Raw genomic sequence first — 115,343 nt, 5'->3', positions numbered from 1 at the left:
CTTACGTCATCGGTTGAGCGCATCTACGACGACCTCAGGGATCGGGCGCTGCTTAACCTGCTGTTTCAATCCATTGTGGTGATGCTGGGCACCTTCGGGTTGTTGATCATTGTCCGCCTGACCCTGTCCCGACACCTCGAGGCCATGGCTGACTACGCCGCCAAACTCAACTTGGACGCCCTGGTAGAGCCACTCAAGCTCAAACGGTCCACGCCCAAAACACCGGATGAACTGACCGAATTGGAGCAGGCGCTGAACAAAATGCGGCTCCAGATCCTCGAAGACACTCAATCCCTGCGACAGAGCACGATTCAGTCCCAGGGCGAACGGGATCAAGCCGTTCGGGCAAATCAGGCCAAAAACCAGTTTCTCGCTAACGTCAGCCATGAACTTCGCATTCCTCTTCAATCCGTGCTCGGCTATGCCAACCTACTCTCGGATACGCCGTTGGACCAGGAACAGAGCGAGTACGTTGCCACCTTGCTCAACGCATCCGAAGGCCTGTCTGCAATCATCAACGACCTACTCGACATCTCCAGCATGGAAGCCGGCAAACTGGTACTTGAGGACATCCCGTTCGATCTGCGGGAAACCCTGAACGATCTGGTGCACATGCTTGGGCCCAGGGCGCGCGAAAAAGGCCTGGCTCTCGAGCTGCGTATCGATGAGAACCTGCCCTGGGTTTTGAAGGGCGACCCGGTACGAATTCGCCAGATCCTCCTCAACCTCACCTCCAATGCCATCAAATTCACCGATTCAGGCCACGTGCTCATCAGTATTGAGGTGCTTAGCCGACGCGATGGTCAACTCCGGCTCCGCCTCGCCGTGGAAGACACCGGGGTTGGTATCAACCCGGAAGATATTCCTCTTGTGTGTGAACCCTACGTTCAGCTTAAGCAACACTTCCAGCGCCAGCTTTCCGGCGCAGGCCTGGGCCTCACCATTTGCCGGCAACTGGTCAACCTGATGGAGGGTTCGCTGGATCTGGAGAGTCGCCCGGGCGAGGGCTCCACGTTCTGGATTGAACTCAAGCTCCCCGTGGCACCGGAAAGCTCGGCCCGGGTGCGGCCTGATGACCGGATGGTGAAAAACCGGCGTATTCTGGTGGTAGATTCTTACGAGTTATCCCGCAAGATCACCCTGGAAATGCTCGCCCGCCATGACGTCCACATTGAGGCAGTGAAATCCGCCGGTGAGGCTCTGACGTCCCTTCGCCAGGCTTTCGACAGCCAGCAACCCTTCGATGCGATCATTCTGGATGGCTTTGTTCCGGACATGGACAGCGATCTCCTGTGCCGCCAGATGCGCGGCAACCCGCTCTGGTCCAACATGCGCTTACTGGTGTTATCGTCCAACCCCCAACGCGGCGATGCCGAACACTTCCGGCAAGCCGGCGCCGATGCGTTCTTGAGCAAATCGCTGCGTGAGTCTTGCCTGATGCCTATCCTGAACCAGCTGTTTTCGGACGCGGCAGCTCAGGAGCGGCGATTCCTGACACGGTTCTCCCTGCAGGCCGTCAGCGATTCGTCCCGTCGACGGGAACTGCCTGGCGGGCGCATGAAAGTGCTGCTGGTTGAAGATAATCCGGTAAACCGCACGCTCACACGCAGGCTGCTGGAAAAACTTGGCTGTGATGTGATGACCGCCAACGATGGCGAAGCGGCTGCCAGCCTCTGGCAGATCAATCCGTTCGACCTCGTGTTCATGGATTGTGTAATGCCGAAGGTTGACGGGTTCGAGGCGACCCGCCGGTTGCGGCAATGGGAATTCACCAACCATCGTGACCGGGTTCCGGTCGTGGCACTCACTGCCAGTGCCATGGAAGAAGACGAGGAGAAATGCCGGCGTGCCGGTATGGATTCGTTCGTAGCCAAACCTGTCAATATTGAAATGTTGAGGGCAGTACTGGAACAATACTGTAAGGCGTCCGCAGTCTCCTGAGCAGATTGCGGGCTACAGATACAGTTATACGAGCGTCAAAGGCAACCATGAACGTTGAATGCCCCACCTGCAAAAAAACCGTGGAATGGACCGAATCCAACCCGTTCCGCCCGTTCTGCTCCGAGCGCTGCAAGCTCATCGACCTCGGCGCCTGGGCCAATGAAGAATACCGGGTTCCCGCCGAGAACGTCTCGCCGGACGATCTCGACCAGGGCGGCGAAGAAACCCGTCACTGAATAGTCGATCAAGCACCAGATTAAACGTGGCTTACCACCTTTTAAGTTGAGTGCCCAAGGTCGGCCCGTTACCATACCCCAACTTTTTTAATCACTTACGAAAGGTGCATGCATGAAAGCGTCCCGTATTTCCCTGATGGTTCTATCCTTGGCTGCAGCACCGGCATTCGCCGGCGATGTCGATCTGAGTCTCACGAATGACTCGGTCAAAGGTCAGGTGAACTTCCTGGGTAGCAATGACGAACTGCAACTAGGCACAGGCTACACCTACCGTGAAGGCGGCTTGGACATTCTGAACCTGGACTTTCATGCTCAGGGCCGCACCGCAATCGGCAATCTGCCTACCACGGCCGGTATTGGTATGCGCGGTTTCGGCTGGGATGCCGATGAGCTCGACGGCGGCGCCGTTGCACTGGGTGGCTTTGCAACTCTGAACATCCCCAAGGTGCCAGGCCTGTCCTTCACTGGCGGTCTGCACTACGCGCCGAGCATCCTGGCTTTTGGTGATTCCGATGACCTGACCAGCCTGGAGCTGCGGGGCAGCTATCGGGTAATCCGCAACGCCGAGGTATTTGCCGGTTATCGCTACCTCAACACCGATCTTGATAGCCCCTTCCGTGGCGACGTCAATCTGGATGAAGGCGTTATGGCAGGCATGAAGATCTTCTTCTGATCTGACCCTGCATCAGGATCACGAATATAGAAAAGGCGCCCATTTGGGCGCCTTTTTTCGTGCCATCCCTCACGCTTTGTCGGCTCCGCCGCTGATAGACTGAACGCCTGAATTTTCGGTGGGGATAGTCAGGTATGCGACTGAAATCGGGGCTCGCTTTTTACGCTGCATTTACCGCTCTTATGGGCTGCGGCGGTGGCGACGATGCCATCCGTGATGTAAGGGGCAACCCCAATGATTTTGCCGGCGGCCAAAATCCTGTCAACGATTTCAGCTCCGCCAGCACCGGCGATTCCAGCAACAGCAGTGGCCTGGCCGGCAATGAAGTCCGGGTCACCCTGGAGGTCCCCGGTGGTGTGGCACCGGATGCTGAACTCACCAGGCGCAATTTAAGAATTGTTCAGCCTGATCGGGTGCAAGTGTACACCACCAATACGTCACTCCAGAACCTGGGGGCAGTTCCGGTGACCATGCGCACCGATGACAATGGTTTTACCGTTATTGGTTTTGAAGAGGGCCAGCCCCTGGGCCCCGATGTCATCATTGAGGCCAGTTACAACAACACCGTGATGCGGGCCTTGGCAGCCGACGCCGACCGCGACGTGAAGATCAATCCTTTCTCCGAGTACCTGGTTCGCAACACCCTCGCCGAATACAGTGAAAGCCAGCTGCAAGGCAGTCTGGACTGTGTCGCAGACGCCGGCGGTCAGCTTTGCCTGAATAAATATGTGTGGTCGACCCTCGCCGACCAGGTTCACGATTTTGAAATCGATATCTCTTCCGACGCAGACCTGGAACTTGCTCTTGCGACACTCTCTGATCGTGGTGATTTTTCCAGATATGTCGCGGCCATGGCGGACTATGCCTTACTGGATGAGACCTCCTCTGGAAAAATCAGCGCCAGCTCGGCAGATTACAATGCGATTTTTTTTGGCGTTGAGTTGGGCCAGACGTCCCTCGAAAGCTCACTGACAAACTCAGGGCAATGGGGTGTGCGCCTTGCCAAAGAGGAACGGCTAGAGGACTCCAACGGCGTCGGCTACGTCTATCCGGCACTAACGCTGACCAGTTTCGATGCCTTCAACATCAAGGTGACATCGCTCGCCAGCGACATCCCCTACGAGCGTGAAGCGCTTATTCATCAGGCTGGCAACAACTTCTTCCTGCGCGGCTCAGATCACTGGCCACTCAATACTCACGCTTCATCCCCGGGTGCCGCCACGCTACTCGACGATTCCCGGCTGCTGGCAGGTCGAGCGCTTTACCAGAGCATCACCGGGCGAGGCACTTCCACCACACTTGGCTGGACCCGCAACCCCTATTACCTCGACGCTTACACTTCTGCCTCGGTGTCCGAGACTGTCGGCCCGGACCGGGTCGTCAGCGGCTACTTCAGCGCCGGTAAAGCCATTGAACTCGAAGAAGCCGGAGACGAACTAAAACGCAAAGAGACTGATGAAGATCACTACCTGTCGATACTGGAGATTGATCTGTTACGGGAACCAGATTTCAACCTGGACACACTCAATGGCAGGGAGTTCAACGTCGTGTACCTTGCTCTGCAATTCGGCGAGGACACTGTGCCGGTCGCCTTTGAATCCGGTCTCGGTACCTGGAACGTTTCGGTGGACGGTGCAGCGGGGGATGGCCGGGCGACCGCAACCATCATCCAAAACCAAACGATCCAGCAGATCCAAAGAGGGTCCGGCGGCACTGTGTCCTCAAGCGTTGATACTCTGCTCACGCCCTGGACCATTAGCTCCCGCACCTCCCGGCTCAATGATGGTGACAAAAACATCGGCCGACTGAATCTGGACCAAGACGATGCCTCGGGATCTTTTGAACAGCCGGATATTGGTGTCGGTGCCAGCAATCCTGAGGGGGATATGATGGCGTTCAACCTGAACGACAGTCCCGGAGGAGACGGCCTGCTCATCGCAGCCGCCCAAACCGGTTCGCCCGCCCCGGACAGCGGCCGTTTCAGACTGCAAGGTGTTCGCCTTGGGCTCGAGAATGACAGCAACACCCTGGCGCACTTCGACAATTCAATCCTCACCATTACCTCAGGCAGCACGGCTACCCTGACACCTCGGACGTTAAACGTTTCCCACTCGGTGAGCGGTGAAACAGTCTCTGCGCCCGAGTTCCAGGAGTCCGCAGACATTGCCCTGACCTACTCCGATCTGAACGATGGCCGGGTCCTGTTCAACACCTCTGGCACCGGCGCCAATCTGCACCTGGATGGCTTCTTCACCAACGACCAGACTCAGTTCTACCTGCGCCTCAGGGCTACTCAGGCGGGTGAAGAACAGATAGGTCTGGTGCTGGCAACCCGAATTCCAGAGCCCTCATGAGTTAAACAGCCTTGATCCGGCAGGCGCTGACCCGACTGGCAGACGGCAGCGTATAACCTGTTATAATCGTTGGCATATCGTTCGTGACGAGAGGTTTTATGTCTGCCGCCAAACGTGGTCTGTTGCTCATTCTTCCCCTAATTGCATTCGCCGTGGGCGGTGGTTTCTATGTGCCACCTTCCACCATGGACGACGGGCGTTCAGGCTCGGAACTCTCGCTGACCTCCCTGCCCGCACTGCCGAAATGGGCGCATCAGGGCCTGCCCGACTTCACCCGCTACAGCGACACCACGGAGAAAAAAGCCGCCTTTTTCTCGTTCCTTTACCCGCGCATTGTGCTGGCCAATTCCCGCATTTTGATTGAACGGGATTACCTGCAGAGCCTGGCTCAGAAACCCGAACTGTCTGAAGACGAGTTGCAGTGGCTGAATAGTCACGCGAAGCGACTGCGAATCGACGCCGAGCCAGGCAGCAAGGAACAGTTTGCCCTGCTTCGCAAGCGTCTGGACGTGATTCCACCCTCCCTGATTCTGGCCCAGGCCGCCAACGAGTCTGCCTGGGGCACGTCCCGCTTTGCCACCAAGGGCTACAACCTGTTCGGCCAATGGTGCTTTTCAAAAGGTTGTGGCTTGGTTCCCAGGAGCCGAGTGGAAGGCGCCAACCACGAGGTTGCCAAGTTTTCCTCGCCGTTCCGGTCGGTACGGGCCTACATCCAGAACCTAAACCGGCATCCAACGTATCAGGAGCTCCGGGATATTCGGCTTCAGGACCGTCGAGGCAACGATCCCCTCTCTGGGCCTGAATTGGCTGGTGGGTTACTCGGCTACTCCGAACGTGGCCAGGACTACGTGGACGAAATCCGGGCGATGATCCAGTACAACAACCTGTCCTACTACGATGATGATTTTCGGGAGGTAGTCCGCAACGTGACTCCAGACCAGTTGCAGCAGCTGGCCACGTCGACGCCGGAAACTGCACTCCTACCCAACCAGAAAACCGCTGCCACGGAGCCGAGTGACAGCTGAGCTCACGACCGACAAACCTGACGCCAGAGACATCCTCAAATGCTTCACTTTTTACCCGCTCCGCTGAAAGGGACCCTGGCGGCGCTTCTCATCCTGTGCAATACCTTGGTGCTCTTTCCAGCTCTGCTGCTATTCGCGATCAGCAAGCTGGCTTTACCCGTTGCACCGGTCAGAAAGGCCTGCACGGTTGTGCTGAACCGGATTGCCTGGCTCTGGATCGGATTTAACAATCGGCTGATGGCCACACTGCATCAGGTTGAATGGGACGTGCGGGGAGTGGACAAGCTCAGCCCTGAACACTGGTATTTTGTCACCTGCAACCATCAGAGCTGGGCCGACATCCCAGCCATCCAGTACGTATTGAACAGCCGCATCCCGTTATTGAAGTTTTTTCTCAAGAAGGAACTGATCTGGGTGCCGTTTCTGGGTATTGCCTGGTGGGCGCTGGATTTTCCGTTCATGCATCGCCATACCAAGGAGCAGATTGCCAAACGGCCAGAACTTAAAGGCAAGGACGTAGCAGCAACGCAAGCCGCGTGTGAAAAGTTCCGCTACACGCCGGTAACGGTGTTCAATTTCATGGAAGGTACTCGATTTACCCCTGCAAAGCACCAGAACCAGAACTCACCGTACAAGCATCTGCTGAAACCACGTGCAGGGGGCACCGCGTTCGTCCTGCAGGCTATGGGCGAAATGATACATACCATGCTGGATGTAACGATCGTCTATCCGGATGGCAAAGCAGGCTTCTGGGACTATCTGTGCGGACGCATCCGTCGCATTGTTATCGACGTTCGTACCCGGGAAATCCCGCCTCGCTTTCTGGGCATGGATTACGAGAACGACCGCGAAATGCGCAAGGATTTTCAGCAGTGGATCAGCGAGCTCTGGGCCGACAAAGATGCACGTATCGAAGCCTTGAAAGCCCGCTAGGCAGAGTTAGAGCAGCCCCAGTTCCCGAGCCCGGACAATAGCCTGAGTACGCGACCTCACGGCCAGCTTGGCGTTAATTCGGCGTGCGTGGGTTTTGACTGTGTGCAGAGAGATATGAAGCTTGTCAGCAATTTCCTGGTTCGACAGACCTTTCGCTATCAACTCCAGAACACCTTGCTCCCGATCACTGATCGGCTCCGCCAATGCCTCAGCGGCCTCAGTTTCAGGCTGAATGCGGTACAAGCGACCCAAGGAATCCTTGAACGGCCCATTCGCGATCTGGGCGAACCCTTTCGTCATTAGATCCCGAAGTTCATTCTGGAGCTCCGCAAATGGACTGATGAAGTGCTCCCGCGATGCCTCGGCGACCACCGAAGCCAGGATCTTTTGCGCTGCACTCAGCCCCTTCTCTTCCTGCGCGAGCACTGCTTCCAGCAAACGAATGTGCAATTCCACACCCCACGGAATCACCGCCTCATAACGCTCCCGAATGCCCGTCAGGGTTTCGCGGGCGCGCACACTGTCGCCGCGCGCCAGAGCCACCCGGACGTCCATACAATCCAATAACCCAGGCATCATCGGGAACAGCTCCGGCACACAGCCCGCCTGACGATAAGGCTCCAGCTTGGCGACCGCCTGAGCGGCACTATCCACCTGATTCTGGGCCAACCAGCAACTGGCCTTGAGTGCTTCCAGCACTGGAACAAACAGGGTTTCATCCACCTGCCAGGCGTGCATGGTGCGTTCGGCACGGCCGATCCAGACGAACGCATCATCCAACCTGCCTGCCGCTCGACACATCAGAACACGAACAGCCATTGCCAACAGTAACCCAAGGTCGCGGGTACGCTCAGCATGCCGGCCACAGGTGACCAGCAGACGGTCAGCCTCTGTACCTCGGCCCTGGTGCCACAACACCAGCACCAGATTCAACTGCAGACGGGTTTCACCGATCTTGGCCGGCCTTGCCAGTTCATGCATCGCGGTATCCAGCCCGGTACGCAGTAACTGCTCCGCATGTTTCAATGAGCCCTTACCCAGCTCAATTCTGGCATGAGCGTATACCGCCAGTGCCTCCGAGCCCGCATCGCCCGCTTCCCGAGCAAGCCGCGCTGCTGCACGATTGGCATCCCTCGCCTCCGTGAAGCGGCCACATGCACACAATGCGCTTGATCTCACCATCTGGGCAACCAGCTGCCCCTGAGTGGACAAATCACCTGCACTCAGGGCCTGATCAGCCATTTCCAAAGCCGGCACTACTTTGCCTTCTCCCCGGAGGATAAAAGCTCTCAGCGCGCGGATGCGTGCTGCATGCTCCTGAGCATCAGACGCTTCGAGCCCATCGATCAGGGATCTGGCCTGACGAAATTGTCCGCCTATGGCATGAACCCATCCGTAAACAATTCTGAGCCGGGCACTGCGCTCCAGAAGCTGATTCGGCAGGCTCTTTCGTAACCGCAACAGGGAGGCCGTGTCCTGCCCCAGCAGCAAAGCCTCTGACCCCTCTGAGGCGATCGCCACCACCGCATCCGAATCGCCAGCCAGCAAAGCGTATTTCAAAGCTTCGGGAAACTGTTCCCGCTCTTCGAACCAATGGCTGGCACAACTCATGCGGTCTACGTGTCCGGCCATCACCGGCGCTTTCAGCCATTCCTGCAGCAGAGGATTCATCCTGTACCAGCGTCCTCGCCCGGGCATGACCTTTAACGGCAAACCATGTTCCATTGCCTGGGACGGCACAAAACCTATTTCCGGCATCACCGGAGCCAATGCAAGGAAGAACTCATCAGAACACAGCTCCAGCTCCGCCATGACACGAACAGAACGTCGTTGAGCAGAGGTGAGGTTGCCCAGAACCGACTCTTTCAGGAAACACTCCACGCTATTGGTTTCCTGCACTGGCTTGAGCTCACTGTGGCGGATCAGCTCCCGCCGGTACAAAGCGAGCGGTGTCGGCCAGCCTTCGGTCATGTCATACAAATTGTCGATGGCCACACTGGTGAGCTGATTTGATGCCAGCAACTGGCCGAAGAACTCGAACGTTTCGGACCGACTGAATTCCAGAGTCTCACTGGCCAGACGGCTGAAGCGGTTTTCAAGCTCAAGACCGTGGGTTTCAAATGGCAACGAGCGCCGGGAAAGCAGCACCATCGACAGACACGCCGGAAGATCGGTCATCAGCTGTTGCAGCAACGCAACAACGGCAGGGTTACCCAGGTTTTGAACATTATCGAGAATGAGTGTCCGTGGAGGCGACTCTGGCTCCCGCTCGAGTGTGACAAGCATCATCGCCAGCGCATCTGAAAACGTTGCCCCACCCTGGAGGCTACTCTCGGAGGCCTCCGGCAAGTCGAGTGCAATCGCAATCAGCGTCAGAAATCGGGAAGGCGAATTATCCTGCTCACTCAGTGCTACCCAGCGAAATCTGTCCGGGTGAACGTCGGCGGCGTGCAGGCCCGCCGTCACGGCATGCGACTTGCCGTAGCCACAGGGCGCTTCAACAAACAGCACCCCTCGGGGAATGAGCGCTTCGGCAATCTGCTGGTCCAGGACGGGGCGCGCCATTGCATCGACCGGCAACAGCGGGATCTGAAGCCTTTGCCTAAGCAGATCCCGAACCAGCTCCCCCCGCTGAAGATTACTGTTAGCTGACTGGAATTCGTCGTTGGCTGCACGGCCATCATTGAAAGGTTTCACGCACTGCCCCGCTGCAAAACCGGCCTACTGGAATGGCAATCTTTGACCGGAAAATGGATCTCTGCACTGAACTTCGAATGGCGACCGACTCCGGGTACGCCTTTAGTATGACTGGAAGGTTAAACCAATTCGGGGGCGGGCTGCAAAATTTTGACGTGAAAGGGTTTTCCGAGGTGGCAGGCTCTTTGGCGGCAACCTCGCATGGCTGCATTTGCATGCCACAAACAAAAACGGCGGGCCCAAGGCCCGCCGTTCTCCACTTCTTATCTTAACCTTATCGAGTACCCGCCCGACGAAGTGCCGCCGGCGTGTAGTCCCGAGACTGGCGCTCAGCACCAAACTCGTAAGGATCTTCTTCCTCGTTGGTCAGGCCCAGCGCGAGGTAGCGACCAGACAGCAGGTCATACAGAACCTCGATAGCGTACCAGGGCACGTCCTGATCGTAGAACTGCATGGCGTGAGCCTCAGCCACCCGCCATAGCTCACCACGGCCATCGTAGTGATCGATAATCGATGCCTGCCAAGAATCTTCGTCGAAGTAGAAGTCGCGCTGGGCGTAGATGTGGCGTTCGCCATCCTTTAGGGTAGCGCGCACATGCCAAACACGATGCAACTCATAACGAGTCAGATCCTGGTTGATGTGGCCAGCCTTGACGATCTGATCATAGGTTAGGCTTGGGTCCACCAACTCGTAAGAATTGTACGGGATGTACATTTCCTTCTTGCCCACAAGCTCCCAATTGTAGCGGTCAGGCGCACCGTTATACATGTCGAAGTTATCGGTAGTTCGCTGGCCATCGGCAGCTGTACCTGGTCCGTCGTACGAAACTTGAGGCGCCCGACGCACACGGCGCTGACCCGCATTGTATAGCCATGCGCGACGTGGCTCAGCAACTTGGTCGATAGTCTCATGCACCAACAATACGTTACCGGCCAAACGAGCCGGCGCTGTGATCGCCTGCTTGAAGTAGAACAGAACGTTGGGGTCTTCGCCTGGCTCAAAATCTTTGAGCGCCGTACGCCAGGTGAACTCGTCCTGGAACTTGACCACGGAGTAGGCGCCACCTGCGGTCGGCGTTACCTGACCAACGTTACGGGCAACGGAACCGCCACGGTAACGTGTGATGTGATTCCAGATCACTTCAAGGCCGTTTTGAGGGATCGGGAACGGAGTGGCTTCGGTGTAATTACCGAGACCGTTGCCGTCTTTAATCAACTCAACCTTGGTTGCATTTGCGATGGTCTGATCGTTAATTTCTTTCGGGTATGTCGATGTACGGTGAGTCTCATAGACCGGCATGAAGTAGTCGTCGTAACGCTTGATCATGGCAATCTGTCCAGCAGACAGGTTCTCTGCGTACTGATCCACATTGCTTTGATCGATGACGAACTTCGGCTTTTCGCCCTTAAACGGATCAACGTAGCGGCCATCGCCTTTGTATCCAGCGGGTGGTGTGCTCAAGCCGCCATCCCAGGCCGGGATTTCGCCACCATTGCCCGCTTTCTCTGCGCCCATCGGCGTCAGCGAATTGCCCAGCTTGGCCGCTTCTTCGGCAGAAACCGCACCGTAGGCCTGGCCTGCAAAGACGCTTGCAGCCAAGAGACCGGTGGCCAGTAGTTTCTTGTTTAGTATCATTTAAAGTACCTCGTTAAACGAATTCTTTTCGGTGTCGGTATCAGAATGAGTAGGACACACTCACCACTGCAAAATCACGGTCAGTCAATTCGTTATACGGCTTCCCGCCGAAAAAGTTTGTGTAACCAATGTCTGCCGTAATTTTATTCTGGTAGACCGCCTCCAGGGAGAGACCCACCGCTTTACTGCCCTCATTGAACGCACCACCAGGTTGTGGGCTGTAGCCCTGTACGTCGTGTGACCACGCGAGCTGCGGGCGCAGGTTCACACCAGCAAACACGTTGGGATAGTCCCAAACGAAGCGTGCACGATACCCCCAAGAGAAGTCTGTGGTAAAGCCTTCATTGTTGCAGTAATTGGTATTGATATTTGCGCCAGCCGCACAGATATCAGCGCCGCCTAGCGACTCCAAAGGTATTTGACCAACGCCGAACGTACCTGAGCGCCCGTAACGAGCTTCATCATTATCCGGGAGATCATGAATGTAGGTAGCACCAAACTCGGTGATCAACGACAGGCGGCTTGCGCCCATGACCTGATCGAAGAATTTAATCAAAGTGAACTGTGCTTGCGAGACCTTGAAGCGATCGTAACCGTCCACTTTGGTCCCGGCCAGATTCGCACCACCTGCCTCTTCAAGACGCTGGCGTTCCAGCAAGCTCAGAGGAGTTTGGTTGCCATCTGCATCGGTTCGAGCCTGAATGCCGCCCAGCAATAATTCAAAGGCGTTCCACTGAATTGGCATGTTCGGCCGGAAGCTGTATTCAGCACCCAAAGACCAACCGCCCGGCGTGGTTGTGTTGATGCTCACACCATAGAGGTCAATGTTTTCTGGGTATTCAACGAAGTAACTTGGGAACGTCGCGAAAGGCTGACTAGGATCATTAGTTTGGCTCCCCTCCGGACTTGAGGGATTGTTCACCTGGCCGCTAACGTAGGGCAGTCGGCTATTGTACTTGATGTAATAGAAGCCTAATTCGGAGTCATTCAGAGCTGGCACGTACCAGCGCATGGCAACACCAAACTGATCCTTGGAATCAGCTTCTTCATCGCCAAGACGAGGCGCTACAAAACCCTGCGCAAGTGCTTGTGAGTCAGGCAGCGCACCAGCCAAAAGAACTGGCCCGCAGCCATCAGCGGCGAAATCGTTGGTGGAGAAGAAGGTGCCGCAATCGTCCGGCTTGACCGGTTCCCAGTCCGCCTGGACGAACGTTTCCAGAGTAATGTTTTCAGTAACGCCTGCAGAGGCGTAGAACATTTCTACCGGCAACAGTGCATCCTTCAATTCGGCGCCAGGGGCGCGGAAGGCGGGAACGTCGACCGGGTTGATAACGTTGATACCACCCTGGATAAAGGTGCTTTCACCCCAGCTAAGCACCTGACGACCATAGCGCAGGCTTACAGGCGTGTTACCGAAGTACCAGTCAGAAAACACGTAGGCGTCGAGAAGCTCGCCACCGGAAGCATTGTCCTTGGCTTCGTCGTTCAGTTCGCGTCGCTGGCCAACGGGATCGACCGCGCGCTGTTCGTCCTTGAGCTCGAAGTCGTAGTAGTACCGCCCACGAACCAGACCGCCAACTCGAGTCAGCGTATCGCTGTCGACGTCGTAGTTCAGGAACAGCTCACTGTTGCCTTTCACAACCTTGGAGTAAGTGTCGCCCTTCTCGAAGTTCAGGTTACCGTCGTCGTAGTTGTTGGTGGAAGCACCAATATTGGCTTTATCGCCACCGGGAGCGAACTCAGGGCCCAGGTTACCTTGGGCGATCAGGCGCTTGTCCTGATCGGACGTCCGCCAACCGACACCCGCGGAAAGCGTGGTGTTGAACTGGGCTTCGACATCTCCCACGTAGAATGAATAGGCTGCGGCTTGACCGGACACGCCGGCCGCAATTGCTACAGCCAACGGTAATTTGGCCAAACGCTGCCATTGTTGTGTTTTTCTTGTCATTGGAAGGCTACTCCATTGTTGTTCTGAGTCGCTGCTCTGATTATTGGTATTCACGATGTATAGGAGGCTTCATGCACAGTGCTCGTGATGTTGGCACTATAGCTAACGCTGTCGAGCGCTTTGATCAGTCAAAAGTATGATTTTGCCTTCATACCCCATTTACCAGCGGGTTTACTCGCACCGCTTCACTATAGACAACAATTTTGGATGCAACCACTTTGGTTTGGCGGGGTTTTCTTGGGCGAACAGGAAGGAGATTCGGGCCCATCCCTGGGCCCTAGAGCAGGAGCTTACAGCAACTCAATGGCCATGGCCGTGGCCTCACCACCGCCGATGCAAAGAGCCGCAATACCCTTTTTCTTGCCGTAACGCTGCAGCGCGTACATCAGGGTAACGAGGAGACGGGAGCCAGTAGAGCCTACAGGGTGCCCCTGGGCACAGGCACCACCATGAACATTCACCTTTTCCGGATCGAGCCCCAGCTCGCGGATAGGCATCATGGCCACCATGGCAAAGGCCTCGTTGATCTCAAACAAGTCGACCTCTTCTTTACTCCAGCCAGTTTTGCCGAGCAGAGTCTCGATGGCACCTACCGGTGCACAGGTGAATTCCGCAGGATGCTGAGACTGGGTGCTGTGACCCACAATTCTTGCCAGCGGCTTCAAACCACGCTTTTCCGCTTCTGATTCCCGCATCAACACCAGGGCCGAAGCGCCATCAGAGATAGACGATGCGTTCGCGGCAGTCACGGTGCCGTCTTTGCTGAACGCCGGACGCAGGCTCGGGATCTTTTCGATGTTGGCGTTGAACGGCTGCTCATCGTCTTCGACAACGGTGTCGCCCTTACGGGATTTGACCGTCACTGGAACGATTTCGTCCTTCAACAGACCCTCGGTGATCGCTCGCTGCGCGCGCTTGAGCGAGTTGATGGCGTAGTCATCCATCTCTTCACGGGTGTAGCCCTTCTTGTCCGCCATTTCCTGGGCGAACGCGCCCATCAGGCGGCCCGTTTCCGCATCTTCCAGGCCATCCAGGAACATGTGATCCTGCGCTGTATCGCCAGGCCCCATGCGATAGCCTTTCCGCGCGGTGGGGAGAATGTAGGGCGCATTGGACATGCTCTCCATGCCACCGGCGACCATGATGTCGTTGCTACCCGCCTTGATCAGGTCATGGGCAAACATCGCCGCTTTCATACCGGAACCGCAAAGCTTGTTGATGGTGGTGGCACCGGTGTTGTCTGGCAGACCAGCCTTGCGCATGGCCTGACGAGCCGGGCCTTGCTTGAGCCCGGCGGGCAGCACATTGCCCATGATCACTTCCTGGACATCAGCCGGCTGCAGACCAGCGCGCTTTACCGCCTCAGCAATGGTGAGAGCGCCAAGGTCAGGCGCACTCACAGCGGACAGGCTGCCCTGAAAACCACCCATTGGGGTACGAACCCCACTGACAATCACTACGTTATCGTTGCTCATAGATCGATCTCTCTTTGTTATTGATAGCCAAGCCTTCGCTCTGCCTATCGTTCTGATTCAGTTCTACTGAATTCTTATGGGATTATTTACGGCTTATGCGGTGCTTCCAGATACTCATGCGACTGCATTTCCAGCAGTCGTGATTCGGTTCTTTCAAACTCGAAACTAAGACGGCCGCCTGAATAAAGCTCGGTTATGGGAGCCGCGGCGGACATGATCACCTTCACATTGCGATCGTAAAACTCGTCCACCATGTTGATGAACCGACGAGCCTGATCATCGTTCTCGCGTCCCAGGACAGGGACATTGCTGATAATGATCGCGTGAAACTGCCGAGCCAGCTCGATGTAGTCGTTCTGGCTACGAGGGCCATCACACACATCCACGAAATCAAACCAGACCACATCATCAGCATGGGCCTGGGCCGGAATCTTCCGCCCATTTATCTCCATGGTCTTGCTGTGCTTGCCGGCCTCCACTGCTAGGGCATCGAAACTCGCCCGCAGACTGACATCCGCTTCGTCATCCAGCGGTGAATGGAACAGCTCCGCCTGCTCCAGAGTCCTGAGACGGTAGTCGATACCGCCATCAACATTCACAACCTGAGTGTGCTTTTTCACCAGAGCGATCGCAGGCAGGAAACGCGCGCGCTGCAGGCCGTCTTTATACAACCCATCCGGAACAATGTTGGAGGTGCACACCAGAGTCACGCCACGGCTGAAAAGGCCATCCATCAAGGTGGCAAGGATCATGGCATCACCAATGTCGGAAACAAAAAACTCATCGAAACAGATCACACGAGCTTCATCAGCAAACTTCTTGGACACCAGCTCCAGTGGGTTTTTCTCGCCCTTCAGAGACTTCAGCTCGGTATGAACCCGTTGCATGAAACGGTGAAAGTGAACCCGCATCTTCCGATCAAAAGGCAGGGATTCGTAGAAAGTATCCATCAGGTAAGTCTTACCGCGACCAACGCCGCCCCAGAAGTACAGCCCGGTAACCGGCTCTTCCTTGCCCTTCTTCAGTTTTCGGCGCAGCTTGGTCATCGCCTTATTGCGATCACTTTCAGCATCGACCAGTTTGTCGTACAGTGACTGCAGACGGCTGACAGCATCTTCCTGAGCGGCGTCCTTCTGAAAATCCGGACGTTCAAGATCCTTCTGGTAACGCTCCCATGGGGTCAAGTTCACATTGGCATCGGAGGACTTGGAGTCTGTCATTAAGCTGTTCCCGGAGATCTGTCGTGAAATTTGGGGCGGCGTATTGTCGCGCATTTCGTCATTATTCGCCACGTTGGGCGCTTGCATAGCAATACGACGATTGGCGCAGGATAGAATCATGGGCTGAACACGCTTCGAGCGTTATACTCGATTATCGTGCGAGGCTAATTTCCAGGTAAAAGGACGACACAGCATATGACAAACCTGATTCTGGCAGCGATTGCCGCATTGATTGTAGGCATCGTCATCGGGGTAGTTGTTGGCCGCTCCGGGCAGGGAACCACGCTGCGACAGCGTCGGGCAGAACAACAAATTGAAGAACTGCGAAGCGAATACACCCGCTATCAGGCCCAGGTGAATGAGCACTTTATGGAGTCCTCCCACCTTCTGCGCCGCTTTAACGATGCCTATCGCGACGTGAACCAGCACATGGCGCGCGGCGCCAACCGGCTGTGCAACGATGAAGAGTGGATGGAAGAGCTTGCCCAGGAAACGTCAAGGAAGCGGCTGGAAGAAGTTAGCGACGACGGTGTAGAGCCGCCACGAGACTATGCCCCCAAGACCGATCCCGATGCTTCGGGAACGCTGGCAGAAGGTTTCGGCCTCCCCAAGAAAGAGAAGGCCTGAGCCCTTACGCCGGGTTGTCGCAATCGATAAATCGATGCGTCAGCCCGAATTCCTTTGCCAGCGCCTCGCCCAACGCCCGCACCCCATATCGCTCAGTAGCGTGATGGCCCGCCGCATAATAGTAAATGCCACATTCACGCGCCGTGTGAGTTGTCGGCTCCGATATTTCCCCACTGATAAAGGCATCTAAGCCGGCGTCCAGCGCCGTACCAATGAAGCCCTGTGCAGCGCCAGTGCACCAACCTACCCGACTGATCTGGGACTTACCCTCTCCAACCAGAAGCGGCTCCCGGTGAAGCTGCTCAGCAATATGACGACCCAATTGCTCCGGCGTCATAGGCTCTGAAAGCTCGCCTTGCCACACCAGACCACCGAGCGGCCTGGGATTCTCGATACCCAGAACATTCGCTAGCTGCCGGTTGTTGCCATACTCCGGGTGATCATCCAGAGGCAGGTGATAAGCTGCCAGATTGATATCTTTCTGAAGCAAGGTTTTCAGCCGCTCGCGCTTCATGCCGCGAATTCGCTGGTCTTCGCCCTTCCAGAAGTAACCGTGGTGCACCAGGATCATATCGGCACCGGCTTCTATGGCCGCATCAATCAGCGCCTGTGAAGCAGTAACGCCGGTAACAAGTGTAAAAACCTCTTCTTTACCTTCAACCTGGAGACCGTTTGGACAATAGTCCTGAAAGTTCTCTGGCTGGAGCCATTCGGAGATTTTTTGAACGATACTGTCGCGACTTGCCATTGAGATACTCCCTGCTGACTACGCCCCAAAGGCCAGCCAGCATTGCCGGGATGACCTTTCGGGAATGTTGGAGGCCAAGGATGGCCGGAAACAAGCGCACATGGACGTGCTCGTAGCGGTTCCCGGAAGGTCATCCCGGCGATGCTGTGCCACCGAAGCTAAAAGCTACAGCGACTTAATACCTTTGATCAGAGCATCGTTCTGTGTAGGAGTACCAATGGTAATCCGAAGGAATTGCTCGATCCGTGGCTTGTTGAAGTGGCGAACGATAATGCCTTGCTCTCTCAGGCCTTGCGCCAGAGAGCCGCCGGACTTCGTCTTGTGGCGAGCCAGCACGAAGTTTGCCTTGGACGGCAGCACTTCAAAATCCAGCTCGGCAAGTGCTGTCGTGAGACGCTCACGCTCGCTGATGACGCCAGCGCAGCATTTCTGGAACCAGGCTTCGTCTTCATAGGCGGCCTGAGCACCGGCCAAAGCCAACCGATCCAGCGGATAGCTGTTGAAGCTGTTCTTGACCCGATTCAATGCCTCGATCAGGTCCGGGTGGCCAACCGCAAAACCAACCCGCAAACCAGCAAGAGAGCGGGCTTTGGACAGGGTTTGGGAGACCAACAGGTTCGGATACTTATCCACCAAAGTGATGGCACTCTCTCCGCCGAAATCGATGTAAGCCTCATCAACCACTACGACCCGGTCGGGGTTAGCTCGCAAGATTTCTTCCACGTGCTCCAGACCGAGAAACCGGCCCGTAGGCGCATTCGGGTTGGGAAAAATCACCCCACCGTTGGCCTGCTTGTAGTCTTCGGGGTTGATTTCGAAGCTATCGGTCAGCGGGACCTTGATGCCCTCGATGTTATACAAACCGCAATAGACCGGGTAAAAACTGTAGGTAATATCCGGAAACAGAATCGGCTCGCCGTGCTGAAACAGGCCGTAGAAGATGTGCGCCAGGACTTCGTCGGACCCATTACCGAGGAATATCTGCTCAGGCTTCAAGGAGTGATAGTTGGCAATAGTCTGGCGCAAACTTTCGCCTTCCGGGTCCGGATACAAGCGAAGATTGTCATTCAACTCTGCCTTGATCGCTTCAACGACCCTGGGTGACGGACCAAAAGGGTTTTCATTGGTATTGAGCTTGACCAGATTGGCCATTTTCGGCTGTTCGCCCGGCACATACGGGACCAGGTCATTAACCAGCGGACTCCAGAACTTACTCATACTGAAATGAACTCCGTGCGGTCGCAGCGCAGGAGGGCCCTGCGCGCGAACATAGATGTGTCAGTCTTCGTCGATGCGAAACTCAGCGGAACGGGCGTGAGCGGTCAGGCCCTCACCGCGCGCCAGCACTGAGGCCACCCGCCCCATGCGATCCGCTCCGGAGGCACTGAAACCGATGAGGGAGGAACGCTTCTGGAAATCGTAGACACCCAGAGGTGACGAGAACCGGGCAGTCCCGCTGGTGGGCAGCACGTGGTTCGGCCCCGCACAGTAGTCGCCGAGCGCTTCGGCGGTGTAACGCCCCATAAAGATAGCGCCGGCGTGACGAATTTCTTCACACAACGCCTCGGGGTCTTCCACCGACAACTCAAGGTGCTCCGGAGCAATTCGATTCGAAACCTCCGCCGCCTGACTAAGATCAGACACCTCAATCATTGCCGCACGAGTGCCCATAGACGCCTCGATGATTTCGGCGCGCTCCATGGTCGGCAGCAATTTGTTGATGCTGGCTTCAACCGCATCCAGGAACTTCGCATCCGGACTGATCAGGATCGACTGCGCCTGCTCATCGTGCTCAGCCTGGGAAAACAGGTCCATGGCAATCCAGTCAGGATCGGTTTGACCATCGCAGATCACCAGGATCTCAGACGGACCGGCGATCATATCGATACCAACGGTGCCGAACACCTCGCGCTTGGCCGTCGCCACGAAAATGTTGCCAGGGCCGACGATCTTATCCACGGACGGCACGGTTTCCGTGCCATACGCCAGCGCACCGACGGCCTGAGCGCCACCGAGGGTAAATACCCGATCGACACCCGCAATCGCCGCGGCCGCCAACACCATGTCGTTAACAACGCCATCGGGAGTCGGCACAACCATAATCACTTCACCGACACCGGCCACTTTAGCCGGAATGGCATTCATCAATACGGATGACGGGTAAGCAGCCTTACCGCCCGGCACATACAAGCCAGCACGATCCAACGGCGTAACCTTCTGACCCAACACCGTGCCGTCTTCTTCTTCGTACTGCCAGGACTTTTGATTCTGCCGCTCATGATAAGAACGAACCCGCTGCGCCGCTTGTTCCAGGGCAACCCTCTGATCTTCAGGAATTGTCTCGAGCGCCTTCTGCAGCCGATCCTGACCAATCTCAAGCTCAGCAACGCTGCCCGCTTTCAGACGATCGAATTTCTCGGTGAACTCAAGCACCGCAGCGTCACCGCGGGTTTTCACCTGATGCAGGATATGACGTACCGATTCATTCACCTGATGATCAACGCTGTCTTCCCAGGCCAACAGCTTTGCCAGTGAACTGTCGAAGTCACTCTGGGAGGCATTTAATCGCGTGATGTTAACGGTCATTATCAGATCCTGTCTTGGGTACGCGAGCTGATCGTTGTTGAAACCAGCTCTTCTGATTGGGAATCGGTCAGGTGGGGCTTTCTAAAACTGTGCGGAGCCAGGGATGGCGGAGCTCAAGCGTCACAGGGATGTGCTTGAGCGGGTTTTGGAAAGTCCCACCTGATCGGTTCTTCCACTCAAGCTTGCCTGCGTTTATCTACGGCAACAGACATCTTTTCGATTATCGGATTAATCTTTTCGTGCTTCATCTTCATGGACGCCCGGTTAACCACCAACCGGCTGCTGATGTGCTCAATCAGCTCCCGAGCTTCCAGGCCGTTGGCCTTCAAGGTATTGCCGGTATCAACAATATCGACAATCTCATCCGCCAGTCCGAGAATCGGCGCCAGTTCCATAGCACCATACAGCTTGATGATGTCTGCCTGACGACCCTGGGCCGAATAGTAACTACGAGCCAGATTCACAAACTTGGTCGCCACCTTGATCCGGCCACTCGGTGGCGTCTGATCCTTAGGGCCCGCGGTCATCAGACGGCAACGGGAAATGTTCAGATCCAGCGGCTCATACAGACCCTCACCACCGTGCTCCATCAAAACATCCTTACCGGTAACGCCAAGGTCAGCGCCGCCGTACTGGACATAAGTCGGCACGTCGGTGGCTCGGATGATAAGCACCCTTACGCTGGGATCCGTGGTCGGAAAAACCAGCTTGCGGGATTTCTTGATGTCGTCGACCAGCTCAATGCCGGCTTCCGCCAGCAGTGGCAGCGTCTCTTCGAGAATGCGCCCCTTCGACAATGCGATGGTGATGGAATCTGTCATGCGTCCTTCCGGTTTCCCGTTTGTTTCCGTCACGCCGGCAAGCGGCGAATGCTGGCACCCAGCAACTGCAGTTTTTCTTCGATGCACTCGTAACCACGGTCGATGTGGTAGATGCGATCGACGATGGTGTCGCCATCAGCCACCAGGCCGGCAATCACGAGACTGGCGGAAGCGCGCAGATCGGTCGCCATTACTGGTGCGCCAGCAAGGTGCTCAACACCTTTGATGATGGCGGCATTGCCTTCAAGCGTGATGTCGGCACCCATGCGAATCAGTTCCTGCAAGTGCATGAAGCGGTTCTCGAACACCGTCTCCACAATGGTGCCGCTACCTTCAGCAACCACGTTCATGGCCGCAAACTGGGCCTGCATGTCCGTGGGAAACGCCGGATAAGGTGCAGTTCGAATACTCACGGCCTTGGGTCGGTTGCCCTTCATGTCCAGCTCGATCCAATCCGGACCGGTGCTGATATGGGCGCCTGCCTCATTCAGCTTTAACAGAACCGACTCGAGCAGATCCTCGCGGGTGTCCTTGAGCTTGACCCGGCCACCGGTGGCAGCAGCTGCCACAAGGTAGGTACCGGTCTCTACGCGGTCTGGCAGTACGTCGTAGTGGCAACCGTGCAGGCGCTTCACACCGTGGATCTCGATAGTCGCCGTACCATGGCCCTTGATATCGGCACCCATGGCAATCAGGCATTCCGCCAGATCCACCACTTCCGGTTCACGCGCAGCGTTTTCCAGAATGGTTTTCCCGTCGGCCAAGGCCGCGGCCATCATCAGGTTTTCCGTACCGGTGACGGTAACGGTATCCATGAAAATGTGCGCGCCCTTCAGGCGACCGTTGGTCTTGGCCTTGATGTAGCCATTCTCGACCTTGATCTCGGCACCCATCTGCTCCAGGCCCTGAATATGCAGATTCACCGGCCGGCTACCGATCGCACAGCCGCCAGGCAGAGATACCTCGGCTTCACCGAAGTGCGCCACCAGGGGGCCCAGCACCAGGATCGATGCCCGCATGGTCTTCACCAGCTCGTAGGGCGCGTGGAAATGCTTGATGGTATTGGCGTGAACTTCCACGCTCATTTTCTCATCAATCATCAGCTCCACACCCATGCGACCGAGCAGTTCGATCATGGTGGTGACGTCGTGCAGGTGGGGCAGATTACCAACGGTTACCGGCTCGTCCGCCAGCAGCGTTGCGGCAAGAATTGGCAGCGCCGCGTTCTTGGCACCGGAAATGCGTATTTCGCCGTCAAGAGGCTTGCGCCCCCGGATCAGAAGTTTATCCACAGTCAATATCCTGTCTTGTCGGGGCCTATCAGCCCTGGCGCTCAGCCCATTCAGCCGGCGTAAATGCTTTCGGATGCAGCGCGTGAATCGTTCCATCCATGACCTGTTGGAACAGCGCCTTGTTAATCAGTTGCTGGCGCTTGATCGTTGGCAAGCCTTCAAACACATCACCAACCACAACAACCATGTAATGGGTACCGTCGACCTGTACCTCAACTTCGCAGCCGGGCAATGCGTCTTTCACCAACGCGGCGACTTCGGTGGCATCCATAAAAAAACCTCGGGCATTAGAAAATCAGGGGCGAGATTGTAACCAATTACAGAGGCTGGGTCAGCTTTACCATTGGGTAACGAAGATACCGCCAACCTCATTTGGTGGTGGTGCGAATTTATTTGCGAGAAAATCCGGGCAGTTGGTCATCGAGATGGCTAAGAGCTGCCAGCGACAGCAGACGCTCGCTCACGCCTTGGTAGGTCAGAACCACTCCCTGGGTGGACGCCAGCCGCTGCCAGCAAAGAAGCATCGACAACACAACACTGTGCGCCGTCTCAAGCCCCTCAAGATCCACGGTCAGATTTACGGCGGCAGAGCGAATAACCGCTTCGCCCTTCGACCGCAGCGCCACGACGGACTCTGCATCCACTTCGCCACTGACTACCAGTGTGTCGTTGGTCCGCTCAACACGTGGCACCGAAGCGGTCACGACTTGTCGACTTCCTTGTCCAGGTTCAGGGATTTCACTGCATCCCCCCAGTCGTCAATCACGGCCTGCACCTGGCCACGATTCTCTTCCATTTCCTGGGCAAACCGATCGCGGAACGCCAGGCCAATATTCACCCCTTCTACAATGACATTCTCCATCATCCAGCGACCTTCGTCGTTCTTATACATGGAGTAGGTCACCGGGTAACGGGTGCCTGAGGCGCTGATTACTTCCATCTGCACAGATGCGCGGCCATCGTCCTGAGGGTTGATCACAGCCTCTTTGACTTCAATGCGAAATTTGTCAGCATTCACAAGCGCCTGGGCATAGCTGTCAAATAAGCTGCGCTTGAATTTCACGACAAACGCATCGCGCTGCTCCGGGGTGGTCTGACGGGCGTACCGCCCCATAACTCGAGCTGCAATGCGACGAAAATCGACAAAGTTTCGCAAGGTTTCATCCATGCTGACGTAAAACGCCTCCGGATTCTTGGCATACAGGCCGCGCTCGGCGTTCAGCTTTTCAACCAGGCGCTGGGTATTCTGATCTACGTAAGCCTTGAGGTCCTCAGCGGCTCCGGCATGAGCGGAACCCACCGCAAAGGCGGTTAGTACAAACAGCAACAACAATCGTTGTTTCACCAAAAGCATTACAATCTCCTATGTAAACCTGTTCCCTGCGGTCCTGCTTATCGGCCAGTCATCGGCCGGAAGCAAAATTACTGATCAGCCGTTCCAGATTCATGGCCGACTGAGTGGAGTAGAAGGTGTCACCGTCTGCCAGCGATTCCATCTCTCCCCCCACGGATATATCAATGTACTGTTCACCGAGCAGGCCCGATGTACGTATTACTGCCGAACTGTCTGACGGGATGTTATCTATATCAGTGCTGATTGCCATCGCTACTTTCGCCTGAAACGTCTCTTTATTCAGACTGATCGATTCGATAGTGCCGACCGTAACCCCGGCCATTGAAACCCGTCCTCTGGGCGCCAGCCCACCGGTATCATTGAAATTGGCATACACCGTATACGTACCTTCGGCCGATTTGGGCGTCAGGCCACTGACTTGCAGAGCAAGAAACAGCAGCGCCGCCAGTCCGGCAACCATAAACACTCCGACTATGACTTCCATTGTTCTCTGGGTTATCACCGCTCCACCTACCTTTCTGTCAGTCGTAAGTTCAAAAGTCGCCAAACATCACGGCGGTCAACACAAAATCCAGCGCCAGTACCGCGAGGGACGAATACACCACGGTTTTGGTCGTCGCTGAGCTGATACCTGCAGAAGTCGGTACGCAGTCGTAGCCCTGGTAGACCGCAATCCAGGTGCACACGAACCCGAACACCACACTCTTGATCACACCGTTGAGCACATCATCGACGAAGTCGACGGATGACTGCATATTACCCCAGAACGAACCCTCAAAAACGCCAAGCCAGTCGACACCTACGAGCATTCCGCCCCATATTCCCACCGCCGAAAAGATAATGGCCAGCACCGGCATGGCAATGAAACCGGCCCAAAGCCTCGGCGCAACCACCCGCCGCAAAGGGTCGACCCCCATCATCTCCATGCTCGACAATTGTTCAGTCGCTTTCATCAGCCCGATTTCGGCCGTCAGGGCAGACCCGGCCCGACCCGCAAAAAGCAGCGCTGTCACCACCGGCCCCAGCTCACGCACCAGCGTCAGGGCGATCATCTGGCCAATGGCCGCCTCGGAGCCGTAGTCGCTAAGGATGGTGTAGCCCTGCAACCCCAGCACCATGCCAATGAAAAGACCAGACACGATAATGATCGCCAGCGACAGAACACCCACGGCGTATAGCTGCTTGACCAACAGCGGAAACCCGATGCTCGGCCTAGGGACGCCCACCACAACGCCCGCCAGGAACTGCCCTGAGCGACCGAGTGCCGACATCGTGGTCAGCCCCCAACGGCCCAACGCCACAATTCGATCGATCAAGAAGCCTCCCCGGAGAGCCCATAATCAGCGCCAGCAGGACCGGCAGGATAGTGAAATGGCACCGGACCGTCAGGCTGCCCGCGCAGGAACTGCTGGATCTGCTCTGACGGATGAGCCCTGATTTGGTCCGGCGTGCCCTCGCCAATAACTTTGCCATCAGCAATGATGCAGGCGTGATGACAGATACTGAGGGATTCCGGCACATCGTGGGACACCAGCACACTGGTCAGGCCCATGGAACTGTTGAGATCCCGGATCAACTTAACCAATACGCCCATGGTGATCGGATCCTGGCCGGCGAAAGGTTCGTCGTACATGATCAGGTCCGGGTCCAGAGCAATACTGCGTGCCAGCGCAACTCGCCGGGTCATCCCGCCGGACAACTCTGACGGCATTAATTGGCGCGCGCCACGCAGGCCCACGGCTTCCAGCTTCATCAGCACGATGTCGTGAATCATGTCTTCAGGCAGCGATGTGTGCACTCGCAGAGGGAACGCCACGTTCTCGTACACATTGAGATCGGTAAACAGGGCCCCGCTCTGGAACAACATGCCAATATTTTCCCGCAGCTTGTACAACGCGCCGCGCTTCAGGTTCGGCACGTCATGGCCATCTAGACTGACGCTGCCGGAATCAGGTCGCAGCTGGCCACCTATCAGCCGCAACACCGTGGTCTTTCCGGTGCCACTGGGCCCCATGATGGCGGTGATTTTACCGCGCGGTATGTCCAGGGTTACGCCATCCAGAACTCGACGCCCTGAACGGGAGAAAACGACATCTCTCAACGATATGTATGCGGGACTGTCCATAACCCTACCCTTTGTGCGTAACCCCACCTTGTAAAAGTGCGGCTACATTATGCCAAGGAAGCTTGAAGCTCAATCGGTCAAAGCCGAAAAAGCATGAACACTTTGATCAGTTTCACTGAACTTTCTGTAACGCACCCCGTAACCCACGGCGTCTCTGATTGAAAATGATATACTCCGCTGTAATTCAGCGGCATTGCCCCCAAAACCAGACACCGTGCAATGCATTGATAATCATGTTCACCCAAGCAAACCAGGCCCTAATCCCGATGACTGAACAGAGCTCAAAGGACTTTCGCACTTCCGCGCTTCAAGCTATCCGTATCGAACGCGATGCCATTGATGCTCTGGAAGGACGCATTGATCACCATTTCATCAAGGCGTGCGAGGTGATCATGGCCTGCAAAGGCCGGGTTGTGGTCACTGGCATGGGCAAATCCGGCCACATTGGTAACAAGATTGCGGCAACCCTGGCGAGTACCGGCACCCCGTCGTTTTTCGTCCATCCCGGCGAAGCCAGCCATGGGGACCTGGGTATGATTACCAGCCAGGACGTAGTCATTGCCATATCTAACAGTGGCAACACCAGCGAGGTGATTACCATTTTGCCACTGATCAAGCGTATGGACGCCCCGCTGATCAGCATGACCGGCAACCCGGATTCGGTACTGGCCCGGGAAGCGGTGGCCAACCTGGATGTGAGTGTTGAAACCGAGGCCTGCCCGCTGGGCCTGGCCCCGACTTCGAGCACCACCGCCACACTGGTCATGGGAGATGCCCTCGCCGTTGCCCTGCTGGAGGCTCGCGGCTTCAGCAAGGAAGATTTCGCGTTCTCGCACCCGGGCGGCACGCTCGGTCGCCGGCTCCTGCTCCGGGTCTCCGACATCATGCACACCGGCGAGCGCATTCCTAAAGTCCCTGAAGGCACCACGCTCAGCGGCGCCCTGCTGGAGATTTCCCGCAAGGGACTGGGCATGACCACGGTACTGGATGCTTCGGGCAAACTGATCGGCGTCTTTACCGACGGTGATCTGCGTCGCACGCTCGATAAAAATGTCGACGTGCACACCACCGCGATCGAACACGTCATGACCCCCAACGGCAAAACCATTCAGGCCGACCACCTGGCGGCGGAAGCTCTGAACATCATGGAAGAAATGAAAATTAACGCCCTGCCGGTGACCGACCAGAGCGGCAGCTTGGTGGGCGCTATCAACATGCACGATCTGCTTCGGGCAGGAGTGATCTGATGTCAGACCCGATCAGCCCGCTAGCCGCGAACTGGCCGCAGGAACTTCTGGCTAAAGCCGCCGGGATCCGCCTGATTGCGTTTGACGTCGACGGCATCATGAGTGATGGCAGGCTCTATTTCAGCGCCAATGGCGACGAGCTCAAAGCCTTCAACATCCTCGACGGCCTGGGCATGAAACAGCTGATGGCGGCGGGCATCGATGTCGCCGTGATTACCGGCCGCAAGTCGCCCCTCACCGAAAAACGGATGCGGGATCTGGGCATTCCCCACCTGATGCAGGGCCGCGAGGATAAACGCGTCGCGCTGCAGGAACTGCTCAGCACCATGGACCTGCCAGCCGAGGCAATCGCCTACATGGGCGACGACCTGCCGGACCTGCCGGCCATCCGTTTTGCCGGGCTTGGCTTGACCGTGCCCAACGGCTATTGGCTGGTACGCGAACACGCCGACTATTGCACCCAGGCCGCCGGTGGCAGCGGCGCCGTGCGTGAAGTTAGTGATCTGTTGCTGACCGCTCAGGGTAAGCTCGGCGCTGCCTTGGCAAACTACCTGGAGCCAGACGCATGAGCAGCAGCTCTCAGGACCCGCGCAAAAACGGAAATGGAACCGGCAACGGCGAGAGCAAAGACGACCTGATCGCGCTGTTCACGCTGTCAGACCGCCCATGGTTGCGCACCCTGGCCCTTGGCGGCACGATTGCCGCGACACTGTTCCTGTTGTGGCGCAGCGACGAACCCACCCGGGTTCAGGACGATGCGGCGCAGCTCCGAGGCAAGGCCGAACCCGACGGCTTTGTGATCAATGGCCAGTACACCGCCTTTGACGAAAACGGCGACCTGAAGATTCAGTTCACTAGCCCTCGAATCGAGCAGTTCGAAGAAGGCAATGTCGCCACCATGAAAGCCCCCCGGGCCAAACTTTTTGGTCAACCAGAAACAGAGCCCTGGATCGTCGAGTCGGAGAATGGCAGCCTGCTGCAGAACGAGGGGGTGCTCTATCTGACTGACCACGTGCGGGTCATCCGGACCTTTGGTGAACGCAAGGCCACGATGACAACCACCAGCCTGACCCTGGATAACGACCAGGGCACCGTGTACACCGATGCACCGGTTACCATCACCGATCAAATTGGCGTCACCCGGGCAACAGGCATGAAAGCCTGGATCGACGACCGAACCCTCGAACTCAAATCTCAGGTAGAAGGACGCTATGAAACTGGTCAATAACCGAGCTCTAACGCTGCTGGCTGTCACGCTGGCGCTGACGATCAGCGGGCCTGCCACGGCTTTCAACCTGGACTCTGACGCCCCGATCACCGTGAGCGCTGACAACGCCCGACTGGACGACACCAAGGGCATCGCCACCTACACCGGAGACGTCCAACTGGTGCAAGGCAAGACCCGGCTCAACGCAGAGCGCGTGGTGCTGTATCGGGATGCTAACGGCCTGAGTCGCGTTGAGGCCTCCGGCCAGCCGGCTCGCTATCAGCAGCCAACCCGGGACGGCGAGGGTGAGACCGATGCCCGCGCCCTGAACATCACCTGGTCCGCCAGCGATGACCAACTGACCTTTGAAAGGGAGGCCATCATTGAGCAGAATGGCAACCTGTTCCGCGGCGACATCATTCATTATGATACCGTTCGCCGAGTCGTAACCGCGCAAGGCGGCGACACCAGCACCGGTAGCGGCCGCGTCGAAATGGTCATCCAGCCACGCAGTACCAAGAGCAAACAGGGATCCGATGGCAGTTCTCAGAGCCAGTAACCTGGCAAAAAGCTACAAACACAAGAAGGTGGTGATTGACGTTTCGCTGGAGATCCGCAGCGGCGAAATCGTTGGCCTTCTGGGTCCGAACGGTGCCGGTAAGACCACCTGCTTCTACATGATTGTCGGGCTGGTGCCTGCTGATCGGGGCCGCATTACCATCGACAGTCAGGACATCACACCGCTGCCGATGCACGGCCGCGCCCGCAAGGGCATCGGTTACCTGCCCCAGGAAGCGTCAGTGTTCCGCAAACTGACCGTTCGTGACAACATTATGGCCATCCTCGAGACCCGCAAGAGCTTGAGCCGCGGCGAACGGGTAAACAAGCTGGAAGAGCTTCTTGAGGAGTTTCACATTACCCACATTCGCGACAGCGTGGGTATGGCTCTGTCCGGCGGTGAACGCCGCCGTGTCGAGATCGCCCGCGCCTTGGCCATGGAGCCTGCGTTTATCCTGCTGGACGAACCCTTTGCAGGGGTTGACCCGATCTCGGTAAGTGATATCAAGCACATCATCCGCCACCTCCGGGACAAGGGCATCGGCGTGCTGATTACCGACCACAACGTGCGGGAAACCCTGGACATCTGTGAGACTGCCTACATTGTCTCCGGTGGTCACATCATTGCGTCCGGAAATTCTGAAACCATCCTGGCCAACCAGCAGGTGAAAGAGGTTTACCTGGGCAATGAATTCAGACTGTGACGCCAAGCATCCGATTGTGTTGGTGACTTTGAGCAAGTAAACTCGGCAAAGAACTTGCTAGGCTTTTTCTAGATATCGGCAAGTGACGGCCACATAACGACTTTTTATTGAACAGACCGCAACGCAGAGTGCTGACGAGTGACGGATCCTGAACCATGGTTATGAAAGCCTCCTTACAGTTAAAGCTGGGTCAGAGTCTGACTATGACACCCCAGCTGCAACAGGCGATCCGGCTACTGCAGCTATCCACCTTGGATCTTCAGCAGGAAATTCAGCAGGCGCTTGAATCCAATCCCATGCTGGAAACCTCCGAGGACGACGAGCAGGCGGAGTCCCAGTCGACCGACGACAGCAACAGTCACGACGAGCCAGCCAGCGAAACAGCCTCGGAATCGGCAGCAGAGACCACCCCGGACTGGGACGAGTCCGAAAACGGGCCCGACTGGTCATCGGAGAATGAGATTCCGGATACCATCCCCGACGATCTTCCGGTCGACACCGCCTGGGACGATATCTATCAGTCAGCGCCGGCGACCTCCGCGCGCAATGACGACGAGAACGATCACGATTTCGAGACCCGTAACTCACCCACGGAAACCCTGCAGGATCACCTTGAGTGGCAGTTGAACCTGACTCCGTTGAGCGAACGGGACCAGGCCATCGCCCACGCCCTGATGGATGCCGTGGACGAACGGGGGTACCTGACCAGCACCCCGGAGGATATCCACGCTGGGCTGCAAGAGGATGCGGATGAAGACCCGGTTGAACTGGACGAGGTTGAAGCGGTGCTGCATCGCCTGCAGCATTTCGATCCCCCCGGCGTATTTGCCCGCGACCTGCAGGAATGCCTGCTGATCCAGCTGAACCAGTTACCGCCGGAGACACCCTGGCTGTCCCAGGCCCGCCTGGTGATTACCCACTACATCAACCTGCTGGGTAACCGCGACTACGCGCAACTACTACGGCGCAGCCGGCTTAAAGAAGATCAATTGCGGGAGGTTCTGGCCCTCATTACTGGCCTGAACCCACGGCCCGGAGACGTGATCGATCGCGCCGAGCCCGATTACGTGATTCCGGATGTCATCGTGCGCAAACACAATGGCCGGTGGCGGGTTGAGTTAAATCCTGAAATCGCACCACGCATCCGCGTCAATGCAGGCTATGCTTCTCTTATAAGGCGCGCAGACAGTAGTGCCGATAACACCTACCTGCGTGATCAACTGCAGGAAGCCAAATGGTTTATCAAGAGCCTGCAAAGCCGTAACGAAACTCTGCTCAAGGTGGCGACCCGAATAGTTGAACATCAGCAGGGCTTTCTGGATCACGGCGAAGAGGCCATGAAACCCCTGATCCTGTCGGATATTGCGCAGGCGGTGGAAATGCACGAGTCGACTATTTCTCGGGTAACCACCCAGAAATACATGCATACGCCTCGGGGCATCTTTGAGTTGAAGTACTTTTTCTCGAGCCATGTCAGTACGGATGAAGGCGGGGAATGTTCATCAACCGCCATCCGTGCAATGATCAAGAAACTGATCGCGGCGGAAACGCCGAAAAAGCCGTTGAGCGACAGCAAAATTGCGGCCATGCTAGGGGATCAAGGAATCAAGGTGGCGCGGCGGACGGTAGCCAAGTACCGGGAGGCCATGCATATTCCACCTTCGAATGAGCGAAAAAGACTGGTTTAGGAGAGCCCTGCCCTCACGGGGGCTCCCCCAGACCAAACTTTGGCGGCGCAGTGCGCGCCAGCCCTCAGCCCGGCCCGCTTGGGCCGGCACGATGACAATAGGAGACGCCTATGCAACTCAACATTTCAGGCCACCATGTAGAACTGACTCCCGCACTGAAGGATTACGTCTCGGAAAAATTTGAGAAACTTGAACGCCACTTTGACCACATCAGTAATTGCCAGGTCACTTTGCAAGTGGAAAAAGTTCGTCAAATGGCGGAAGCGACGTTGCACGTGGTTGGTGGTGATATACACGCAAAGGCAGAAAACGAGGACATGTATGCGGCCATCGACGGGCTGATTGACAAACTGGACCGCCAAATCCTCAAGCACAAGGAAAAGAATGTAGACCGGATGCACGGCAACGGCAGTCGCTAGACGCCCGCTATCGTGCATGTCATCTCATCGCGCTGCGGCAAGGTTAACCTGCCGCAGCCTTTTTTTTACGGAATTGCAGTCGATTCATGAGCGACACATCCCTAACCATCGAGAATATTCTTGCGCCAGAGCTGACTCTGTGCCGGGTTCCCGCTTCCAGTAAAAAGCGGGTGCTGGAATTCATTGCCGAACAGATTCACCAGCATAACGGCACTCTCAGCGAGACTCAGATTTTCAATAATCTGATCGGGCGGGAGCGTCTGGGCAGCACCGGCATTGGTCAAGGCATTGCCATTCCCCACTGTCGGCTGGAAGGGCTCGATCATGTGGTGGGCGTTTTGCTGACGCTGGAAGAGAACATTGAGTTTGATGCCATCGACAATCAACCAGTCGATCTGGTGTTTGCCCTGGTCGTGCCCAAAGAGGCCACCAGCGAACATCTGGAACTGCTGAGCCAGTTGGCGGAAAAGTTCAATGAACGTGCCTTCTGCGATCGGCTTCGCCAGTGCGAGGATGCCGCCACACTGTTCAAGCGTATGACGGCAGCGACCAAGTAAGCCAAATTCTGGAGACGGCATTGGAGAGCGTGAGCGTATGAAATTGATTATCGTAAGTGGCAGGTCCGGCTCCGGTAAGAGTACGGCGCTCCACGTCCTTGAGGACCTCGGTTACTACTGCATCGATAATCTGCCCATTGGCCTGCTGTTCCCGCTCACCCGTGAGGCGACCAACAAGACCTCGCCGGGGCGCCTCAGCAAGATGGCCGTCAGCATCGACGCCCGCAACCTCTCTGCCGAGCTGGCCAACTTTGAAGACATTTACCGCCAGCTTCAGAACACCGGAGTCACCGTCGAGGTCATTTTTCTCGATGCCGACGAACAGTCACTGCTCCAGCGTTTCCACGCCACCCGGCGCAAGCACCCCCTGAGCGACGACAAAACCTCGCTTCGTGAGGCCATCACCAATGAAAAAAAACTGCTGGAGCCGCTGTCCAAGCTGTCTGACCTGTACGTGAACACCACCGGCATGTCCATGTACGAGTTGCGGGACATGGTGAAGCAGCGGGTGGTTGGCCGGAAAGACCAGGAATTAGCGTTGCTGTTTCAGTCGTTCGGGTTCAAGCATGGCGTGCCACTGGATTCCGACTACGTCTTCGACGTTCGCTGCTTACCCAACCCTTACTGGGACACCAGCTTGCGCAAATTCGTCGGCACTGACCAGCCGGTCATCGACTTTCTGGAGAAAGAACCGGCCAGCCGCAAGATGATTGATGACCTGATAGCCTTTCTGGAATCCTGGCTGCCGTCTTTCGCCGACAGCAATCGCAGCTACATGACCATTTCCATCGGATGCACCGGCGGCCAGCACCGTTCGGTATACGTCAGCGAACAACTTTGCGCGCATTTCCGTAACAACTACACCAATGTTCAGGTCCGGCACACCGAACTACCGCATCTGCAAACCCGCGGAGAGATCTGAGCCCATCATGATTCGTCGCCCCATCACCATCATTAACAAACTGGGACTGCATGCCCGGGCAACCGCCAAGCTGGTTGCCACCGCCTCAGAATTCGACAGCAGCGTACGAATCAACGGCAAAGGCCGGGATGTGGACGCCAAGAACATCATGCAGGTAATGATGCTGGCGGCCAGTCAGGGCACAGACGTGGAACTGGTTGCCGATGGGCCTGATGAAGAGGCCGCCATCGAAGCTCTGACGGCGTTGATCAACGACTATTTTGGCGAGGGCGAATAGCCCTCCGTTGCCGTACCCTTCCCTCTACCCTTCTGGGTTGTTCTCTGCGGGATTCACCTACAACTCTTTCTGACCTATGCGCCCTAACTCCGCTATAATGCAGGCGTTTTCTGACTGTGGGTGATCCATGACCGATATTCTGGAAAAAAGCCAGGCCCGCCAAAGGCTCCGCTCCCTGAGCGAGGCTCTGGACAGTGGTGCCCTTAAACAGGTTGCCCGCATCCTGAACGGCGGCCTTAGCCCCAGTGATATCGCCCACCTGCTGGAATCCTCCCCTCCCCGTCAGCGCGCCCTGCTCTGGAATCTGGTTGATAAGCAGCTGGAAGGGGAAGTTCTCCAATATCTCAGCGACGATATTCGTGGCTACTTCCTGAGCCAGCTGAACGCCCAGGAACTGGCGGATATTATCGAGGATTTCGAGTCAGACGATCTCGCTGACTTGCTCCAGCAGCTGCCGGATACAGTGATCCAGGAAGTCCTGGACACCATGGACGAGCAGGACCGCCAGCGCGTCGAGGAAGTGCTTTCCTACCCGGAAGACACGGCCGGCGGCCTGATGAACACCGACACCATCACGGTGCGTCCGGACATCAGTATCGACGTCGTGCTGCGCTACCTGCGCCGGCACCGCACGCTGCCCCCCATGACCGATAGCCTGATTGTGGTCAGCCGACGAGACGAGTTTATCGGCATGTTGCCGATCACCAAGATGCTGGTATCCAACCCGGCATCCACGGTGCGGGAAGTGATGGACACCGACATCGAACCTATCCCGGTCACCCTGTCCGACACCAAGGTAGCCACTCTGTTCGAGCGCTACGATCTAATCTCGGCACCCGTGGTGAACGAAGACGGCAGACTGCTGGGCCGGATCACCATCGATGACGTGGTCGATGTTATTCGTGAAGACGCCGATCACTCGCTGATGAGTATGGCGGGTCTCGATGAAGACGAGGACACCTTTGCACCGGTCTGGAAAACCACGCGTCGTCGGGCAGTATGGCTTGGTATTAACCTGATCACCGCTTTCATTGCCTCCGGGGTGATTGGCCTGTTTGAAGAAACCATCACCAAGGTGGTGGCACTGGCCGTTCTGATGCCTATTGTGGCGAGCATGGGCGGCATCGCAGGTAGCCAGACCCTGACTCTGGTGATTCGAGGCATGGCCGTGGGCCAGATAAGCGGCGCCAATGTGGGCTGGCTGCTGAACCGGGAATTCATGTCTGGCGCCCTCAATGGTGTATTCTGGGCACTGGTCGTTGCGACGGCAGCCGCTGCCTGGTTCCAGGACGTACTCATTGGCGCCATCATCGCAGCGGCATTGATCATCAACCTGGTGGCTGCGGCGCTGGTGGGAACGGTGCTACCGCTGTTCCTGAAATCGCGCAACATTGACCCGGCGTTAGCAGGCAGCGTTATTCTGACAACGGTTACCGATGTGGTTGGCTTTATGTCCTTTCTTGGCCTGGCCACGATATTTTACGCGTAACCGACGCACTACCGAACATCAATGGATTTACCATGACTCAGCACGACCAGTACGACGACGAAGACGAATTTGGCAAGAGCAAATCTCAGCTCAAACGGGAGATGCATGCTCTGCAGGATCTGGGCAAGCGCATGCTCGATCTGAGCAATGACCAGCTCGACACCCTACCGATCAGCGAGACCCTTCGGTCCGCGATTGAAGAATCTCGTCGCATTCGTCAGAACGAAGCCAAGCGCCGTCACTTGCAGTACGTTGGCAAGATCATTCGCCAGGAAGACGATCCCGATGCCCTGAAGCGGGCCATTGATGCGTTTGATGCGGGCAGTGAAGAGCACACCCGGCGGCACCACCTGGCCGAGCGCTGGCGTGATCGGATGATCACCGAAGGCGACTCCGTGGTGGGTGAATTCTTTAACTACTGCCCGAGCGCCGACATGCAGCATTTGCGCAACCTGGCGCGAAATGCCCGCAAGGACGTCGAAAAGCAGAAAAATACCGGGCAGGCACGAAAACTGTTCCGCTACCTCCGGGAATGTGTGGACGACGCCGAAGCAACCAGCTGAGTTGCTGCCGCCGGCCCTATAGCCGGCGGTGCTCCCACACTGGCATCCGCTTTCGCAGCTCCGCCAGCTGATCGCCATCCAGGTCTGCCACCACGACGCCCGGCCCCTCGGCCAACTCAGACACCACCTTGCCCCATGGATCGCAGATCAGGGAATGGCCGTAGGTTCTGCGCCGCTCGCTGTTTTGTCCGCCCTGGCCCGGCGCTACAACCGCCACCTGATTTTCAATAGCACGGGCGCGGATCAGCGCATGCCAGTGCGCATCACCGGTCTGCCAGGTGAATGCGCTCGGCAAGCAAAGCCAGTCCACGCCCTCGGCACGCAGGGCCCGAAACAGCTCCGGGAACCGCAGATCGTAGCAGATTGCCAGTCCCAGCTTGCCGGCTGGGGTGTCAACCGTTACCAGCTGCTCGCCCGGCTCAAAGGTATCCGATTCCCGGTATTGACCATGGGCGTCTTCCACCATCGCATCGAACAGGTGGATCTTGTCGTACCGGGCGACTTCCTGCCCTTGTGCGTCGAAGACCAGACAACAGGCACGTACCCGGTCACTGATGGCTGTACCATCCGGCCTTTCCGCCAGGGGCAAGGAGCCGCCCACAATCCACAACCCCAGGGTTCTCGCCTGCTCCGCCAGGAACGCCCGGATCACAGGCTGATCACCCGCTTCGGTGCGGCCGCACTCGAGCATCTGATGAGTCGCCAGAACGGCAAAGTTTTCCGGCAGCACCGCCACCGAAACCCCCTGATCGGCAGCCTCCTTCAGCAATCTGCGAGCTTCCTGCAAATTGGCGTCAATGTCGTGGGTGCTCACCATCTGGATGGCAGCCACACGGCCGGATACGATTGCGGTCATAATCAGCTCCTGTCATTCGCCATTATCGAATACTCGCCGGAGATCCACCTTCGGGTCGTCCCAGGTGCCGGTCACCCCGTAGGACGCGCTGGTGAGCTTGCTTAAAGGATCGCCCAGAATCTTGTCCAGAACAAACAAGGCCCCACCTATGGGTGCCCCGGCGCCCATCAGCAAAGCTGCCAACGGCAGGTTCTGGGTCAGCGGCAAGACCACCACCAGCCGCATGTCCAGGGTCTCGGTTGCAATGTCGGTTGAACCACTGAGCTTAAAGGCGCCGGACGGACCCACCACCTGCAGCTCCGGATCCATATTAACCCGCCCGTCCACCAGTTGTGCCCGACCGGAAATGGCATCGAAGGCCACACCACGCTCATAGAGATCCGAGAAATCCAGCTTCAACCGGCGCCAAAGGGTATCGGCATTCAACAAATTGAAGACCCGGAAGACCTGGGCCGTGTTGTTCTGCTCGAGAATGATGCCCTCGTCCAGCCGGAGGCTGACCGACCCGTTCAAAGCAGCGAGTGAAATCTCATCCGGGCGGCCCGGCCAGTCCAGATCGAGTTCAATATTGGTGCTTTCGTTGGTCAGCGGAATCTCGGTTCTGAACAAGCTGTTCAGGTCGGCCACCTTGCCACCGGTGACCGAACCGGCAAACCGGCTTGTCTCTCGGTCATCGATGATACTCCAGCTCATATCCCCGACCAGAGTCAATGATTTAAGCCGGCCCTCAATGCCCTCCACCGCCAGCCGGTAAGGTGCGGGGCGCAGCTTGAATGACCAGGTTCCCAGGGTTTCATCGTTCAGCTGAAGATCGGCAATCGAAACATTCACATCGGGCCACTCGCCCATATCGAGATCCCGAAAGGCCTGCAGCTGCTCCTCAAAGGTCAGAAGCTCTCGCTCCTCCTGCTCCGCTTGGTCGTCTCGCGTTAGCCGCACGCGCTCGAAGTCCGCCATCACAGTGCTGCCATCATCGGGCACCGCTATACGGCCCAGGGCCCTCTCGGAGTTGGTGGTCACTACCCAGCGGTCGCCCAGATCCAGAGCTTCTATCTGAATGTCATCGAGGGTATGGCGCCCCAGGTAGAGATGCCCAAGATTGAACTCCAGCCCCGTACGCTTCCAGAGCACATCAAACGATGCCCGGTTTTCCCAGGTACCGGAGACCGCAAGGCCACCGGGTGCCTGCGGATCAATGGTCGCCTCAAGAGGGGCAGATTCGTCGGCCGATTTCGCCAACGGTTGCGGCCAGGCAACTTCGACACCTTGCAGGTCTGACCGCACCCAGATCTTGGAGCTGGCATTCTCGCTAACCTCCAGGCCGGCCGCATAGTCCAGGGTTCCGCTAAGCCCCAATGTGCGTCCCGGCGCCACCCCGGCCGCGGCAAGCAACTCGGCCGTCGGGTATTGCCCGGTCTGTCGAATCGAGAGCGCCTCGCCGGACGCGCTACTGGACAGGCGTATACGTACCGGTGCATCCAGGAACCGGGCCGTCAATGGCCCCCCAGAAATACCTTCGGCCGATTGATAAGCCAGCTCGCCACTGACCTCTTCCCAGGCCAGGCCCGCTGGTGGGTAAGACACTGTTGCCTTGTCCGCGCTCACGCGGGCGTCCACCGAAACCTCCCCCTCGGCACCCAGCGGTAGCGAGATACCAAGGCCCAGCCGATACTGGCCGCCGAATTCAAGACGGTGGGCCTCTGAGCCTGCCATTTCGCCCAATGGACTGTTGTCCATCCAGAACCTGACCGCCTCGCCGGGTACATCGGCGGCTGCATCGACAACCACAACCGTACCCTGCTCATCGGGTACCACCTTCACTTTACTGGAAGCCAGGTTCAGGCCGCCGGTTTGCGCCTGGTCCAGGGTCACCCGGGTATCGAGACCATTGACCACCACCTGACCACGGGCATCTGTCACGTCCGGCCAGCGCGGGTCATAGCGGACGCTGGCGTTCTCGAAATTAAACTCCATGGAAGATACGAATGAACCCGGTGGTGCATCCGAGCCGATCTGGCCATGGCCGTAATAAACCCCGGAAGTAACGTCAGCCCGGGTGATCGAGGTGGTCAGCCAATCGTACAGCTCGGTGCTCACGACCTTGCTCGGAATGAAGTCTTCTAAAGCGCTTTCATCGGCCCCTTCCAACCCTACCTTGAGGCCCAGATTGTCCTCGCCAGCGCGACTGAGTTTCAGGTCGAAAGCGCCAGTAAGCGCCGGGCCGTCGAGCTGGCGCATGCGAATGTCGTCGGAGAATACCCGGGTAATGCCATCCTCCAGCTGCCAGGCCACCAGACCGTCCAGCTGGGATAATGCCCACCCGTTTTCATACAGCTGAGGGAAGGACAAACGCACAGGCGCGTCGGCAGTGTCTATCTGGACATAGCCGGCGTTACGGGCAACATACAGCATCCCGGATAACCCACTTACACCCGGAGCCCCCCGGTAGGCTTCAACACTCAGGTCACGCAGCTGTCCGGTGAGTTCAAAGGTGTTGTCGTCGCCGCGATCCGGCAACCAAAGGGACACCTGGTCCAAATAACCTCTGGGCCGGTAATTCTCGAGGGCATCGGCGCCCCTCTCGGGCAATATGGGTAGGCGGGAAATCAGCCTTCTGGTGGGCCCGAGCGGTAACGCATCGGCAATGACAGTGACGCCACCCTCTTCCGGCATCAGGCGCAGACTGAACGGCGACACCTGGTTACCGTTCCAGGTCCACTCCAGCTGCTTGAGGTGCCACTCCCCGGGGCCCTCAGACTGTTCGGAAGTACCTTCTGTCTGATTGGAACCTGCCTCGAGCGCCCCCGCCGCAAAACGACGCCAACCGAACCGGGCCCGGATATTTTCAATCGGGGCCAAGGATTCGCGGCCAACGCCAAGCTGAAGATAAGGTGTCCGAACCGTTCCGGTGACCTGCAGGAGCTCACCATCACGGAAGGTCAGCCAGGCCTCACCGCCGAGATCAAAACCCTCCACCCGAATGGATCGCCACTGGTAGTCATCGATCAGGCCATCAAACAGCCGACCGGAATTCACATCCAGATAAAGCTGACCGGTGAAATCACCGCGGAAGAAGTGCTTTCCAACCAGACTGAAACTGGCCAGCTGTTCAGTGGTTCCAGACTTGATAGCTCGTCCGGAGGCTCGGAAAAGCCCCTTGCGGTACACCAGGTCCAGCTGGGGCACATCAACCGTGCGGACATTGCCCTGGTTGTCCCGGATGCCCAGACTCAACCGGGTGATTTTGACGTAGGGCTCAGACAGCCACTTCCCGGCCAGATTGAGCCAATCTTTCAGGCGGTGATTCACCGGCTCGGGCAGCTCGGCGCCTCGCACTTCAACTTCCCCCGACTCGGACTGGTTCAGCGCAAGCTCAACGCCATCCACTTCGAAGTCTTCAAATACCACCCGCATGCGAAGCAACGAAGACAGGAAATCGAATCGCACCTGAAGGTGATCAACCCGGGCTACGGTGACGTCGGAGTCCGGGTTGGCAATACTGATATTCCGGGCGGTAAAGGAGGGGTCGAGCCAGAACCAGCGCGATGACAGGCTGCCGATCGCAACATCGTGACCGATGCGCGCGGAGAGCGCTTCGGCCAGATCGTCAGCAAAAGTATCGACATTGCGGGTGAGTTGGCGCCCTACCCCTGCGTATAACGCAAAGACAATAAGCACCACTAGCAGGAACCACCACACCAGGCTGGAGAGCCTGGCGGCAACTTTAACCGGCGGGCTCTCTGCCATGTGTTCCGGCCAGGGCTGCTCGCGGTCGTCGTGGGACATCAGCGAGCCCTATACGCCATATTGGCAGGCTGAAATCGAATCAGAGCAGAACCACATCGTACTGCTCCTGGCTGTAAAACGGCTCGACCTGAAATCGAATGGTCTTGCTGATGAAGGTTTCAAGATCGGCGACATTGTCGGACTCTTCATCCAGCAATCGGTCAACCACACTCTGAGACGCCATCACCAGATAGTTTTCGGCCTCATAGGCCCGGTTCACCCGCAAGATTTCACGGAAGATCTCGTAGCACACGGTTTCACTGGTTTTCAGGAAGCCGCGACCATCACAGATCGGGCAGGGTTCACACAGAACCTGACCGAGGCTTTCGGTGGTGCGCTTGCGGGTCATCTCCACCAGCCCCAGTTCGGAAACACCGGTGATCTTGGTCTTGGCGTGGTCCCGCTCCAGCATCTTCTCCAGCATCCGGTGCACCTGGCGCTGATGCTCGGTATCTTCCATGTCGATAAAATCGATGATGATGATGCCGCCGAGATTGCGCAGCCGTACCTGACGGCTGATCGCCCGCGCCGCTTCCAGGTTGGTCTTGAAAATGGTCTCTTCCAGGTTCCGATGCCCGACGAATCCACCGGTGTTGATATCGATGGTGGTCATGGCTTCGGTCTGATCGATGATCACGTAACCGCCCGACTTGAGCTGCACCTTGCGACTGAGGGCCTTCTGGATCTCGTCCTCGACCGAATAAAGATCGAAGATCGGACGCTCGCCCGGGTAGTACTCCACCTTGTCTGCAAATTCGGTGACGAACTCTTCCACGAACTCCATCACGCGCTGGTGGCTCTCGCGGCTGTCGATGCGCACTTTCTCCGTTTGCGGGCGGATCAAATCCCGAATGGTGCGGATAAACAGGGGCAAATCCTGATACACCACCGCCGGCGCCTGCACCTTTGAAATGCGCTCATGAATCGACTGGCTAAGGCGATGCAGGTAGGTCATATCGCCGATCAGCTCGTCGGAGGAGGCCGCTTCGGCTGCGGTGCGGATGATGTAGCCACCTTCCACTTCAGTCTCTTCTTCAGCTGCGCCTTCCACCAGCCCCTTCAAACGAGCACGCTCGGTGTCGTCCTCAATGCGCTGGGAGATACCCACGTGGCTGACACCCGGCATGAAGACCAGATAGCGCGATGGAATCGACAGTTGAGTGGTCAGGCGTGCGCCTTTGGTTCCGATCGGATCCTTGGTGACCTGTACTACCAGAGACTGCCCCTCACGGAGCAGTGTCCGGATATCGGGCACGGTCTTCGGACCATCATTGGAATCGTCTGGTCCGGACTGGGAGATCACATCCGAGGCGTGGATAAAAGCCGCCCGCTCCAGGCCGATATCAACAAACGCCGCTTCCATGCCCGGGAGGACTCTGACCACTTTGCCCTTGTAGATATTGCCGACGATGCCCTTACGGCTGGTGCGCTCAATATAGGCTTCCTGCAACATACCGTTCTCAACCAGCGCTACGCGGGTTTCGACGGGGGTCACGTTGATCAGAATCTCTTCACTCATGTACGGTTCTCCAGACTGTTTGGCCAGTTTTCCCAGACCGGATGACCGGCATCCGCCAACAAGGCGGCGGTTTCCTGCAACGGCAAACCCACTACAGCACTGTAACTGCCCCGCAGGTCACTGACAAAAATACCACCAAGGCCCTGAATTCCATAGCTTCCCGCCTTGTCCATCGGTTCGCCGCTGGCAACATAGGCTACTACCTCTGCCTGCGACAGCTTGCGGAACTGGACGTCGGTGACCACGACCCGGCATTCGCACTGTCCCCCCTGGGCTAGCGCTACCGCAGTCATCACCTGGTGGCTGGCGCCGGACAGCCGCATAAGGGTAGCAACGGCCTCCTCCTGATCCGCCGGCTTGCCAAGGATGACGCCATCCAGCACCACCGAGGTATCCGAGCCCAGCACCATAGCACCCGGGGAGGAGGCGGCGACCGCCAGGGCCTTGTCGCGGGCCAATCGCTCCACGTAGTACTCAGCGGTTTCATTCGGAAGAGGGGTTTCGTCAACGTCTGCTGGCTGCACCGAAAAAGTGACGCCAATTTGTCGCAACAGCTCGGATCGTCTGGGGGAAGCCGACGCGAGAATGATGGTGGACATGCTCATCCCAACTTACGGTTGATGTTATCAAGAAGTACGCAGAATACCGGCCACGCCAGCGCGCTGGTCAGGGCCGGCCAAAGGTAGCTGAATCCGGCATCGTCGGCGCCGAGCATCTGCTTGATAAAATGCACGAGCATCTGATTGATACCCAACAGCAGGAACACCATCAGGCACTGCTGCGGCATTGGGTACATCCGAAGGCGCTGATGTATCGTTAACACCAGAAAGGCGACCAGCCCCATGGCCAGCGCGTTGACACCCAGCGGCGTTGCTTCAAGCACATCCAGCAGCAACCCTAGAATCCAGGCCAGGAGAATGCCGAACTGAGCCGGAGCCCGGAACGTCCAGTAGAACACCACCAGCCCAAGCCACTCTGGACGGAACTCAAACCAGCCAACCGGAAAAAGCGAAATACTCAGAACCAGCGCCACTGCGACCGACAGGGCAAATACCGGATAACTGATTACGGACAGCATCAGCCTTCCCCCTCTTCGGACATTTCAACGCCGGCCTCGGATTCGGCAGCAGCCTCAACCTCAGCAGTTGTCGGCGGAAACACCACCAACACCAGGCGACTTTGGTTCAGCTGGGCCCGCGGGACCGCCTCAATAGCCACAAACGGCTCGCCGGGTTCCTTATTGATCAGGCTGACCTCAGCCACCGGGTAACCTCGAGGAAAACGCCCACCGAGACCGGAACTGACCAGCAGATCCCCTTCGCGAATATCGGCGGTATCGGGTACATGGACCAGATCCAGGGTTGAGGTGTCACCCGTCCCGAGCAAGATGGCCCGCAAGCCGTTGCGCACCACCTCGACGGGCACCGCGTGGCTGCTGTCTGACACCAACAGCACCCGGGAGGTAATCTGGCTGGTCTGCACCACCTGCCCCATCAGGCCCTGGGCATCGAGCACCGCCTGGCCAATCCGCAAGCCGTCACTGCGGCCTTTGTTGATGATCACTTCATGGGAGAACGGATCGGGGGAAACGCCGACAACCTCGCCAACGATCACACGGTCATCCAGCACCTCGGAGGAATTCATCAGTCGACGGAGTTCATTGTTTTCGGACGCCAGCGCAGCGTATTTCAGCGCCCTGCGTTCAAGGATGAGCAGGCGAGCCTTGAGGTCCTCGTTTTCCTGCTGCAGATCTTCCTTGTTTTCAAACAGGCCGGAGAACCAGCCACCGAACTCGGAGGGAGCGTTGCCCAGCCAGTACACGGGAGCGAGCCCGGTGGCGATGGTACTGCGAACGGAAGAGAGTTTATCAAAACGGGCATCGGCAACCACGAGGGCTGCCGACAGGATAATGATGAGAAAGAGTCTGAAGCCCGGAACCGGTCCCTGGACGAAGATGGTTTTAATGGCAAATCCTCCCTACGGGCTTATCCCTCCTGGGAGAACATTCCAATACCACCCCGATCAATAACCTCCAGTGCCTTGCCGCCACCACGGGCGACACAGGTGAGCGGATCTTCGGCAATGATAACCGGCAGGCCGGTTTCTTCGCTGATCAGCTTATCCAGGCCACGCAGCAATGCACCGCCGCCCGTCAGCACGATACCGCGCTCGGCGATGTCAGAGGCCAGCTCGGGCGGAGACTGTTCCAGCGCGCTTTTAACGGTCTGGACGATCTGCGCCAGCGATTCCTGCAGCGCATCGAGGATTTCTTCACTGTTGAGGGTGAAGGCCCGCGGCACACCCTCGGCCAGGTTTCGGCCACGCACGTCGATCTCGCGAATTTCGAGGCCTTCGTAGGCACAGCCGATTTCATGCTTGATGCGCTCTGCGGTAGAGTCGCCGATCAGGCTGCCGTAGTTGCGGCGAACGTAAGTCACAATGGCTTCGTCAAACTTGTCACCTCCGACCCGGACTGACTCGGCGTAAACAATACCGTTGAGCGAGATGATGGCGATTTCTGTCGTGCCACCACCGATATCAACGATCATGGAGCCACTGGCTTCCTCGACCGGCAGGCCGGCACCAATGGCCGCTGCCATCGGCTCTTCAATGAGGAACACTTCCCGCGCGCCAGCGCCCAGGGCCGATTCCCGGATGGCCTTGCGCTCAACCTGGGTCGACTTGCTCGGCACACACACCAGTACCCGCGGGCTCGGCGTGATAAAGCTGTTCTCGTGCACCTTGTGAATAAAGTGCTGCAACATTTTCTCGGTAACCACGAAGTCGGCGATCACACCATCCTTCATCGGGCGGATGGCGGTAATGTTGCCCGGCGTCCGGCCCAGCATGCGCTTGGCTTCGGCACCAACGGCGGCCACCATCTTCTGGGAGTTGTTGGTGCGAATAGCCACAACCGACGGCTCATTCAGCACAATGCCGCGCTCACGCACATAAATAAGGGTGTTGGCGGTGCCCAGGTCGATGGACAGGTCGCTGGAGAATAAGCCTCGGAGTCTTTTGATCAACATTCGTGTAGTTTCAACCTGAGAGTTGCAGTCGCAAAAAAGATGCGGCAACTTTAGCAGCGAGCACCCCCACAGGCAAGGTGAGAACGGGCCTCAAGCCTTACGATTCACACATTTACCCGGTGGATTGGGGCCTCCCGCCTTTGTTCGAATCTGTTACCATACGCACTTTATTTTTGGCTTTGGGGGCGGGCCGCTCGAAGATTCCCTTTCAAATCATCCTACGAGCCTCTTTTTGTGCGCTTGTAGCGGGCCAGAGCCGCTCTCACCAAGATTGTTTTGTTAACGAGTTTTCATTTACCTGGGAGGCAACGCGTGACCATTTCCCGTGAGGACATTGAAAAAGTCGCTGTGCTCGCCCGCATTCGTGTGGACGACGAGCAAGTCTCAGCCCTTGAGAACGATCTGGGCAACATTCTGGATCTGGTTGACCAGCTCAGCGCGGCAGACACCGACGCGGTTGAGCCCCTGGCCCACCCACTGGACGCCGTTCAGCGCCTGCGCCCGGACGAAGTAACCGAGACCAATCAGCGGGAGGCCTTTCAGGCCATCGCCCCGGCCACCGAGAACGGCCTTTATCTCGTGCCTCGTGTCATCGAGTGATCTGACGACCAGCGAATTCAGGAATCATCATGCATAACAAATCCGTAGCTGAGCTTTCCCGCGACCTGGAGAGCGGCAAGGTATCAAGCGTGGAGCTGGCACAGCAGTTCCTCGACCGAATCAAGCAGCAAGACGATCAATTCAACAGTTTCATCAGCGTGACCGAAGACCAGGCACTGGCCGATGCCAAGGCCGCCGACGAACAACGGGCCGCCGGCAACGCCACACCCTGGACTGGCATCCCATTCGCCCACAAGGATATTTTCTGCACCAGCGGCGTGCGGACCACCTGCGGCTCCCGGATGCTGGAGAACTTTGTACCACCGTACAACGCCACGGTTACCGAGAACTTCCGAAAGGCGGGCGCCGTGTGTCTGGGCAAGACCAACATGGACGAGTTCGCCATGGGGTCATCCAACGAATCCAGCCACTTCGGCCCGGTCACCAACCCCTGGGGCCTGAGCAACGGTGAAAAGCGGGTTCCCGGCGGTTCTTCCGGTGGCTCGGCAGCGGCCGTTGCGGCGCGCCTGGTGCCGGCAGCCACGGCCACCGATACCGGCGGCTCGATTCGCCAGCCGGCGGCATTGTGCGGCATCACCGGATTGAAACCGACTTACGGACGCGTATCCCGGTACGGCATGATCGCCTTTGCTTCCAGCCTGGATCAGGGCGGCACCATGGCGCGCACGGCCGAAGACAACGCCCTGATGCTGAACGTCATGGCGGGCTTTGACCCGAAAGACTCCACTTCCGTAGACCGGGCTGTGCCCGACTACACCGCCACGCTGAACGAACCTTTAAAAGGCCTCCGTATCGGCTTGCCGAAGGAGTACTTCTCGGATCAGCTCAGCCCGGCAATGGAAGAACAGGTCCGTGCCGCGGTAAAGGAGTACGAGAAGCTGGGCGCGACGGTGAAAGAGGTGTCCCTGCCCAACGCCAAGCTGGCGATTGCCGCTTACTACGTGATCGCCCCGGCCGAGGCATCGGCCAACCTGTCACGCTTCGACGGCGTTCGCTACGGCTACCGCTGTGAAGACCCGAAAGACCTGATGGATCTGTACACCCGCACCCGGGCTGAAGGCTTTGGCACCGAGGTCAAGCGCCGAATTCTCGTTGGCACCTACGCGTTGTCGGCCGGCTACTTCGATGCTTATTACCTCAAGGCCCAGAAGGTACGCCGACTGATCCAGCAGGATTTCATCAACGCCTTCAAGGAAGTGGACGTGCTAATGAGCCCGACCACCCCCTCCCCGGCTTTCGCCCAGGGCGAGAAAACCAGCGATCCGGTCACCATGTATCTGGAAGACATCTTCACGATTGCCGTGAACCTGGCGGGCGTGCCGGCGATGTCGGTACCGGCCGGTTTCGTCGATGGGCTTCCGGTTGGCCTGCAGATCATTGCCAACTACTTTGACGAGGCGCGACTTCTGAACGCCGCTCATCAATTCCAGCAGGTGACCGACTGGCACCAGCGTGAACCGCAATAAGCCCGAGATAGGAGAGTTACGCCATGCAATGGGACATTGTGATCGGGCTGGAAATTCACGTTCAGCTCGCGACCCAAACCAAGATTTTTTCCGGCTCCAGCACCGCGTACGGGGCTGAGCCGAACACCCAGGCCAATGCGGTCGACCTGGCTATGCCGGGCACCCTGCCGGTGCCCAACGAGCAGGCCTTCCGGTACGCCATCATGTTCGGCCTGGCGGTAAACGCCGAGATCGAACGCCGCTCGGTGTTTGAGCGCAAGAACTACTTCTACCCGGACTTGCCAAAGGGCTACCAGACCACTCAGCTGGAGCGCCCCATCGTCGGCCCCGGCCATGTAGACATCGATCTGGCCAACGGCCAGACCAAGCGGGTGCGCATCCACCACGCCCACCTGGAAGAAGATGCCGGCAAATCCCTGCACGAAGACTTCCATGGCATGACCGGCGTGGACCTGAACCGGGCCGGCACGCCACTGATTGAAGTGGTCACCGAGCCAGATATGAGCAACGCCGAAGAAGCCGTGGCATTCGCGAAAAAGCTGCACAGCCTGGTGACCTCGCTGGGCATTTGCGACGGCGATATGTCCCAGGGCTCCATGCGCTTTGATGTGAACATTTCCCTCAAGCCAAAGGGCTCGGACACACTCGGCACCCGCACCGAAACCAAGAACCTGAACTCGTTCCGGTTCATGGAGCAGGCCATCGCCCACGAAGTCGAGCGGCAGATGGACATCCTGGAAGACGGCGGCGTGATCGTGCAGGAAACACGCCTGTACAACGGCGACCGGGACGAATCGCGCTCCATGCGCACCAAGGAGGAAGCCAACGACTACCGCTACTTCCCCTGCCCAGACCTGCTTCCGGTCGAGATCGACGACGCCTTTATCGAGCACGCGCGCAGCCGCCTGCCAGAATTGCCAGACGCCCGCAAAGCCCGCTTCAAGGAGCAGTACAGCCTGAACGATTACGATGCTGGCCTGCTAAGCGGCGATGCGAAGCTGTCTGCGTTTTTCGAGGAGGCGGTCAGCCACGGCAAAGATGCCAAGCTCACGGCCAACTGGATTCAGGGCGAGTTCTCCGCACGCCTGAACGCAGAGGAAAAGACCGTGGCCGAATCGCCCATCACCGGTGCGCAACTCGGCGACCTGATCGTCCGGATTGCCGACAACACCGTATCGTCCTCCGGCGCGAAAAAGGTGTTTGAAACTCTCTGGAATGGCGAGAGCGACAACGTGGACGCCATCATCGACGCCCAGGGCCTGAAGCAGGTTTCCGACACCGGCGAACTGGAAAAGATGGTCGACGAGGTACTTGCCGGCATGCCAGACCAGGTCGCTCAGTACCAGGGCGAGGACGATCCGAAGAAACGCAAGAAGATGCTGGGAGGCTTTATGGGGCCGCTCATGAAGGCCTCAAAAGGGCAAGGAAACCCCAAGCTGTTCAATGAGATCCTGGTGAAAAAGCTCGGAGGCTAACGCCTTCCGTTATGGTCCGGGGCAGATCGCCGCGATCGTCCCCGGACCAAATCTCCCTCACTTCTCGCCCCGCGCTTTGTGATGGCCTTTTCAAAAAACTGCAACAAATCTGCCACAAAGAACGACACGCTTCTTGCTGACCACAAAGTAAACAACTAAACTTTTCTAAGTTTAAGTGTTTTTTCTGGAAAGGATTTTTGGAAAAAGCAGCCGTTTGGAATACCAGTTACGTCAGATAAGTAACCATGAAACCAGCTGCCATAAAACCAAATCTACGCAACCAACAGCGTGTTGATGTCTCGACCGAAATCACCGTCGAGAAACCCGATGGTTGCTGCCTGAAATGCACCGTCGCGAACCTTTCGCGCACCGGCGTCATGATTTCCTGCAGCCAAGATGCCGTCCAAGCCCTGATCCCTGCCCAGCAAAGCCCTGCCCCCGGCAATTGGGTTTCGGTGAAAACCCGTTTCTCGGTACCTGTCGTTGCAAAACAGCCCGTCTCAATTTCAGCTGGCGGTCACATCGTGCATATGCGTCGGATTGCCCGGAATGAATTTCATCTCGGCATTCAGTTTTCTGAGTTTGAAGACAACGGCTTCGAATACGTGGATCAATACGTCGCCAAGCTGTTGGCTGACTCCTGCAACAAGGCCTGACACCAGGCCCTGCAGCGGAGCTATCACGCCCACAACGCCATCCTTGCCGCTATATTATTATAACCCCAAACTCTAGTTGGGGCGCTTCTTATACCCTCCCCCAATCTGGTATCATTTCAGGTCAAATTTGCACAGCCAACAGGGTCCGCATCGCGGCATCGGAATACCATGACCACATACAACCTCACGCACCTGAAACAGCTGGAAGCGGAAAGCATCCACATCATCCGGGAAGTGGCAGCCGAGTTTGACAACCCGGTCATGCTCTACTCCATCGGCAAGGATTCTGCCGTGATGCTGCATCTTGCCCGCAAAGCGTTTTATCCCGGCAAACCTCCGTTCCCGCTGATGCACGTGGACACCACCTGGAAGTTTAAGGAAATGATCGATTTCCGTGACCGCAAGGTGAAGGAATACGGTCTCGACCTGATCGTTCACAAAAACGAAGAAGGGATAAAGCAAGGCGTTGGCCCGTTCACCCATGGCAGCGCCAAGCACACCGATATCATGAAAACCCAGGCCCTCAAGCAGGCCCTGGACAAGTACAAGTTCGATGCCGCGTTCGGCGGTGCCCGGCGCGATGAGGAAAAATCCCGAGCCAAGGAGCGCGTCTATTCGTTCCGGGATGAATACCATCGCTGGGACCCCAAAAACCAGCGCCCTGAGCTGTGGAACATCTACAACGGCAAAATCAACAAGGGTGAAAGCATCCGCGTGTTCCCGCTCTCCAACTGGACTGAGCTGGACATCTGGCAGTACATCTACCTTGAGAATATTGAAATCGTTCCCCTGTACTACTCTGCCAAGCGCCCGGTGGTTGAGCGTGACGGCACCCTAATCATGGTGGACGACGATCGCATGCCCCTGAAAGAAGGCGAGAAGCCGATGATGAAGTCGGTCCGATTCCGAACCTTGGGCTGCTACCCGCTGACCGGTGCCATTGAATCCGAGGCAGACACCCTGCCCGAAATCATCCAGGAGATGTTGCTGGCCACCAGCTCCGAACGTCAGGGCCGGGTAATTGACCACGATTCAGCCGGCTCCATGGAACAGAAAAAGCGGGAAGGGTATTTCTAAGATGTCACACCAGTCTGATCTGATTGCAGAAGATATTCAGGCCTACCTGAAGCAACACGAAAACAAAGAGCTGCTGCGCCTGCTGACCTGCGGCAGCGTTGACGATGGCAAGAGCACCCTGATCGGCCGCCTGCTCCACGACACCAAGATGATCTACGAAGATCATATGGCGAGCCTGAAAACCGACAGCGCGAAGATGGGCACCACGGGCGAGAAGCTGGACCTGGCCCTGCTGGTCGACGGCCTGCAGGCGGAGCGTGAACAGGGCATCACCATTGATGTGGCCTACCGCTTCTTCTCCACAGACAAGCGAAAGTTCATCATTGCCGACACTCCGGGCCACGAGCAGTACACCCGCAACATGGCCACCGGCGCCTCCACGGCCCAGCTGGCCATCCTGATGATCGATGCCCGCCAGGGCGTTCTGACACAAACCCGTCGCCATTCGTACATTGCGTCACTCCAGGGCATCCGACACATTGTTGTCGCCATCAACAAGATGGACCTGGTGGATTACAGCGAAGAGCGCTTCAACGAAATCAAGGACGAGTACCTGGCGTTTGCTGCCAAGCTCGGCCTGAAAGACATTCGCTTTGTTCCAATCTCCGCTTTGGAAGGCGACAACGTCGTCAACAAGAGCGAGAACACGCCCTGGTTCACCGGCCAGCCGCTGATGGAAATTCTGGAGACCGTCGAAGTTGCACGGGACAAGAATCTTGAGCACTTCCGGTTCCCGGTTCAATACGTGACCCGCCCTAACCTGAATTTCCGTGGTTTCTGCGGCACGATTGCCTCCGGCGTTATTCGCCCGGGCGACAAAGTCATGGCGCTGCCGTCTCGCAAGACCAGCACCGTCAAAGATATTGTCACCTTCGATGGCAACCTCGAAGAAGCCTACATTGATCAGGCGGTCACCCTGACCCTGGCCGACGAAATCGACATCAGCCGTGGCGACATGCTGGTCAAGCCGGAAGACGAGCCAGAAGTGGGCAACCGCTTCAACGCCAACATCGTCTGGATGACCGACGCGCCGCTGGAAACGGGTCGGCTATACGACATCAAGCTGGGTCCCACCTTTACTTCGGGCACGGTAAAGAAGATCCATCACCAGACCGACGTCAACACGCTTGAGCAGCAGGCCAATCCTGACAAGCTCCAGTTGAACGAAATCGGCCTGTGCGAGCTGACCCTCAACCAGCCCATCGCGTTCGATGCGTACCAGCGCAACCACGCCACGGGCAGTTTCATCGTGATCGACCGACTCACCAACGTCACCGTTGGTGCAGGCATGGTTGCCGGCCTGGCAGACGGCATTGAGTCTCTGGACCCGGTCAGCATCGAAGAACGTGAGCGTCGCCTTGCCCAGAAGCCGGCGATCATCGGATGCAGTGGCAAACAGGCGCCAGCACTGGCACTGGCTGTTGAGCGTGCGCTCTTCGATCAGGGCAAGACCGCCGTTGTGGTCACCGAAGACAACGCAGGTGACGCCGACGATCGTCGCCGGACGTCCCAGCTGCTGTCCGCCCACGGCCTGATCGCCGTTGCGGTCAACCTCGGTTCCGATGTAGCCTCTGCCTCCGTTTCCGCTGACAGCGACAAGGAAATTCCTGACGCTGTTGGCCAACTGGTTCAACAGTTGATCCGGAGCAAGCGAATCTGAGCCCTGGGTAGCACACAAGCCCCGCAGGCCAGAGTCGCCTCCGGGGCTTTTTTATTGCACGCGCAGCATGAGAATTCCAGCATGGCTATCAGACACCTTCGCACCGCTTTTGCCAGTCAATACCAGCCCGGGCAACCGGCCCGCCTGCAGTCAGGAGAGGCACTTTCAGAGCCCGGCGGCGACTACGAGTCCCTTCACAAACAGATGAAACGGCTGTTCAATAGCAAGCCGGGCAAGAAGTACGGCCGCTTTTCTGACGAGATTGGCGAGTGCCCTTTCAGCAGCTGGCTGAAAGACTACCTGGAGGACAAACAGAGCTTTGGGTCCATGACCGACCGACTGTTTGGGCAATGGCAGGAATTGCTGACCGGTTGCCAAGAGGAATTCCAGGGCCATCTGATGATCGTGCACGAAGCACTGGCTGATTCAGAAGTGGTTTACCTGCTGATTCTGGAGAGTGACAGCGCCCTGCGTTTCGACGGCAACCAGACATTGGACGCCACAGACGTACTGAGCCTGTCACGCCTGAATCTCGCCGTGCGGATCGAGCTGGACGACTGGCGCAGCGATAACAGCGCCGAAAATTACCTGACCCTGGTACACGGCCGCGGTACCGGTGAACCCGGCGAGCTGTTTATCCGCCTGGCAGGCTTTACTAACCAAGTGGATGTCGAGAAAGAGACCGTGACCTTTCTGGACGCTGTCGAGGCGTTCGCGAAATCGTCCGAACCGGAAAAGGCCGGCGAGGTACGCAGCAAGGCTTACGAGTTCTGCAAGGAACAGCACGCACTGGGCGAGCCGGTGGAAATCGAGGCGCTTTCTGGCTATCTCGACGAGAGCGAACCACAGCGGTTCAAAGAGTTTGCCTCAAAGACCACCGAACTCCCGGAAAGCGGCGTTCTGCACCCGGACCACCGTAAGGTGAAAAAGCTGGTTCGCATCGCCGGCTCTGGCGGCGGCATGAGCGTTTCCTTCTCCTCTGATCTGGTCAACCAGGCCGTGTACTACGACCGCGACCAGGACGCCCTGACCATTACCCGCCTGCCCAAAGCACTTCGGGAGCAGTTGCAGCGGTATTTGGAGGCTCGGGAGGAATAAGGCTGCCAAGCCCGTATTACCATCCCTCCACGGGAATACCGTGTGTTTCTAGGTATTCCCGGTGCTCATCCCTGTAAGCCTTTATAAGCACTGAATATTCTTGAGTCTTATCTTTCATTTCGTTTCCTTGTAAACGAACCAATTCCAACTCATTACCTACCTGATTTTTTATCCAAACAACGATCTCACCACCTGGAGCGAGCCCAAGGGTCAAAACGTTTCTTGGCTTGTATTTCAGGCCCTTAGAAGTTGTAAAAGGAGCCGGCTCTCGCATCGCTTCGTGCCACTCAGGTTTAATTTCGATTAACTTTTGATAAACCTTTTCCTCGGCGAAAGAAACCCACTGGATGCCAATGTAGTTAGGAAAAGGCTCCATCCTTCCTCCTTTTCCAGTGGGACCTCCCTCTCCTTGCCAACAGCAACTAATATATCCGGGAGCTTGATGCCAATGCCGCACCCCTGATTTTTCTAGTTCGAGATATTGAACCCATGCGTGATAGTGCTTCGGTGCAGCAATCTGAAAATACCAGTTAACGGGTTCTTTCGAGGAGGCAGAGGCGCAACCAGACTGGAAAAACGCCGACAAAAAGACCAAACAAACAGAACGAAACATGCCTTACTCCAATGCCGAATTTGCGTGAACGTGTCTTTCTAATGCTTTTACCGGCCTCGACGGCATCAATGGTCGGAAGGGAATCTCTAACCTCAAAACTTCGTCCCAAAGCAGGAAATCCATTAAATTGAAATGATTAGAGTGATGAATATATCTCTGTTTCAGAAACCGCCCCTGCTCGACCGACAAACTTGGAACGTCCTTCCCGGCGCAAACCTGATCTCTTAAGTTTTCATGTATCTCCATCAAGTCTTCAGGCAGGAAATAGTCGCGGTCTGAGGGCATAGCCTCAAACGGAACCTCTTCCTCTAACGCCAAGGCGTGCATTAGTCTCAGAGGCACTCTCGAATATTCGCCCTTTATTAATCTCAACATTTGCAAGCGCAGCTCTACACGCCCATCTGGCACAGGGTGATCATCCCGAACCTGCTCAATGCTAAGCCTGAATTGCTCACCATTCCCCAGAGTAGAGCTGTGCCTTCCTATCCACCTCTCAGACTCAACCCTTTGCTTTATGGCTAACAAGTTATCCCATTCGCGGGTTTCCGTAGGCCATCTAGCCGCAGAGCCAGTAATGGTAAGCTTGGGATGAAGAAGTATTTTCTCGACCTGAACATCTGAATAACCTCCGCCAATATCCGAATGAGCGCCGGGCAATTCAATTTCTCTAAAATTAGATGCCAACTTTCCATCAGCATCCTTCAAACTATTAAGCGCAAAATTATTCCGTTTTTCGTCTTTCGCAGTGAGGTGGACAGCTTTACCGACGAACTGCGAGTTAAGGTGGATGTCGACAGGAGCATTACGATCATTACCAGCACTGAGGTCCATCTCCCTCCAATTGATGATTCCTGCGACGGTATCGAAAAGCCCTACAAACCGAACATCTACCGAGCCAGGCCACTCAAGACTGTTTGCCGACCAAGCCTTGCCGAGAAGCCCAGCCGCCCCCTTTCGAATCTCGTTCACTGCGTAGCGTGCCGCCGCCGCTCCACGACTAAACCCAAAGAAGTCGAGGGTAAGCTGTTCAATCACCCTACCTTTCGATCTCTGAGAAACTCTCTCAGCCATATCGAAAAACCCACGTTCCACCTGAGCCACGACTCCTGTTTTCCCTAAACCAGTCGCCATCCCTTCGAATGAATCAGCATCTCCCGTTTTCGTTCCTGCGCCCGGCACATATACCGAAAGAGACATTATTTTGTAGTTCAGTAAAGTCTCTTCATCTTCACGGTACAGGCGCCACAATTTAGCGACGTTGGTCGGCTCGTTTGCATAGCTCTCGCCCATCAATAGACGTAATTTTTCACGACATTCCTCGAGCTTTTCTGGGGATTCCTTAAGCGGCATGAGGCAATCCCTCTCCAGCCGCTGCTTGAATGCTTCGATATTTCCGACATTATTTAATGTTCCGTCGGTGAAGACACCAACAGCCACGCGCAAAGGCAAAGCCTTATCCTCCGACATGCCTGCTTTTCGTTTCGCCTCGGCGACAAATGGAACAAGCCCTGCCGCAGCACCCAATGGCAAAGACAGCTTGTGATCTCCAGGCCAAGCATTTTGCGGAGGGGGGCGTCGCTCCTCATCAGCGGCTGACCGTTGCCCTGCAGAGCCGCGAGCTGTATCCAGACCCAGCGATCCGAGTGTCACCCCATTCCTATTCAACGTATCTACTTCGTTCTCTAGCGATAGAAAAGGAGAGGAAGATGAAAGGCTCCACTTTCCAGTATTAGCAGTGGAAGATGGATCCGGCTTCCAGACTACGGGCGGGTCCAGAGGCGGTCCAGATATCAGAGAGTTACGGATCAAAACCAATTCACCGGACTCTAAAGACGACAACAATCGAGCGCTGATGAACTCGGGGCGGGCACCCGCCGAGAAACCGGGTACGTCGTAGGGGTCAAAACGCGGTAAGAACTCGAGGTTTCCCAAGAGAGCCCGCTTAACCAACCGGGCAGCAAGAATTGGTGATTCGACGAAAGGTAAGTCACTCGCTTTCAGGCGAGTACGGGGCTTGATATGCATGACAGTCCTTGTCGTTTGCAGGCGTGAGTTGCGGGCCTTCCTTGCCCGCCTTTCGTAGCCGCGATCTAGGCCGGCGGCAAATCAGAAACACTAGTTAATTTCGCGGCATCCAACAAGACGACTGAGTCTCGTTTCAATCAGCATGTTCCAAATGCGGATGCCGCAGCTTGCGAATCTCTTTCATCCAGCCAACCCCATCAATCAGCTCACCGGTGTCCGGGTCGATCGGCGGATAAGGCAGCTTGCGGTCGTCGCAGTAACGCTTCACCGTCGGTTGGCACCAACAGAACAGCAGGCGCTCGTATTCATCGTCCGGCAACCGACGGTAGTCGAAGAGCCCTGCCGCTTTACGCTGGCGCTGGGCTTCGGCGAGTATAATGGCGCAGGCGGCAGAAACGTTGAGGGATTCCACCATACCCATCATCGGAATCACGATGTGTTCGTCAGCCTGGTCCGCGGCGCCGGAGCTGACCCCGTCCACTTCGTTCCCGAGGATCAACGTACAGGGCACAGTGAAGTCCACGTCACGATAATCCACCGCCCGATCAGACAACTGGGCGGCATAGAGCTTGTGACCCTGCCCTTTCAGATCGGTAATGGCGGCATCCATGGTGCGATGGGTGTGCGTTGTCACCCAGTTGTAGCTGCCGCCAGCGGTTTTGCGGAAAGCGCGGAAACCTTCCCGTGGCCAGACTACATGCATATTGGCCAGACCAAAGGCATCGCAGGAGCGAAGAATGGCAGACAGATTGCGGGGCTTGTGTACCTGATCGGTCAGCACACGCAGGTCGGGCTGACGGGTATTCAGGGTTTGTTTGATTCGGGCAAGACGTTCGGGAGTCATTTGAATTCAGGTTCGACAACTTCGGAAGAGAAAAATAATACCACACGAAACTAGCGATAAGCCGAGACAATGGTGGTTGAAGAATGAGCACCCCGTTATAATGTCCAGTTCCTTTTTGATCGCGCCTGTTTTCTGTCGCCCGCAAGCTACGGCGCACCATCCATCAGAATACGTTGAGACCCATGGCCAAGAAGCTGTACATCAAAACCCACGGCTGCCAGATGAACGAATATGATTCATCGCGAATGGCAGACCTTCTGCGTACCGGCGAAACCGTCGAAATGACCGACACGCCCGAAAACGCCGATATCCTGCTGCTGAACACCTGCTCTATCCGTGAGAAGGCCCAGGAAAAAGTATTCCACCAGCTCGGCCGCTGGAAAGCCCTTAAGAACAGCAACCCGGATCTCATTATCGGTGTCGGCGGCTGCGTTGCCAGCCAGGAAGGCCAGGCCATCATTGACCGGGCACCTTATGTGGATATGGTATTCGGCCCGCAAACCCTGCACCGCCTGCCGGACATGATCACCGAAGTGCGCGCCAAAGGTAACGGCGTAGGCGTCGTCGACGTCAGCTTCCCGGAGATCGAGAAATTCGACAATCTCCCGGAGCCGGGCGCCGATGGCCCATCCGCCTTTGTTTCAATCATGGAAGGCTGCAGCAAATACTGCACCTTCTGCGTAGTGCCCTACACTCGCGGCGAGGAAGTCAGCCGTCCGGCCGACGACGTGATCGCCGAAGTGGCGCACCTGGCCTCCCAGGGCGTGCGCGAGGTGAACCTGCTGGGCCAGAATGTGAACGCCTACCGGGGCGAGACCCACGATGGCGACACCATGGACCTGGCGGAACTGATCACCCTGATTGCCACCATCGATGGCATCGACCGCATTCGTTACACCACCTCGCATCCGGTGGAATTCACCGATGCGATGATCGAGGTCTACGAGCAGGTTCCGGAACTGGTGAGCCACCTTCACCTGCCGGTGCAAAGCGGCTCCGACCGGGTGCTGGCAGCGATGAAGCGCGGCCACACAGCTCTGGAGTACAAGTCCAAGCTGCGCCGTCTGCGCAAGATTCGCCCGGACATCAGCTTCTCTTCCGATTTCATTATTGGATTCCCGGGGGAGACCGACAAGGACTTCGAGGACACCATGAAGCTGATCAATGACATCGGCTTTGATGTGTCCTTCAGCTTCATCTATAGCGCCCGTCCGGGCACGCCGGCATCCGATTTGCCGGATGACACCCCGATGGACGTCAAGAAACAGCGTCTGAGCATCCTGCAGCAACGGATCAACCAGCAGGCCATGGATATCAGTCGCAAAATGGTCGGCACGACTCAGCGCATTCTGGTCACTGGGTTGTCCAAGAAAGACCCAGGCGAGTTTGCCGGTCGTACTGAAAACAACCGCATCGTAAATTTCCGGCACGATAACCCGGAGGTGGTTGGTCACTTTGTTGATGTTGAAATTGTTGAAGCCTACCCCAACTCCCTTCGCGGCGTCCCTGCGAACGCGGAGCTTTATTGAAGCCGGGGTCAGGCACGCCAGCCAAGACACGAATGCCTTAAAAGCCCCGTACGCGGGGCTGTCACTGCACATGGAGCCTAATTGAACACCAACGATTCGAGACAGTTTGACCTGCACCCGGTGGATCAGCGCCGGCTGGCCTCTCTCTGCGGCCAGTTTGACGAGAACCTCAAACACATCGAGCGCCGACTACAGGTGAAAGTTGGCCGGCGCGGCCACCACTTTCGCGTGGAAGGCGAGACCGATCACGTAGCCGCAGCGGTAGAGGTTATCCGCCATCTTTATCGGGAAACCGAGGCCACCGATGACATCTCGCCAGATACCGTTCACCTCTTCATTCGTGAGACAGGCTACGAGCGCCTGCCCGAAGACGTGCCCTACGACGGCGCCGTAACGGTCATCAAGACGCCCAAGCTCCAGGCCAAGCCGCGCGGGGCGAACCAGCAAAAGTACGTGCACAGCATTCGCAGCCACGACATCAATTTTGGCATTGGTCCTGCCGGCACCGGCAAGACCTGGCTCGCCGTCGCCTGTGCCGTTGAGGCACTGAAAGACGAGCAGGTGAAGCGGATTCTGCTGGTGCGCCCTGCCGTGGAAGCCGGTGAAAAACTGGGATTCTTGCCAGGCGATCTGGCCCAGAAGGTCGATCCGTATCTGCGCCCGCTGTACGACGCACTCTATGAAATGCTGGGCTTTGACCAGGTGACGCGGCTGATCGAGAAAAGCGTGATCGAAATTGCGCCGCTGGCGTTCATGCGGGGGCGCACCCTGAACAACTCCTTCATCATTCTCGATGAGAGCCAGAACACCACCCGCGAACAGATGAAAATGTTCCTGACCCGTATCGGTTTCGGCTCAACCGCAGTCATCACTGGCGACACTACCCAGGTGGATCTGCCACGCGGTCAGAACTCGGGCCTGATTCACGCCGCCGGCGTGCTCGGCAAGGTATCCGGTATTGGCTTTACCCGTTTCGAAGCCAAGGACGTGGTCCGCCACCCGTTGGTTCAGCGTATTGTGGAGGCCTACGATTCGTTCGATGACGGAGGCGGAAGCCAGTCGTGAGCGAACTAACGGTCGATATCCAGAACGTGTTCGAGGGCAGCAGCGTACCCGCCGATGCCCAGCTCCAGGGCTGGGCACAAAGCGCCTGGCTGGGTGAGGATCCGTCCGAGGTGACGGTGCGTATCGTAGACACGTCGGAGAGCCAGACCCTGAACAACGAGTTCCGCGGCAAGGACAAACCGACCAATGTGTTGTCCTTCCCATTTGAAGCGCCAGCCGGTATAACGGTGCCATTGGCCGGAGATCTGGTAATTTGCGCTCCGGTTGTCGAACGCGAGGCCGCTGAGCAACACAAGGCGCCAGCGGCCCACTGGGCGCACATGGTGGTTCACGGTATGCTGCATCTTCAGGGCTACGATCACGTGGATGACAGTGATGCCGAGGTCATGGAAGCCCTTGAGATTCGGTTGCTCGCGCAACTTGGATTTGGCAACCCTTACGAAGCAGAGGAAACGGAACAAGACTCATGAGCGACGATCAGTCGAGTCGCAGTCAGGGCGGAAAGTCCTGGCTGGAACGAATATCCCAGGCCTTGGTAGGTGGCCCTCAGTCCATCGAAGAGGTTCTGGAGCTTCTACGAGAGGCCGAGTCAGAAAATATCATCGATGTCGATGCGATGAGCATCATCGAAGGCGCCATGCAGGTGATCGACATGCGTGTGGAGGAAATCATGATCCCGCGCTCCCAGATGGTCACGGTCAAAGCCTCGCAAGAACCCAAAGAGTTCCTCGGCGAAATCATTTCCTCCGCTCACAGCCGCTTCCCCGTCATTGGTGACAGCCAGGACGACGTCATCGGTGTTCTGCTCGCCAAGGACCTGCTGCCGCTAGCTCTGGACAACGAACTGAACTGGTCGAAAATTCGTGAAATCCTGCGCCCACCGACCTTTGTTCCGGAAAGCAAGCGTTTGAACCAGCTGCTGAAGGAGTTCAAGGAGAACCGCAACCACATGGCCATTGTGGTGGACGAGTACGGTGGAACCGCCGGACTGATCACCATTGAAGACGTGCTTGAGCAGATCGTCGGCGAAATCGAAGACGAACACGATTTTGACGAGGAAACGCACATCAAGGCCCGCGGTGACGGTACCTACGCGGTCAAAGCAGTCACTCCTGTCGATGATTTCAACGAGTTCTTTGAAACAGAGCTGGACGAGGAAGAGTTCGACACGATCGGTGGTCTTGTACTCAAGGAGTTTGGACATCTGCCCAGACGCGGTGAAACGGTTGCATTCGGTGGCTTGCGCTTTACTATTGCCAACGCCGATAACCGAGTCATCCGTCTGCTGCAGGTAACCCGAAGTGAGCAGTGAAGCTACCGAAATCCGGGGTCTGAGTACCCCGCTCTCCGCCAGTCGCTGGCTGGGCATCGTCACCCTGATTGCGGCCGGCGCTCTCCAGACACTGACCTTCTCACCGTTTGAATTCTGGTGGTTGGGCCCAGTTTCGGTCCTGCTGATTCTACTAGTAACGGTGCCCATGGCGGCGGACCGGCTGTTCAAGGCCGGCTGGTTCACCGGCCTCGGCCTGTTCGGCAGTGGTGCCAGTTGGGTTTATATCAGCATCAGCCAGTACGGCAACACCTCCATTCCCGTTTCCGTCCTGCTCACCGTCATATTCGTCGCCGGCCTGGCCCTGTTCCATGGTCTAGCCTTCTGGTTCTGGGGCAAGCTTGCCAAGGACAGCCAGATCCGCCGGCTGATTCTGTTCCCGGCTATCTGGATTCTCGGCGACTGGCTTCGGGGCTGGCTGCTCACCGGCTTCCCGTGGTTGTATCTGGGCACCGCGCATACCGATGGCCCCCTGGCGGGACTTGCGCCTGTGGTCGGTGTCCATGGCCTGACTTTCTGGATTACGGTGACCGGCGCCGCGCTCTACGCTGCCTGGTGGCTGGTGACGCACCTGCGGCACGTTGCCGCGGCGGTCACGCTGCTGTGCGCACTCATACCCTGGGTAGTAGCCCCTGCGATCAATCAGGTCGCCTGGACCGAAGTCGACTCCGAGCCGACCAGCTTTGTGGCCATGCAGGGCAATATCCCCCAGCAGATCAAATGGGATCCGGACTTCCTGAAAGACCAGATCGTGACCTATCTGGGGATGACAGAGCCGCACTGGGACGCCGATCTGATCCTGTGGCCGGAAACCGCCATCCCGATTCCACAGGATAAGGCCGGCAAGATCATTGAACACATCGATCAGGAGCTCGGCGATAACAGTACACTGATCACCGGCATCCCCTGGTACGGCTTCAGCGACCGTATCGAGGACTTCACGTTCCACAATAGCATCATGGCCATCGGCAACGGTGAAGGGATTTACCACAAGCAGAAACTGGTGCCTTTTGGCGAGTACGTTCCCCTACAGGGACTGTTGCGCGGATTGATCGGGTTCTTTGATCTGCCCATGAGCAGCTTCAGCCGCGGCCCAGACTATCAGGGCCCGCTCCAGGCTAATGGCATGCGGATCATGCCGTTCATTTGTTACGAGGTGGCCTACCCCGACTTCGTTGCCTTCAACAGTCGCAACGCGGATCTGCTGCTGACCATCAGCAACGATGGCTGGTTCGGTGATTCCATTGGCCCATTGCAGCACTTACAAATCGCCCGCATGCGGGCACTGGAAACCGGTCGCTACATGCTGCGCGGCACCAACAATGGTGTCACCGCGATCATCAATAACCGGGGCCAGATTACCGAGACCATTCCCCAGTTTGAAAAGGCCACTCTACGAGGTGAGGTGTACACGGCAACAGGCAGCACCCCCTACATGCAGACCGGCTCCTGGCCGGTGCTGACTCTGGCGGTCATCCTGGTAGTGTTCGTGCGGGAGCGGATTATTCCTCCCGTCTCGGCCAGCGGCTCGTAACCCGTTCGTAGTAGTGGGAACCGCAGGCGTCGCAGGGTTCCAGATGACTGGTGGCGGTCAGGCAGCGCATGTGGCTGCAATTCAAGCAGCGGAACATACCAGCGGTTGCCACTTCGCCGGAGATGTAGTGGCCGGCATCGTCATTTTCCAGTTTCTGGTTGAGCTCCAGGGTATCCACCCGGGTCCGGTCGGCCACAGATAGCAGCCGGTCGGCCAACTGGTGTTCCAATAGTGAGATATCCAGCTGCAGCCATTCGGTCAACCCCTCACCGGTTTCGTCCACGAAGTGCATCAGGTGAGCTAAATCGCGCTCGAGATAAGCGCCCAGCAAATCCGCCTCCTCCCGGGTCATTTCCTCCAGCTCGTACTCGAACTGGATCGCGTTCTTTATTTCTTTATCCAACGTTTCGAGCGATGTCTCCTGCGCCAGTTTCAACCGGCCCTGCACCCGTTCCAGCATCCGGTCGTATGCCTCTAGCGCCTTACCGGAAAGGTGGCTTCGTTCTGGTTCAGTCATATTGGCTCTCCCTTCAATATTGTTCAGTCTGGCACAGGATCCGAATTTTGGCAGACTACCTGTCAGGTCCTCTGTGCGTTAGAATGTCCGGCCGCTCCGAACATCATTTTGATACAGGGTAACTTTGGTAATGGCAGCAATGGACGAGCAATACAATCCACGCAATGTAGAACAGAATGCCCGCACCTTCTGGGAGGAGAACAAGACCTTCGAAGTGAAGGAAGAACCGGGCAAACCCAAGTACTACTGCCTGTCCATGTTCCCCTACCCCAGCGGCAAGCTGCACATGGGCCACGTTCGCAACTACACCATTGGCGACGTGATTTCCCGCTACCAGCGTATGCAGGGCAACAATGTCATGCAGCCCATGGGTTGGGACGCGTTCGGTCTGCCGGCAGAAAACGCCGCCATTGCCAACAAGACCGCCCCTGCAAAATGGACCCATTCCAACATTGATTACATGAAGAACCAGCTCAAGCAGCTGGGCTTCGGTTATGACTGGAACCGGGAACTGGCCACCTGCAAGCCTGATTACTACCGCTGGGAACAGTGGTTCTTTGCCCGCCTGTACGAGAAGGGCCTGGTGTACAAGAAAATGTCCACCGTCAACTGGGACCCGATCGACCAGACTGTTCTGGCCAATGAACAGGTGGTCGATGGCCGGGGCTGGCGCTCCGGCGCCCTGGTCGAACAGAAGAAGATCCCCCAGTGGTTCATCCGCATTACCGATTACGCCGAGGAATTGCTGAACGATCTGGACCAGCTGGAAGACTGGCCGGAACAGGTCAAGACCATGCAGCGCAACTGGATCGGTAAATCCGTGGGTACCGAACTGACCTTCCCGCTGAAAGACGGCGACGACGGTCTGACGGTCTACACCACTCGCCCGGACACCCTGATGGGCGTCAGCTACATGGCCGTGGCTGCCGAACATCCGTTGGCCAAGGCCGCCGCAGAGCGCCACCGCGATGTCGCCGAGTTTGTTGATGAATGCCGAAACAGCAAGGTGGCCGAAGCGGAACTGGCCACCATGGAAAAGAAAGGCATTGATACTGGCTTCAAGGCCATCCATCCGCTGACCCAGGAGGAGATCCCGGTCTGGATTGCCAACTTTGTGCTGACCGATTATGGCACCGGCGCCCTGATGGCCGTTCCCGGTCACGATGAGCGCGACCACGAGTTTGCCCTCAAGTACCGCCTGCCGATCAAACAGGTTATCGCAGCCAGTGATGGTCGCGAACTCGATGTTCAGGAAGAGGCCTTCACCGAAAAAGGAACCCTGGTTTCGTCTGGCAAGTACAGCGGCCTGACCAGTGACGAAGCCTTTGACGAGATTGCTGATCATCTGGAAGCACAGGGCATTGGCAAACGCACGGTCAACTATCGCCTGCGGGATTGGGGCGTATCACGCCAGCGCTATTGGGGCGCACCCATCCCCATGATGACTCTGGAAGATGGCACCGAGCGTCCGGTCCCCGACGACCAGCTGCCGGTGCGCCTGCCGGAAGACGTTGAGATGGATGGCGTTCAGTCACCGATCAAGGCCGACCCTGAGTGGGCCAAGACCAGTTTTGAAGGCCAGCCGGCCACCCTGGAAACCGATACCTTCGATACCTTCATGGAGTCGTCGTGGTATTACGCGCGGTTCTGCAGCCCCAACTACGACAAGGGCATGCTGGATCCGGCCGCAGCCAACTACTGGCTGCCGGTTGACCAGTACATTGGCGGCATCGAGCACGCTATCCTGCACCTGCTGTACGCCCGCTTCTTCCACAAGATGCTGCGCGACGTTGGCCTGGTGAACAGCTCCGAGCCGTTCAACCGCCTGCTTTGCCAGGGCATGGTGCTGGCGGAAACTTACTTCCGCACCGACGACACCGGCAAGACCACCTGGATCGCGCCTGCCGATGTAACCGTGGAGCGTGACAGCAAGGGCCAGGTCATCCGGGCCATCCATAAACAAGATGGCGCACCTGTAGAAATCGGTGGCGTCACCAAGATGTCCAAGTCCAAGAACAACGGCATTGATCCCCAGGCCATCATTGATGAGCACGGCGCCGATACCGTTCGCCTGTTCATGATGTTTGCCGCGCCGCCAGAGCAGTCTCTGGAGTGGTCTGACAGCGGCGTTGAAGGGGCCCACCGGTTCCTCAAGCGACTGTGGCGGATGGTGAATGAACACACCGCTGAAGGTCCTTCACCGACACTGAACGCGTCCGAGCTGAACGACGCCCAGAAAGACCTGCGGCGCAAGACTCACGAAACCATTGCCAAGGTCAGTGACGACGTCAGTCGCCGCCTGACTTTCAACACCGCCATTGCCGCCGTCATGGAGCTCCTCAATGAGGCCAGCAAGCTGTCCGACAGCGAACCCCAGAGCCGCGCTGTACGCCAGGAAGCGCTGAACACAGCGGTACTGGTGCTGTCACCAATTGTCCCCCATATCTGCCACTCACTGTGGCAGTCGCTGGGGCACGAAGAGCCGGTGGTCGATGCCAAGTGGCCGGTGGCCGACAAGGACGCCATGGTTCGTAGCCAGATCCAGGTTGTGCTGCAGGTCAATGGCAAAGTCCGCGCAAAACAGGACGTCCCTGCCGACATTGGCAAAGCCGACCTGGAAAAGCTGGCGCTGGAAAACGAAAACGTTATGCGGTTTACCGAGGGCGCTACGATACGCAAGGTAATCGTGGTTCCAGGCAAACTGGTGAACGTGGTGGCCAACTGATATGCCACTTCGCTCGGCACCCTTTTCGGCCTTACCCGCGGTCATAACGGCTCTCGTCGTGACCACGATAGCCGGTTGCGGCTTCCAGTTGCGCGGTGCGCCGCCGGTATCGGCGGCGCTGCAGCCCCTTAAGATTGAGTGCGCGCGCGGCGTTCCGGAGTTGCTGTGCGAGTCCGTTCGCGACCAGCTGGAATTGGGCGATGTGGAACTGAGCGAAGCCGACAACGCCGCCTACGTCATGAAACTCAGTGACTTCCAGCAGGACCGCCGAGCCTCGGCGATTACGGTCCAGGCTGCCGCCGCCGAATACACCCTGCGCAACTCGGTCAGCCTGGAGCTGATCAGCAGCGATCAGGTGCCGATCATTGGCGACACCCGCCTGACCTCCAGTGAAAGCTACCGCTATGATGAAACCAACGTGCTGGCCAAACAGCGCGAGGAAGAAGAGCTGCAGACGCAGCTCAGCAACCGTTTGGCCCAGCAAATCATTTTCCGGTTGGCACCACTGACCCAGGCCCGCATTGACAGCATCCGGGATCAACACCAATCGGATTCCGGCGAACTGCCGGATAACGACGCGCCAGCGCCATGAAAACGCAACCGGGTCAGCTTCCCCAACTGCTGAAAAAAGGCCTGTCGCCGGTCTACCTCATCTCCGGCGATGAACCCTTGCTGGTGCAGGAATGCTGTGACCAGGTGCGCAAGGCGGCGCTGGATGCCGGATTTGTCGACCGGCTGACCTTCCACGCCGACAATCAGCTGGATTGGAACGCCGTGGCCGACGAGTTCAGCGCCATGTCGCTGTTTGCCGAACGCCGGCGCATCGAGATCCATCTGCCTACCGGCAAGCTGGGGGACGGACGGGCAGTGCTGGAACGAGTGCTGCAGGAGCCCCCGGAAGACATCATCCTCTTACTGATCAGTGCCCGCCTGGATGCGGCGGAAACGCGCCGGAAGTGGTACAAGGAACTGCAGAATAAAGGCGTTCATGTGCCGGTCTGGCCAGTGGACGCGGACAAGTTTCTCGGCTGGCTGCAGCAACGCGCCTCAAACCGGGGCCTGAGTCTGACCCGGGGCGCCCTGGCCATCCTGGGAGAGCGCCTGGAGGGCAACCTGCTTGCCGCCAGCCAGGAGCTTGATCGCCTATCGCTGCTCAGTGGCACAGACACCATCGACGAAGAGACGGTAGAGCAAGCCGTTCAGGACAGCTCCCGGTTCAATGGTTTTGAGCTGGTAACGGAATTGCTCGCCGGCCGAGCCCCCCACGCTGGAAAAATGATAGGCGTACTGCAGCAGGAGGGAGAAAATCCTCTCGGGCTGCTGGCGGTGCTTACCCGCGACCTCAACCTGATCCTTGAACTCCGAGGCGCAGCCAGCCAAGGTGAAAATCCCAGCGCCTTTCTGAAAAAACGGGGCGTGTTTCAGCCCCAGCGTGCCCGGGTAATCGAACAGGCCTCGCGGCGTCTTTCCCGCCCCCAACTTCATCAGGCTATTGAGATCTGCAGCCAGATTGATCGCGCCGCCAAAGGCTTCGATAGCCTGACACCATGGCACTATCTGCGGGATCTTTCGCTACTGCTGTCAGCTCGATCCTGACCTGGATCAAGCCCTCTCCACTCTCATGCCTGCTCGCCGTCACGTCGCTTGACAGTAAAACGCTGGTCGGCGCATCTTAAACAGAGCCCGCACTTAGAGGAGGCGTTTGAGATGAACCTGCAGGAAGAGCTGAAAAAACTCTCGGAAAAGATAAAACAGTATCGCGATGAGGCCCGTGTCCAGATGCATCTGGCCAAGGAAGACGTCAAGGATGAATGGGATGATCTCGAGCAGGACTGGGAACGATTCCGCAACCGTTTGGAGGAGGTCCTGCACGACAGCGAAGACGCATCCAAGGAAGCTCGACAAACGGCTCAGAAGCTAGGAGAAGACCTGAAAAGCGGGTACCAGAACATTCGCAATAAGCTGAAGTGAAGTGTTAACTGGTTAACATAACGCCACAAATAGCAAACAAAGAGCCTCACTCAGCTCTCACCACTGTGCCATACTTCACAGTATAAGTGGTCAAAGCGTCATATTTTTGACCAGCCGGGCAAAGGAGGCCCAACCAGTACAGACGCTTACAGACTCTGCGAGGCATCACAGGCGTATGAAACACTTCTCTCTAACACTCGTCACCTTGTCACTGTTGCTGTCCGCCAGCCTGGTGATTGGTCAAAACACCCGTTTTAGTGATCCCGACACCGTCATCAAGAATGAATTTTGGGGCAACCTTTACGCTGAGGGTGGCAACTCCTTTTTCTGCGACACTGCGTTTACCAGCAAGGGCTTCTTGCTGAAAGACGGTTACGTTTACCCGTTAGCGGACATTCGCAGTGCCCTGAACTGCGGCACCTCCCGCGCATGCGAGAAAGACAACCGGTACCGACAGATCGCCTCAGACCTGCACAACATGGTTCCGGTTAAATCCCGAATTGAAATGCAGCGTCGTAATGTTCGTTACGAGGACCTGGGAGCGACGGTGAAGCCCGGCGACTGCGGCATTCGCGAAAGCGCCGGGTTCTTCGAGCCGCCCAAGCGGGTCAAGGGTGACGTCGCACGCACGGTCGCCTACATGGTAGACACCTACGACCTCCCCTGGATTGGCGCCACCCCAGTATTTCAGGACTGGAGCCGAAATGATCCACCGGATGACACCGAATTGACCCGTCACCGCCGAGTCAGCGAAATACAGGGCAATAAAAACCCTTTCGTGACCAATCCTGAGCTCATCGAGCAACTCTGAGCCAGCCGCCTGGTTAGCAGCGACAAACACGACAACAACTGACACAAAAAAGCAGGCCGTATGGCCTGCTTTTTTATTGCGCTATCTATAACCGCTGCAGATCAGAACTCTTCAGCAGTCAACGCCATCATCGAATCGCTTCCACTTCGGATGCCTTCGGCAAGCGAAACGGTCTTCGGCAACAGGCGATCGAAATAGAAGCGTGCGGTTTTCAGCTTACCAGTGTAGAAACCGGAGCTGTCACCCTCAGCTTTTGGTGCAGCCGCCTTAACGATCTTCGCCCACATGTAGCCAAGTGCCGTCAGGCCGAACAGGTCGAGGTAATCCACAGACGCCGCTCCAACCGCATCCGGGTTATCACCAGCCTGCTGGATCACGTGCTCAGTGACATCAGACAAACGCTCGAAGGCGGCGGCCAGAGGCTCAAGGAACGGACGCAGGTTCTGGTCCCCGCTGTTTTCTTCGATGAATGCGGCCACGTCCTGAGCAAACAGCTCGTACAGCTTGCCCTGGCTTCCAACCACTTTACGACCCATGAGATCCAGCGCCTGAATGCCATTGGTGCCTTCATAAATCTGGGTGATCCGACAATCCCGAACCAGTTGCTCCTGGCCCCACTCACGGATGAAACCATGGCCACCAAACACCTGCTGGCCCATGATGCAGGCATCCAGACCACGGTCGGTCAGGAAGGCCTTGGCCACCGGCGTCAGCAACGCCACCATGCCTTCAGCGTGCTTGCGACGCTCTTCCTCAGCAGGATCCGCGTACTTAGAGATATCCAGCCACTGGGCAACGTAGGTGGAGAACGCTCGTCCACCTTCAACATAGCCTTTCATGGTCAGCAGCATGCGGCGAACGTCCGGATGCACCAGGATCGGGTCGGCTGCCTTTTCAGGCTGCTGGGCACCGGTAGGTGCGCGGCTCTGAATGCGGTCCAATGCGTATTCCCGGGCACTTTGCAGAGAGGCTTCGGCAGCACCGATACCCTGAATGCCAACACCCAGACGCTCGTAGTTCATCATGGTGAACATGGCCGCCAGGCCCTTGTTCTCCTCACCGACAAGCCAGCCCTTGGCGCCATCGAAGTTCATCACGCAGGTGGCAGAACCCTTGATGCCCATCTTCTTCTCAAGGGAGCCACAGCTGAAGCTGTTGCGCTCACCCAGGGAACCGTCGTCGTTCACCATGAACTTTGGCACCAGAAACAGGGAAATGCCCTTCGGCCCCTTGGGTGCATCCGGCAACTTGGCGAGCACCAGGTGAATGATGTTCTCGGCCATGTCGTGCTCACCCCAGGTAATGAAGATCTTGGTACCTGTGACGTTGAATGAGCCATCGCTGTTCGGCTCCGCCTTGGTGCGGATGATGCCCAGATCGGTCCCGGCGTGAGGCTCGGTCAGGTCCATGGCACCAGACCAGACACCGGAGTACATGTTCGGCAGGTACTTTTCCTTCAGCTCCTGGCTACCGTGCGCATCCAGCGCCAGACACGCGCCGGCGGTCAGCATCGGGGCCAGACCAAAGGCCATGTTGGCGCCCTGCATCATTTCCTCGAACTGGGCAACCAGTGTTTTGGGCATGCCCATGCCGCCGAACTCCGGGTTACCACCGAGTCCGTTCCAGCCACCTTCCACGATGGTCTGGTAGGCTTCCTTGAAGCCCTCCGGCGAGGTGACTTCACCGTTATTCCACTTGCTGCCCTGCTCATCACCCTCGCGGTTCAGGGGTGCCAGCACACCGCTAGTGATCTTGCCGGCCTCTTCCAGAATCGCATCTGCCGTGTCCGGGTCGACGTTTTCTGCAACCTTGGGCAGGGACGCCCAAAGAGCGGGGGCATCGAAAACTTCGTTCAAAATAAAACGCATGTCACGCAGAGGTGCCTGGTAATCAGCCATCGATAACTCTCCAAAAAATCAGTCAGTCTATTCAGGCGGTGTGTCCGCTCAATTTTTATGAACGCCCATTCTACCTTAAAAGCGAATCTCAACTCATAAAAAAGCCCGCGTCCGGGGAGCGCGGGCTTTCTTGTCCTGCAGGACTGTCCTTCGGTGCCCGCGCCTTACAGGGCGAAGGCTTCCTCAGGCATATCCATCAGGCTGTCGGCGCCGGCCAGCATGCTTTCAGCATGGGCTTTGGCACGGGGCAGCATGCGCTTGAAGTAGAAGCGTGCAGTCTGCACCTTGGCGTTGTAGAACATCTCTTCCGAGGTTCCATCTGCCATGGTGTCCAGTGCAACCTTGGCCATACGCGCCCACAGGTAGGCAAATACGGCGTATCCGGAATACATCAGGTAGTCCACAGACGCGGCACCCACTTCTTCACGGTTCTTCATGGCGGTCATACCAACCTTCATGGTCAGGTCGCCCCACTCCTTGTTGATCGCGGCCAGCGGCTCCAGGAATTCCTTCAGTTGCTCGTTGTCTGCATTTTCCTTACAGAACACGTGCACCTGCTTGGTGAAGCCCTTCAGAGACTCACCCTGAGTCATCAGAACCTTGCGGCCCAGTAGATCCAGAGCCTGAATTCCGGTGGTACCTTCGTAGATCATGCCGATACGGGCATCACGTACGTTCTGCTCCATACCCCATTCGGAGATAAAGCCGTGGCCGCCGAACACCTGCATGCCCAGGTTAGCGGCTTCGTAGCCGATTTCGGTCAGGAAGGCTTTGGCGATTGGCGTCAGGAAACCCAGGGATTCGTCAGCAGCCTTACGCTCTTCTTCGGTCTTGCCGTTCTGAACAATATCAGCCTGCTGTGCGGTCAGGTAAATCAGGGCCCGAGCGCCTTCGGCGATGGCCTTCTGAGTCAGCAGCATGCGACGCACGTCCGGGTGCACAATGATCGGATCGGCAATGCCTTCCGGATTCTTCGGGCCGCTCAGGGAGCGCATGGCCAGACGATCCTTGGCGTAGGCAAGGGAACCCTGGAAGCCCAGCTCGGCAGCACCCAGACCCTGGAGAGCGGTACCGATACGGGCGGTATTCATGAAGGTAAACATGCAGTTTAGGCCACGGTTCTCAGGACCGATCAACCAGCCTTTGGCGCCGTCAAAATTCATCACGCAGGTAGCGTTGCCGTGGATACCCATTTTGTGCTCAATGGAACCACAGGAAACGGCGTTGCGCTCACCGGAGGAACCGTCTTCGTTCGGCAGGTTCTTGGGCACGATGAACAGCGAGATACCCTTGGTGCCTTCCGGTGCGCCCGGCAGACGCGCCAGAACGATGTGAACGATGTTCTCAGCCATGTCGTGCTCGCCGGCTGAGATAAAGATCTTGGTGCCGGTAATGGCATAGGTGCCATCGGCATTCGGCTCGGCCTTGGTGCGCAGGGTACCCAGATCGGAACCACAGTGCGGCTCGGTCAGACACATGGTGCCGGTCCACTCACCGCTGATCAGCTTGGTCAGGTAAGTCTGCTTCTGCTCTTCAGTACCATGCTCTTCAATGGTGTTGGTCGCACCGTGGCTCAGGCCCGGGTACATACCGAAAGACCAGTTGGCGGTACCAACCATTTCGCTGATCACGATACCCAGAGAACTCGGCAGGCCCTGGCCACCGTAGTTGGGATCGGCAGTCATGGACGGCCAGCCGCCTTCCACATACTGCTGGTATGCTTCTTTGAAGCCTGTCGGCGTCTTCACACCATCTTCGCTCCAGGTGCAGCCCTCTTGGTCACCGACCTGGTTCAGCGGAGACAGAACCTGCTCACAGAGCTTGGCACCTTCTCCGATAATGGCGTCCACCATATCCGGAGTGGCGTCTTCTGCGCCTTCCAGGTTGGCGTAGTGCTTCTCGCTGTCCAGCAGCTCGGTCATTACGAATTTGATGTCACGCAGGGGCGCTTTGTAGTCAGGCATGGAATCCACCTCGGTTTTCGGGCTTCGCTGAATCACAATGACAGCTTTCAGCCTCGGTTTTTTCTCAAACACCGCAACGCACCGCGCTGCAGCCTTAATTAAACACTTGTTTGAAACATACGTTTAGAGGCACAGAATTGTCAATAGTCGATATAAAAATTTGTGTTGCGAACTGTGACCGAAAAGCCCGCTACAGGCGACGTCACGTGGAAATACAAGAGGTTGCAGGCAGGAGAAGGGGAAGCGTGCTTTGGATCAAGAGAGGTAACAGTTGAGCGTCAAGACTTAAGCTGCAACAGGGCGAAAAGCTGAGCTCTGCTGTTTAGCGTCATCCGTCATCGCGGAGACAGCTTGATAAGTGCCATTCGCCAGCTGTCCGGTGCGCGACTGTGAATCGTCTTCACTGCCCTGCTCCGGCTTGGGCGCGGCGCCTGCGGTGTCTTCCTGGCCGGACATCACCTCAGACTGGGCTTTCAACATAACCTGCATGGCTTCTGCAGCAACGGCTCGATCCTGGCCGGAGGGCTCCGCCGGCGCCATGGCCGCAGCGCGCACCACCCGCATTTTTTCGATGGTTGCCTGCGGATCTCCCGGAACCGGAGACACATCAATGGGCACCTCGCCGCCCACAGCGTACTGAGCCCCGTCAGGGCCGCGCTGGAAGGTATAGGAGATGGCACCCGCGTACTGACCGCCCACCGCCTGGTGCGCCGCTTCATGGGCACGCACTTCGCGATCCCGGGCCTTGAGTTCAGTAAGCTGCTTGAGTTCTTCCGGGCTCAGCCCCTGCTCAGACGTTGCGGAAACGCCGCTAGCACGAGCCTTCGGCTGGTCTTCACCGGAACGGCCATTCGCCCGGGACGGTTCAGCTTCGGGCCGAGGCGCGACCTGGCCGGTAACCGACGGGGAAAAGGCTGGGAAATTGGGGGATATTGCGTTCAAGACCGGTACTCAGGCCGCGACATTCAGGCCATGATGTCCAAGAGGGTACCGAGCGTCTCGTCAGCAGCCTTCACGACTTGGGCCGAGGCCTCAACGCTGCGCTCATACAATTTCAGATCAATGATTGGCTCGACCAGACTACCGGCACCTTCTGCAGTCCCTTGCGGACCATCGACACCACCACGAGCAATTTTCCGGGCCGCATTGTCCATACCGACCATGCCGTCCTGAATGCCTTGAATACCGATTGCAAGTGTATTACTGATCATAGCCACTGCTTCCACTGACCAATTATTGACTCCAGTTAGCCATATTCCTGGTCAATTTTCAATCAAATATTTGAGATCCAGGTGCGATGCCAGGGCAACGGGGTCCGGCTCAGCTAACCAGGGCAGCTCCCCCAGACACGGCGCAGCCATGTGCGAGCGCAGGTAATCCAGAGTTTCCTGCTCACAACTCATTGTTTCGGCTTCTGCCCTATTAGCCACCCAGCCCGCCACGACCAGGCCATCCGCCCGAATCGCCTCGGCAGTCAGCAAGGCATGGTTGATACACCCCAGTTTCAGACTGACCACCAGAATCACCGGCGTGCCCAGCTCGCGCGGCACAGACGCATAGGTTTCCCGATTATTAAGCGGCACCCGCCAGCCACCCGCACCCTCGATCAGCATCAGGTCAGCGGGACGCATCTGCAGCCCCCGACAGAACCCGATCAAACGCTGTGCCGTCACAGATTTGCCGGCCTGAGCCGCCGCCACGTGCGGTGCAATCGCCGGCTTCAGCGCCACTGGATTGATCACCTCATAGGCCAGCGATTCGGTCATGGCGCTCTGCAGGGCCAGGGCATCCTCATTACGCAAGCCTTCCGGCGTCTCGTCGCAGCCGGAAGCAATCGGTTTCATTGCCAGGGTGCGCAGACCAGCAGTCCGGGCCGCCTCGAGAATCGCCGCCGACACCATGGTCTTGCCCACGCCCGTATCCGTGCCGGTAACGAAAAAGGTTTTCTTGGCCATAACTTATGAAATTCCGAGGTTTATTGAAGAGGAAAGGTAAACAGAAATCAGGGTGCCTGCCAATACACCCACGCCGCTTCATAACTGGCGACGACGGTGCCATCGGATTGTTTGGGATAATTCCGGCACATAGTGCGGACACGACCGGGGGCGGTCAGGGTCTTGCGCCGATTGTCACTCTTGAAACCGGCACCCAGCAGGCGCAACTCGGCGGCAAGCGCCATCGGCGACGCATAGGGTAATGCTATGGTCCGAGTGTCCACACGGGCATCCGGCAACACGGCCTCAACCCATTGCCGTAAGTCAGGTTCAGACTCAAACCGATTAACGTGCTGCTGGCCCGGATCAGCCACAGCCCAAGCCCGCTTGAGCTCTGTAAGGGTGCCTTCCAGCAGCGTAGACAGCACCAACCGTCCGCCCGGACGGAGAACCCGCTGGCACTCGGCAAAAACTGTGCGGGGATCATCACACCACTGCACCATCAAGTTACTGAACACCACATCAAAGCTATCGGACGGGAACGGCAGAGACTCTGCATCAGCGACCAACCACTCAACCGCCGGGCCAGACTGCTCACGGGCCTGCCCGATCATCCCGGGAGATAAATCCACACCGGTTACCGGGCACGGCCAGCTCTGCCCGAGCTTCCGGGTGAACCAACCGGTGCCACAACCAAGATCCAGGATTCGCCGCGGCCGCAGACCGTCCCCCGAAAGTTTCAACGCATCCAGCATTTCCTCGCCCATAATCCGCTGCAACCGGGAAGCGCCGTCGTAGGTTTTACTGGCACCACCGAACTGGCTGGCGATCAGAGACTTCTCTGCAATTGAGGAAGCCGCCAGCCCCGGCTTCTGCTCCGAACCGGAGACCTGGGCAGCCACGGCGCTCACACTGCCACCCCGGGACTAGGCAACAAATGGCGGCAACTGGACAGAGCCTGCAACAACCGGTTCAGGTCCGCCTCGCTGTGCGCGGCGCTGAAAGTCACACGAAGACGCGCTTCACCTTCCGGCACTGTCGGCGGCCGAATGGCGGTAACCAGCAACCCCTGCTGCTCCAGAGCCTTGCTCAATTCAAGGGCGGTCCAGTTATCGCCCACCATGATGGGCTGAATCGGGGTTTCCGATGGCATCAGCTGATAGCCCATGGCCGTCGCTTGCTGCCGGAAAACCGCGATCAGTTTCTCGAGATGCCGGCGGCGTTCATCGTCGCGTTCGATCAGATCGATACTGGCACAGGTCGCGGCGGCAATGGCCGGCGGCATGGCCGTGGTGTAGATGTAGGTGCGGGCCTTCTGGACCAGATAATCCATCAGCACCGAGGATCCCGCGACGAAGGCACCACTGGTACCCACGGCTTTGCCCAGGGTGCCGATGAGCACCGGCACATCCTCTTCGGACAACCCCTGTGCGGCAATGCTGCCGCGTCCCTCGGGGCCGAGCACACCAATGCCATGAGCATCATCAACCACCAGCAAGGCATCGTGCTCCCGACACACCCGCGCGAGTTCCTTCAACGGGGCAACATCGCCATCCATGCTGAACACACCATCGGTCACCACCAGCTTGTGACCAGAAGTCTGGACCAGCATCGTTTCAAGCGCACCGACATCGCCATGAGCATAGCGTCGGACCCTTGCCCGACTGAGGATACAGCCGTCAATAATCGAAGCGTGATTGAGCCGGTCGGAAAGAATAGTGTCGCCACGCCCGGCCAACGCTGAGATCACGCCCATGTTAGCCATGTACCCGGTAGAGAAGAACAACGCGGAGCTTCGGCCGGTGAATTCGGCAAGCCGTTGCTCTAATTGATGATGGGCATCGTGGTGGCCACAAATCAGGTGCGACGCGGCGCCACCGAGCCCGGTCTCGGGCAGCGCATCCCTGAGTGCATCAATATTGGCCGGGTGGTTGGCCAAGCCAAGGTAATCGTTACTGCAGAATGACAGCAGGGGTTTGCCGTCGGAGGTTAGTACCGGCTGCTGGGGGCCTGAGATCTGGCGACGGGTTCGGTAGAGCCCGGCCTGTTTTCGCTGTTCGAGTTCTAGAGCAAAGTCCCTCACGGCAACACCTGACGTTCAGCTCAAGGGCATGGGCGACAAGCGGGTACTGCTCCCCGGGATTGTTGAGGGCCAGGGATGGCCCGAATCAAGTGCACAGGGAGGTGCTTGTAACGTATCCCGGGGAGCAGTACCCGCTTGTCGCTTCCCCGGGACTGATCAATTCATGGAAAAGCGTTACGCAGATTCCCGCGTGGCGTCATAGAACATGTGGCGCGTGGCTTCATACTCCACCGCCTCGGTGATCGCCTCTTCCTCCTGCTCCTCAGACGCACACTGCTCCCGCTGCTCTGGACGGATACCCAGGCGACGGAACAGTTCCATATCTGCATCTGCTTCCGGGTTTGCGGTAGTCAGCAGCTTCTCACCGTAGAAAATCGAGTTTGCACCCGCCATGAAACACAGTGCCTGCATCTGCTCGTTCATATTTTCCCTGCCCGCAGACAGGCGAACGTGAGACGCCGGCATCATGATGCGGGCCACAGCGATAATACGAACGAAGTCGAACGGATCCAGGTCTTCCACGTTTTCCATGGGGGTACCCTTCACCTTCACCAGCATATTGACCGGCACACTCTCGGGATGCTGCGGCAAATTGGCCAGCTGAAGCAGCAGGCCGACCCGGTCGTCTTCGTCTTCACCCATGCCCAGAATGCCGCCACAACACACCTTCATGCCCGCCTTGCGAACGTTATCCAGCGTGTCCAGACGATCTTTATAGGTCCGGGTAGTGATGATGTGGCTGTAAAACTTCTCGGAGGTGTCCAGATTGTGGTTGTAGTAATCCAACCCGGCATCCGCCAGTTCTTTCGCCTGACTCTCTTTCAGCATGCCCAGGGTCATGCAGGTTTCCAGGCCCAGAGACTTCACCTGTTTAACCATATCGAGGACGTAGGGCATGTCTTTTTTGGACGGGCTGCGCCAGGCCGCCCCCATGCAGAAACGCGAGGCGCCCTTGCCTTTCGCGGCCTTCGCTTCCGCCACTACCTTCTCGATTTCGAGCAACTTTTCCTTCTCAAGCCCCGTATTGTAATGACCGCTTTGAGGGCAGTATTTGCAATCCTCCGGACAGGCACCGGTCTTGATCGACAACAAAGTGCTGACCTGGACCTCATTAGGATCAAAGTGTTCGCGGTGTACAGTCTGGGCACGGAAAAGAAGATCGTTGAACGGAAGCTCAAAAAGGTCGCGTGCTTCTTGCAGCGTCCAGTCGTGACGGATTGCCGTTGAGATTGCCGTAGAGGGTGCTGTAGCGGTCATGGGTAAGTCCTGTTAACCTTTTCCGGTCTCTGGGTTTACGGATGAAACAGATGATAAAGGGCCTGAACTGGCTGTCAACCTTAATGGAACTAAAGGTTAACAGTGAAAAATCGGCAGGTGTGTGCGTGGCTTGCCTGCACCCCAATGCAATCAATGGCTTATGTGATGCCTGCCAGCGCGACCTTCCGGTTAACCATTGGTCGTGTAAGGCCTGCGCACTGCCACTGCCATGGGCCGCCAATAATCACCTGTGCGGGCAGTGCCTGACCGATCCCCCACCATTTTCCCGTGCCGTTATTCCCTGGCGCTACCAGTTTCCGGTCGACAGCATGATTGGCCGCTACAAGTACAACCGCCAGCGCAAATTCGCCCGCCCCCTGATCGCGGGGCTCGGACAAAATCTGGAAACTCAACTTGCCGCCGGCCACCTGCCCCGCCCCGATCTGTTGATACCCTCGCCCATGCACCCGCAACGCCGACGCAGTCGCGGCTTTAATCAGGCGCAGGAGATTGCGGAGGAACTTGGCAGCAGGCTTGCGGTGCCGGTTGCCAGCGGCCTGATCCGCCGAACACGGAAAGCGCGCAGCCAACGGGAACTGAACCGAGACGAGCGACTGAAAAACCTGCACGGTCTTTTTCAGCTTCAAGGCGAGGTACCAATGCAGGTCGCCATCGTGGACGATGTGGTGACCACGGGTGCAACGGCTCGAACACTGGCAGGGTTACTGGCGCGGCACGGCGCCCGGGACATTCAGATCTGGGCGCTAGCCAGGACGCCGGGCTAGGCCAGTTTCGCGGCCACAAGGTCTGCGATAGCCAGACAGGAGGTCAGGCCCGGAGATTCAATCCCGAACAGATTCACCACGCCGCCAACACCGTGCTGTTCCGGACCATCAATCCTGAAATCCGCAAAGCCGCCGTCCGGTCCGGCCAGCTTGGGTCGAATACCGGCATAGGCCGGCTGCAAACGGGTTTCGTCGAGGCTGGGCCACCAGGCCTTGATGCCGCGAACAAAGGGCTCCAGCCTGGACAGGCTGACACTGTAATCCTCCGAATCAACCCACTCCACATCCGGGCCGAAACGAGCTTGGCCTGCCAAATCCAGGGTCAAATGAATACCCAGGCCTCCGGGTTCCGGTACCGGATAAATCAGGCTGTCGAAGGGCGGCCGCCCGCTATAACTGAAGTACACACCACGAGCCAACCACTGGCGCGGTTTCTGGCCTTCGGGCAAACCTTGCCAACGCCCGGCCAGCCCCGGTGCACCCAAGCCTGCGGCGTTGACTACGTTTTGCGCCTCCAGGGTACACGGTGCGTTCCCCGCCACAGTCAAGCGGTGGCGACCCTGCTCGGTAGCCACCGCTTCTACCGGTGCCTGCAACACCAATTGTCCGCCGGCACGCTCTAAATCGCCCAGCAGGGACAGCATCAGGGCGTGGCTGTCGACAATGCCTGTCTCCGGCGACCACAGCCCGGACACCGCCGTGAGTTGCGGGCAACGTGCGGCCAGCTCAGCCCCGCTCACCGGTTCCAGACTGACACCGTTTCTGGCGGCCCCTTGCCGAATATGGTCCAGCTTCGCCGCTTGCTGCTCGGAGGTTGCAACAATCCACTTGCCGCATTTGCGATGCCCGACAGCCTGGCGCTCACAGTAGTCATACAGCTGCCGACGACCCTCGACACAGAGCCGCGCCTTCAGGCTGTTCGCCGGGTAATAGATACCGGCGTGAATCACCTCGCTGTTCCGGGACGACACGCCTTCGCCGAAATGGCTGCCTGATTCGAGCACAATCACCTCGTGCCCCTTCCGAGCCAGTGCCCGGGCAACCGCAAGGCCGACCACACCGGCACCAATCACAACCGTTTGCGCTTCGAGACACTCCTGCGACACCTGACACTTCCCCCGGGTTCAGTCCATGATTCGGGCAAGCATAACCGATTGCACCCTGGTCACAGAAACGGCGGCCGAAACAGTTGCCGAAATTGGCGCCCACAGGCCAGTCACTGTGCTTACGCAGGGCGCCATACAGGTTATACTGAGGCACAGGACAAAGCGGATGGAGCCCGGCGACTATGTCTGACAGGAAGCAGTTTGTTGTGGTGATGTTGGTGGCCGCTCTCTTTGTAGGGTGGCTGGGTTGGCGCGGGTTCGAGATCATCAGCCTGAACGACCTACTGAAGAGCGATGACCAGGTTGCCAGTTACCCTTATCAGCATCGGGTACTGAGAATCGAAGGCGATACCGCCATCATGGGTTCGCTGCACTCGCACACCACCTCGACACAGCGAGCGCTGACAGCGGTGTTTCCAGCCATGCGCAACCTGAATGACAGCCATCGGGGCTGGCGCAAAGCCGAGCGTGAACTCGCTCATATCCAGGCCCGGGCAGGTAACGTCATCCTGGGCACTTCCGGAATCAGCCGGGTACGCTGGGAACTGGACGAAAACTGGTACCACCTGCAGGCAATGAAATCCAACTACGACACAGGTCTCTGACATTTACCTATGATCCATGACTCCGCAACGGCCACATCAGCCCATCCTTACGATGCGCTGACACCCGATACCATCCTGGACGCCATGGAAGAGGCCGGATTCGCAGTCAGTGGACGACTGTTTGCATTGAACAGCTACGAAAATCGGGTTTACCAGGTCGGGCTCGACGAGGGCGCCCCGGTGATCGCCAAGTTTTACCGGCCCGGCCGCTGGACCGAAGCAGCCATCCGGGAAGAGCACGCCATCACCCTCGAATATTTGGAAGCAGACATTCCAGTCGTCGCACCGCTGGTTATGCCCTCGGGAGACACCCTCGGCCAGCATGGCGAATTCCTGTTCGCGGTGTTTCCACAGCGAGGGGGCCAGGCACCGGACGTCAGCGTAACCGACACCCTGTACCGGCTAGGCCAATGGCTGGGCCAGATGCACAACGTTGGCGCGCGCCAACCCTTCAAGCACCGCCCCGAAATTTCGCTGATCGACGGCATTGAGCGTCACAACCAGCTGTTGCTCGACGGCGGCTGGATTCCCGATGATCTTCGCCCAGCCTGGGACAGCCTGATTCCTGACCTGATCCATGCCTGCGGCGCCCGGATCGACGAGGCCGGTCCGGTCGATACACTGCGACTGCACGGCGACTGCCACGCCGGCAACATCCTGTGTCGGGAAGAACAAATGCTGTTTGTCGACCTGGATGACTGCCGCACCGGGCCTGCCATCCAGGACATGTGGCTACTGTTGAACGGCGAGGATTCCGAGCGAGGCGCCCAGCTGGGTGAATTGCTGGAAGGCTATGAGATGTTCCGGGACTTCAATCGCCGTGAGCGCCACCTGATTGAGCCCCTGCGATGCTACCGCCAGATCAGCCACTGCGCCTGGCTGGCCAAACGCTGGGATGACCCGGCGTTCCCCCGCTTCTTCCCCTGGTTTGGCCAACCCAGATTCTGGTCAGACCAAGTACTGTCACTCAGGGAACAACTCGCGGCCCTACAATCGCCGTCGATTTCACTTCCCGGCCAGTACTAAACCCTTCATAGAAACCACAGACATGAGGTTGGCATGAGCCAGAAAGAGGCCCGTTACACCGTTCGCAGCTTAATCGTCACCGCGGTCGTCGCCGTAATCGCCACGGTGCTGGTGCTTGAGAGTAGCGGCCGGATTGATCATTCCGACAATAAAGACCACGTACCAGTCGGTGATTTCCAGGCCATCAACATCAAACCGGAGGAGCCGTTCCGGATGTCGCCGAAGGCCTCGGAACTGCACGCCGTGTGCGAGAACGGTTTCCTGGCCATCGCCGCCGATGTCGATCCATCGTTCCGGGGCATACTTGTTGACTACAAGAACCGCGGCGTAAGGTGCAGCCGGCCAGCGCCCACCGCCGCGCCAGTGCCAGACACCAACAATGCTCCTGCTACCCAGGACAACGCCGGTGCCGACGGTCAGGGCAAGGTGAACGACGATGACTAAACCAGGCCAGCCACCGAAGCAGGAAACCGACCGGCTGTTCGCCACCGAACGACGCCCTGAGGATTTCCGGTTCGACGCCTCTGTCGCCCGGGTCTTCCCGGATATGATCCGGCGCTCAGTGCCCGGCTACACCACCATCATCCCGATGATCGAGGTGATCACCGAGCAATACGTTCAGGCGGGCTCCCACTGCTACGACCTGGGCTGTTCCCTGGGCGCCTCGACCCTGGCCATGCGCCACGGCATTCCTCATGCGGACTGCATCCTGGTCGGGGTCGACAACTCCGAGGCGATGATTGAGCGCTGTGAGCATTACATTGCGCTTGATGACAGTGAGTTGCCGGTAACACTGAGGTGCGAGGACATTCTCGAGACCGAGCTCAGCGATGCCTCGGTCACGACGCTCAACTTCACCCTGCAGTTTGTTCCACCAGACCAACGCAGCGAGCTACTGACACGGATCGCCCAAGCGACCCGGCCCGGCGGAGTGCTGATCCTGTCCGAGAAGATCGGCTTTGATTCCGACCAGGAGCAGGACATCCAGACCCGCCTGCACCATGAATTCAAGCGCGCGAACGGCTACTCCGATCTGGAGATCAGCCAGAAACGTTCGGCCATTGAGCAGGTGCTAATTCCTGAGACCCTGGCCGCCCACAAAGAACGGCTGCTGGCCGCCGGCTTCGATCAGGTGCTGATCTGGTACCAGTGCTTTAATTTTGTATCCATGCTCGCGATCAAGAGCCACTGACATCCTTCAACACCATTTCATCTAGAGACCCATGGCGACTTTTGACTGGCAGACACATTTCGGACCGTTATTAACTGAGCTGGCGCAAGACGGCCACGACCGGTGGGCCGATCGACTCCGTTCGCAACTTACCCAGCGTTTTGAAGACAACCCACACGGCGACCTCGAGCGCTGGCTGGGCGCCTTGAACGGGCTACCGACCTTGTCGAACGTCGACGCCTGCCTGACCGATTCCGCGATTACCCTCCGCACCGACACGCCTCCGAGCCAGGAGCAGCACCAGCAGCTGGGATCCGCGCTGCGGGGCCTGATGCCCTGGCGCAAAGGCCCGTTCGACTTCTTCGGCACCTACATCGACACCGAATGGCGCTCGGACTGGAAATGGGATCGGGTGCAGCCGTATCTGTCAGACCTGGAAGGCCGGAGCATCCTGGACGTGGGCTGCGGTTCCGGTTATCACTGCTGGCGCATGCTCGGCGAGGGTGCCCGGAGAGTCATCGGCATAGATCCGGGGCTGCTGTTCATGTTCCAGTTCCTGAGCGTCAAACGCTACCTGGGCGAGGTGCCGGTGGATCTCCTGCCGGTCCGCATGGAAGACCTGCCTGAAAACCTGGGGGCGTTCGACACCACCTTTTCCATGGGCGTGCTTTACCATCGCCGGTCCCCGCTCGACCATCTGCTGGAACTAAAGGGCACCCTCCGGCGCGGTGGCGAGCTGGTGCTGGAAACCCTGGTGGTGGACGGGCCCGAAGGCCACAGCCTGATGCCCGAGGACCGCTACGGGCAGATGCGCAACGTCTGGTTCCTGCCCAGTTGCGATACCCTGTTGCGCTGGCTCGACCGAACCGGCTATCGCAATGCCCGCGTGGTGGATGTCACAGACACCACCACCGACGAGCAACGCAGTACTGACTGGATGCGTTTCAACTCGCTAAAGGACTTCCTCGACCCGAACGATCCGTCCAAAACCATCGAGGGCTATCCCGGTCCACGTCGGGCCACGATTATTGCCGAAAAGCCGTAGGCGCGGACAGCCGCCCCGGATAAAGACAGGCACAAAAAAGCCGCCAGACAGTTTCCTGTTTGGCGGCTTTTTTTATTCTTGCGGATTACTCACCAAACGGGTGACGCAAGACGATGGTTTCGATCCGATCTGGCCCGGTCGAAATAATATCGATCGGCGCCTCAATCTGCTCCTCGATGAAGCGGATATAGGCTTTGGCATTCTCGGGCAGTTGCTCAACGCTGGTCAGCCCGACCGTGCTCTCGCTCCAGCCCGGCAGCTCAGCGTAGACCGGCTCGATGTCGGCGTAGGTACCACAACCGATCGGCGGACGAGTAATTTCGCCCTTCGGAGTCTTGTAGCCGACACACACCTTCACGGTTTCCATGCCGTCCAGAACGTCCAGCTTAGTCAGGCAGATGCCCGACACACTGTTGATCTGAATAGCGTGACGCAGGGCGACTGCATCGAACCAGCCACAACGGCGCGAACGGCCGGTGGTAGTGCCAATTTCATTGCCTTTAACAGCCAGGTGATGCCCCATGTCGCAAAACAGCTCAGTCGGAAACGGACCAGAACCGACGCGAGTGGTGTAGGCCTTGGTGATTCCCAGTACATAATCGAGGAACAACGGGCCCACACCGGAACCGGTGGCGGTGCCGCCGGCCGTGGTGTTTGAGGAGGTCACGTACGGATAGGTACCGAGGTCGATGTCCAGCAGAGAACCCTGGGCGCCTTCGAACAAGATGTGTTCACCACGCTTGCGGAAATCGTGCAGCATGTCGGTAACGTCCGCCGCCATCGGAAGGATTTCCTCGCCCATTTCCATGAGCTCGGCCAGGGCCGCATCGATATCCTCGGCCTCTTCCTTGAAGTACTCGGTCAGTACGAAGTTGTGGTAAGACATGATCTCCCGCAACTTGACCTCAAAATCCGCAGGATTACACAGGTCGCCCAGACGAACACCGCGACGGGACACTTTGTCTTCGTACGCAGGCCCGATACCACGACCCGTAGTGCCGATTTTATCGTTGCCACGGGCTCGCTCGCGAGCCTGGTCAATACGGACGTGGGTACGCAGGATGATCGGGCAAGCCAGACTGATGCGCAGGCGGTCGCGCACGGCAACGCCGTTGGCTTCCAACTCACGGACTTCTTTCAACAGGGCTTCCGGTGACAGAACCACGCCGTTACCAATCAGGCAATAAACGTGCTGACGCAGAATACCGGATGGAATCAGGTGAAGGGCAGTCTTTTTGCCGTCGATCACCAGTGTGTGACCGGCGTTATGGCCACCCTGGAAACGGACGACGGCCGCGACCTTGTCGGTCAGCAGATCAACGATTTTACCCTTGCCTTCATCACCCCATTGGGTGCCCAGCACAACAACGTTTTTACCCATGATTCTCTCTCAATACGGCTGCCCCGAGGGACAGGCGTTTCGTAAATTAACCTGAAATAAGTTCACCAAAGCCCCTAAGGCCTCAGTCCAGCTTTTCAACGACCCACTGGCCGCCCTGTTTGACCAGTTTTCGGTCGCAGCCCCTGGCGGCCGGGTTTGCATTGGCATCTTCCGGCAGCGCCCGGATCACCGTCTCCGTCAACCGGAGCCCGGAAATCACACCTTCCAGGGCAGGATCCTCGTCAGCGGGTGCCCAAACTGCTCCACTGCGTTTCTGAACCCGCTCTCCAAGAGCCACCAGAGCACGGATATCAAGGCTGAATCCGGTTGCCGGACGGGCACGACCAAAATCGCTGCCAATGGCGTCGTAACGGCCGCCCTTGGCGACGGCATCACCGTGGCCCGGTACGTAGGCGGCAAACACCAGTCCGGTATGATAGTTGTAGCCACGCAGTTCGCAGAAATCGAAGCCTACGCTCACTTCTGGGTAATCCCGCGCCAGCATGTCGCAGACCCGACCCAGCTTATCCAGGGCGGAATCCAGGTCATCAGATGCGCCTTTCAGAATTCTACGGGCCTGGTCCAGCGCCTCGGGGCCACCGCTGACCCGCGCCAGCTCGCGCAAGCGAGCACCTGGCGTTCCGGCCAGGCAATCGCCCAGAAGCTGGTCCAGCTCGGGGACCGATTTGCGCGCCATGGCGTCAAAGATGGCGGCCTCGGTATCCCGGCTGAAATCAGCTTCGCCAATCAGGCTCTGGTAAATCGATACGTGCGCCAGATCCAGGTGAATACGCGGCAGGCCCGAGACCCGCAGGGCCTCAAGCATCAGGCTGATCACTTCAAGATCAGCCGACTCAGACTCACTGCCGAACAGCTCGCAGCCGGCCTGAATTGGAGTCCGGCCTGTCAGCATATGCTTCGGACGGGTATGCAGGACATGGCCCGCGTAGCACAGGCGAGTGATGCCCTCCTGACCCAGGGTGTGGGCATCGATTCGGGCAGCCTGCGGCGTCATGTCTGCACGCACGCCCATCATCCGGCCAGTCAGCTGATCGGTCAGCTTGAAAGTCTGGAGTTCCAGATCATGCCCAGTACCGGTAAACAGCGACTCGAGATATTCAATCAGCGGAGGGATTACAAGCTGGTAGCCCCAGCGTTGGCAGGTATCCATTACATCCCGGCGCAGGGATTCGATCCGTCCGGCCAGCGGTGGCAGAATGTCCTCTACCCCGTCCGGCAGTAACCAGCGATCAGATACTGTCATGAGATTACGTTGTCCGTCAGACCCGCTCCGGCACAAAAGGCCGTGGGGATTACACAGGATTTAGGGCGAATTCCACGGCAGAAAAAAACCGAGGATAAAACCGGAGGAATTTTACACGGTTGGTCGACACAAAAAAACCGGAATACCGAGGTATTCCGGTTTTTCGACCATCAAGTCAGGGCTTCACTTATTGCCCATCGGGTCCTTTAGGAACTTCATGAAATCGCCATTGGCATCGATGACCATCAGATCATCTTTGTTCGCAAAGGTATTGCGATAGGCCTGCAGGCTCCGGTAGAAGCTATAAAACTCGGCGTTGGAGCCGTAGGCATCAGCGTAAATCTTGGCTGCCTGACCATCCCCTTCACCGCGGGTCTCCTCAGACTCAGCAAAGGCCTCAGCCAGAGTAACCGTGCGCTGACGATCAGCATCGGCGCGAATACCTTCAGCCAGCTCTCGACCGCGTGAACGGAACTCCTGCGCCAGCTTTTCACGCTCGGTCGCCATCCGGCGATAGACGTTTTCGCTGACCTGCCCCGGGAATTCGATCGCCTTCACCCGGACGTCGAGGACTTCGATACCAAATTCCTTCACAGAGGTTTCGTTCACCCTGTCACGCAAGGCGTGCATAAGCTCGTCCCGCTGGCCGGACACCACTTCGTGCATGGTGCGGATACCGAACTCATCCCGCAAACCGTTATCTACTCGGGACAGCAGAAGCGATTGGGCACGGTACTCATCACCACCAGTGGCACGATAGAACTGGTCGACGTTCAGAATCTTCCAGGCGATGTAAGAATCCACATCCAGCGGCTTCTTCTCGATGGTCAGATACTGGCGCGACGGCAGATCCATGGTCAGTACCCGGATATCAAACTCCCGGACCTGATCGATAACCGGGACCTTGAAGTGAATACCGGCCTGGATGTCAGTTTCCACCAGTTCGCCGAACCGCAGCATCACACCCCGGTGCGTTTCCGGAATGATGTAAACACTGGACAGCACCAGCAGGACAACAATGAGGGCGCCTGCAAGACCCACTACACCTTTAGGTCCCATGATTATCTGCTCCTCCGTGCATTAGCATCCTGTCTGGAGCGCAGCTCCCGGATGACTTGATCGGTGATGCTCTGAACGTCAGTCTGGTCGCTGTTTTCGCTAGCAGACTGGCTGCCGGCTCGCGGCAGGGAGCCCTGGGTCAGACGGTCCAACGGCAGGTACATCATGTTACCGCTGCTTTCGGTGTCCAACAGAATCTTGCTGCTGTTCGACAGCACAGTCTCCAAGGTCTGCAGGTACATCCGCTCACGGGTGACTGTCGGCGCGTTCTGATACACCGCCAGCAGCTCCAGGAAACGTGCGGTTTCACCGCGAGCTCGTTCAATCACTTCCTGCTTGTAAGCGTTGGCTTCTTCGATCATGCGCTGAGCCTGACCGCGGGCCTCCGGAACCACCTTGTTACGATAGGTTTCGGCTTCTTCTTTGACGCGTTGCTCGTCTTCCCGAGCACGCTGAACCTCACGGAAGGCGTCCTGCACGGCCGGTGGCGGCTGAGTGCTCTCAACGTTGACACGGACAATTTCCAGACCGGTTCCATACTCGCCCAGGAAGCGCTGTAAGCGCTGCTCAACCCGAACGGCCAGTTCTGCACGGCCTTCAGTCAGCACGTCGTCCAGTGAAGAACTGCCCACTTCGTGACGCAGCGCGCTGTCGGTCGCAAAGGCAAGCGCCTGATTCGAATCCCGAACGTTAAGCACATAGGCCTGAGCGTCCGCTACCCGATACTGAACCTGCAGATCAACGGTGACCAGGTTCTCGTCCTGAGTCAGCATCTGGCCGCTGGATTCAGCGGTACGGACGTTGGTGACGCGAACTTTGGTGACGTCGTCGATCAGCGGAACCTTAAAGCGCAGGCCCGGATTCTCGGTACGGTTGTACTCACCGAATCGCAGAACGACGGCACGCTCCTGCTCGTCCACTGTGTAGAACGACTGGAAGACTACGTAGCCGACAATCAAAATGCCGGCCAACGCGATAATGGCACCAAAGCCACCGGCGCTGCCGCCAGTGCTGCCACCGCTTCCGCCGGACTTCTTACCTTTGCCGCCCAGCATACGATTCAGTTTGTCGAGACCCTTTTTCAGCGCCTCGTCGAGGTCTGGCGGCCCCTGATCATCGCCGCGACGACCACCGGTACCCCAGGGGTCGTTGTCGTTGCGGTTTCCACCCGGTTCGTTCCAGGCCATAGTGCTCTCCGTTCCTGACTTGTAGAATGGCTGCAAATACTAGGGATTTATCGTCGTCCCGGCAATAGCCTACCCTGTTTCAGGCGTGACCATCGTCAAGACGGACCGATTCTTCGTTCATACCGGCACGGCTCAGTAGTTGTAACCAGTCCCGGTTCTGCAATCGCACCTCAAGCACGGCATCACCGCTCTCCCGATGCGTTTCACTCAACACGGACCCGGCTTCATGCAGCAGCGCCCGTAATTTGCCGTCGGTTGGCCCGAGCAGCACGAAATGATGCACGACATCTTCGGCCAGACGCTCAACGATAGCATCGTACAAGCCATCAAGGCCCTCTCCGGTAACGGCGGACACCCACGCCCGCACCGGAACTCCATCCTCGTTCCGCTCAATCCGGGGGGTAAAATTCTCCAGCATATCAATCTTGTTGAACACCTGGAGCACCGGAATCTCGTCAGCGCCAATCTCCGCCAGCACCTCCTCGACCTGCTCGATGTTCTCATCGCGCCGACTGTCGTAGCAGTCGATGATGTGCAGCAGCAGGGACGCTTCCGTGGTTTCTTCCAACGTGGCCCGAAACGCCTCAACCAGCTTGTGCGGCAAATGACGGATAAAGCCAACGGTGTCCGCCATCACGACTGCGCCGATGTCGGGCAGCTCCAGCCGGCGCAACGTCGGATCCAGGGTTGCGAACAACTGGTCAGCAGCATATACGCTGGATGTTGTGATTCGGTTGAACAGGGTCGATTTACCGGCGTTGGTGTAGCCAACCAGGGAAACCGTCGGAATGTCAGCGCGGGTTCTAGCGCGACGGCCCTGATTACGCTGCCGGCGAACCTTTTCCAGCCGTTTGTGGATCGACTTGATGCGTTCACGCAGCAGACGGCGGTCAGTTTCAAGCTGGGTCTCGCCCGGCCCCCTCAGACCGATACCACCTTTCTGGCGCTCAAGGTGAGTCCAGCCCCGTACCAGCCGGGTCGACATGTGCTCTAGCTGTGCCAGCTCAACCTGAAGCTTGCCTTCGTGGGTTCGCGCTCGCTGGGCAAAGATATCCAGAATAACGCCGGTGCGGTCCAGTACCCGGCACTTCAGGTCCCGCTCAATATTGCGCTCCTGACTTGGGCTCAGGGCGTGATTGAAGAGCACGACGTCGGCGCCGTTGGCACTGATGGCGTCACGAATTTCTTCCAGCTTTCCCTCACCGACGAACAGGCGGGGGCTGGGCTGTTTGCGTGAGCCATTGATCGTTGCAACGGGCTCAACGCCGGCCGAGGTAACCAGTTCCCGAAATTCACCGGGATCTTCGGTATCTTCATAGGAGGTGAAATCGATGTGGACGAGAATCGCCCGCTCACCAACATCCGGACGCTCAAACAAGTAGTGTCAACTCCGAAACGGTAGAATGGCTTACTTCAAAAAAACAAACACCCGCGCCCTTCCAAACCCTTGGGTTTTTCAGTAACGCGGGTGATAGCACCTGCAAACCGGGCAAATCAGTCTTCCAACTCACCTTCACCGGCCGGGTTCTGCTGCGGGATGCGAACATTGCGGGCAGGTACCACAGTAGAGATAGCGTGTTTGTAGACCATCTGGCTGACAGTATTTTTCAGCAGAATCACGAACTGGTCGAATGATTCAATCTGGCCCTGCAGCTTGATGCCGTTAACCAGAAAGATGGAAACCGGGATGCGTTCTTTACGCAAGGCATTGAGGTAAGGGTCTTGTAACGAGTGCCCTTTTGACATGTGTGTTCTCCTGTTTTTAGTAAATGCAGATCGTCAAATTTCAGAGTTAAATGTGGTGCGAAGTATGATTTTTTTCAAGGCAGCCCCAGCGATATCTTTTTCTTCGCTATCAAGCCAATCCACATCAGACCACTTCCGCAACCAGGTTAACTGTCGTTTCGCCAACTGGCGCGTCGCAGCGACTCCCTTGCTGACAAAGGCGTCGTACTCGTCTTCACCGGACAAATAGGCCCAGGCCTGACGGTAACCGACACAGCGCATGGAAGGGAGATCAGGGTGCAAATCACCCCGATTCATCAGCGCACGTACTTCATCGAGGAAACCGGCATCCAGCATGCTCAAAAAGCGCTGATGGATCCTCTCGTGAAGCGTCCGCCGCTCGGACGGCGCCACGGCAAGCTGAGCTACAGTATACGGAAGGGAACCCCCTTCGTCTGCCTGCCATTGGGTGAAATAGGTGTAATCCTCCACTGCGTCGCCTTGCTTTTGGGGCAAACTTCCACTCTCTGCCTTCCAGAATGACGAGATCGGTCTTCCAGTCAGCCGGATCACCTCGAGCGCCCGCAATAAACGCTGTCTGTTATTGGGGTGAATCAGGCCGGCGGCGACAGGATCCTGCTCCTGCAGCTCCTGATGCAGGGCTTGCCAGCCCCGCTGCTCAGCCTCCTGCTCCAGCGCTCGCCGCAACTCCGGGCTGGCAGCCGGCAGCCCGGACATGCCATGAATCAGTGCCTTGAAGTACATCATGGTGCCACCGACCAGCAATGGGATCCGGCCTGCCTCGGTAATTCTGGCCATTTCGGCCAGCGCATCGGTCCGGAAATCTGCCGCCGAGTAAGTGTCGGCGGGGTCGCAAATATCGATTAGCCGGTGTGGGGCTTGCGCCAGTTCGTTAGCGGAAGGCTTGGCGGTGCCAATATCCATGCCCCGATAGATCATCGCCGAATCGACACTGATAATGTCGCAGGGCAGGCGTTTGCATAGCTGAATGGCCAGATCGGTCTTACCCGACGCCGTCGGCCCCATCAGGAAAATGGCCGGCGGCTTTTGCGCGGCGTCAGTCGTGGGCATGGTCATGGCCGATCAGCGCCCCCGCAGGAACAGCTTGTCCAGCTCCGACAGAGTGACCAGCGTCCAGGTCGGCCGACCGTGGTTGCACTGGCCACTGCGCTCGGTGGCTTCCATGTCACGCAGGAGTGAGTTCATTTCCGGAATCGTCAGCTGGCGATTGGCCCGCACCGAGCCATGGCACGCCATAGTTCCCAGCAGCTCGTGGGTGACCGCCTCAACCCGATCGCTCTGGCCATGCTCGATCAGATCAGCCAGGACATCCCGGACCAACTGTTCACTATCGGCGCCACGCAGAAGCGCCGGAACCTGGCGGACCGCCAGGGTCTCCGGGCCAATACGCTCGATCTGCAAGCCCAGCTGGCGTAAATCATCGCCATGGGTTTCAGTCAACGCGGCTTCTTTCTGGCTCACCGCCATGGACAGCGGCACCAAGAGGGGCTGACTCTTGAGATCCTGCTCAGCGAGGGCACGCTTCATGCGCTCGTAGGTGATGCGCTCATGCGCCGCGTGCATGTCCACAACAATCATGCCAGCGCGCCCTTGCGCCAGAATGTAAATGCCGTGCAGCTGGGCTATGGCATAACCCAGGGGCGGCTCTTCGTCGCCGTCCATGGGTGGCGTTGGCATCGCCTCCGCCCCGCCAGCTGGCGCCACCGGGGTGCCAGCCTCGACACCACCACCGGCGTTCAGGGAATTGTAAAACGCCATCTGATCGCTGGCATGCCATTCCTGCTGGGGCTGGGACTGGGGCTGAGAGTACCCCTGTGGCTGCCCGGAATACGGATAGCCCTGGCCACCGCCTTGCGGCACACCCTGCCCCTGTGACGGCGAGGCCTGGAAGCCTGCTGGCTGGCCCGACCATGTCGGCGCCGAGGGATCAGGATGGCCCGCCGCCCCGGGCACACCCTGGGCATTCTCGCGGCCAAAGGATTGGGCCACGGCACCCCGCAGGTGATCGTCCGGACGAACGTCCGCCAGCGCCTTGTGCAGAGTGCGGAAGATGAAATCGTGCACCAGCCGGCCATCGCGGAAACGGACTTCGTGCTTGGTGGGGTGAACATTCACATCCACCGTCGCCGGATCCACTTCCAGGTACAGCACGAAGGCCGGATGACGGTTGTTGTACAGCACATCCCGGTAGGCCTGGCGAACAGCGTGCGCCACCAGGCGATCCCGGATAACCCGTCCATTGACGAAGAAGTACTGCAGGTCTGCCTGGCTGCGGGAAAACGTTGGCAGCGCCACCCAGCCCCACAACCTCAGGCCTGTCGCTTCGGCATCGATGAGCACGGCATTGTCGATGAACTGCTGCCCACAGAGCGCACCGATTCGGCGCTCCTTGTCGAGTGGCGATTCTGCCGGACGCAGACTCTGAACCACACGCTGATTGTGGCGCAGCGTAAAACCGGCATCGAAACGGCTGAGTGCCTGACGACGCACACACTCTTCAACATGATTGAATTCGGTTTTTTCCGTACGCAGGAATTTCCGGCGGGCGGGGGTATTGAAGAACAGGTCGCGCACTTCCACGGTGGTGCCCACCGGGTGCGCCGCTGGTGAAATGCGGGCGTCCATGTCGCGCCCTTCCACCTCAACCCGGGACGCCGCCTCTTGAGCGGCGGTCCGTGAGGTCAGGGTAAGGCGGGAAACGGAACTGATACTGGCCAGGGCCTCACCACGGAAGCCCAGGGAAGCCACGGCTTCCAGGTCATCCAGGCTGACGATCTTGCTGGTGGCATGACGACTGAGCGCCAGCGGTAAATCCTGCTCTTCGATACCGCTGCCGTCATCCCGGACCCGAATCAGTTTGACGCCACCCTGCTCTATCTCCACATCAACCCGGTCAGCACCGGCGTCGAGGGCATTTTCAACCAGTTCTTTGACGACAGACGCGGGGCGCTCCACCACCTCGCCAGCAGCGATCTGGTTCGCGAGCCGCGGCGAGAGCAATTGAATGGGGGGCATGTTTCGGGGAAACCTCTTGATCAGGATGCAGGAATTCGAATGGTCTGCCCTACCATAACACGGTCATCCCGCAAGCCGTTAAACTGCATCAGTTCGCTGACGGTGGTCTGATTTCTCCGAGCCACGCCCGACAGCGTATCCCCGCGCTGGATCCGGTAATGACTGACGGAACTGCCACCCTGACGCTGCTGCTTTTCCCAGGCTAGCAGGGTGCCCGGCGGTGGTGTCTTGCGGAAATAGTCGTCGATTCCTTTCATGATGGCATTGGCCAGCCGGTTCCGGTACCACTCGGTGGAAAGGTTCTTCTCTTCCGTGGGATTGGAGATAAAACCGGCCTCAACCAGAATCGACGGAATATCCGGGGATTTCAGTACCACGAAGGCAGCCTGCTCAACCCCGGATTTGTGCAGTTTGGCAACACTGCCGAGCTTACCCAGCACCGAGCTGCCAACACCCAGACTGGCATTGATACTGGCAGTCATCGACAGATCCAGCAGCACCCCGGCGAGCATGTCATCTCGCCCATCCAGCGACACACCACCCGTCAGGTCCGATCGGTTTTCGCTCTGCGCCAACCAGCGAGCGGTTTCACTGGTAGCTCCGCGCTGGGAAAGCGCGAAAACCGAAGCGCCTTTGGGTTGCGGCGTGCGGAAGGCATCGGCATGCATCGACACGAACAGATCAGCGTTGTATTTCCGAGCCAGCAAGGTTCGGTTGCGCAAGCCGATGTAATAATCACCGGTTCGGGTCAGCTTGGCAGTATAGCCCGGCTTGTCGTTGATCAGTTTGGCGAGGTTTTTCGCCATTTTCAGCACCACGTCTTTCTCACGAGTGCCTCTGGGCCCAATGGCACCGGGATCCTCACCGCCGTGACCGGCATCGATCACCACGATCACATCCCGCTTGCCGCCGGATTCCTGGGTCACTGTTGGCTTGCTGGCCTTTTCCAGGCGGCTGCCATCCTCGTCGATCAGATCAATCACCAAACGGTGGCCATACTGTTCGTTGGGTTCGAGCTGGAAGCTTCGGGGTTTGATCTTGCTCTTGAGGTCAAGCACCACCCGCAGGTCACTGCCATTGCGGGGCGCGCTGCGAATCCGGCGAATCGGGCTCCCGGAGAGGTCCAGCTTGTCGAATTCCGCTTTCAGGGCGGTATTCTTCAAATCAACGACCAGGCGCGACGGGTTCTCCAGTGAAAAAATGTTGTGTGCGACCTGGCCTTCGGTATCCAGCACCAGACGCGTGTGGTCCGGCGCCGGCCACACCCGCACGCCCTCTACCCGGGTAGCGGCGTGGGAAGTCAGCGACAGCGACAGCAGCAACACTGCCACCATGGCTGCCCAAACGCTCATTGTTGACCTGATCTTACTCATACTGCTGTCCTGCTTAACAAACGACACGGCCCGCCAATATCAATGACCGGGCCCGATCAGTTCCAATTGGTTCAAGAGCGATGCGCCCCGCTCCGAACCCGCCCGTAGCACGACAGAGCGGCCGTCATGCTCGCGCTCGAGGTGTATCTCAATATCCGGCTCCGGCAACAGCCCCTTGCCACGCTCGGGCCATTCAATCAAACACAGGTACTGGCCCGAGAAGTAATCCCGGATGCCCATGTACTCCAACTCATCCGGGTCGCCGACCCGATAAAGATCAAAGTGATACGCCGGCGGCTGCAAATCTTCATAGGGCTCCACCAGGGTATAGGTTGGGCTCTTCACCGCACCCTGATGCCCGAGCCCGCGCATGACCCCACGACTCAAGGTGGTCTTGCCCATGCCCAGATCACCGTCCAAAAAAACGATCAAGCCTTCACCAGAGGCGACGACGCAGCGCGCCAGCTCACGGCCCAGCTGCTCGGTCTCTGATTCGCCCTCCAGAAACAGGCGGCGCTCATTTCCAAAAATACTCATTGCTCCTCCCGACCCGGTAAGCTGAGGGTTTCCGACTCGCGCAGCACCGTGGGCAAGGCATCAATCACGTCTGTTGGAATCAATCCCATAAAACCTTTTTCCGCCGACGCCAGGTTGGCCGCAGCCAAGTGCACCGACGCCGCCAATGCAGCCGCCTGCCGGGCGTTATTCAGCTGGCCGTATAGCGCACCGATAATGCCGGCCAACACATCGCCCATCCCACCGGTTGCCATGCCCGGGTTACTGCCGCTGACAATATCAACAGTTTCCCGGTCAGACGCAATCACCGTACCCGCACCCTTGAGTAAAACCGTGCCACCATACATTGACTGGAGCGTGCGCGCTGCCGCCATCCGGTCAGCCTCCACCTCCGGAACCAGGCAGCCCAACAAGCGGGCCGCCTCGCCCGGATGCGGCGTCAGAACCTGATTTTCAGCCGGCACCGCCACCCGCGTTGACAGCAGGTTCAGGGCATCGGCATCGAGCACTCGGGGTTTGCCGCTTTCGACAACCTGCTCCAGCATCTGCTGGGCCCAGGCCCCTTGCCCCATACCGGGCCCACACACTACCACCGAAGCCGCCTCCAGCAGCGGCGGCAGTTCGGAACCGTGAATCAGGCCATGCACCATAACCGACGGGCACCGCGCCAGCGCGGCGGTTACATGCTCCGGCCGCGTGGCCAGCGTTACCAGCCCGGCACCGGAGCGGGCCGCAGCCTCAGCCGCCATCAGCCCCGCGCCACCAAAACCTCGCTCACCGGCCACCACCAGCACATGCCCAAAGCGCCCCTTGTGTGCATTGGCCGGCCGCTTGGGTAGCCAGGACATGGTCGAGGGCCAGTCCAGCCGGCATGCCAACGGCCTCTGCCCGCTCCGGCTGACGCCCGTTTCGGTATCAAGTGATTCGAACACAACCGTGCCGCACACCGCAGAACCCTGTCCGGTGAACAATCCGCTTTTCAGACCAATAAACGTAACCGTCAGATCGGCCCGCACCACGTCGCCTTCGGTGGCGCCGGTGGTGGCATTCAATCCGGACGGCAGGTCGATCGCAAGAATCGGCGCTGAGCCATGATTACACTGGGCAATCAGGCCGGCGAAGGGTTCCCTGGGAGCACCGGACACGCCGGTACCCAGCATGGCATCAACCAGCACATCAGCTTCACTGAACAGGGTCTCCCGCGTTTCCGCGGTCAAGGTTGCGAATTCCTGCACCTCGACCCCATCAACAACGGCCTTCCGCCAGGCTTTACGGGCATCCCCGGTCAGTTTCTTGGTGGGCGCCACCGCAACGCACTGCACGCGCATACCGTGACGCGCCGCATTAGCGGCCACCAGATAGCCGTCTCCGCCGTTGTTGCCAGCGCCACAGAGGACCAGGATCGACCCCGCTTCCGGCCACTGTCGAACCAGCCGCCGAAACGCCGCATGAGCCGCACGCTGCATCAAGTCGAACCCATCCACGCCCTGCTGCTCAATCACATAGCGGTCAATCTCCCGCACGGCATCGGCGGAGAACAGTGTGTCTGGTAAACTGCCCACGTGGGACGGCGGCATAAGCCTTTGCTCCCGTTACAGAAACCGGTTTAAGAAAATTGGCCAGATACCTGTAAAGCATAGCAAAACGGGCAAAAAGGTCATAACTTAATCAAATTAAAGTTTGGCATTCTGATTTTCAATGAGTTGCCTACGTCGCAGCAGGCCCCATGAGCGCACCATCTGACCAACCAAGCACCACCGAGGATTTTTCCGACCTGGTCACCCGCATTCGGGGTTGGGCCCGGGAACTCGGGTTTGCCGATCTGGGCATCACCCTCCCCGATACCGGCGAACACGGCCAACATCTGCAGGACTGGCTAGCCGAGGGCTACCACGGCGAAATGGAGTACATGGGCTATCACGGCGACAAACGCTACACGCCCCGCTCGCTTGTGCCTGGCACAGCCCGGGTGATCTCGGTGCGCATGGATTACCTGCCCGCTCCGGACAGCCCAAAAGAAGCGCTTACTAACCCGGAAGGCGCCTATGTTACCCGCTACGCCCTTGGTCGCGACTATCACAAGCTGATCCGGAAGCGGCTGGCGACTCTGGCAAACTGGATCGACGAGGCGCTCAGCGGTTACGAATATCGCGCCTTTGTGGACAGCGCCCCGGTGCTCGAGCGGGCACTTGCCCAGCGTGCAGGTCTAGGCTGGATCGGCAAGAACAACATGCTGATTCACCCGAAAGCGGGCTCATTTTTCTTCCTGGGCGAGATTTTCACCAGCGCACCACTGCCGGTGGATGCCCCGTTTGAAACCGACCACTGTGGCAGCTGCACGGCCTGCCTCGACCTCTGCCCAACGGACGCCTTCGTCGGTCCGCACCAGCTCGATGCCCGGCGCTGCATCAGCTACCTCACCATTGAATTGCGCGGCAGCATTCCGGAAGAGCTGAGACCGTTGATGGGCAACCGGGTGTTTGGGTGTGACGACTGCCAGCTGGTCTGTCCGTGGCAGAAGTTCAGCAAACCAACCGGGGAGGATGATTTCCAGCCCCGGCACGGGTTGGACAGCAGCTCCCTGGCCGAGTTGTTTCTGTGGACCGAAGAGCAGTTCCTGAAACGGACCGAAGGCTCAGCCATCCGCCGGACCGGCTATCGGGGCTGGCTCCGGAATCTGGCCGTCGGGCTTGGCAATGCGCCCTCAACCATCCCGGTCATTGAGGCCTTGAGACAGCGCGCGGACCACCCCGATGACATGGTCCGCGAACACGTGCAGTGGGCCTTGAATCAGCACGGCCTATAACTTGAAGAAGGTATCCCGGTAGTGGCGCAGCTCGCTGATGGAGTCGCGGATATCGTCCAGTGCCAGGTGACTGCCCTGCTTCTTCACGCCCGCCAGGACATCAGGCCGCCAGCGGCGCGCCAGCTCCTTGACGGTAGAGACATCCAGATTGCGGTAGTGGAAAAACTCTTCCAGACGGGGCATGTACTTCACCAGAAACCGGCGATCCTGGCCGATGCTGTTGCCGCATAGGGGTGACTTACCCGCTTCCAGGTGCTGCTGCAGAAATTCCAGCGTTTGCTGCTCGGCCTGGGCCTCGTCAATGGTGCTTTCCTTGACGCGCTTGGTCAGGCCACTGGCACCGTGGGTGTTGGTGCACCATTCATCCATCGCATCCAGCAGGCTGTCGGGCTGATGCACGGCAATGACCGGGCCCTCTGCCACAACATTCAGCTCCGAATCGGTGATGATGGTGGCCATTTCGATGATCCGTTCCTTTTCCGGATCCAGCCCGGTCATCTCCAGATCAATCCAAACTAAGCGATCGCCTTCTGCCATTATCAGTTCCTAACTTTCAGTGTCTTGGTGGTGGAGTTGGGACATCCCCTGTGTATTGTGGCCGATTAACGTATGATGTAACACCTCACCCCACCGATTACTGGCAACTGATCCTTAATGGCAAAACGGCGACTGAACAAGCAGCAACAATTCCGAATCAAAAAAGTCCAGGAGGAGCGCGCCGCGCGCGCTGCACGGAAGGAGAAAGTGGTTCAGGAACAGGCCGAGGCCGGCGAGCTGGGCCAGGAACAGGAAGGGCTGATCATCGCCCACTATGGCCAGCAACTGGATGTCGAGGGCCTGGAGGGCGAGCACACCGGCAAGGTGATTCGCTGCTTTGTGCGCGCCAACATCGACAGCCTGGTTACCGGTGACAAAGTCATCTGGCGGCCAGGGCGCAACGAATCCGGGGTCATCGTTGCCCGCTGTGAGCGCCAGAATCTGCTCCAGCGCCCCGACAACTTCGGCGCCCTGAAGCCAGTGGCCGCCAATATTGACCACATCATTCTGGTGTTGGCCTCGGAGCCTGAACCCCACGACAACCTGATCGACCGGTACCTGGTGGCGTCTGAAATCACCGACATACCGGCGGTCATCCTGTTGAACAAGACCGACCTCATCACCGACCGCAACCGGGATCACATCGATGCGCTGCTGGCGCGCTACGAGGCCCTGGGCTATCAAGTAGTCCGCACTTCAGCGGCGGAATCCGGTGATCGGCCGGCGCCGGAAGTTGAGGCCCTGGTAAAAAACCAGACCAGCGTATTCGTGGGTCAATCCGGGGTTGGCAAGTCATCGATCATCCAGACCCTGATGCCGGACGAAGCCATCCGAGTTGGCGCGGTGTCCGAGAGCACCGGTAAAGGTGTGCACACCACCACCACCGCCCGGCTGTTCCACCTGCCCATTGGTGGCGATCTGATTGACTCCCCGGGTATCCGGGAGTTTGGCCTGTGGCACATGACAACACAGGAGATCGAGTACGGGTTTCGTGAGATTCGCGATGAGATTGGTCACTGCAAGTTCCGGAACTGCCGCCACATGGGCGACCCCGGATGCGCCATCGACGCCGCTGCAGAAGCGGGCCGGATCAGCCCGGAGCGCCGGAGAAGCTTTCACCGCATATTGCAGGACATGGCTGAGCAGCAGGCCCGGGGCCTGAAACTGGATTAAATCCGGCAGCCTTGGGCCTTACCAGTTCAGCTCGCCGGGTTCCGGCTCCGGCTTCTCCTCCAGCCACTCGCCGCTCTCCAGCCGACCCATCGCTTCCTGCTTTTCCTCTTCGGTTGGCTTGGTCAGATCGATCAACGGCTCGTCGCCCTGACTGGCATTGTCTTGAATGCCCTGGGCGGTCTTCTTATTGAGCACGATGATCGAGATACGGCGATTAACCGGCGCCGTCGGATCACGCTTGTCAAACAACACGGAATCACTCAAGCCCACGACCCGACCGATCTGCTCAGATCGCACCCCTCCGGCCACTAAGGCCCGGCGCGCCGTATTTGCCCGGTCGGCGGACAGCTCCCAGTTGGTATAGCCAGGCCTACCCTTGAAAGGCGAGGCATCGGTGTGGCCAGTGATGCTCAACTTGTTATCAACCGCCCCCAGGTAGCTGGCAAGGTCGAACAGGATGTCCTGCGAATAATACTTCAACTCGGCTCGGCCACTGTCGAACATTGGACGACCGGAGCGATCGACAATCTGAATACGCAACCCTTCGTCGGTGATGTCAATCAACAGCTGATCTTTGAATTCCTGCAACGTCTGACTCTGTTCGATACGGTCCTTCAGTTCCTGAAACAGCTCCTGCATCCGGCGCTGTTCGAGAGTCTCCGACAGCTCATCCACCACCTCGTCCTTAATCTGGATTTGACTGGACTCGACATCGGAACTGGCCTCATCAACCACCGAAGCACTCCCTCCCAGGTCAACTGGATTAGGTGTACCACCGTCGGTGAAACCCACAGGGTCACGGAAATAGCCTTCCACTGCCTTGATTTGCTCGGGCGATGCGGTTGCTGTCAGCCAGAGCACGAGGAAAAAAGCCATCATGGCGGTGGCAAAATCGGCAAACGCGACCTTCCAGGAGCCACCGTGGTGCCCGCCGGCAACGACTTTCTTGCGTTTGATGATGATCGGCTGCTCGTCCACGCCTCAGCTCCAGCTTAAAAAGAGAAACTCGTTACTTCGAGCGAACGTGATCGTTCAGTTCCTGGAACGCCGGCCGCTTGTCCGTGGGCAGGGCCTTCCGACCAAACTCAATGGCCATCTGCGGCGCCTGTCCCGAAACGGTCGCCACAATGGACGACTTGATGCAGTCATAAGCCTTGAGCTCGTAACGGGCAGAATGCTCCATTGCGATGGACAGCGGTCCAACAAACCCATAGCCCATAAAAATACCGAGGAAAGTACCGACCAGCGCCGCCGCCACACTAAGGCCGATCCGTTCTGGCCCCTCGGACAGGAAATTCATGGTGATTACGATCCCCAGTACCGCGGCCACGATACCCAGGCCGGGAAGCGCGTCGGCAACCTTGTTCACCGCGTGAGAAGGTTCCTCCAACTCATGCTGACGGCTATCAATCTCGTTTTCCATCATGCCCTCCAATTCATGAGTTGCCATGTTGCCGGAGCTGATGATGCGAAGGTAATCGGTAATGAAGGCGAGCAATTCCTTAGACTTCAGAATGGCCGGATAACGGCTGAAGATCTGGCTGGCTTCCGGATTATCGATATCCTCTTCAATGGCCATGACACCCTGCTTGCGGGATTTATCGAAAATCTCATAAAGCAGGCTCAGCAGGTCCATATAGAAGGCTTTATTGAACGGCGACCCCGTCAACTGACGCAGGATGCCCTGAAACACTTCCTTGACCGTGTGCATCGGGTTGGCGATGACAAACGAACCAATGGCCGCGCCGAAGATGATCAGAACCTCCGTGGGCTGCCAGAGCACCATAAGGTTACCGCCGTGCAATACGTAGCCGGTAAGCACGCTAGCAAGGACAACTACTGCTCCGATAATGAGTAACATGGGAAGATTGCACGCCTTGATTTTGGTTATTGGTGGGCGCGGTCATCACCCACTCGGTTAAAGGCCTCGATAATAGCAAGGCTTAACTGCGCCCGAGAAGCCAGGAAACAATTTCTATACACAGGCCAGACTTTGGTAGAATGCGGCCCTTTGCGCTCAAAGGGTTACTTTTAAATGTTAAGCAAACTGTTTGTTCTGAGTCAGTACGTCACGCCCCAACTAATGGTTTCCCGCTTCGCTGGCCGCCTGGCAGACCACGACAGTAACCCTGCGCTCAAGAACCGCGTCATCAAGTGGTTTATCGGCCGCTATGGCGTAAACATGAGCGAGGCCGCCGAATCCGACCCAACCGCCTACCCCAGCTTCAATGCGTTTTTCACCCGAGCCCTCAAGCCCGGTTTGCGCCCCATTGCCGAAGACGAGAAAACGCTGGTCAGCCCGGTCGATGGCGCCATCAGCCAACTGGGTCAGGTAAGCAATGATCGGGTCTTCCAGGCGAAAGGACAGTCCTTCAGCCTGACCGAGCTGCTCGGCGGCGATCCGCAGTGGGCCAACACCTTTGCGGACGGCGAATTCTCAACCATCTACCTGTCGCCCAAGGATTACCACCGGATTCACATGCCCTTGGCGGGCACTTTGCGTGAAATGGTATACATCCCAGGCAAGCTGTTTTCAGTCAATCCGGTTACTGCTGAGAACGTGCCAAACCTGTTTGCCCGTAACGAACGGGTGGCCTGCATCTTCGACACCGAAGCCGGGCCCATGGCCCTGGTATTGGTCGGCGCCATGATCGTCGGCAGTGTTGAGACGGTGTGGTCCGGCGTTGTTGCGCCAGGCAATGGTGAGGTTACAACCACTCGCTACGAAGGCGACGAGGCACGAGCCTTCGCCAAGGGCGAGGAAATGGGACGCTTCCGTCTGGGCTCCACCGTGGTCATGGTCATGCCCAAGGGCGCGGCAACCTGGAACGACGATCAGGTAGCCGGCAAAACAGTGCGCATGGGTGAACCCTTCGGCACTCTGGCTTAAGTGAGGCTTGCGGCCTAGGCGCGCTCGAAAGGGAAGGCGAGCACCTCGGCGATATCCCGGACGCCCAACTTGAGCATCAGCAACCGATCCAGCCCGAGCGCCACCCCGGCGCAATCGGGCAATCCAGCCTCGACAGCATCAAGAAAAGCCCCATCCAGCGCCATGCCAGGCTTGCCCGACTGCTGCCGGAGCCAATTATCGGCCTCAAAGCGGCGGCGCTGTTCGCTGGCGTCAACCAACTCCCAGTAGCCGTTACACAACTCCAGGCCATCGATATACAGCTCGAAGCGGTGCGCCACCGGATGGCCATCCACCTGTGAGACTCGAGCCAGGGCCGCCTGGGACGCCGGATAACCAACGATGAATTCCGGGGCATCCCGGCCAAGATTCGGCTCTACCGAAAAGCTCATCAGCAGGTCCAGGCACCCGTCCCGATCCAGATTCGCGATCTGATCCGGCTCCAGCCATTGCTCGCAGCACCGGCGCAGATCCTGATCGCTGATCTCAAACGGGTCCACCTTGGCCCAGGCCAACATGGCATCCCGATAGGACACCTGCGCCGGCCGGGCACAACCGAGCCAGCCGCACACCAGATCTGCCACCTCGGCCATCAGCTCTGTGTCGTCGTAGCCGAGCCGGTACCACTCCAGCATGGAAAACTCAGGGTTATGCCGCCGGCCGCGCTCGCCGTTCCGGAACACTTTGGAGATCTGATAGATCGAACCGGATCCAGCTGCGAGCAGACGCTTCATGTGGTATTCGGGGGAGGTCTGGAGCCAGCCTCCCGTGCGCCCTGCCGCGGAAATGTCGGCCGCGATGCCATCAAGGTTCACGTCGGTCACGCCGTGCTGTGCCAGCACCGGCGTCTCCACCTCCAGAACCTCCCGTTCAGCAAAAAAGCCGCGCACAAACGCTAATTGTTGTGCACGGCTTCTCAGGGCTGCCGGCGAGGCAGAGGGCCGCCAGACAGATTGCTCGGTCATTCCCGAATCAGTTGCTTTTGACGCGGCTGACGTAATCGCCAGACCGGGTGTCGACCTTCAGCACTTCGCCAATGGTGATGAACAACGGTACGTTGACCACCGCGCCGGTCGACAGGGTAGCGGGCTTGGAACCACCCTGGGCGGTGTCACCTTTCATGCCGGGATCGGTGTCGACCACTTCCAGCTCGACAAAGTTCGGCGGCGTAACCGTCAGCGGGGCACCGTTGTAGAGCGTTACAGTGTACACGTCCTGCTCTTTCAGCCATTTCACGGTGTCACCAACCGCCTTGGCGTCTGCCGGGTACTGCTCGAACGAGCCGTCGGTCAGCATGAAGTGCCAGAACTCACCATCGGTGTACAGGTACTCCATGTCCTGATCGATCACGTCAGCGGCTTCGAGACTCTCACCCGACTTGAACGTGCGTTCCCAGACCCGGTTGGTCATGAGGTTCCGCAACTTAACTCGGTTAAAGGCCTGTCCTTTCCCCGGCTTGACGAACTCGTTTTCAAGCATGATACAAGGGTCGCCATCGAGCAAAACCTTAAGACCGCCGCGGAATTCGTTGGTAGAATATGAAGCCATGAAATGTTCACCTGACAAAATGCAGTTAAAAATTCGAAGGTCGCTATGATACAGCGAACCCCCACCCGTATAGAAGCCCACCTTGTCGAGGACCGCCGCAGCTGGCAGCAACTGCTCTCTGGGTCGATCACCTGCCCGGAGGAACTGCTGGCACGGCTGGACCTGTCGCCCGAGCGCTGGCTCCGGGGCGCCCGGGCCGGGCATCAACTGTTCCCGGTGAGGGTTCCGGAGCCGTTTCTGGCGCGAATGCGCAAAGGCGACCCCGATGACCCATTGCTGAGGCAGGTCTTGCCGGTAAGCCAGGAGGCTATGCGGGTTCCGGGCTTCGTTCGCGACCCCCTGGAGGAAGACGGCGCCATCCAGACGACCGGCCTGATCCGCAAATACCGCAGCCGTGCCCTGCTGATGGTGACGGGTCAGTGTGCGGTAAATTGCCGCTACTGTTTCCGGCGCCACTTTCCGTACGAAGATCAGCGCCTTAGTCCTCAGGACCGGCAGCGCATCATAGAGACCCTGGCGGCGAGCCCGGAAATCAACGAAGTGATTCTCAGCGGCGGCGATCCTCTGGCGGTCAACGATAAGCTACTTGCCCAATGGGCACAGGAGCTTGAGGCAATTCCTCACCTCAAACGCCTTCGCCTGCACACTCGGCTACCGGTGGTGATCCCCGAGCGCGTCTGCGACCCCCTGCTTGCCTGGCTACAAAATACGCGGCTCCGGGTTGTAATGGTGCTACACATCAATCACCCGGCCGAGATTGATTCGGCCACGCGCACCGCTCTTGAACAATTGCGCGATGCCGGCGTTACGCTGCTGAATCAGAGCGTTATTCTGCGCGGCGTCAACAACAACGCTGATGTTCTGGAAACGCTCAGTGAGTCCTTATTTGACGCCGGGGTACTGCCGTATTACCTGCACGCCTTCGATCCGGTCGAGGGGGCGCATCATTACGATGTCTCTGACGAAGAGGCCCGGGGACTAGTCCGGGATCTGCTGGGCCGGCTACCGGGATTTCTGGTGCCGAAGCTGGTACGAGAGGTTCCCGGACAGGAAGGCAAGACGCCCCTCAACCTGTTTCCGTGATAGAATTCTCAAATATTCGCCGGCAGGCACTTGTCAAAGATTGTTAACTCGTTACACGTTCGCTTTTTGTAACGGGCTTGCTATCTTAATGTTATGTAACGATTACCATAAAAATACCATTCACGGCTTTTCCGTGACGCTCCGGGCAAATAAGACATCGCTCAAATGCCCACCGCATCACTTCAGGAACCCCACCGTGACCCTCAACAGTGGCGTGAACTCATGGAAGGCATGAATCTGAAACCTGATCTTCGAGTCCCAGAACAGAAAACAGCCAGCCTGTCTTTTTGCGACACCACGCCCAAAGCATTCCGGGGCTGGGTTGATCAGTTGCCCATGGCTAATATTGGCGAGGTTTCGCGCCAGCTGTACCATGCCATCATTGAGCTCAACCACCTGTTCACGCCCCCACAACAGCGGCTGCAGTTCCTGGAGCTGATTCGGGACAAGATCCAGTTCGTGTGTAATGAGCTTTCCCGGCATTACCTGGGCATGGCCGTTGCGCTGCCGGAAAAACAGCGCAAGATCGCCAACCTGTCCCAGGCACTGCAGCTGCACTTGTCCGCAGGCTACAAGCTCTGCATCCTGGAATTTCTGGACAACGGAGGCGTAGAGCGCAACCGCAAGCCCATCGTCATTGCCACACATCGGGCCATTTCCGAGCTGGCAGCGACCATCGTCCGTTCTCACCAGCTGTATTGCCCAAGTCCGTCGAGAAGCTGGCTGGAGTGCCACCGGCTGTACCGGTTTGCTGTCAGGAACAAGCTCGCAGACACCGACGTGGAAGACCACAGCCTGCTGCACCGCCGCTCCAGCTCCATCTCCGATGCCTACAAACGAATTCTGCTGCTCGGTAGTGCGCGCCCGAACCAGCTGCGCCAGCCAGAGCTGATGCAGGTCTACGAACTGTTCGAGGCCTGGAGCGATTACACCCGCTGCGCCCCCGATATCGGAGACGACAGCCTGTTCGTCATCAACATGGAGGGCGACAACCCTCCAATCTACCGTAGCCTGCTGGATCACAACCCTGGCGAAGACAGTTTTGACTTCGACACCCGGGACCTATCGGCAATGGTTTCGGATACGCTGAACGCCCGTCGCAACAAAACCAAGGGCGAGAATGCTCTGCATGTGCCCGCCAAGGTCAGCGACACCCTGCTGACTCACCTGAGCCAGGCTCTGGGCATTCTGGCCAAGCGCAACTTCAACCGGATTGCCAGTCAGGGCATGCTGGAAGTCTGTGTAGGCCTCACCGCTGCCCACTATTTTGTTGCCGGGGAAAAGACCTTCACCGAGTTTGTCAATGGCAACGAAAACGGTCACCACAGTGAAGAGAACATGTTCATTCGCGCAGCCCAGCAGGGCAAAGACGCCTGGGCAGGAGCCCACGACGCCGCTCCCAGCGATGACGCCAGACACTCCGCGGACGTCCCCATTACCTTTCGCGGCAGCTATGGCACCGCTCCCAAGCAAGTGGCTGACAAAAACCGGCCAAACGCCCACCATGCCCTACTGATCAACACCAGCCCGGGCGGCTATTGCGTGGCCTGGGAAAGCAATGTCCCCGCATCGCTACAAGCGGGTGAGGTTCTAGGCGTGCGCGAGCAAAGCTCCCACCCCTGGAGCATTGCGGTGGTTCGCTGGATCAGGCAAATCAAGCATCACGGAACCCAGATCGGAATCGAATTGCTGGCGCCCAGCGCCTCGCCTTGCGGCGTGAAGCTGATCCAAAAGGTCGGCAACAGCAGCGAATACCTGCGCGGTTTGCTACTGCCTGAAATCAGCGTGGTCAACCAGTCGGCGACTCTGATCACCCCACGACTGCCATTCCAGTCAGGCAGCCGTATTTCGCTGCTGCACGACGGCCGGGAAGACCAGGGTCAGTTGTCGAAGAAGGTGTCTTCAACCGGAAGCATCAGCCAGTTCGAATTGAAACTGCACAATGCCTCAATGCCGTCGGCCAACGCCCCGGACACTCCCTCTGGCGCCAGTGAGGATGAATTCGATTCACTGTGGCCGTCGCTGTAGATGCCTGGCAGTGGGAACCCATTGGCTACAGGGTTGTTATTGGCGACTATCCGCTGCATCATTCAGCTAAGTGACCGCCCGGCCTATCCCAACGTGCACCACGAGACGCCTTACGAATGCAGAAAAAGAACGCGACCGTACACCTGCTAATCCTTGATCCCGACCAAAATGATGCCGAATCGCTGGTCAGCCTGCTCAGAAACTCTGGCAAGGCCACTCGCGCTCACCGCATTACTTCGGAAGAGGATCTGGAGGAAACCCTGAAAGCCGGCAACTGGGACTTGTTGCTGGCCCGGGACCTGGAGCAGGAGTTCAGTGCCGACGACGCTCTGGCGATGATTCGCCGGATGGACAAGGACATTCCGTTCATCCTGCTGACCGAAGAGCAGAGCCGCGAACGCACCGTTACGGTGTTGAAAGCCGGCGCCCAGGACACGGTTCCTTTCGAGTACACAGATCTGCTGGTGCTGACGGTTAATCGCGAACTCGCCGCCCTGGAAGATCGGCGCCGTCGGCGAGCTCTGGAGTCCCACCTGCGCGAGGCCGAACAACGCTGCCAGCTGCTGCTGGAGAGTTCCAAGGACGCCATCGCCTACATCAACGACGGCATGCACATCTATGCCAACCAGTCGTACATGGAATTCCTCGGCTACGACGATATCGACGACCTGATCTGTATTCCGGTACTCGATACCCTCACCGCGGAGAGCCAGGGCAAGTACAAAGAGTTCATGAAGTCTTTTGCCGAAAAGGGCGAAGACGGCATGACCATGAACTGCACCGCGCGCCGCAGCGACGATCACGAGTTCAACGTGACCATGTCAGTGTCTGCCGCCACATACGACGGCGAAGCCTGCACCCAGATCGTACTCCAGCCTGAACACAGCGACGCCGAGCTGGAAGAAAAGCTGCGCCAGATCAGTAGCCAGGATCTGATGACCGGCCTGTTCAACCGTCAATACCTGATGGACGCCCTGGCCGCAAACATTGGCGAGGCCGGCAAAAAGAACCAAACCGGCGCACTCGCCTACATAGCACTCGACAACTTCATGAGCATGAAGGGGCAGGTCGGCATTGCTGGTGCGGACCTGCTGCTGAGCGACCTGGCCAACCTGCTCAAACAGCAGGTGGATGAAGAGGTCATCCTTGCCCGCCTGAGTGATGACGCCTTCTGCCTGATGTGCCAGCCCTGTGACGAAAAGGCCATGGCCGAGCACGCCGAACGCGTACGCAAGGCGGTCGAAGACCACCTTTTTGATATAAACGGTCGAACCGTGCAGTTCACGGTCAGTATCGGTGTTGCTGCCATCACCGAAAATTCTCCGAAAGCTGAGGAGCTGATGGCCCGGGCCCACACCGCCTCGTCCGATGTGCGCAAACAGGAAGGGCACGAACAGGGCAACGGTGTTCTGGTCTACAACCCGACGGATTACGAAAGCCTTGATGAAGGCAATTCGGTTGAGGCGATCATAAAAGCCCTGGAAGACAACCGTTTCAAGCTGTTATTCCAGCCTATCATCAACCTGCGTGGCGAGGGCGAAGAGCACTACGAGGCGTTTGTCCGGATGCTCGACAAGGATGAAGAAGAAGTCTCACCCTACGACTTCCTGCCGCCGATGGGCCCTGCAGATACTGCCATCAAGATCGACCGCTGGGTTATCCTGCAGACTATCAAGCAGCTGGCCAGCCACCGGTCGCGCGGGCATGATACCCGCCTGTTCCTGAACATCACGGCCGAAACCCTGCAGGACCAGACCTTCACAGCCTGGCTCAGTGTGGCCCTGAAGGCGGCACGCCTGCCCGGTGACTCACTGGTCTTCCAGATCCGGGAAGGCGATGCCAATAACTACATGAAACAGGCGAAAGAATTCAGCAAGGCCGTGCACGAGTTGCACTGCAAGGTTTCCATTGGTCAGTTCGGTTGTGCGCTCAACCCGTTCAATACCCTGAAGCACATCGAGACCGACTACGTGAAGATCGACGGTTCGTTTACTGAGGAAATCCAGAAGAACGACACCGCCAAGGAACAGGTTAAGGAAATGGTCAAGACCCTGCAGAACAGCGGCAAGCTGACCATCATCCCGCTGGTGGAAAACGCCGGTGTCCTGGCCACACTCTGGCAAGCCGGTGTCAACTATATTCAGGGTTACTACCTGCAAGCGCCTGTGCCGGAGATGAACTACGACTTCGGGGATCACTGACCCCACACTGCATGGCAAAAAAACGGCGCCCCCTGGGCGCCGTTTTTATATTCAGCAAGCACTGGAACCGATCAAAAACCGGCCCGCTCCAATCCCTGATTGGTTTCGCTCTCACGGAAGCCAATCAGATAGAGAATGGCATCCAGCCCTAACGTCGATATCGAGTGCCGTGCCGATTCCTTGACCAGCGGCTTGGCGCGGAACGCCACGCCCAGACCGGCCTGACTCAGCATCGGCAGGTCGTTGGCACCATCCCCCACGGCAATCACCTGTTCACGGGCAATGTGCTCTTTCTCGGCAATTTCCAGCAGCAGCTCGGCCTTACGCTTGCCATCCACCACCTGGCCGGAGACCTGACCGGTAACCTTGCCATCAACAATCTCCAGCTCGTTGGCGTAGACGTAATCGATACCCAGCTTGGCCTGCAGGTGGCGGGCAAAATAGGTAAACCCACCGGACAGGATCGCAGTTCGGTAACCCAGCGCCTTCAGGCTGCGGATCAGGTGCTCTGCTCCTTCGGTCATCCGTAGGCGGGCCGCAATACCTTCGAGCACGGACTCATCAAGCCCCTTCAACAGCGCCAGGCGCTCCGCAAAGCTCTGACCAAAGTCCAGCTCGCCCTGCATCGCCCGCTCGGTAATCTCAGCGACCTGGTCACCCACGCCGGCTTCCCGTGCCAGCTCATCAATAACTTCGGCTTCAATCAGGGTGGAGTCCATATCGAACACCACCAACCGACGATTCCGGCGGAAGATTGAGTCTTCCTGGAAGGCGATGTCGACGTTCATTTCACCGGCGATGTGCAGGAAATCGGCCCGCAATGCGTCCAGATCCGAGGGCGTTCCCCGTACCGAAAACTCCACGCAGGCAATGCGGTTCTGAGCAGAGTTCAGCGATGGCCGGGCCGACAAGCGGGAAATGTTATCGATGTTGAGACCATGGCGAGCTGTGATGGCCGAAACCCGGGCGATCTGCTCAGCCTGGATGTCTCTGGCCAGCAGGGTGACGATGTAGCAGGCTCGATTTCGACCTTCCGCCCAGCTCTGGTACTCCTCTATTGTTATCGGTGCAAACCGCACCTGCAGGTCCAGGGCGTGCAGCCGGAACAGCAAATCGCGAATCACCGGCGAAGACTTGGAGGCGTCCGGAATCTCAATCAGGATGCCCCAGGTCAGATGGTCATGAATCACCGCCTGGCCGATATCGAGAATCCGGACATCGTACTGGCCCATGATCCCGGTAATTTCCGAGGTGAGGCCGGGCTTGTCCCGGCCGGAGACATTAATCAGTACCAGCTCACTCACTCTCGGTGCTCTCCTCTTCCTGTGCCCGTGCGGCCGAAGGAATCACATCAATGCCGTCAACGCGCTGCAGGCCCCGGGGCAGTTTGTGCCCACGCCGGCCACGCTCGCCCAGGTAATGCTCAAGGTCGCTGAAGTGCAGGCCCATCTTGCGCTTGCCGGCACGAATCTCCAGCTGATCGTCTTCGGCAAACACGGCCACGGCGACCACATACTCTTCCCGATTCTGTACCCGGGCCGAGGGGATGCTGATGATCTTGTTACCCTTCCCCTTGGCCAGCTCCGGCAATTCACTCAGGGGGAACACCAGCATCCTCCCCTCATTGGACACTGCGCCAAGGTAGAGGGTCTTTTCTGTGGCCGGAATGGTGATCGGCGGCATGATCCGGGCACCCTTGGGCACACTGACCACCGCCTTGCCGTTACGATTCTTGCTGATCATGTCGTTCAGCGAGGTAACAAAGCCATAACCACCGTCGGTTACCAGCAAGGCCTTGCGAGCAGAATCGCCCATCAACAGGCCAGAGAAACTCGCCCCGGATGGGGGGTTGATCCGGCCAGTCAGCGGCTCGCCCTGCCCTCGCGCGGACGGGAAGCTGTGCGCCATCAGTGAGTAGGCACGACCGGTGGAGTCCAGGAAGATTGCCTGCTGATTGTTGCGACCCCGTGCCGCCAGGGCAAAGCTGTCACCGGCTTTGTAGCTCAGACCCTCAGGCTCGATGTCGTGGCCTTTCGCTGCTCGCACCCAGCCTTTCTCGGACAGCACCACGGTAACCGGATCGCTGGACACCAGATCGATTTCACTGAATGCTCGGGCTTCCTCGCGCTCCACAATCGGTGAGCGACGGTCATCGCCGTAGGTTTCGGCATCGGCCTGAAGTTCGGACTTGATCAGTTCACGCAGACGATCCTCGGAACCGAGAATGGTTTGTAGCTCATCACGCTCGGCCGCCAGCTCATCTTGCTCACCCCGGATCTTCATTTCCTCAAGCTTGGCCAGGTGGCGCAGTTTCAGCTCGAGAATGGCTTCAGCCTGATCCGCGGACAACCCGAACCGCTCCATCAAAACCGGCTTGGGCTTGTCCTCGGTACGGATAATTTCAATCACCTCATCGATGTTTAGATAGGCGATCAACAAACCTTCGAGCAGGTGCAGTCGGGCCAGCACTTTGTCCAGGCGGTGCTGCAGTCGGCGCGTCACGGTGGTCCGGCGGAACGCCAGCCACTCGGTCAGAATGGTGTGCAAGCCCTTGACGCCCGGACGGCCATCATTGCCAATGACGTTGATGTTAACCCGGTAGGTTTTCTCCAGATCGGTGCTGGCGAACATATGCGCCATCAAACCGTCGAGATCAACCCGGTTGGAACGCGGCACAATAACGAGGCGCGTCGGGTTCTCATGGTCTGATTCGTCGCGCAGATCAGCGACCATTGGCAGTTTCTTGGCCTGCATTTGCTGCGCAATCTGCTCCAGAACACGAGCACCTGACACCTGGTGCGGCAGGTCAGTAATGACAATTTCACCGTTTTCGCGAATCCAACGTGCCCGCATGCGTAAAGACCCGCGGCCAGTCTCGTACATCTGGCGAATGTCTTTGCGCGGCGTGATGATCTCGGCGTAGGTGGGGAAATCCGGGCCCTTGATGTGCTCACAGAGTTCATCAACAGTGGCCTCCGGGCTATCCAGAAGCCGTATACAGGCGGCACTCACCTCACGCACGTTATGGGGCGGGATGTCAGTCGCCATACCAACAGCGATGCCGGTGGTGCCATTCAGCAACACATGAGGCAGACGTGCGGGCAGAACCGAAGGTTCGTCCATGGTGCCGTCAAAATTCGGCACCCAGTCCACCGTACCTTGGCCCAGCTCACCGAGCAGCACCTCGGCAAACGGTGCCAGGCGGGACTCAGTATAACGCATGGCGGCAAAAGACTTGGGATCGTCTGGCGACCCCCAGTTGCCCTGGCCATCCACCAGCGGGTATCGGTAGGAGAACGGCTGCGCCATCAGCACCATGGCTTCGTAACAGGCGCTGTCACCGTGGGGATGGAACTTACCGAGTACATCACCGACGGTACGCGCCGATTTCTTGTACTTGGACGTGGATTTCAGCCCCAGTTCGGACATCGCGTAAACAATGCGCCGTTGAACCGGCTTGAGACCGTCGCCCACGTTGGGCAGGGCCCGGTCAAGGATGACGTACATGGAGTAGTCGAGATAGGCCTTTTCCGTGTAGTCCCTGAGTGAAACCCGCTCAAAGCCTTCATCCGTAGTCTGGAACTCTGGCATGGATGCCTCTTCTGCCTGTATTACCTGAAGTGAATGACGCCGATGATGCTACCCGTTGAACGCGAAATAATCACGGGCCGCGACGTGAGGGCTCATTATATGGACGCGCGCTCAGATACTCCAACTTCCAATAGCGGAAACCCCGCATGGAGACTCTGTAATGCCCACCGTATGCTCGCCAACGTCGGATAGAAGACCGTTTAACTTTCCTCACAAGCGGAACACTATGAAACCCAACCTGAAAGCCTGCGGGCAAGCCATGGTCACGGCCATGGTGAATGCGCTACTGGCAGTGGCCCTGATGCTCCTGGTGGAGTTTACAATCAGCGGAACCTTCCAGATTCCCGAGCCGTATCTTTGGGCGGGTGTGCTGATCTGGCTGGTCATCTTTGCTGGTCAGTTCTGGCGGCAGCGGCATTTGTGTCGTTCGAACCAAACGTCTGGGCATTCCAAGGCGTGATGAGACAGGCCCATTGCGGGCAGTAAAAGCGGGAATCGTAAATCAATTCAGGCGGGGATAGCCTGCATAAGACGAGCCAGGGTTCGGCACTCATAGCCAACCCCTGGCTCTTTTCCTCAGATACCTTTCAGCATCCGTCAATCTTTCAGCTTTACTGGCGAATACCTTCTACAGAGATGATGATTTCAACCGTCTCTGAGGCCTCGCCAAGCTCCATCGGGATACCGAAGTCTTTCAGACGCAGCTCAGTTTCAGCTTCGAACCCCATGCGATAGCCACCCCATGGATCTTCGCCGTGGCCGATCAGTTCGGCGTCCAGAGTCACCTCTTTGGTAACGCCACGCAAAGTCAGGTCACCGATAATATCGGCCTCACCCTCGCCATCAACCACCACGCGCTTACTCTTGAAGCTGGCCTGCGGATACTCGTCCACATACAGGAAATCCTCGCTGCGCAGGTGCTTGTCGCGCTCGGCGTGGTTTGAATCGACGCTGGAAGTATCGATGGTCACATTCACCGAGCTGTTGGCAGGATTCTCAGCATCGTAGACAAACTGGCCGTCGAAATCGTTGAAACGGCCATACAGCCAGCTGTAACCCAGGTGAGAAATCTTGAAGGTGACGAACTGATGCGCACCCTTGTTGTCGAAATCGTACGTAGCACTGTGACCATCAGCCTTGACGGCACCCGCCATAGCCATGGAAACCGCAGACGCGAGAAGTACCTTCTTCATAATTTTCTCCTTTTTCATGAACCATGCCCGAAAAGGGCCGAAAAGCTTGTTATGGGCGCATCCGGTTATCCGCCGAGCATACGCCGAAGTGTGTTGTCGCGATCAATTAAATGATGTTTCAGGGCGCCAGCCGCGTGCACTGCAGCCAAGGCCACGATTGCCCAGGTCGACCAGTAGTGCACCGTGCCGGCAGTATCTTCCAGGCCTTTAATCCGGCCGGTAACAGACGGCACCTCGAACCAACCGAACACATCGATGGCAGAGCCGTCGGCGGTAGAAATCAGATAACCGCTGACCATCGCCACAAACAGTAGCAAGTACAGCAGGCCGTGCGCCGCATGGGCACTGGCCACTTCCCAGCGCTTGTGACTGGGCAATGGTTTGGGACCAGCATTGGCCACGCGCCAGAACACGCGCAGGACCATGAGGCCGAACAAAAGAATGCCAACGCTGCGATGGATGTCAGGCGCCTGTTTGTACCAGTCGTCGTAGTAGGTCAGATCCACCATCCAGAATCCGAGCGTAAATAACCCCAGCACGACAACCGCCACCAACCAGTGAATGGTTACCGCAACCAGCCCGTAACGCTCGGAAGAATTTCTGATTTGCATCTTTTTACTGAACTCCATCCCTGTTTGAACAACCGTGCTTCATTCTAGAAACGGCCTGCGACAAAAACTATCGAAATGTTTTGCCAACCACCATCAGAAATTCTGATCATTTGCAGGCATCTATGCCTTTGGTCGTATACGGGTTTTACGGATTGTTCAAAAAGTCACCTAAGTTAGACTAAGTCCATATTTGTTAACCCCGTGACGGGGACTCATAGAAAGAAAGGACACGGACATGGAATTTGATTTCGACGAAAGCGTGGTAGTACCCAGCAACAACTGATTTCACGGCGATCCCAGGGGTCGCCTCCCTTTTATCTTTTTTTACATGTACATCAGCCCCGAACGCCCCCACTCTCAAACGCTTGGCCAAACTCTGGCTGGCCCCTCGATATGTGAATGATTCCCACTTTCGACATGAAACAGTGGTAATAATCTGGTTTTTTTGGCAATCTCAGCACGTACTTCAGTTGCGCTGACCTATCTCGTGGTCCTTCCCAGCTGGGGCTCAGCAGTTCAGCCTAGCGCTTTGTAGCGAAGGGCAATGTCATGCAACCAATCAGAATGAACCATGTCGAAGAGTCTCCCCGAAAAGCTGGCGGTTCCGGAACTCGACCTTCTGTCTCCGATGCTTAGCCACGAGGGTGAGATGTGGACGGCCGATTTCCAAGGCCTGACCCTTCGCACGGCTCTGCAGCCCATCTACAGCATTTCGCACAAACGCATTGTTGGCTATGAAGCCCTGATCCGGGCTTTCGATAACGACGACTCCGCCGTGCTGCCCCTGCACCTGTTCCAACTGCCCGCGTCGGACTCTGAAAATCTGCTGCTGGACCGCTTGTGCCGGTATTTGCACATACGCAACTACAGCGGCCTTGAAGACCAGCTGAACTGGCTGTTCTTGAACGTTTCACCCCAGGCCGTCACCAGTGGCCGCCACGCCGACTCCTTCTTTGGTCAGTTGCTGGAAAAGACCGGACTACCGCCGCACCGAATCGTCATTGAGATTGTTGAGCAACCCACGGATGACGCCGAGAAGCTCAAAGAAACAGTGGCCTATTACAAGAAGCTGGGTTGCCTTACGGCCATCGACGATTTTGGCGCCGGCCACTCGAATTTTGAGCGCATCTGGAACCTGTCACCGGATATTGTAAAGCTGGATAGAACCCTGCTCACCCGGGCCACGGAAGATCGAAAGGCCAGACAGATTTTGAACGGCATTGTTTCACTGCTACATCAATCAGGCTGCCTGGTATTGCTGGAGGGAGTGGAAACACGGGAACAGGCGCTGATATCGATAGATGCGGGGGTCGATTTTGTTCAGGGTTTTTATTTCCGAACCCCGAGTATCAACCTGGAAGAACTGACGCGCACGCCCGCGAATTTTGACGAGCTGCTGAACGAGTACAAGTCGCGCAACCAGGTCACCCTGGACCCAACCCGGCAACTGACTGAGTTTTTCCGGGGCTATTTTTTGGACGCGATTGATAAATTACGCGACGGTTCAGAGATGCACCAGGCGTGTCTTGGACTACTCAACCACCAGGCGGTTTCCCGCTGCTACCTGGTCAACGAGCATGGCATTCAGATTGCCGACACCATCGTTTCCGATACCGGAACGCGCAGTCTGGACCCTCGCTTCAAACCTCTTGAAAGTACCAGCAGCGCTGACTGGTTCCGCCAGGAATACCTGCGCCAG

Annotated in this window: 106 protein-coding genes (2 of these 106 only partly in view); 50 read left to right on the top strand and 56 right to left on the bottom strand. The window is 57.8% G+C overall.

The genetic code is table 11. The features are described 5' to 3' along the window. From FGO67_RS08130 to FGO67_RS08105, 6 genes are all read left to right on the top strand, one after another. Positions 1 to 1,941: the 3' portion of a response regulator gene (locus tag FGO67_RS08130; protein WP_203300238.1), read on the top strand. 411 nt of this gene lie to the left of the window's left edge; the window shows 1,941 of its 2,352 coding nt (coding positions 412-2,352); its start codon lies off the left edge, out of view; its stop codon occupies positions 1,939 to 1,941. A 47-nt stretch (positions 1,942 to 1,988) separates the two neighbouring features. After that, positions 1,989 to 2,177, top strand: a complete 189-nt coding sequence (yacG, locus tag FGO67_RS08125; protein ID WP_041341109.1) for a DNA gyrase inhibitor YacG — start codon at positions 1,989 to 1,991, stop codon at positions 2,175 to 2,177. A gap of 112 nt (positions 2,178 to 2,289) precedes the next feature. After that, positions 2,290 to 2,850, top strand: a complete 561-nt coding sequence (locus FGO67_RS08120) for a YfaZ family outer membrane protein (protein ID WP_203300237.1) — start codon at positions 2,290 to 2,292, stop codon at positions 2,848 to 2,850. Positions 2,851 to 2,984: 134 nt separating this feature from the next. Next, positions 2,985 to 5,204, top strand: a complete 2,220-nt coding sequence (locus FGO67_RS08115) for a hypothetical protein (protein ID WP_203300236.1) — start codon at positions 2,985 to 2,987, stop codon at positions 5,202 to 5,204. A 98-nt stretch (positions 5,205 to 5,302) separates the two neighbouring features. Then, positions 5,303 to 6,229, top strand: coding sequence for a glucosaminidase domain-containing protein (locus FGO67_RS08110; RefSeq protein ID WP_203300235.1), 927 nt, complete (start codon positions 5,303 to 5,305; stop codon positions 6,227 to 6,229). A gap of 39 nt (positions 6,230 to 6,268) precedes the next feature. Next, positions 6,269 to 7,162, top strand: coding sequence for an acyltransferase (locus FGO67_RS08105; RefSeq protein ID WP_203300234.1), 894 nt, complete (start codon positions 6,269 to 6,271; stop codon positions 7,160 to 7,162). Positions 7,163 to 7,168: 6 nt separating this feature from the next. Here FGO67_RS08105 and FGO67_RS17270 read toward each other — a convergent pair whose 3' ends face one another. The 5 genes from FGO67_RS17270 to zapE all read right to left on the bottom strand — a co-directional run bounded on the left by FGO67_RS17270 (position 7,169) and on the right by zapE (position 16,102). Beyond that, entirely contained in the window at positions 7,169 to 9,859 is a 2,691-nt protein-coding gene (locus FGO67_RS17270) for a LuxR C-terminal-related transcriptional regulator (RefSeq protein WP_203300233.1), read from the bottom strand. Positions 9,860 to 10,133: 274 nt separating this feature from the next. Next, complete coding sequence (locus tag FGO67_RS08095; protein WP_203300232.1) at positions 10,134 to 11,495, bottom strand: DUF1329 domain-containing protein; 1,362 nt, start codon at positions 11,493 to 11,495, stop codon at positions 10,134 to 10,136. A gap of 40 nt (positions 11,496 to 11,535) precedes the next feature. Next, positions 11,536 to 13,443, bottom strand: a complete 1,908-nt coding sequence (locus FGO67_RS08090; protein ID WP_203300231.1) for a DUF1302 domain-containing protein — start codon at positions 13,441 to 13,443, stop codon at positions 11,536 to 11,538. Positions 13,444 to 13,733: 290 nt separating this feature from the next. After that, positions 13,734 to 14,918 (bottom strand): thiolase family protein, encoded by a 1,185-nt coding sequence (locus FGO67_RS08085; protein WP_203300230.1) that lies wholly within the window; start codon positions 14,916 to 14,918, stop codon positions 13,734 to 13,736. Between the two features lie 86 nt (positions 14,919 to 15,004). Beyond that, positions 15,005 to 16,102 (bottom strand): cell division protein ZapE, encoded by a 1,098-nt coding sequence (gene zapE / locus FGO67_RS08080; protein ID WP_203301150.1) that lies wholly within the window; start codon positions 16,100 to 16,102, stop codon positions 15,005 to 15,007. Between the two features lie 231 nt (positions 16,103 to 16,333). Here zapE and FGO67_RS08075 point away from each other — a divergent pair, with 231 nt between their 5' ends. After that, complete coding sequence (locus tag FGO67_RS08075; protein ID WP_041341091.1) at positions 16,334 to 16,765, top strand: Z-ring associated ZapG family protein; 432 nt, start codon at positions 16,334 to 16,336, stop codon at positions 16,763 to 16,765. 4 nt (positions 16,766 to 16,769) lie between these two features. On the opposite strand, the gene FGO67_RS08070 is transcribed toward FGO67_RS08075, so the two are convergent. From FGO67_RS08070 to FGO67_RS08020, 11 genes are all read right to left on the bottom strand, one after another. Then, positions 16,770 to 17,513 carry a Nif3-like dinuclear metal center hexameric protein gene (locus tag FGO67_RS08070; RefSeq protein ID WP_203300229.1) on the bottom strand — a complete coding sequence of 248 codons (744 nt, stop codon included), beginning with the start codon at positions 17,511 to 17,513 and terminating at the stop codon, positions 16,770 to 16,772. Positions 17,514 to 17,678: 165 nt separating this feature from the next. Beyond that, a complete protein-coding gene (gene hisC / locus FGO67_RS08065) occupies positions 17,679 to 18,731 on the bottom strand; it encodes a histidinol-phosphate transaminase (protein WP_203300228.1) in 1,053 nt (350 codons plus the stop codon). Positions 18,732 to 18,791: 60 nt separating this feature from the next. Next, the gene (hisD, locus tag FGO67_RS08060) at positions 18,792 to 20,099 is read right to left on the bottom strand and encodes a histidinol dehydrogenase (protein ID WP_203300227.1); all 1,308 of its coding nucleotides are present in this window, start codon (positions 20,097 to 20,099) and stop codon (positions 18,792 to 18,794) included. A 176-nt stretch (positions 20,100 to 20,275) separates the two neighbouring features. After that, positions 20,276 to 20,920 (bottom strand): ATP phosphoribosyltransferase, encoded by a 645-nt coding sequence (gene hisG / locus FGO67_RS08055; RefSeq protein ID WP_203300226.1) that lies wholly within the window; start codon positions 20,918 to 20,920, stop codon positions 20,276 to 20,278. 29 nt (positions 20,921 to 20,949) lie between these two features. Then, positions 20,950 to 22,212, bottom strand: coding sequence for a UDP-N-acetylglucosamine 1-carboxyvinyltransferase (murA, locus tag FGO67_RS08050; protein WP_203300225.1), 1,263 nt, complete (start codon positions 22,210 to 22,212; stop codon positions 20,950 to 20,952). Positions 22,213 to 22,240: 28 nt separating this feature from the next. Beyond that, positions 22,241 to 22,483 (bottom strand): BolA family protein, encoded by a 243-nt coding sequence (locus FGO67_RS08045; RefSeq protein ID WP_138439317.1) that lies wholly within the window; start codon positions 22,481 to 22,483, stop codon positions 22,241 to 22,243. Between the two features lie 118 nt (positions 22,484 to 22,601). Further along, positions 22,602 to 22,916: an STAS domain-containing protein gene (locus FGO67_RS08040; RefSeq protein ID WP_203300224.1), complete on the bottom strand. Its 315-nt coding sequence runs from the start codon at positions 22,914 to 22,916 to the stop codon at positions 22,602 to 22,604. Beyond that, a complete protein-coding gene (locus FGO67_RS08035) occupies positions 22,913 to 23,566 on the bottom strand; it encodes an MlaC/ttg2D family ABC transporter substrate-binding protein (RefSeq protein ID WP_203300223.1) in 654 nt (217 codons plus the stop codon). Before FGO67_RS08035 ends, FGO67_RS08040 begins: the two co-directional genes overlap by 4 nt. 49 nt (positions 23,567 to 23,615) lie before the next feature. Then, entirely contained in the window at positions 23,616 to 24,065 is a 450-nt protein-coding gene (gene mlaD / locus FGO67_RS08030; RefSeq protein ID WP_203301149.1) for an outer membrane lipid asymmetry maintenance protein MlaD, read from the bottom strand. Positions 24,066 to 24,099: 34 nt separating this feature from the next. Continuing rightward, positions 24,100 to 24,882 carry a lipid asymmetry maintenance ABC transporter permease subunit MlaE gene (mlaE, locus tag FGO67_RS08025; protein ID WP_203300222.1) on the bottom strand — a complete coding sequence of 261 codons (783 nt, stop codon included), beginning with the start codon at positions 24,880 to 24,882 and terminating at the stop codon, positions 24,100 to 24,102. Then, complete coding sequence (locus FGO67_RS08020) at positions 24,879 to 25,691, bottom strand: ABC transporter ATP-binding protein (protein WP_203300221.1); 813 nt, start codon at positions 25,689 to 25,691, stop codon at positions 24,879 to 24,881. The genes mlaE and FGO67_RS08020 overlap by 4 nt, the downstream gene beginning before the upstream one ends. Before the next feature lie 266 nt (positions 25,692 to 25,957). On the opposite strand from FGO67_RS08020, the gene FGO67_RS08015 reads away from it, so the two are divergent. From FGO67_RS08015 to yjgA, 12 genes are all read left to right on the top strand, one after another. Beyond that, a complete protein-coding gene (locus FGO67_RS08015; protein WP_203300220.1) occupies positions 25,958 to 26,938 on the top strand; it encodes a KpsF/GutQ family sugar-phosphate isomerase in 981 nt (326 codons plus the stop codon). Next, a complete protein-coding gene (locus FGO67_RS08010) occupies positions 26,938 to 27,507 on the top strand; it encodes a KdsC family phosphatase (protein ID WP_203300219.1) in 570 nt (189 codons plus the stop codon). The genes FGO67_RS08015 and FGO67_RS08010 overlap by 1 nt, the downstream gene beginning before the upstream one ends. Further along, entirely contained in the window at positions 27,504 to 28,166 is a 663-nt protein-coding gene (gene lptC, locus FGO67_RS08005) for an LPS export ABC transporter periplasmic protein LptC (protein ID WP_338039543.1), read from the top strand. The genes FGO67_RS08010 and lptC overlap by 4 nt, the downstream gene beginning before the upstream one ends. Then, complete coding sequence (lptA, locus tag FGO67_RS08000; RefSeq protein WP_203300218.1) at positions 28,150 to 28,704, top strand: lipopolysaccharide transport periplasmic protein LptA; 555 nt, start codon at positions 28,150 to 28,152, stop codon at positions 28,702 to 28,704. The genes lptC and lptA overlap by 17 nt, the downstream gene beginning before the upstream one ends. Further along, on the top strand, positions 28,682 to 29,407 hold the full coding sequence (gene lptB, locus FGO67_RS07995) for an LPS export ABC transporter ATP-binding protein (RefSeq protein ID WP_203300217.1): 726 nt from the start codon (positions 28,682 to 28,684) through the stop codon (positions 29,405 to 29,407). Before lptA ends, lptB begins: the two co-directional genes overlap by 23 nt. Positions 29,408 to 29,568: 161 nt before the next feature. Next, the gene (locus FGO67_RS07990) at positions 29,569 to 31,095 is read left to right on the top strand and encodes an RNA polymerase factor sigma-54 (RefSeq protein ID WP_203300216.1); all 1,527 of its coding nucleotides are present in this window, start codon (positions 29,569 to 29,571) and stop codon (positions 31,093 to 31,095) included. Between the two features lie 110 nt (positions 31,096 to 31,205). Further along, on the top strand, positions 31,206 to 31,514 hold the full coding sequence (hpf, locus tag FGO67_RS07985; RefSeq protein WP_203300215.1) for a ribosome hibernation promoting factor: 309 nt from the start codon (positions 31,206 to 31,208) through the stop codon (positions 31,512 to 31,514). An 86-nt stretch (positions 31,515 to 31,600) separates the two neighbouring features. After that, on the top strand, positions 31,601 to 32,071 hold the full coding sequence (gene ptsN, locus FGO67_RS07980) for a PTS IIA-like nitrogen regulatory protein PtsN (protein ID WP_203300214.1): 471 nt from the start codon (positions 31,601 to 31,603) through the stop codon (positions 32,069 to 32,071). 37 nt (positions 32,072 to 32,108) lie between these two features. Further along, positions 32,109 to 32,993, top strand: coding sequence for an RNase adapter RapZ (gene rapZ / locus FGO67_RS07975; RefSeq protein WP_203300213.1), 885 nt, complete (start codon positions 32,109 to 32,111; stop codon positions 32,991 to 32,993). Positions 32,994 to 33,000: 7 nt separating this feature from the next. After that, positions 33,001 to 33,270, top strand: coding sequence for an HPr family phosphocarrier protein (locus tag FGO67_RS07970; RefSeq protein WP_203300212.1), 270 nt, complete (start codon positions 33,001 to 33,003; stop codon positions 33,268 to 33,270). Between the two features lie 127 nt (positions 33,271 to 33,397). Then, positions 33,398 to 34,759 carry a magnesium transporter gene (mgtE, locus tag FGO67_RS07965; RefSeq protein ID WP_203300211.1) on the top strand — a complete coding sequence of 454 codons (1,362 nt, stop codon included), beginning with the start codon at positions 33,398 to 33,400 and terminating at the stop codon, positions 34,757 to 34,759. A gap of 32 nt (positions 34,760 to 34,791) precedes the next feature. Further along, the gene (gene yjgA / locus FGO67_RS07960; protein WP_203300210.1) at positions 34,792 to 35,322 is read left to right on the top strand and encodes a ribosome biogenesis factor YjgA; all 531 of its coding nucleotides are present in this window, start codon (positions 34,792 to 34,794) and stop codon (positions 35,320 to 35,322) included. Positions 35,323 to 35,338: 16 nt separating this feature from the next. Here the strand turns inward: yjgA and FGO67_RS07955 are convergent, their stop codons facing one another. From FGO67_RS07955 to FGO67_RS07925, 7 genes are all read right to left on the bottom strand, one after another. Next, positions 35,339 to 36,178: a carbon-nitrogen hydrolase family protein gene (locus FGO67_RS07955; RefSeq protein WP_203300209.1), complete on the bottom strand. Its 840-nt coding sequence runs from the start codon at positions 36,176 to 36,178 to the stop codon at positions 35,339 to 35,341. 12 nt (positions 36,179 to 36,190) lie between these two features. Further along, positions 36,191 to 39,964 carry a YhdP family phospholipid transporter gene (locus FGO67_RS07950; protein ID WP_203300208.1) on the bottom strand — a complete coding sequence of 1,258 codons (3,774 nt, stop codon included), beginning with the start codon at positions 39,962 to 39,964 and terminating at the stop codon, positions 36,191 to 36,193. A 40-nt stretch (positions 39,965 to 40,004) separates the two neighbouring features. Further along, positions 40,005 to 41,483, bottom strand: coding sequence for a ribonuclease G (rng, locus tag FGO67_RS07945; RefSeq protein WP_203300207.1), 1,479 nt, complete (start codon positions 41,481 to 41,483; stop codon positions 40,005 to 40,007). Next, entirely contained in the window at positions 41,480 to 42,082 is a 603-nt protein-coding gene (locus FGO67_RS07940; protein ID WP_203300206.1) for a Maf family protein, read from the bottom strand. The genes rng and FGO67_RS07940 overlap by 4 nt, the downstream gene beginning before the upstream one ends. A 2-nt stretch (positions 42,083 to 42,084) precedes the next feature. Continuing rightward, complete coding sequence (gene mreD, locus FGO67_RS07935) at positions 42,085 to 42,561, bottom strand: rod shape-determining protein MreD (protein ID WP_203300205.1); 477 nt, start codon at positions 42,559 to 42,561, stop codon at positions 42,085 to 42,087. Next, a complete protein-coding gene (gene mreC, locus FGO67_RS07930) occupies positions 42,561 to 43,394 on the bottom strand; it encodes a rod shape-determining protein MreC (RefSeq protein WP_420844510.1) in 834 nt (277 codons plus the stop codon). The genes mreD and mreC overlap by 1 nt, the downstream gene beginning before the upstream one ends. Positions 43,395 to 43,468: 74 nt before the next feature. Next, a complete protein-coding gene (locus FGO67_RS07925; protein ID WP_041343930.1) occupies positions 43,469 to 44,509 on the bottom strand; it encodes a rod shape-determining protein in 1,041 nt (346 codons plus the stop codon). Positions 44,510 to 44,824: 315 nt separating this feature from the next. Between FGO67_RS07925 and gatC the strand changes: the two genes are divergently transcribed. The 7 genes from gatC (at position 44,825) to FGO67_RS07890 (ending at position 52,565) form a co-directional block, all read left to right on the top strand. Next, the gene (gene gatC, locus FGO67_RS07920) at positions 44,825 to 45,112 is read left to right on the top strand and encodes an Asp-tRNA(Asn)/Glu-tRNA(Gln) amidotransferase subunit GatC (RefSeq protein ID WP_041341056.1); all 288 of its coding nucleotides are present in this window, start codon (positions 44,825 to 44,827) and stop codon (positions 45,110 to 45,112) included. A gap of 29 nt (positions 45,113 to 45,141) precedes the next feature. After that, positions 45,142 to 46,599 carry an Asp-tRNA(Asn)/Glu-tRNA(Gln) amidotransferase subunit GatA gene (gene gatA / locus FGO67_RS07915; RefSeq protein ID WP_203300204.1) on the top strand — a complete coding sequence of 486 codons (1,458 nt, stop codon included), beginning with the start codon at positions 45,142 to 45,144 and terminating at the stop codon, positions 46,597 to 46,599. A 23-nt stretch (positions 46,600 to 46,622) separates the two neighbouring features. Then, a complete protein-coding gene (gatB, locus tag FGO67_RS07910) occupies positions 46,623 to 48,074 on the top strand; it encodes an Asp-tRNA(Asn)/Glu-tRNA(Gln) amidotransferase subunit GatB (RefSeq protein WP_203300203.1) in 1,452 nt (483 codons plus the stop codon). A 245-nt stretch (positions 48,075 to 48,319) separates the two neighbouring features. Continuing rightward, positions 48,320 to 48,730 carry a PilZ domain-containing protein gene (locus FGO67_RS07905; protein WP_203300202.1) on the top strand — a complete coding sequence of 137 codons (411 nt, stop codon included), beginning with the start codon at positions 48,320 to 48,322 and terminating at the stop codon, positions 48,728 to 48,730. Between the two features lie 90 nt (positions 48,731 to 48,820). After that, complete coding sequence (gene cysD, locus FGO67_RS07900; protein ID WP_338039571.1) at positions 48,821 to 49,807, top strand: sulfate adenylyltransferase subunit CysD; 987 nt, start codon at positions 48,821 to 48,823, stop codon at positions 49,805 to 49,807. A 1-nt stretch (position 49,808) separates the two neighbouring features. Beyond that, the gene (gene cysN / locus FGO67_RS07895; RefSeq protein ID WP_203300200.1) at positions 49,809 to 51,467 is read left to right on the top strand and encodes a sulfate adenylyltransferase subunit CysN; all 1,659 of its coding nucleotides are present in this window, start codon (positions 49,809 to 49,811) and stop codon (positions 51,465 to 51,467) included. Positions 51,468 to 51,548: 81 nt separating this feature from the next. Next, positions 51,549 to 52,565 (top strand): nucleoid-associated protein, encoded by a 1,017-nt coding sequence (locus FGO67_RS07890; protein ID WP_203300199.1) that lies wholly within the window; start codon positions 51,549 to 51,551, stop codon positions 52,563 to 52,565. A gap of 16 nt (positions 52,566 to 52,581) precedes the next feature. Here FGO67_RS07890 and FGO67_RS07885 read toward each other — a convergent pair whose 3' ends face one another. The 3 genes from FGO67_RS07885 to trmH all read right to left on the bottom strand — a co-directional run bounded on the left by FGO67_RS07885 (position 52,582) and on the right by trmH (position 56,047). Beyond that, positions 52,582 to 53,178: a DUF2931 family protein gene (locus FGO67_RS07885; RefSeq protein ID WP_203300198.1), complete on the bottom strand. Its 597-nt coding sequence runs from the start codon at positions 53,176 to 53,178 to the stop codon at positions 52,582 to 52,584. Positions 53,179 to 53,181: 3 nt separating this feature from the next. After that, positions 53,182 to 55,203 carry a phospholipase effector Tle1 domain-containing protein gene (locus tag FGO67_RS07880; protein WP_203300197.1) on the bottom strand — a complete coding sequence of 674 codons (2,022 nt, stop codon included), beginning with the start codon at positions 55,201 to 55,203 and terminating at the stop codon, positions 53,182 to 53,184. A 133-nt stretch (positions 55,204 to 55,336) separates the two neighbouring features. Then, complete coding sequence (gene trmH, locus FGO67_RS07875; protein ID WP_203300196.1) at positions 55,337 to 56,047, bottom strand: tRNA (guanosine(18)-2'-O)-methyltransferase TrmH; 711 nt, start codon at positions 56,045 to 56,047, stop codon at positions 55,337 to 55,339. A gap of 182 nt (positions 56,048 to 56,229) precedes the next feature. Here trmH and miaB point away from each other — a divergent pair, with 182 nt between their 5' ends. The 5 genes from miaB to lnt all read left to right on the top strand — a co-directional run bounded on the left by miaB (position 56,230) and on the right by lnt (position 61,505). After that, positions 56,230 to 57,576 (top strand): tRNA (N6-isopentenyl adenosine(37)-C2)-methylthiotransferase MiaB, encoded by a 1,347-nt coding sequence (gene miaB, locus FGO67_RS07870; RefSeq protein ID WP_203300195.1) that lies wholly within the window; start codon positions 56,230 to 56,232, stop codon positions 57,574 to 57,576. An 81-nt stretch (positions 57,577 to 57,657) separates the two neighbouring features. Then, entirely contained in the window at positions 57,658 to 58,641 is a 984-nt protein-coding gene (locus FGO67_RS07865) for a PhoH family protein (protein WP_041341031.1), read from the top strand. After that, the gene (gene ybeY, locus FGO67_RS07860) at positions 58,638 to 59,111 is read left to right on the top strand and encodes an rRNA maturation RNase YbeY (protein WP_203300194.1); all 474 of its coding nucleotides are present in this window, start codon (positions 58,638 to 58,640) and stop codon (positions 59,109 to 59,111) included. The genes FGO67_RS07865 and ybeY overlap by 4 nt, the downstream gene beginning before the upstream one ends. Continuing rightward, the gene (locus FGO67_RS07855) at positions 59,108 to 59,953 is read left to right on the top strand and encodes an HlyC/CorC family transporter (protein WP_203300193.1); all 846 of its coding nucleotides are present in this window, start codon (positions 59,108 to 59,110) and stop codon (positions 59,951 to 59,953) included. Before ybeY ends, FGO67_RS07855 begins: the two co-directional genes overlap by 4 nt. A gap of 10 nt (positions 59,954 to 59,963) precedes the next feature. Continuing rightward, positions 59,964 to 61,505: an apolipoprotein N-acyltransferase gene (lnt, locus tag FGO67_RS07850; protein ID WP_420844509.1), complete on the top strand. Its 1,542-nt coding sequence runs from the start codon at positions 59,964 to 59,966 to the stop codon at positions 61,503 to 61,505. Here lnt and FGO67_RS07845 read toward each other — a convergent pair. Beyond that, the gene (locus FGO67_RS07845) at positions 61,474 to 62,022 is read right to left on the bottom strand and encodes a zinc ribbon-containing protein (RefSeq protein ID WP_203300191.1); all 549 of its coding nucleotides are present in this window, start codon (positions 62,020 to 62,022) and stop codon (positions 61,474 to 61,476) included. The genes lnt and FGO67_RS07845 overlap by 32 nt on opposite strands. A gap of 139 nt (positions 62,023 to 62,161) precedes the next feature. On the opposite strand from FGO67_RS07845, the gene leuS reads away from it, so the two are divergent. From leuS to FGO67_RS07820, 5 genes are all read left to right on the top strand, one after another. Then, positions 62,162 to 64,747 carry a leucine--tRNA ligase gene (leuS, locus tag FGO67_RS07840; RefSeq protein ID WP_203301146.1) on the top strand — a complete coding sequence of 862 codons (2,586 nt, stop codon included), beginning with the start codon at positions 62,162 to 62,164 and terminating at the stop codon, positions 64,745 to 64,747. Positions 64,748 to 64,805: 58 nt separating this feature from the next. After that, the gene (locus FGO67_RS07835; protein WP_338039542.1) at positions 64,806 to 65,339 is read left to right on the top strand and encodes an LPS-assembly lipoprotein LptE; all 534 of its coding nucleotides are present in this window, start codon (positions 64,806 to 64,808) and stop codon (positions 65,337 to 65,339) included. Next, positions 65,336 to 66,343, top strand: a complete 1,008-nt coding sequence (gene holA, locus FGO67_RS07830) for a DNA polymerase III subunit delta (RefSeq protein ID WP_203300189.1) — start codon at positions 65,336 to 65,338, stop codon at positions 66,341 to 66,343. Before FGO67_RS07835 ends, holA begins: the two co-directional genes overlap by 4 nt. Positions 66,344 to 66,454: 111 nt before the next feature. After that, on the top strand, positions 66,455 to 66,718 hold the full coding sequence (locus FGO67_RS07825; protein WP_203300188.1) for a hypothetical protein: 264 nt from the start codon (positions 66,455 to 66,457) through the stop codon (positions 66,716 to 66,718). A 175-nt stretch (positions 66,719 to 66,893) separates the two neighbouring features. Further along, entirely contained in the window at positions 66,894 to 67,529 is a 636-nt protein-coding gene (locus FGO67_RS07820) for an endonuclease (protein ID WP_203300187.1), read from the top strand. 101 nt (positions 67,530 to 67,630) lie between these two features. Here FGO67_RS07820 and FGO67_RS07815 read toward each other — a convergent pair whose 3' ends face one another. The 8 genes from FGO67_RS07815 to bioB form a co-directional block, all read right to left on the bottom strand. After that, positions 67,631 to 69,427 carry an acyl-CoA dehydrogenase C-terminal domain-containing protein gene (locus tag FGO67_RS07815; RefSeq protein WP_203300186.1) on the bottom strand — a complete coding sequence of 599 codons (1,797 nt, stop codon included), beginning with the start codon at positions 69,425 to 69,427 and terminating at the stop codon, positions 67,631 to 67,633. Positions 69,428 to 69,591: 164 nt separating this feature from the next. Then, entirely contained in the window at positions 69,592 to 71,391 is a 1,800-nt protein-coding gene (locus tag FGO67_RS07810; RefSeq protein ID WP_203300185.1) for an acyl-CoA dehydrogenase C-terminal domain-containing protein, read from the bottom strand. A gap of 285 nt (positions 71,392 to 71,676) precedes the next feature. Then, positions 71,677 to 72,333: a putative metalloprotease CJM1_0395 family protein gene (locus FGO67_RS07805; RefSeq protein WP_238942303.1), complete on the bottom strand. Its 657-nt coding sequence runs from the start codon at positions 72,331 to 72,333 to the stop codon at positions 71,677 to 71,679. 23 nt (positions 72,334 to 72,356) lie between these two features. Beyond that, positions 72,357 to 72,602 (bottom strand): flagellar biosynthesis protein FlgE, encoded by a 246-nt coding sequence (locus tag FGO67_RS07800; protein ID WP_138439275.1) that lies wholly within the window; start codon positions 72,600 to 72,602, stop codon positions 72,357 to 72,359. A gap of 51 nt (positions 72,603 to 72,653) precedes the next feature. Continuing rightward, positions 72,654 to 73,346 carry a dethiobiotin synthase gene (gene bioD / locus FGO67_RS07795; RefSeq protein ID WP_203300184.1) on the bottom strand — a complete coding sequence of 231 codons (693 nt, stop codon included), beginning with the start codon at positions 73,344 to 73,346 and terminating at the stop codon, positions 72,654 to 72,656. Between the two features lie 47 nt (positions 73,347 to 73,393). After that, positions 73,394 to 74,236, bottom strand: a complete 843-nt coding sequence (gene bioC, locus FGO67_RS07790; protein WP_338039541.1) for a malonyl-ACP O-methyltransferase BioC — start codon at positions 74,234 to 74,236, stop codon at positions 73,394 to 73,396. Beyond that, entirely contained in the window at positions 74,233 to 75,408 is a 1,176-nt protein-coding gene (gene bioF, locus FGO67_RS07785; RefSeq protein WP_203300183.1) for an 8-amino-7-oxononanoate synthase, read from the bottom strand. The genes bioC and bioF overlap by 4 nt, the downstream gene beginning before the upstream one ends. Before the next feature lie 174 nt (positions 75,409 to 75,582). Next, the gene (gene bioB / locus FGO67_RS07780) at positions 75,583 to 76,665 is read right to left on the bottom strand and encodes a biotin synthase BioB (RefSeq protein ID WP_203300182.1); all 1,083 of its coding nucleotides are present in this window, start codon (positions 76,663 to 76,665) and stop codon (positions 75,583 to 75,585) included. Between the two features lie 41 nt (positions 76,666 to 76,706). Here bioB and FGO67_RS07775 point away from each other — a divergent pair, with 41 nt between their 5' ends. Continuing rightward, entirely contained in the window at positions 76,707 to 77,450 is a 744-nt protein-coding gene (locus FGO67_RS07775) for a ComF family protein (RefSeq protein WP_238942302.1), read from the top strand. Here FGO67_RS07775 and FGO67_RS07770 read toward each other — a convergent pair. Then, complete coding sequence (locus FGO67_RS07770) at positions 77,447 to 78,556, bottom strand: NAD(P)/FAD-dependent oxidoreductase (protein ID WP_203300181.1); 1,110 nt, start codon at positions 78,554 to 78,556, stop codon at positions 77,447 to 77,449. The two genes, FGO67_RS07775 and FGO67_RS07770, sit on opposite strands and share 4 nt — an antisense overlap. 182 nt (positions 78,557 to 78,738) lie before the next feature. Between FGO67_RS07770 and FGO67_RS07765 the strand changes: the two genes are divergently transcribed. From FGO67_RS07765 to cmoB, 5 genes are read left to right on the top strand one after another with little or no spacing between them, the layout of a single operon-like run. Next, on the top strand, positions 78,739 to 79,161 hold the full coding sequence (locus tag FGO67_RS07765; protein WP_203300180.1) for a hypothetical protein: 423 nt from the start codon (positions 78,739 to 78,741) through the stop codon (positions 79,159 to 79,161). Between the two features lie 9 nt (positions 79,162 to 79,170). Continuing rightward, entirely contained in the window at positions 79,171 to 80,187 is a 1,017-nt protein-coding gene (locus FGO67_RS07760; RefSeq protein ID WP_203300179.1) for a serine/threonine protein kinase, read from the top strand. 33 nt (positions 80,188 to 80,220) lie between these two features. Further along, positions 80,221 to 80,631, top strand: coding sequence for a PA3694 family proteiin (locus FGO67_RS07755; RefSeq protein WP_238942301.1), 411 nt, complete (start codon positions 80,221 to 80,223; stop codon positions 80,629 to 80,631). Then, on the top strand, positions 80,624 to 81,379 hold the full coding sequence (cmoA, locus tag FGO67_RS07750; protein ID WP_203300178.1) for a carboxy-S-adenosyl-L-methionine synthase CmoA: 756 nt from the start codon (positions 80,624 to 80,626) through the stop codon (positions 81,377 to 81,379). Before FGO67_RS07755 ends, cmoA begins: the two co-directional genes overlap by 8 nt. Before the next feature lie 31 nt (positions 81,380 to 81,410). Then, a complete protein-coding gene (cmoB, locus tag FGO67_RS07745; RefSeq protein ID WP_203300177.1) occupies positions 81,411 to 82,403 on the top strand; it encodes a tRNA 5-methoxyuridine(34)/uridine 5-oxyacetic acid(34) synthase CmoB in 993 nt (330 codons plus the stop codon). Between the two features lie 85 nt (positions 82,404 to 82,488). Here the strand turns inward: cmoB and FGO67_RS07740 are convergent, their stop codons facing one another. The 11 genes from FGO67_RS07740 to FGO67_RS07690 form a co-directional block, all read right to left on the bottom strand. Continuing rightward, positions 82,489 to 83,784 carry an adenylosuccinate synthase gene (locus tag FGO67_RS07740; RefSeq protein WP_203300176.1) on the bottom strand — a complete coding sequence of 432 codons (1,296 nt, stop codon included), beginning with the start codon at positions 83,782 to 83,784 and terminating at the stop codon, positions 82,489 to 82,491. A gap of 82 nt (positions 83,785 to 83,866) precedes the next feature. After that, positions 83,867 to 85,048 (bottom strand): ATP phosphoribosyltransferase regulatory subunit, encoded by a 1,182-nt coding sequence (locus FGO67_RS07735; RefSeq protein WP_203300175.1) that lies wholly within the window; start codon positions 85,046 to 85,048, stop codon positions 83,867 to 83,869. A gap of 183 nt (positions 85,049 to 85,231) precedes the next feature. Further along, the gene (hflC, locus tag FGO67_RS07730; protein WP_203300174.1) at positions 85,232 to 86,107 is read right to left on the bottom strand and encodes a protease modulator HflC; all 876 of its coding nucleotides are present in this window, start codon (positions 86,105 to 86,107) and stop codon (positions 85,232 to 85,234) included. Between the two features lie 2 nt (positions 86,108 to 86,109). After that, a complete protein-coding gene (hflK, locus tag FGO67_RS07725; protein WP_203300173.1) occupies positions 86,110 to 87,294 on the bottom strand; it encodes an FtsH protease activity modulator HflK in 1,185 nt (394 codons plus the stop codon). A gap of 79 nt (positions 87,295 to 87,373) precedes the next feature. After that, positions 87,374 to 88,672 (bottom strand): ribosome rescue GTPase HflX, encoded by a 1,299-nt coding sequence (gene hflX, locus FGO67_RS07720; RefSeq protein WP_203300172.1) that lies wholly within the window; start codon positions 88,670 to 88,672, stop codon positions 87,374 to 87,376. A gap of 116 nt (positions 88,673 to 88,788) precedes the next feature. Beyond that, positions 88,789 to 89,040 (bottom strand): RNA chaperone Hfq, encoded by a 252-nt coding sequence (gene hfq, locus FGO67_RS07715; protein ID WP_041340987.1) that lies wholly within the window; start codon positions 89,038 to 89,040, stop codon positions 88,789 to 88,791. 33 nt (positions 89,041 to 89,073) lie between these two features. Continuing rightward, the gene (gene miaA, locus FGO67_RS07710) at positions 89,074 to 90,111 is read right to left on the bottom strand and encodes a tRNA (adenosine(37)-N6)-dimethylallyltransferase MiaA (protein ID WP_203300171.1); all 1,038 of its coding nucleotides are present in this window, start codon (positions 90,109 to 90,111) and stop codon (positions 89,074 to 89,076) included. 12 nt (positions 90,112 to 90,123) lie between these two features. After that, on the bottom strand, positions 90,124 to 92,076 hold the full coding sequence (mutL, locus tag FGO67_RS07705; RefSeq protein ID WP_203300170.1) for a DNA mismatch repair endonuclease MutL: 1,953 nt from the start codon (positions 92,074 to 92,076) through the stop codon (positions 90,124 to 90,126). Positions 92,077 to 92,096: 20 nt separating this feature from the next. Further along, on the bottom strand, positions 92,097 to 93,428 hold the full coding sequence (locus FGO67_RS07700) for an N-acetylmuramoyl-L-alanine amidase (protein ID WP_203300169.1): 1,332 nt from the start codon (positions 93,426 to 93,428) through the stop codon (positions 92,097 to 92,099). 60 nt (positions 93,429 to 93,488) lie between these two features. Then, a complete protein-coding gene (tsaE, locus tag FGO67_RS07695; RefSeq protein WP_203300168.1) occupies positions 93,489 to 93,986 on the bottom strand; it encodes a tRNA (adenosine(37)-N6)-threonylcarbamoyltransferase complex ATPase subunit type 1 TsaE in 498 nt (165 codons plus the stop codon). Further along, complete coding sequence (locus tag FGO67_RS07690; RefSeq protein ID WP_203300167.1) at positions 93,983 to 95,542, bottom strand: NAD(P)H-hydrate dehydratase; 1,560 nt, start codon at positions 95,540 to 95,542, stop codon at positions 93,983 to 93,985. Before FGO67_RS07690 ends, tsaE begins: the two co-directional genes overlap by 4 nt. A 149-nt stretch (positions 95,543 to 95,691) precedes the next feature. Between FGO67_RS07690 and queG the strand changes: the two genes are divergently transcribed. Beyond that, positions 95,692 to 96,771: a tRNA epoxyqueuosine(34) reductase QueG gene (queG, locus tag FGO67_RS07685; RefSeq protein WP_203300166.1), complete on the top strand. Its 1,080-nt coding sequence runs from the start codon at positions 95,692 to 95,694 to the stop codon at positions 96,769 to 96,771. Here the strand turns inward: queG and orn are convergent. Beyond that, complete coding sequence (orn, locus tag FGO67_RS07680; protein WP_203300165.1) at positions 96,766 to 97,308, bottom strand: oligoribonuclease; 543 nt, start codon at positions 97,306 to 97,308, stop codon at positions 96,766 to 96,768. The genes queG and orn overlap by 6 nt on opposite strands. 117 nt (positions 97,309 to 97,425) lie before the next feature. On the opposite strand from orn, the gene rsgA reads away from it, so the two are divergent. After that, the gene (rsgA, locus tag FGO67_RS07675; RefSeq protein WP_203300164.1) at positions 97,426 to 98,481 is read left to right on the top strand and encodes a small ribosomal subunit biogenesis GTPase RsgA; all 1,056 of its coding nucleotides are present in this window, start codon (positions 97,426 to 97,428) and stop codon (positions 98,479 to 98,481) included. A gap of 18 nt (positions 98,482 to 98,499) precedes the next feature. On the opposite strand, the gene motB is transcribed toward rsgA, so the two are convergent. Next, a complete protein-coding gene (motB, locus tag FGO67_RS07670; protein ID WP_203300163.1) occupies positions 98,500 to 99,459 on the bottom strand; it encodes a flagellar motor protein MotB in 960 nt (319 codons plus the stop codon). A 31-nt stretch (positions 99,460 to 99,490) separates the two neighbouring features. Then, complete coding sequence (motA, locus tag FGO67_RS07665; protein WP_203300162.1) at positions 99,491 to 100,342, bottom strand: flagellar motor stator protein MotA; 852 nt, start codon at positions 100,340 to 100,342, stop codon at positions 99,491 to 99,493. Between the two features lie 174 nt (positions 100,343 to 100,516). Here motA and asd point away from each other — a divergent pair, with 174 nt between their 5' ends. Next, entirely contained in the window at positions 100,517 to 101,371 is an 855-nt protein-coding gene (gene asd, locus FGO67_RS07660) for an archaetidylserine decarboxylase (RefSeq protein WP_203300161.1), read from the top strand. Positions 101,372 to 101,385: 14 nt separating this feature from the next. Here the strand turns inward: asd and epmA are convergent, their stop codons facing one another. Continuing rightward, complete coding sequence (gene epmA, locus FGO67_RS07655; protein ID WP_203300160.1) at positions 101,386 to 102,354, bottom strand: EF-P lysine aminoacylase EpmA; 969 nt, start codon at positions 102,352 to 102,354, stop codon at positions 101,386 to 101,388. 7 nt (positions 102,355 to 102,361) lie between these two features. Beyond that, positions 102,362 to 102,937: an elongation factor P gene (efp, locus tag FGO67_RS07650; protein ID WP_203300159.1), complete on the bottom strand. Its 576-nt coding sequence runs from the start codon at positions 102,935 to 102,937 to the stop codon at positions 102,362 to 102,364. Between the two features lie 45 nt (positions 102,938 to 102,982). Here efp and epmB point away from each other — a divergent pair, with 45 nt between their 5' ends. The 3 genes from epmB to FGO67_RS07635 all read left to right on the top strand — a co-directional run bounded on the left by epmB (position 102,983) and on the right by FGO67_RS07635 (position 108,249). Beyond that, positions 102,983 to 104,020 (top strand): EF-P beta-lysylation protein EpmB, encoded by a 1,038-nt coding sequence (epmB, locus tag FGO67_RS07645; RefSeq protein WP_203300158.1) that lies wholly within the window; start codon positions 102,983 to 102,985, stop codon positions 104,018 to 104,020. Between the two features lie 222 nt (positions 104,021 to 104,242). Further along, positions 104,243 to 106,048, top strand: a complete 1,806-nt coding sequence (locus FGO67_RS07640; RefSeq protein WP_203301142.1) for a GTPase — start codon at positions 104,243 to 104,245, stop codon at positions 106,046 to 106,048. 116 nt (positions 106,049 to 106,164) lie between these two features. Beyond that, complete coding sequence (locus tag FGO67_RS07635; protein WP_203300157.1) at positions 106,165 to 108,249, top strand: EAL domain-containing response regulator; 2,085 nt, start codon at positions 106,165 to 106,167, stop codon at positions 108,247 to 108,249. 71 nt (positions 108,250 to 108,320) lie between these two features. On the opposite strand, the gene serB is transcribed toward FGO67_RS07635, so the two are convergent. Next, positions 108,321 to 109,553, bottom strand: a complete 1,233-nt coding sequence (gene serB, locus FGO67_RS07630; RefSeq protein ID WP_203300156.1) for a phosphoserine phosphatase SerB — start codon at positions 109,551 to 109,553, stop codon at positions 108,321 to 108,323. Continuing rightward, the gene (parC, locus tag FGO67_RS07625) at positions 109,546 to 111,840 is read right to left on the bottom strand and encodes a DNA topoisomerase IV subunit A (protein ID WP_203300155.1); all 2,295 of its coding nucleotides are present in this window, start codon (positions 111,838 to 111,840) and stop codon (positions 109,546 to 109,548) included. The genes serB and parC overlap by 8 nt, the downstream gene beginning before the upstream one ends. Positions 111,841 to 112,066: 226 nt before the next feature. Here parC and FGO67_RS07620 point away from each other — a divergent pair, with 226 nt between their 5' ends. Beyond that, a complete protein-coding gene (locus tag FGO67_RS07620) occupies positions 112,067 to 112,300 on the top strand; it encodes a hypothetical protein (protein ID WP_203300154.1) in 234 nt (77 codons plus the stop codon). Positions 112,301 to 112,451: 151 nt separating this feature from the next. Here FGO67_RS07620 and FGO67_RS07615 read toward each other — a convergent pair whose 3' ends face one another. Together FGO67_RS07615 and FGO67_RS07610 are read right to left on the bottom strand one after the other, a co-directional pair. Beyond that, a complete protein-coding gene (locus FGO67_RS07615) occupies positions 112,452 to 113,033 on the bottom strand; it encodes a YceI family protein (RefSeq protein WP_203300153.1) in 582 nt (193 codons plus the stop codon). Positions 113,034 to 113,098: 65 nt separating this feature from the next. Beyond that, positions 113,099 to 113,644, bottom strand: coding sequence for a cytochrome b (locus FGO67_RS07610; protein ID WP_203300152.1), 546 nt, complete (start codon positions 113,642 to 113,644; stop codon positions 113,099 to 113,101). Between the two features lie 571 nt (positions 113,645 to 114,215). Between FGO67_RS07610 and FGO67_RS07605 the strand changes: the two genes are divergently transcribed. Beyond that, positions 114,216 to 115,343: the 5' portion of an EAL domain-containing protein gene (locus tag FGO67_RS07605; RefSeq protein ID WP_203300151.1), read on the top strand. 168 nt of this gene lie beyond the right edge of the window; 1,128 of the gene's 1,296 nt are visible here — the first part of the coding sequence; its start codon is at positions 114,216 to 114,218; the stop codon falls past the right edge of the window.

It is taken from the genome of Marinobacter sediminum (assembly GCF_016820575.1).
GTDB classification, from domain to species: Bacteria; Pseudomonadota; Gammaproteobacteria; order Pseudomonadales; family Oleiphilaceae; genus Marinobacter; species Marinobacter sediminum.
This window is presented reverse-complemented; position numbering and strand designations above follow the sequence as displayed.

Bases quoted from the DNA above. Each gene is read 5' to 3' on its own strand.
- yacG (WP_041341109.1), top strand. From the start codon at position 1,989: ATGAACGTTGAATGCCCCACCTGCAAAAAAACCGTGGAATGGACCGAA.
- FGO67_RS08120 (WP_203300237.1), top strand. From the start codon at position 2,290: ATGAAAGCGTCCCGTATTTCCCTGATGGTTCTATCCTTGGCTGCAGCA.
- FGO67_RS08115 (WP_203300236.1), top strand. From the start codon at position 2,985: ATGCGACTGAAATCGGGGCTCGCTTTTTACGCTGCATTTACCGCTCTT.
- FGO67_RS08110 (WP_203300235.1), top strand. From the start codon at position 5,303: ATGTCTGCCGCCAAACGTGGTCTGTTGCTCATTCTTCCCCTAATTGCA.
- FGO67_RS08105 (WP_203300234.1), top strand. From the start codon at position 6,269: ATGCTTCACTTTTTACCCGCTCCGCTGAAAGGGACCCTGGCGGCGCTT.
- FGO67_RS08095 (WP_203300232.1), bottom strand. From the start codon at position 11,495: ATGATACTAAACAAGAAACTACTGGCCACCGGTCTCTTGGCTGCAAGC.
- FGO67_RS08090 (WP_203300231.1), bottom strand. From the start codon at position 13,443: ATGACAAGAAAAACACAACAATGGCAGCGTTTGGCCAAATTACCGTTG.
- FGO67_RS08085 (WP_203300230.1), bottom strand. From the start codon at position 14,918: ATGAGCAACGATAACGTAGTGATTGTCAGTGGGGTTCGTACCCCAATG.
- FGO67_RS08075 (WP_041341091.1), top strand. From the start codon at position 16,334: ATGACAAACCTGATTCTGGCAGCGATTGCCGCATTGATTGTAGGCATC.
- FGO67_RS08070 (WP_203300229.1), bottom strand. From the start codon at position 17,513: ATGGCAAGTCGCGACAGTATCGTTCAAAAAATCTCCGAATGGCTCCAG.
- hisC (WP_203300228.1), bottom strand. From the start codon at position 18,731: ATGAGTAAGTTCTGGAGTCCGCTGGTTAATGACCTGGTCCCGTATGTG.
- hisD (WP_203300227.1), bottom strand. From the start codon at position 20,099: ATGACCGTTAACATCACGCGATTAAATGCCTCCCAGAGTGACTTCGAC.
- hisG (WP_203300226.1), bottom strand. From the start codon at position 20,920: ATGACAGATTCCATCACCATCGCATTGTCGAAGGGGCGCATTCTCGAA.
- FGO67_RS08045 (WP_138439317.1), bottom strand. From the start codon at position 22,483: ATGGATGCCACCGAAGTCGCCGCGTTGGTGAAAGACGCATTGCCCGGC.
- FGO67_RS08035 (WP_203300223.1), bottom strand. From the start codon at position 23,566: ATGCTTTTGGTGAAACAACGATTGTTGTTGCTGTTTGTACTAACCGCC.
- FGO67_RS08020 (WP_203300221.1), bottom strand. From the start codon at position 25,691: ATGGACAGTCCCGCATACATATCGTTGAGAGATGTCGTTTTCTCCCGT.
- FGO67_RS08015 (WP_203300220.1), top strand. From the start codon at position 25,958: ATGACTGAACAGAGCTCAAAGGACTTTCGCACTTCCGCGCTTCAAGCT.
- FGO67_RS08010 (WP_203300219.1), top strand. From the start codon at position 26,938: ATGTCAGACCCGATCAGCCCGCTAGCCGCGAACTGGCCGCAGGAACTT.
- lptC (WP_338039543.1), top strand. From the start codon at position 27,504: ATGAGCAGCAGCTCTCAGGACCCGCGCAAAAACGGAAATGGAACCGGC.
- lptA (WP_203300218.1), top strand. From the start codon at position 28,150: ATGAAACTGGTCAATAACCGAGCTCTAACGCTGCTGGCTGTCACGCTG.
- lptB (WP_203300217.1), top strand. From the start codon at position 28,682: ATGGCAGTTCTCAGAGCCAGTAACCTGGCAAAAAGCTACAAACACAAG.
- FGO67_RS07990 (WP_203300216.1), top strand. From the start codon at position 29,569: ATGAAAGCCTCCTTACAGTTAAAGCTGGGTCAGAGTCTGACTATGACA.
- hpf (WP_203300215.1), top strand. From the start codon at position 31,206: ATGCAACTCAACATTTCAGGCCACCATGTAGAACTGACTCCCGCACTG.
- ptsN (WP_203300214.1), top strand. From the start codon at position 31,601: ATGAGCGACACATCCCTAACCATCGAGAATATTCTTGCGCCAGAGCTG.
- rapZ (WP_203300213.1), top strand. From the start codon at position 32,109: ATGAAATTGATTATCGTAAGTGGCAGGTCCGGCTCCGGTAAGAGTACG.
- FGO67_RS07970 (WP_203300212.1), top strand. From the start codon at position 33,001: ATGATTCGTCGCCCCATCACCATCATTAACAAACTGGGACTGCATGCC.
- mgtE (WP_203300211.1), top strand. From the start codon at position 33,398: ATGACCGATATTCTGGAAAAAAGCCAGGCCCGCCAAAGGCTCCGCTCC.
- yjgA (WP_203300210.1), top strand. From the start codon at position 34,792: ATGACTCAGCACGACCAGTACGACGACGAAGACGAATTTGGCAAGAGC.
- FGO67_RS07955 (WP_203300209.1), bottom strand. From the start codon at position 36,178: ATGACCGCAATCGTATCCGGCCGTGTGGCTGCCATCCAGATGGTGAGC.
- FGO67_RS07950 (WP_203300208.1), bottom strand. From the start codon at position 39,964: ATGTCCCACGACGACCGCGAGCAGCCCTGGCCGGAACACATGGCAGAG.
- rng (WP_203300207.1), bottom strand. From the start codon at position 41,483: ATGAGTGAAGAGATTCTGATCAACGTGACCCCCGTCGAAACCCGCGTA.
- FGO67_RS07940 (WP_203300206.1), bottom strand. From the start codon at position 42,082: ATGTCCACCATCATTCTCGCGTCGGCTTCCCCCAGACGATCCGAGCTG.
- mreD (WP_203300205.1), bottom strand. From the start codon at position 42,561: ATGCTGTCCGTAATCAGTTATCCGGTATTTGCCCTGTCGGTCGCAGTG.
- gatA (WP_203300204.1), top strand. From the start codon at position 45,142: ATGCATAACAAATCCGTAGCTGAGCTTTCCCGCGACCTGGAGAGCGGC.
- gatB (WP_203300203.1), top strand. From the start codon at position 46,623: ATGCAATGGGACATTGTGATCGGGCTGGAAATTCACGTTCAGCTCGCG.
- FGO67_RS07905 (WP_203300202.1), top strand. From the start codon at position 48,320: ATGAAACCAGCTGCCATAAAACCAAATCTACGCAACCAACAGCGTGTT.
- cysN (WP_203300200.1), top strand. From the start codon at position 49,809: ATGTCACACCAGTCTGATCTGATTGCAGAAGATATTCAGGCCTACCTG.
- FGO67_RS07890 (WP_203300199.1), top strand. From the start codon at position 51,549: ATGGCTATCAGACACCTTCGCACCGCTTTTGCCAGTCAATACCAGCCC.
- FGO67_RS07885 (WP_203300198.1), bottom strand. From the start codon at position 53,178: ATGTTTCGTTCTGTTTGTTTGGTCTTTTTGTCGGCGTTTTTCCAGTCT.
- FGO67_RS07880 (WP_203300197.1), bottom strand. From the start codon at position 55,203: ATGCATATCAAGCCCCGTACTCGCCTGAAAGCGAGTGACTTACCTTTC.
- trmH (WP_203300196.1), bottom strand. From the start codon at position 56,047: ATGACTCCCGAACGTCTTGCCCGAATCAAACAAACCCTGAATACCCGT.
- miaB (WP_203300195.1), top strand. From the start codon at position 56,230: ATGGCCAAGAAGCTGTACATCAAAACCCACGGCTGCCAGATGAACGAA.
- FGO67_RS07855 (WP_203300193.1), top strand. From the start codon at position 59,108: ATGAGCGACGATCAGTCGAGTCGCAGTCAGGGCGGAAAGTCCTGGCTG.
- FGO67_RS07845 (WP_203300191.1), bottom strand. From the start codon at position 62,022: ATGACTGAACCAGAACGAAGCCACCTTTCCGGTAAGGCGCTAGAGGCA.
- leuS (WP_203301146.1), top strand. From the start codon at position 62,162: ATGGACGAGCAATACAATCCACGCAATGTAGAACAGAATGCCCGCACC.
- holA (WP_203300189.1), top strand. From the start codon at position 65,336: ATGAAAACGCAACCGGGTCAGCTTCCCCAACTGCTGAAAAAAGGCCTG.
- FGO67_RS07825 (WP_203300188.1), top strand. From the start codon at position 66,455: ATGAACCTGCAGGAAGAGCTGAAAAAACTCTCGGAAAAGATAAAACAG.
- FGO67_RS07820 (WP_203300187.1), top strand. From the start codon at position 66,894: ATGAAACACTTCTCTCTAACACTCGTCACCTTGTCACTGTTGCTGTCC.
- FGO67_RS07815 (WP_203300186.1), bottom strand. From the start codon at position 69,427: ATGGCTGATTACCAGGCACCTCTGCGTGACATGCGTTTTATTTTGAAC.
- FGO67_RS07810 (WP_203300185.1), bottom strand. From the start codon at position 71,391: ATGCCTGACTACAAAGCGCCCCTGCGTGACATCAAATTCGTAATGACC.
- FGO67_RS07800 (WP_138439275.1), bottom strand. From the start codon at position 72,602: ATGATCAGTAATACACTTGCAATCGGTATTCAAGGCATTCAGGACGGC.
- bioD (WP_203300184.1), bottom strand. From the start codon at position 73,346: ATGGCCAAGAAAACCTTTTTCGTTACCGGCACGGATACGGGCGTGGGC.
- bioB (WP_203300182.1), bottom strand. From the start codon at position 76,665: ATGACCGCTACAGCACCCTCTACGGCAATCTCAACGGCAATCCGTCAC.
- FGO67_RS07775 (WP_238942302.1), top strand. From the start codon at position 76,707: ATGAAACAGATGATAAAGGGCCTGAACTGGCTGTCAACCTTAATGGAA.
- FGO67_RS07765 (WP_203300180.1), top strand. From the start codon at position 78,739: ATGTCTGACAGGAAGCAGTTTGTTGTGGTGATGTTGGTGGCCGCTCTC.
- FGO67_RS07760 (WP_203300179.1), top strand. From the start codon at position 79,171: ATGATCCATGACTCCGCAACGGCCACATCAGCCCATCCTTACGATGCG.
- FGO67_RS07755 (WP_238942301.1), top strand. From the start codon at position 80,221: ATGAGCCAGAAAGAGGCCCGTTACACCGTTCGCAGCTTAATCGTCACC.
- cmoA (WP_203300178.1), top strand. From the start codon at position 80,624: ATGACTAAACCAGGCCAGCCACCGAAGCAGGAAACCGACCGGCTGTTC.
- cmoB (WP_203300177.1), top strand. From the start codon at position 81,411: ATGGCGACTTTTGACTGGCAGACACATTTCGGACCGTTATTAACTGAG.
- FGO67_RS07740 (WP_203300176.1), bottom strand. From the start codon at position 83,784: ATGGGTAAAAACGTTGTTGTGCTGGGCACCCAATGGGGTGATGAAGGC.
- FGO67_RS07735 (WP_203300175.1), bottom strand. From the start codon at position 85,048: ATGACAGTATCTGATCGCTGGTTACTGCCGGACGGGGTAGAGGACATT.
- hflC (WP_203300174.1), bottom strand. From the start codon at position 86,107: ATGGGACCTAAAGGTGTAGTGGGTCTTGCAGGCGCCCTCATTGTTGTC.
- hflK (WP_203300173.1), bottom strand. From the start codon at position 87,294: ATGGCCTGGAACGAACCGGGTGGAAACCGCAACGACAACGACCCCTGG.
- hfq (WP_041340987.1), bottom strand. From the start codon at position 89,040: ATGTCAAAAGGGCACTCGTTACAAGACCCTTACCTCAATGCCTTGCGT.
- miaA (WP_203300171.1), bottom strand. From the start codon at position 90,111: ATGCCCACGACTGACGCCGCGCAAAAGCCGCCGGCCATTTTCCTGATG.
- mutL (WP_203300170.1), bottom strand. From the start codon at position 92,076: ATGCCCCCCATTCAATTGCTCTCGCCGCGGCTCGCGAACCAGATCGCT.
- FGO67_RS07700 (WP_203300169.1), bottom strand. From the start codon at position 93,428: ATGAGCGTTTGGGCAGCCATGGTGGCAGTGTTGCTGCTGTCGCTGTCG.
- tsaE (WP_203300168.1), bottom strand. From the start codon at position 93,986: ATGAGTATTTTTGGAAATGAGCGCCGCCTGTTTCTGGAGGGCGAATCA.
- FGO67_RS07690 (WP_203300167.1), bottom strand. From the start codon at position 95,542: ATGCCGCCGTCCCACGTGGGCAGTTTACCAGACACACTGTTCTCCGCC.
- queG (WP_203300166.1), top strand. From the start codon at position 95,692: ATGAGCGCACCATCTGACCAACCAAGCACCACCGAGGATTTTTCCGAC.
- orn (WP_203300165.1), bottom strand. From the start codon at position 97,308: ATGGCAGAAGGCGATCGCTTAGTTTGGATTGATCTGGAGATGACCGGG.
- rsgA (WP_203300164.1), top strand. From the start codon at position 97,426: ATGGCAAAACGGCGACTGAACAAGCAGCAACAATTCCGAATCAAAAAA.
- motA (WP_203300162.1), bottom strand. From the start codon at position 100,342: ATGTTACTCATTATCGGAGCAGTAGTTGTCCTTGCTAGCGTGCTTACC.
- asd (WP_203300161.1), top strand. From the start codon at position 100,517: ATGTTAAGCAAACTGTTTGTTCTGAGTCAGTACGTCACGCCCCAACTA.
- epmA (WP_203300160.1), bottom strand. From the start codon at position 102,354: ATGACCGAGCAATCTGTCTGGCGGCCCTCTGCCTCGCCGGCAGCCCTG.
- efp (WP_203300159.1), bottom strand. From the start codon at position 102,937: ATGGCTTCATATTCTACCAACGAATTCCGCGGCGGTCTTAAGGTTTTG.
- epmB (WP_203300158.1), top strand. From the start codon at position 102,983: ATGATACAGCGAACCCCCACCCGTATAGAAGCCCACCTTGTCGAGGAC.
- FGO67_RS07640 (WP_203301142.1), top strand. From the start codon at position 104,243: ATGGAAGGCATGAATCTGAAACCTGATCTTCGAGTCCCAGAACAGAAA.
- FGO67_RS07635 (WP_203300157.1), top strand. From the start codon at position 106,165: ATGCAGAAAAAGAACGCGACCGTACACCTGCTAATCCTTGATCCCGAC.
- parC (WP_203300155.1), bottom strand. From the start codon at position 111,840: ATGCCAGAGTTCCAGACTACGGATGAAGGCTTTGAGCGGGTTTCACTC.
- FGO67_RS07620 (WP_203300154.1), top strand. From the start codon at position 112,067: ATGAAACCCAACCTGAAAGCCTGCGGGCAAGCCATGGTCACGGCCATG.
- FGO67_RS07615 (WP_203300153.1), bottom strand. From the start codon at position 113,033: ATGAAGAAGGTACTTCTCGCGTCTGCGGTTTCCATGGCTATGGCGGGT.
- FGO67_RS07610 (WP_203300152.1), bottom strand. From the start codon at position 113,644: ATGCAAATCAGAAATTCTTCCGAGCGTTACGGGCTGGTTGCGGTAACC.